The 115,343-nt window shown below is 69.4% G+C and carries 101 protein-coding genes (1 of these 101 running past the window's edge); 74 read left to right on the top strand and 27 right to left on the bottom strand.

The features are described 5' to 3' along the window. Window positions 1-158: the 5' end (the start) of a GTP-binding protein gene (locus tag LR394_RS36560; RefSeq protein ID WP_231449270.1), read on the bottom strand. 862 nt of this gene lie to the left of the window's left edge; only the first 158 of its 1,020 coding nucleotides appear in the window; it begins with the start codon at window positions 156-158; its stop codon lies beyond the left edge, outside the window. A gap of 313 nt (window positions 159-471) precedes the next feature. On the opposite strand from LR394_RS36560, the gene LR394_RS36555 reads away from it, so the two are divergent. Then, the gene (locus LR394_RS36555; RefSeq protein ID WP_231449269.1) at window positions 472-747 is read left to right on the top strand and encodes an Ada metal-binding domain-containing protein; all 276 of its coding nucleotides are present in this window, start codon (window positions 472-474) and stop codon (window positions 745-747) included. A 2-nt stretch (window positions 748-749) separates the two neighbouring features. After that, window positions 750-1,451, top strand: coding sequence for an alpha-ketoglutarate-dependent dioxygenase AlkB family protein (locus LR394_RS36550; protein WP_231449279.1), 702 nt, complete (start codon window positions 750-752; stop codon window positions 1,449-1,451). 85 nt (window positions 1,452-1,536) lie between these two features. Here LR394_RS36550 and LR394_RS36545 read toward each other — a convergent pair whose 3' ends face one another. From LR394_RS36545 to LR394_RS36535, 3 genes are all read right to left on the bottom strand, one after another. Further along, window positions 1,537-2,082 carry a GrpB family protein gene (locus tag LR394_RS36545; RefSeq protein WP_231449268.1) on the bottom strand — a complete coding sequence of 182 codons (546 nt, stop codon included), beginning with the start codon at window positions 2,080-2,082 and terminating at the stop codon, window positions 1,537-1,539. A 44-nt stretch (window positions 2,083-2,126) separates the two neighbouring features. Then, window positions 2,127-3,200, bottom strand: coding sequence for an ABC transporter substrate-binding protein (locus tag LR394_RS36540; protein WP_231449267.1), 1,074 nt, complete (start codon window positions 3,198-3,200; stop codon window positions 2,127-2,129). Between the two features lie 122 nt (window positions 3,201-3,322). After that, window positions 3,323-5,677 (bottom strand): sensor histidine kinase, encoded by a 2,355-nt coding sequence (locus LR394_RS36535; protein ID WP_231449266.1) that lies wholly within the window; start codon window positions 5,675-5,677, stop codon window positions 3,323-3,325. A 115-nt stretch (window positions 5,678-5,792) separates the two neighbouring features. Between LR394_RS36535 and LR394_RS36530 the strand changes: the two genes are divergently transcribed. Continuing rightward, window positions 5,793-7,259: an aldehyde dehydrogenase family protein gene (locus LR394_RS36530; RefSeq protein WP_269330357.1), complete on the top strand. Its 1,467-nt coding sequence runs from the start codon at window positions 5,793-5,795 to the stop codon at window positions 7,257-7,259. Window positions 7,260-7,271: 12 nt separating this feature from the next. On the opposite strand, the gene yidD is transcribed toward LR394_RS36530, so the two are convergent. The 7 genes from yidD to LR394_RS36495 form a co-directional block, all read right to left on the bottom strand. Beyond that, window positions 7,272-7,649 (bottom strand): membrane protein insertion efficiency factor YidD, encoded by a 378-nt coding sequence (gene yidD / locus LR394_RS36525; protein WP_231449264.1) that lies wholly within the window; start codon window positions 7,647-7,649, stop codon window positions 7,272-7,274. Window positions 7,650-7,690: 41 nt separating this feature from the next. Beyond that, window positions 7,691-8,818 (bottom strand): glycerate kinase, encoded by a 1,128-nt coding sequence (locus LR394_RS36520; RefSeq protein WP_231449263.1) that lies wholly within the window; start codon window positions 8,816-8,818, stop codon window positions 7,691-7,693. Between the two features lie 47 nt (window positions 8,819-8,865). After that, window positions 8,866-9,237 (bottom strand): hypothetical protein, encoded by a 372-nt coding sequence (locus tag LR394_RS36515; RefSeq protein ID WP_231449262.1) that lies wholly within the window; start codon window positions 9,235-9,237, stop codon window positions 8,866-8,868. A 106-nt stretch (window positions 9,238-9,343) separates the two neighbouring features. Next, on the bottom strand, window positions 9,344-9,751 hold the full coding sequence (locus LR394_RS36510; protein WP_231449261.1) for a tryptophan-rich sensory protein: 408 nt from the start codon (window positions 9,749-9,751) through the stop codon (window positions 9,344-9,346). Between the two features lie 48 nt (window positions 9,752-9,799). Then, window positions 9,800-10,738, bottom strand: a complete 939-nt coding sequence (locus LR394_RS36505) for an aldo/keto reductase (protein WP_231449260.1) — start codon at window positions 10,736-10,738, stop codon at window positions 9,800-9,802. A gap of 16 nt (window positions 10,739-10,754) precedes the next feature. Then, entirely contained in the window at window positions 10,755-11,501 is a 747-nt protein-coding gene (locus LR394_RS36500; protein ID WP_231449259.1) for an SDR family NAD(P)-dependent oxidoreductase, read from the bottom strand. Then, complete coding sequence (locus tag LR394_RS36495) at window positions 11,498-12,340, bottom strand: fumarylacetoacetate hydrolase family protein (RefSeq protein ID WP_231449258.1); 843 nt, start codon at window positions 12,338-12,340, stop codon at window positions 11,498-11,500. Before LR394_RS36495 ends, LR394_RS36500 begins: the two co-directional genes overlap by 4 nt. Window positions 12,341-12,441: 101 nt before the next feature. Here LR394_RS36495 and LR394_RS42450 point away from each other — a divergent pair, with 101 nt between their 5' ends. Then, the gene (locus tag LR394_RS42450; protein ID WP_331283131.1) at window positions 12,442-13,119 is read left to right on the top strand and encodes a GntR family transcriptional regulator; all 678 of its coding nucleotides are present in this window, start codon (window positions 12,442-12,444) and stop codon (window positions 13,117-13,119) included. Between the two features lie 46 nt (window positions 13,120-13,165). On the opposite strand, the gene LR394_RS36480 is transcribed toward LR394_RS42450, so the two are convergent. Both LR394_RS36480 and LR394_RS36475 read right to left on the bottom strand, forming a co-directional pair. Next, entirely contained in the window at window positions 13,166-15,964 is a 2,799-nt protein-coding gene (locus tag LR394_RS36480) for an HNH endonuclease signature motif containing protein (RefSeq protein ID WP_231449257.1), read from the bottom strand. Further along, window positions 15,910-17,577, bottom strand: coding sequence for an L-lactate permease (locus LR394_RS36475; RefSeq protein WP_231449256.1), 1,668 nt, complete (start codon window positions 17,575-17,577; stop codon window positions 15,910-15,912). The genes LR394_RS36480 and LR394_RS36475 overlap by 55 nt, the downstream gene beginning before the upstream one ends. Window positions 17,578-17,742: 165 nt before the next feature. Between LR394_RS36475 and LR394_RS36470 the strand changes: the two genes are divergently transcribed. Next, the gene (locus tag LR394_RS36470; protein WP_231449255.1) at window positions 17,743-19,221 is read left to right on the top strand and encodes a serine hydrolase domain-containing protein; all 1,479 of its coding nucleotides are present in this window, start codon (window positions 17,743-17,745) and stop codon (window positions 19,219-19,221) included. 37 nt (window positions 19,222-19,258) lie between these two features. On the opposite strand, the gene LR394_RS36465 is transcribed toward LR394_RS36470, so the two are convergent. Both LR394_RS36465 and LR394_RS36460 read right to left on the bottom strand, forming a co-directional pair. After that, window positions 19,259-20,818 carry an MFS transporter gene (locus tag LR394_RS36465; protein ID WP_231449254.1) on the bottom strand — a complete coding sequence of 520 codons (1,560 nt, stop codon included), beginning with the start codon at window positions 20,816-20,818 and terminating at the stop codon, window positions 19,259-19,261. After that, a complete protein-coding gene (locus tag LR394_RS36460; RefSeq protein ID WP_231449253.1) occupies window positions 20,815-22,125 on the bottom strand; it encodes an alpha-amylase family protein in 1,311 nt (436 codons plus the stop codon). Before LR394_RS36460 ends, LR394_RS36465 begins: the two co-directional genes overlap by 4 nt. Window positions 22,126-22,177: 52 nt before the next feature. On the opposite strand from LR394_RS36460, the gene LR394_RS36455 reads away from it, so the two are divergent. Further along, window positions 22,178-22,828 carry a TetR/AcrR family transcriptional regulator gene (locus LR394_RS36455; RefSeq protein ID WP_231449252.1) on the top strand — a complete coding sequence of 217 codons (651 nt, stop codon included), beginning with the start codon at window positions 22,178-22,180 and terminating at the stop codon, window positions 22,826-22,828. A 2,478-nt stretch (window positions 22,829-25,306) separates the two neighbouring features. Here the strand turns inward: LR394_RS36455 and LR394_RS36445 are convergent. Both LR394_RS36445 and LR394_RS36440 read right to left on the bottom strand, forming a co-directional pair. After that, the gene (locus LR394_RS36445) at window positions 25,307-27,130 is read right to left on the bottom strand and encodes a beta-ketoacyl [acyl carrier protein] synthase domain-containing protein (protein ID WP_231449251.1); all 1,824 of its coding nucleotides are present in this window, start codon (window positions 27,128-27,130) and stop codon (window positions 25,307-25,309) included. After that, entirely contained in the window at window positions 27,127-34,140 is a 7,014-nt protein-coding gene (locus LR394_RS36440) for a type I polyketide synthase (RefSeq protein WP_231449250.1), read from the bottom strand. The genes LR394_RS36445 and LR394_RS36440 overlap by 4 nt, the downstream gene beginning before the upstream one ends. Before the next feature lie 258 nt (window positions 34,141-34,398). Between LR394_RS36440 and LR394_RS36435 the strand changes: the two genes are divergently transcribed. Continuing rightward, complete coding sequence (locus LR394_RS36435; protein ID WP_331283130.1) at window positions 34,399-35,157, top strand: AfsR/SARP family transcriptional regulator; 759 nt, start codon at window positions 34,399-34,401, stop codon at window positions 35,155-35,157. On the opposite strand, the gene LR394_RS36430 is transcribed toward LR394_RS36435, so the two are convergent. After that, a complete protein-coding gene (locus tag LR394_RS36430) occupies window positions 35,158-36,891 on the bottom strand; it encodes a sensor domain-containing diguanylate cyclase (protein ID WP_231449248.1) in 1,734 nt (577 codons plus the stop codon). Between the two features lie 150 nt (window positions 36,892-37,041). Here LR394_RS36430 and thrS point away from each other — a divergent pair, with 150 nt between their 5' ends. Next, on the top strand, window positions 37,042-39,024 hold the full coding sequence (gene thrS / locus LR394_RS36425; RefSeq protein ID WP_231449247.1) for a threonine--tRNA ligase: 1,983 nt from the start codon (window positions 37,042-37,044) through the stop codon (window positions 39,022-39,024). A gap of 63 nt (window positions 39,025-39,087) precedes the next feature. Here the strand turns inward: thrS and LR394_RS36420 are convergent, their stop codons facing one another. Beyond that, window positions 39,088-39,990, bottom strand: coding sequence for a hypothetical protein (locus LR394_RS36420; protein WP_231449246.1), 903 nt, complete (start codon window positions 39,988-39,990; stop codon window positions 39,088-39,090). Then, window positions 39,990-40,625, bottom strand: coding sequence for a hypothetical protein (locus LR394_RS36415; protein WP_231449245.1), 636 nt, complete (start codon window positions 40,623-40,625; stop codon window positions 39,990-39,992). Before LR394_RS36415 ends, LR394_RS36420 begins: the two co-directional genes overlap by 1 nt. Window positions 40,626-40,643: 18 nt before the next feature. Between LR394_RS36415 and LR394_RS36410 the strand changes: the two genes are divergently transcribed. The 4 genes from LR394_RS36410 (at window position 40,644) to LR394_RS36395 (ending at window position 42,740) form a co-directional block, all read left to right on the top strand. Continuing rightward, window positions 40,644-41,054 carry a thiol-disulfide oxidoreductase DCC family protein gene (locus LR394_RS36410; RefSeq protein WP_231449244.1) on the top strand — a complete coding sequence of 137 codons (411 nt, stop codon included), beginning with the start codon at window positions 40,644-40,646 and terminating at the stop codon, window positions 41,052-41,054. A 133-nt stretch (window positions 41,055-41,187) separates the two neighbouring features. Further along, a complete protein-coding gene (locus LR394_RS36405; protein ID WP_231449243.1) occupies window positions 41,188-41,901 on the top strand; it encodes a hypothetical protein in 714 nt (237 codons plus the stop codon). Between the two features lie 146 nt (window positions 41,902-42,047). After that, window positions 42,048-42,320, top strand: a complete 273-nt coding sequence (locus LR394_RS36400) for a hypothetical protein (RefSeq protein WP_231449242.1) — start codon at window positions 42,048-42,050, stop codon at window positions 42,318-42,320. Between the two features lie 138 nt (window positions 42,321-42,458). Beyond that, the gene (locus LR394_RS36395) at window positions 42,459-42,740 is read left to right on the top strand and encodes a hypothetical protein (RefSeq protein ID WP_231449241.1); all 282 of its coding nucleotides are present in this window, start codon (window positions 42,459-42,461) and stop codon (window positions 42,738-42,740) included. 48 nt (window positions 42,741-42,788) lie between these two features. Here the strand turns inward: LR394_RS36395 and LR394_RS36390 are convergent, their stop codons facing one another. Together LR394_RS36390 and LR394_RS36385 are read right to left on the bottom strand one after the other, a co-directional pair. Then, window positions 42,789-43,688 carry a hypothetical protein gene (locus tag LR394_RS36390; protein ID WP_231449240.1) on the bottom strand — a complete coding sequence of 300 codons (900 nt, stop codon included), beginning with the start codon at window positions 43,686-43,688 and terminating at the stop codon, window positions 42,789-42,791. Continuing rightward, a complete protein-coding gene (locus LR394_RS36385) occupies window positions 43,685-44,218 on the bottom strand; it encodes a hypothetical protein (protein ID WP_231449239.1) in 534 nt (177 codons plus the stop codon). The genes LR394_RS36390 and LR394_RS36385 overlap by 4 nt, the downstream gene beginning before the upstream one ends. 81 nt (window positions 44,219-44,299) lie before the next feature. Here LR394_RS36385 and LR394_RS36380 point away from each other — a divergent pair, with 81 nt between their 5' ends. The 17 genes from LR394_RS36380 (at window position 44,300) to LR394_RS36300 (ending at window position 61,949) form a co-directional block, all read left to right on the top strand. Continuing rightward, window positions 44,300-44,815: an HIT family protein gene (locus tag LR394_RS36380; protein WP_269330377.1), complete on the top strand. Its 516-nt coding sequence runs from the start codon at window positions 44,300-44,302 to the stop codon at window positions 44,813-44,815. Between the two features lie 113 nt (window positions 44,816-44,928). Continuing rightward, window positions 44,929-45,561 carry a phosphatidylinositol phosphate synthase gene (pgsA, locus tag LR394_RS36375; protein WP_231449237.1) on the top strand — a complete coding sequence of 211 codons (633 nt, stop codon included), beginning with the start codon at window positions 44,929-44,931 and terminating at the stop codon, window positions 45,559-45,561. A gap of 10 nt (window positions 45,562-45,571) precedes the next feature. Continuing rightward, window positions 45,572-46,540, top strand: a complete 969-nt coding sequence (locus tag LR394_RS36370; protein WP_231449236.1) for a phosphatidylinositol mannoside acyltransferase — start codon at window positions 45,572-45,574, stop codon at window positions 46,538-46,540. Further along, window positions 46,537-47,715: a glycosyltransferase family 4 protein gene (locus LR394_RS36365; protein WP_231449235.1), complete on the top strand. Its 1,179-nt coding sequence runs from the start codon at window positions 46,537-46,539 to the stop codon at window positions 47,713-47,715. Before LR394_RS36370 ends, LR394_RS36365 begins: the two co-directional genes overlap by 4 nt. After that, entirely contained in the window at window positions 47,715-48,278 is a 564-nt protein-coding gene (locus LR394_RS36360; RefSeq protein WP_231449234.1) for a hypothetical protein, read from the top strand. Before LR394_RS36365 ends, LR394_RS36360 begins: the two co-directional genes overlap by 1 nt. Window positions 48,279-48,375: 97 nt before the next feature. Next, window positions 48,376-49,293 carry a pyridoxal 5'-phosphate synthase lyase subunit PdxS gene (pdxS, locus tag LR394_RS36355; RefSeq protein WP_331283129.1) on the top strand — a complete coding sequence of 306 codons (918 nt, stop codon included), beginning with the start codon at window positions 48,376-48,378 and terminating at the stop codon, window positions 49,291-49,293. Continuing rightward, window positions 49,287-49,886 (top strand): pyridoxal 5'-phosphate synthase glutaminase subunit PdxT, encoded by a 600-nt coding sequence (gene pdxT, locus LR394_RS36350; RefSeq protein ID WP_269330375.1) that lies wholly within the window; start codon window positions 49,287-49,289, stop codon window positions 49,884-49,886. The genes pdxS and pdxT overlap by 7 nt, the downstream gene beginning before the upstream one ends. Continuing rightward, window positions 49,883-51,304: a DHA2 family efflux MFS transporter permease subunit gene (locus LR394_RS36345; RefSeq protein ID WP_231449232.1), complete on the top strand. Its 1,422-nt coding sequence runs from the start codon at window positions 49,883-49,885 to the stop codon at window positions 51,302-51,304. Before pdxT ends, LR394_RS36345 begins: the two co-directional genes overlap by 4 nt. 55 nt (window positions 51,305-51,359) lie before the next feature. After that, window positions 51,360-52,118 carry a YebC/PmpR family DNA-binding transcriptional regulator gene (locus LR394_RS36340; protein WP_231449231.1) on the top strand — a complete coding sequence of 253 codons (759 nt, stop codon included), beginning with the start codon at window positions 51,360-51,362 and terminating at the stop codon, window positions 52,116-52,118. Window positions 52,119-52,195: 77 nt separating this feature from the next. Continuing rightward, window positions 52,196-52,780, top strand: a complete 585-nt coding sequence (gene ruvC, locus LR394_RS36335) for a crossover junction endodeoxyribonuclease RuvC (protein WP_231449230.1) — start codon at window positions 52,196-52,198, stop codon at window positions 52,778-52,780. 239 nt (window positions 52,781-53,019) lie between these two features. Further along, a complete protein-coding gene (gene ruvA, locus LR394_RS36330; RefSeq protein ID WP_231449229.1) occupies window positions 53,020-53,658 on the top strand; it encodes a Holliday junction branch migration protein RuvA in 639 nt (212 codons plus the stop codon). A gap of 89 nt (window positions 53,659-53,747) precedes the next feature. Further along, window positions 53,748-54,824, top strand: coding sequence for a Holliday junction branch migration DNA helicase RuvB (gene ruvB / locus LR394_RS36325; protein ID WP_231449276.1), 1,077 nt, complete (start codon window positions 53,748-53,750; stop codon window positions 54,822-54,824). Window positions 54,825-55,064: 240 nt separating this feature from the next. After that, a complete protein-coding gene (gene yajC / locus LR394_RS36320; protein ID WP_231449228.1) occupies window positions 55,065-55,433 on the top strand; it encodes a preprotein translocase subunit YajC in 369 nt (122 codons plus the stop codon). Between the two features lie 114 nt (window positions 55,434-55,547). Continuing rightward, window positions 55,548-57,452 carry a protein translocase subunit SecD gene (secD, locus tag LR394_RS36315; protein ID WP_231449227.1) on the top strand — a complete coding sequence of 635 codons (1,905 nt, stop codon included), beginning with the start codon at window positions 55,548-55,550 and terminating at the stop codon, window positions 57,450-57,452. Beyond that, entirely contained in the window at window positions 57,452-58,630 is a 1,179-nt protein-coding gene (secF, locus tag LR394_RS36310) for a protein translocase subunit SecF (RefSeq protein ID WP_231449226.1), read from the top strand. The genes secD and secF overlap by 1 nt, the downstream gene beginning before the upstream one ends. Next, complete coding sequence (locus tag LR394_RS36305; protein WP_331283127.1) at window positions 58,627-59,172, top strand: adenine phosphoribosyltransferase; 546 nt, start codon at window positions 58,627-58,629, stop codon at window positions 59,170-59,172. The genes secF and LR394_RS36305 overlap by 4 nt, the downstream gene beginning before the upstream one ends. Before the next feature lie 533 nt (window positions 59,173-59,705). Beyond that, window positions 59,706-61,949: a RelA/SpoT family protein gene (locus tag LR394_RS36300; RefSeq protein WP_407937190.1), complete on the top strand. Its 2,244-nt coding sequence runs from the start codon at window positions 59,706-59,708 to the stop codon at window positions 61,947-61,949. 107 nt (window positions 61,950-62,056) lie between these two features. Here LR394_RS36300 and LR394_RS36295 read toward each other — a convergent pair whose 3' ends face one another. The 3 genes from LR394_RS36295 to LR394_RS43450 all read right to left on the bottom strand — a co-directional run bounded on the left by LR394_RS36295 (window position 62,057) and on the right by LR394_RS43450 (window position 65,010). Further along, the gene (locus tag LR394_RS36295; RefSeq protein WP_231449225.1) at window positions 62,057-62,632 is read right to left on the bottom strand and encodes a hypothetical protein; all 576 of its coding nucleotides are present in this window, start codon (window positions 62,630-62,632) and stop codon (window positions 62,057-62,059) included. Window positions 62,633-62,789: 157 nt separating this feature from the next. After that, on the bottom strand, window positions 62,790-64,040 hold the full coding sequence (locus LR394_RS36290) for a DUF349 domain-containing protein (RefSeq protein ID WP_231449224.1): 1,251 nt from the start codon (window positions 64,038-64,040) through the stop codon (window positions 62,790-62,792). Window positions 64,041-64,125: 85 nt separating this feature from the next. After that, on the bottom strand, window positions 64,126-65,010 hold the full coding sequence (locus tag LR394_RS43450) for a peptidylprolyl isomerase (RefSeq protein WP_231449223.1): 885 nt from the start codon (window positions 65,008-65,010) through the stop codon (window positions 64,126-64,128). A gap of 170 nt (window positions 65,011-65,180) precedes the next feature. On the opposite strand from LR394_RS43450, the gene LR394_RS36280 reads away from it, so the two are divergent. Beyond that, window positions 65,181-65,879 carry an MBL fold metallo-hydrolase gene (locus tag LR394_RS36280; protein WP_231449222.1) on the top strand — a complete coding sequence of 233 codons (699 nt, stop codon included), beginning with the start codon at window positions 65,181-65,183 and terminating at the stop codon, window positions 65,877-65,879. Window positions 65,880-65,903: 24 nt separating this feature from the next. On the opposite strand, the gene LR394_RS36275 is transcribed toward LR394_RS36280, so the two are convergent. Beyond that, the gene (locus tag LR394_RS36275) at window positions 65,904-67,079 is read right to left on the bottom strand and encodes an Rv2578c family radical SAM protein (protein ID WP_231449221.1); all 1,176 of its coding nucleotides are present in this window, start codon (window positions 67,077-67,079) and stop codon (window positions 65,904-65,906) included. 138 nt (window positions 67,080-67,217) lie between these two features. Here LR394_RS36275 and aspS point away from each other — a divergent pair, with 138 nt between their 5' ends. From aspS to LR394_RS36125, 30 genes are all read left to right on the top strand, one after another. Further along, window positions 67,218-69,026: an aspartate--tRNA ligase gene (gene aspS / locus LR394_RS36270; RefSeq protein WP_231449220.1), complete on the top strand. Its 1,809-nt coding sequence runs from the start codon at window positions 67,218-67,220 to the stop codon at window positions 69,024-69,026. 139 nt (window positions 69,027-69,165) lie between these two features. Then, complete coding sequence (locus tag LR394_RS36265; protein WP_231449219.1) at window positions 69,166-69,486, top strand: hypothetical protein; 321 nt, start codon at window positions 69,166-69,168, stop codon at window positions 69,484-69,486. A gap of 137 nt (window positions 69,487-69,623) precedes the next feature. Next, window positions 69,624-70,019, top strand: coding sequence for a hypothetical protein (locus LR394_RS36260; protein WP_231449218.1), 396 nt, complete (start codon window positions 69,624-69,626; stop codon window positions 70,017-70,019). 100 nt (window positions 70,020-70,119) lie between these two features. Continuing rightward, a complete protein-coding gene (locus LR394_RS36255) occupies window positions 70,120-70,386 on the top strand; it encodes a hypothetical protein (RefSeq protein WP_231449217.1) in 267 nt (88 codons plus the stop codon). Window positions 70,387-70,550: 164 nt separating this feature from the next. Continuing rightward, a complete protein-coding gene (locus LR394_RS36250; RefSeq protein ID WP_231449216.1) occupies window positions 70,551-71,414 on the top strand; it encodes a hypothetical protein in 864 nt (287 codons plus the stop codon). 568 nt (window positions 71,415-71,982) lie between these two features. Then, entirely contained in the window at window positions 71,983-73,422 is a 1,440-nt protein-coding gene (locus LR394_RS36245; RefSeq protein ID WP_231449215.1) for a replication-associated recombination protein A, read from the top strand. A gap of 159 nt (window positions 73,423-73,581) precedes the next feature. Then, window positions 73,582-73,944, top strand: coding sequence for a DUF948 domain-containing protein (locus LR394_RS36240; RefSeq protein WP_231449214.1), 363 nt, complete (start codon window positions 73,582-73,584; stop codon window positions 73,942-73,944). An 8-nt stretch (window positions 73,945-73,952) separates the two neighbouring features. Beyond that, window positions 73,953-74,327: a DUF6167 family protein gene (locus tag LR394_RS36235; RefSeq protein ID WP_231449213.1), complete on the top strand. Its 375-nt coding sequence runs from the start codon at window positions 73,953-73,955 to the stop codon at window positions 74,325-74,327. A gap of 112 nt (window positions 74,328-74,439) precedes the next feature. Next, entirely contained in the window at window positions 74,440-77,112 is a 2,673-nt protein-coding gene (gene alaS, locus LR394_RS36230; RefSeq protein ID WP_231449212.1) for an alanine--tRNA ligase, read from the top strand. Between the two features lie 8 nt (window positions 77,113-77,120). After that, the gene (gene ruvX / locus LR394_RS36225; protein WP_269330351.1) at window positions 77,121-77,630 is read left to right on the top strand and encodes a Holliday junction resolvase RuvX; all 510 of its coding nucleotides are present in this window, start codon (window positions 77,121-77,123) and stop codon (window positions 77,628-77,630) included. Window positions 77,631-77,643: 13 nt separating this feature from the next. Beyond that, on the top strand, window positions 77,644-78,783 hold the full coding sequence (gene mltG, locus LR394_RS36220; protein ID WP_231449210.1) for an endolytic transglycosylase MltG: 1,140 nt from the start codon (window positions 77,644-77,646) through the stop codon (window positions 78,781-78,783). Between the two features lie 2 nt (window positions 78,784-78,785). Continuing rightward, window positions 78,786-79,631: a shikimate dehydrogenase gene (locus tag LR394_RS36215; RefSeq protein WP_231449209.1), complete on the top strand. Its 846-nt coding sequence runs from the start codon at window positions 78,786-78,788 to the stop codon at window positions 79,629-79,631. Between the two features lie 80 nt (window positions 79,632-79,711). Further along, entirely contained in the window at window positions 79,712-80,146 is a 435-nt protein-coding gene (locus tag LR394_RS36210) for a hypothetical protein (protein ID WP_231449208.1), read from the top strand. Window positions 80,147-80,758: 612 nt separating this feature from the next. Then, the gene (locus LR394_RS36205; protein WP_231449207.1) at window positions 80,759-81,826 is read left to right on the top strand and encodes a type IV pilus twitching motility protein PilT; all 1,068 of its coding nucleotides are present in this window, start codon (window positions 80,759-80,761) and stop codon (window positions 81,824-81,826) included. Window positions 81,827-81,829: 3 nt separating this feature from the next. Continuing rightward, entirely contained in the window at window positions 81,830-83,059 is a 1,230-nt protein-coding gene (locus LR394_RS36200) for a type II secretion system F family protein (RefSeq protein WP_231449206.1), read from the top strand. Window positions 83,060-83,192: 133 nt separating this feature from the next. Next, window positions 83,193-83,702, top strand: a complete 510-nt coding sequence (locus tag LR394_RS36195; RefSeq protein ID WP_231449205.1) for a type II secretion system protein — start codon at window positions 83,193-83,195, stop codon at window positions 83,700-83,702. 129 nt (window positions 83,703-83,831) lie between these two features. Continuing rightward, entirely contained in the window at window positions 83,832-85,250 is a 1,419-nt protein-coding gene (locus LR394_RS36190) for a prepilin-type N-terminal cleavage/methylation domain-containing protein (protein WP_231449204.1), read from the top strand. Between the two features lie 44 nt (window positions 85,251-85,294). Beyond that, window positions 85,295-85,906, top strand: a complete 612-nt coding sequence (locus LR394_RS36185) for a prepilin-type N-terminal cleavage/methylation domain-containing protein (RefSeq protein WP_231449203.1) — start codon at window positions 85,295-85,297, stop codon at window positions 85,904-85,906. Window positions 85,907-85,990: 84 nt separating this feature from the next. Then, window positions 85,991-87,508: a hypothetical protein gene (locus LR394_RS36180; RefSeq protein ID WP_231449202.1), complete on the top strand. Its 1,518-nt coding sequence runs from the start codon at window positions 85,991-85,993 to the stop codon at window positions 87,506-87,508. A gap of 72 nt (window positions 87,509-87,580) precedes the next feature. Next, window positions 87,581-88,387: a prepilin peptidase gene (locus tag LR394_RS36175; RefSeq protein WP_231449201.1), complete on the top strand. Its 807-nt coding sequence runs from the start codon at window positions 87,581-87,583 to the stop codon at window positions 88,385-88,387. A gap of 157 nt (window positions 88,388-88,544) precedes the next feature. Continuing rightward, entirely contained in the window at window positions 88,545-89,594 is a 1,050-nt protein-coding gene (gene pilM / locus LR394_RS36170; RefSeq protein ID WP_231449200.1) for a type IV pilus assembly protein PilM, read from the top strand. Next, a complete protein-coding gene (locus LR394_RS36165; RefSeq protein WP_231449199.1) occupies window positions 89,594-90,316 on the top strand; it encodes a PilN domain-containing protein in 723 nt (240 codons plus the stop codon). The genes pilM and LR394_RS36165 overlap by 1 nt, the downstream gene beginning before the upstream one ends. 48 nt (window positions 90,317-90,364) lie before the next feature. Next, complete coding sequence (locus LR394_RS36160; protein WP_231449198.1) at window positions 90,365-91,354, top strand: type 4a pilus biogenesis protein PilO; 990 nt, start codon at window positions 90,365-90,367, stop codon at window positions 91,352-91,354. Between the two features lie 66 nt (window positions 91,355-91,420). Further along, entirely contained in the window at window positions 91,421-92,647 is a 1,227-nt protein-coding gene (gene aroC, locus LR394_RS36155; protein ID WP_231449197.1) for a chorismate synthase, read from the top strand. After that, entirely contained in the window at window positions 92,644-93,168 is a 525-nt protein-coding gene (locus LR394_RS36150) for a shikimate kinase (protein WP_231449196.1), read from the top strand. Before aroC ends, LR394_RS36150 begins: the two co-directional genes overlap by 4 nt. Next, window positions 93,165-94,238, top strand: a complete 1,074-nt coding sequence (gene aroB / locus LR394_RS36145; protein WP_231449195.1) for a 3-dehydroquinate synthase — start codon at window positions 93,165-93,167, stop codon at window positions 94,236-94,238. Before LR394_RS36150 ends, aroB begins: the two co-directional genes overlap by 4 nt. An 82-nt stretch (window positions 94,239-94,320) precedes the next feature. Then, complete coding sequence (locus LR394_RS36140; RefSeq protein ID WP_231449194.1) at window positions 94,321-94,761, top strand: type II 3-dehydroquinate dehydratase; 441 nt, start codon at window positions 94,321-94,323, stop codon at window positions 94,759-94,761. A gap of 97 nt (window positions 94,762-94,858) precedes the next feature. Then, window positions 94,859-95,419: an elongation factor P gene (gene efp / locus LR394_RS36135; RefSeq protein ID WP_231449193.1), complete on the top strand. Its 561-nt coding sequence runs from the start codon at window positions 94,859-94,861 to the stop codon at window positions 95,417-95,419. Window positions 95,420-95,423: 4 nt separating this feature from the next. Beyond that, a complete protein-coding gene (nusB, locus tag LR394_RS36130) occupies window positions 95,424-95,834 on the top strand; it encodes a transcription antitermination factor NusB (RefSeq protein WP_231449192.1) in 411 nt (136 codons plus the stop codon). Between the two features lie 193 nt (window positions 95,835-96,027). Next, window positions 96,028-97,731 (top strand): GGDEF domain-containing protein, encoded by a 1,704-nt coding sequence (locus tag LR394_RS36125; RefSeq protein ID WP_231449191.1) that lies wholly within the window; start codon window positions 96,028-96,030, stop codon window positions 97,729-97,731. Window positions 97,732-98,012: 281 nt separating this feature from the next. Here the strand turns inward: LR394_RS36125 and bldD are convergent, their stop codons facing one another. Continuing rightward, window positions 98,013-98,510, bottom strand: a complete 498-nt coding sequence (gene bldD, locus LR394_RS36120) for a transcriptional regulator BldD (RefSeq protein ID WP_231449190.1) — start codon at window positions 98,508-98,510, stop codon at window positions 98,013-98,015. A 212-nt stretch (window positions 98,511-98,722) separates the two neighbouring features. On the opposite strand from bldD, the gene pyrR reads away from it, so the two are divergent. The 14 genes from pyrR to LR394_RS36050 all read left to right on the top strand — a co-directional run bounded on the left by pyrR (window position 98,723) and on the right by LR394_RS36050 (window position 115,093). Further along, entirely contained in the window at window positions 98,723-99,349 is a 627-nt protein-coding gene (gene pyrR, locus LR394_RS36115; RefSeq protein WP_269330350.1) for a bifunctional pyr operon transcriptional regulator/uracil phosphoribosyltransferase PyrR, read from the top strand. Further along, window positions 99,346-100,308, top strand: coding sequence for an aspartate carbamoyltransferase catalytic subunit (locus LR394_RS36110; protein WP_231449188.1), 963 nt, complete (start codon window positions 99,346-99,348; stop codon window positions 100,306-100,308). Before pyrR ends, LR394_RS36110 begins: the two co-directional genes overlap by 4 nt. Further along, window positions 100,308-101,615 carry a dihydroorotase gene (locus LR394_RS36105; protein WP_231449187.1) on the top strand — a complete coding sequence of 436 codons (1,308 nt, stop codon included), beginning with the start codon at window positions 100,308-100,310 and terminating at the stop codon, window positions 101,613-101,615. The genes LR394_RS36110 and LR394_RS36105 overlap by 1 nt, the downstream gene beginning before the upstream one ends. Then, window positions 101,612-102,748, top strand: a complete 1,137-nt coding sequence (carA, locus tag LR394_RS36100; protein ID WP_231449186.1) for a glutamine-hydrolyzing carbamoyl-phosphate synthase small subunit — start codon at window positions 101,612-101,614, stop codon at window positions 102,746-102,748. The genes LR394_RS36105 and carA overlap by 4 nt, the downstream gene beginning before the upstream one ends. Continuing rightward, a complete protein-coding gene (carB, locus tag LR394_RS36095) occupies window positions 102,732-106,061 on the top strand; it encodes a carbamoyl-phosphate synthase large subunit (RefSeq protein ID WP_231449185.1) in 3,330 nt (1,109 codons plus the stop codon). The genes carA and carB overlap by 17 nt, the downstream gene beginning before the upstream one ends. Continuing rightward, window positions 106,058-106,894: an orotidine-5'-phosphate decarboxylase gene (gene pyrF, locus LR394_RS36090; RefSeq protein WP_231449184.1), complete on the top strand. Its 837-nt coding sequence runs from the start codon at window positions 106,058-106,060 to the stop codon at window positions 106,892-106,894. Before carB ends, pyrF begins: the two co-directional genes overlap by 4 nt. Window positions 106,895-107,420: 526 nt before the next feature. Further along, on the top strand, window positions 107,421-110,444 hold the full coding sequence (locus tag LR394_RS36085; RefSeq protein WP_231449183.1) for an ATP-binding protein: 3,024 nt from the start codon (window positions 107,421-107,423) through the stop codon (window positions 110,442-110,444). A gap of 96 nt (window positions 110,445-110,540) precedes the next feature. Continuing rightward, window positions 110,541-110,963, top strand: coding sequence for a roadblock/LC7 domain-containing protein (locus LR394_RS36080; protein ID WP_231449182.1), 423 nt, complete (start codon window positions 110,541-110,543; stop codon window positions 110,961-110,963). After that, window positions 110,960-111,325, top strand: coding sequence for a DUF742 domain-containing protein (locus LR394_RS36075; protein ID WP_052532911.1), 366 nt, complete (start codon window positions 110,960-110,962; stop codon window positions 111,323-111,325). Before LR394_RS36080 ends, LR394_RS36075 begins: the two co-directional genes overlap by 4 nt. Further along, window positions 111,306-111,902: a GTP-binding protein gene (locus LR394_RS36070; RefSeq protein WP_231449181.1), complete on the top strand. Its 597-nt coding sequence runs from the start codon at window positions 111,306-111,308 to the stop codon at window positions 111,900-111,902. Before LR394_RS36075 ends, LR394_RS36070 begins: the two co-directional genes overlap by 20 nt. A 641-nt stretch (window positions 111,903-112,543) precedes the next feature. After that, window positions 112,544-112,858 (top strand): integration host factor, actinobacterial type, encoded by a 315-nt coding sequence (gene mihF, locus LR394_RS36065; protein ID WP_052532909.1) that lies wholly within the window; start codon window positions 112,544-112,546, stop codon window positions 112,856-112,858. Between the two features lie 46 nt (window positions 112,859-112,904). Continuing rightward, complete coding sequence (gene gmk / locus LR394_RS36060) at window positions 112,905-113,504, top strand: guanylate kinase (protein ID WP_231449180.1); 600 nt, start codon at window positions 112,905-112,907, stop codon at window positions 113,502-113,504. 37 nt (window positions 113,505-113,541) lie between these two features. After that, window positions 113,542-113,802 carry a DNA-directed RNA polymerase subunit omega gene (gene rpoZ, locus LR394_RS36055; protein WP_231481587.1) on the top strand — a complete coding sequence of 87 codons (261 nt, stop codon included), beginning with the start codon at window positions 113,542-113,544 and terminating at the stop codon, window positions 113,800-113,802. A 13-nt stretch (window positions 113,803-113,815) separates the two neighbouring features. Further along, entirely contained in the window at window positions 113,816-115,093 is a 1,278-nt protein-coding gene (locus tag LR394_RS36050) for a bifunctional phosphopantothenoylcysteine decarboxylase/phosphopantothenate synthase (RefSeq protein WP_231449178.1), read from the top strand. Window positions 115,094-115,343: the final 250 nt, after the last annotated feature.

The raw sequence follows: 115,343 nt of genomic DNA, 5'->3' as shown, positions 1-115,343 counted from the left end.
TTGACCAGCCCCCGCAGGACGGGAAGCAGGTCGGCGCGCAGCGCGCAGGACAGACAGCCGTGTTCCAGGGGTTGGGTGTGCCGGTCGCGGACGCTGGACCAGTCGTGGACGACGCGGTGCAGCAGGCCGTCGGGCGTGATGTCGTGGCGCACGGCCACGGCTTCCGGAAGGTCCAGGAGCAGGGCGGCGATGGCGCTGTCGCGCAGTACGGGGTCGATCGAGGTGACGGTCAGGATCGGGACGTCGGGCATGCGCAGACCTTAGATGGATTGAGAACCATTTTCAATAAGCTGCCTGGGGCGGTTCCCGGCTTCGGTTGACGGAACTCGCACCCCCACCGGTGTACCAAGCGCCGGCTCGACCCCAACATTCAGTTCAGGCGGTAATGGGTGCCCTCGCTCGGCCCCCGGCTCCCGAGAATCTTTGGGGGCGCGACCTCACGTTTGGGGGTGGCCCGAGCGTCTACCTAATGTGAGGAGATCTCGAGAACGCGTCGGCTATCGGCTGCTCGGGGTCGATGGACGGCAGTACCGGTCGGACGTGCCAGGGCTGCTGGGTGGGCACCGTCGCCAGAAGGTGTACGGACGGCTGGACTGCCCGAGTGCGCTGCGGGCGATTGCGCGGGGTGGGTATGTGAAGTACCGGGTGTTCTTCGCTTCCGAGGCGGTGGCGGTCGCGGCTGGGTATCGTCCGTGCGGAGCCTGTCTGCCGGTGCAATACGGGGCCTGGAAGGAGTCGCGAGGGTGAGCATGCTGTTCGGTGAGGAGTTGATGGAACGGCCTCGGCGGGAGGTGGCGCCGGGGGCGTACTGGGTGCCGGGGTGGCTCACGCTGGAACAGCAGGCCTGGCTGGCGGCGCGATTTCGGGAGTGGAGTGCTGGGCCGGTGCCGATCCGGGGCGCTGTGGTGAACGGGCACGAGATGAGCGTGAAGACGGTCTGCCTGGGGTGGCATTGGCGGCCCTACCAGTACACCCGCGAGGCCGTGGACGTGAACGGGAATCGGGTGCTCGACTTCCCGGACTGGATGGTGCGGCTGGGGCGTAAGGCGCTGGCGGAGGTGAGGTCTGAGGTGGGGGCTGAGGTGGGTTTTGCGGAGGAGACCGAGGCGGGGTTGGCGGAGGCTGAGTACACGCCGGACACCGCCTTGGTGAATTACTACGACGATGCGGCGCGGATGGGGATGCATCAGGACCGGGACGAGGTGTCGCGGGCTCCGGTGGTCTCGCTGTCGATCGGGGACACCTGCCGCTTCCGGTTCGGGAACACGGAGAATCGCGGGCAGCCGTACCAGGACATCGACCTGGCTTCGGGGGACCTGTTCGTGTTCGGCGGACCCTCGCGGCTGGCCTATCACGGGATCCCGAAGGTCTATCCGGGAACGGCGCCGCGGGGGTGCGGGCTGGATCGGGGTCGGGTCAACATCACCATGCGGGTGACTGGGCTCGCTTAGGGGTTGGAGGCTGGGTCTTTGCTGGGGTGGGCCGGGTCTTGCTGAGTGGACGGATCTTGCGGGGTGGCCGGGGCTGCTGGGGTGCTCAGACGGCCCAGCCGGTGGCGGCGGCCCAGGATTCGGCTCGGTCGATGATCACGACGATCAGTGAGGTCTTGGCGTCGGTGTAGGCGTTCATGTCGGGCCAGTCGCGCTTGGCCAGTTGCTGTTTCAGGGCCGCGTAGGCGTCCCGGTCGGACTGGTCGCTGCGCAGCCAGTCGCGGAACAGCAGGTGGCTGCGCTCCCACTCGCTGCCGGCCGTGCAGATGTGCACGTGCACCGAGCGGTCGGGGGTGCGCACCAGGCGATGGCCGGGCTCACGCACTCGCAGCTGGTAACCGGCTGCTTCCAGGGCGGGCAGGTATGCGGTCTCGTCCTCGACGTCGGACACGCTGACGTCGATGTCGATGATCGGTTTGGCGGTCAGGCCGGGTACCGACGTAGAGCCGACATGGTCTACCCGGATGGCTTTTTCACCCAGGGCACCGACAATGCGGTCGTGCTCGAGCTGGAACATCGACGGCCAGGAGTCGCTATACCCTACCTGGATGATGTCGCGCTTTTCCGGGCCGCCGATGAGCTCAAACGTCACGTGAACAGTATGCCCCGGCAACGATCGTCTCAGGACTTCCTGGTCTACTCAGACTTCCCGGCTGCCTCGACGATCCTGGGCAGCACGTTCTCCAGGCCGTAAGGGATGCTCAGCACCGAGGGAAAGCCCAGGGCAATCGCATCGTTCATGGTCAGGGCCACGTACGAGCCCCGCTTGACCACGTCCAGGTTCTGGAACAGCTTCTGCTCCTCCAGTTGGCTCTTGGCTGCGTCGTCGGCGTAGGTCAGGATCAGGACGTCCGCCTCCAGCAGCTCCATCCGCTCCGGGGAGATGATCGCCCGGCCCGGGGTCTCGCTGTCGGGCAGCGCGGTGATCCCGGGGGAGAGCGTCATCCCGAACTGGCTGAAGAACTGGGCGCTGGCATCCTTCTCGTTGCTGATCGAGTGGATCGAGTCGAGGCCCTGGACCGGGCCGAAGACGAAGGTCTTGCCCTCGAGGCCCGGGCTGGCGGCCTTCGCGTCCTCGATCGCCTTCTCGGTCCGGGTGATCGCCTCGGTGGCCTGGTCTCCGAGACCCAGTACCTGGCCGGCGCGGGTGGTCATGTCCTGCCAGGAGTCGGCACCCGGGCCGGTCTGGTAGCCCAGGGTCGGGGCGATCTTGGTCAGCGTCGGGTAGTCCTGCGGGAGGGTGTAGTCGTCCGAGGCCAGGATGACGTCGGGGGTGTAGGCGGCCAGCTTTTCGTAGGGCAGGCCGTCGGTGGTGTCGAAGCGTTCCACAGAGGCGGCTTCCTGCTGCCAGGGTGCCAGGCCGTTCTCGAAGACCGCGTTGTTCGGGACCGCGACGAGGGTCGCGCCTAGGGCCAGGGCAATGTCGGTGTCGCGCAGATAGCCGACCGACAGCACGCGCTCGGGCTTCTTCTCGACCGTGGCCGGGCCCTCGGCCCCCTCGACGGTGACCGGGAAGTCTGCGGTCCCTGAACCACCTGAGTTGCCTGACGCACTTCCCGACGGGTCGGCAGACGGGTCGGCGGCGTCGCTCCCACCTCCGCAAGCGCTCAGCAGGGTCCCGACGCCCAGAGCGCCCGCACCCAGCGCACCGAACAGGAGGCCGCGGCGGGACAGACCGACTGATGTAAGAGCCGGTGCAGGAACGGGCACGAGAGATCTCCTTGTCGGCCGCAGCCTCAGTGAACAGAGTGCGGTTCTAGTAAGTTAGGCAAGGCTAACTTACAGCAGGAGATCGTCGCTAACCGGGCAAATGCCGTCGGTTGATCCAGTCGTCAGTGCGCCAGTTCCAGGCTCAGAGTGAACACACTGCCCTGGGGCCGGGTGTCCCGGTGTCCGACACTTCCGCCGTTCGCCTCGGCGAGGCTGGCGACGATGTGCAGACCCAGGCCGTGCCCGGCGGTTCCGCCCTTCCCGGCATCAGCGGCCCTGGTGTAGCGATCGAAAAGGTGCGCACGAACGTCCTCAGGTACTCCAGGTCCGGCGTCGTGCACTCCGATCGTGGCGAAGCCGGACTCGGTGGTCACCGTGACCGCGGTGGCGCCCCCACCGTACTTCTTGGCGTTGGTCAGGAAATTGGTGACGATCTGCTGCAGGTGCTCGGGATTCACCAGCACCGCAACGTGTTCCGGGCAGGTCACCGGCACTGTCTGCTCGCTCGCCTCGACCACTTCCCGCAGCGCCCGGCGCAGCTGCACCACCGCCCGGCTGACCTGTAGCTTGCTGGTGTTCTGGCTGCACATCTCCAGCACGTTCAGCCGGAGCTGGTCGATCCGCTGGGCTGCCTTCACGATCTTCGTGGCCGCCTCGCCGACCTGCGGGGTCTCGTGCTCGGAGAGCACCTCGCCGTAGCCCAGGACGGTGCTCAGCGGTGCCCCGATGTCGTGCGAGAGCATGCCCATCAGGTCGATCTTGAGCTGGTTGGCGCCTTCGAGCTCGTGGTTCGTGTCCTCCAGCTGATGGTTGCGCCGGCCCAGGGTGGCCAGCGCCTCGTCGCGTTCCCGCTGCACCACGAGCTGTGCGGTGATGTCCTGGAAGAACCCGATCAGGTGCAGCGGCTGGCCCTGCGCGTCCCGCACCAGACGCACGCCGACCTGCGCATCCACCGAGTGCCCGGCCCGGTGCAGCAGGCGCTTGGTGTGCTCGTAGGAGTCGTACTCACCGGAGTAGAGGCCGGCCAGCTGACGGGTGGCGCGATGGACGTCGTCGGGATGGGTCAGTTCGGCGTTCGACATACCGATCATCTGATCGCTGGAGTAGCCGAGCATCCGGGCATAGGCGTCGTTCACCCGGATGTAGCGTCCGTCCAGGCCCACGATCGTCTGCCCGATCGTCGCCTGGTGGAACTGCACGCGGAACTGACGTTCGCTGGCCCCCAGACGTTCCTCGGCATGGCGGCGCTCGGTGATGTCGGTGTTGGTCTCGATCACCTCGTGACCGGTGCCGTCGGCGGTGGAGCGCAGCACGTGCTGGCTGAGCGCCACCACCGGCGTTCCGTCGGAGCGACGATGCCGGAGCTCACCCTGCCAGCGGCCGGTGCTCAGCAGCTGGCTCTCGATCTCCGGAAGACCCTTGGGAAAACCCGTGTTCAGCAGCCGGTGGATGTTGCGGCCGATCACCGCCTGGGCGGGCCAGGCGTACATCTCCTCGGCGCCCCGGTTCCAGGAGCGGATCGTGCCGTCCATGTCCCGCACGATGATCGCGGCCGGAGCAGCGTCGATCAGCTCGGCCTGGCGGCGTAGTTCGTCCTGTCCGGCCCGGCGAGCACTGATGTCATGGACGAACGCGTGACAGATCGGGCGCACGCCGGTCCGGGTGACCTGCGCGGAGATCTCGACCGGGAAGGTGCGGCCCTGTCGGTCGATGGCCAGCAGCTCGACCCGTTCGTGCAGGGGGGATCCGCTCCCGTCGTCCGGTGGGAAAAGCGTATCGGTGAAGGCGTTCTGCTCGCCGGCCGGAATGATCAACTCGGCCAGGCGGCTACCGATGGCGACGTCGCGATCGAAGCCGAACAGCCGTTCCGCAGCGGGGTTCCACTCCAGGACCACCCCGTCGTAATCCACCGATAGGTAAGCGTCATTGGTCGCCGTAAGGATCGCCCGGAACGTGGACGAGGACTCCTGGGCTTCCCGGGCTGCCCGCTCCAGGGCGATCTCCGAAGCCACGGCCGCGGCCAGGTCCTCCAGGATGTCCAGTTCCTGACGCGTCCATTCGCGAGGCTCCCCGTCAATCGCGCAGAACGAGCCGTAAGTGCTGTCGTCCAGACGAATCGGCATGCCCGCGTAGCTGATCACGCCGAGATCTGGAATGGCCAGGTTGGAGCGGAGCACCGAGTCCTCACGGGCGTCCGAAATCACCAGGGGAGCGTCGTTGTCGACTACATGCTGGCAGAACGAGTGGGTCAGGGCGGTTTCGCCGGCCTCGCTCCAGGGCTGGGGTAGGCCAAGTTGGCTGACGAACACTTGGCGCTCGCCGGTGACCAGGGAGACCAGCACAACCGGGGCATTCAGCAGCCGGGCGGCCAGGCGGGTGAGCCGGTCCAGTCCGGGTACCGACGGCCGGTGCAACAGGCCAGTGCCTTCGACCGCGCGGATCCGCTGCTCGTCGAACACCGAACTGGACTCAGACACCACCTTCGCCGCCTCCACCCATCCGAAGTCGGCAGAACCCGTCCGGCTCTTGAACTACCGGGTCTTGAACTTGGGGGCTCTATGCTGGCGCAACCTGGATGGAAGGGCTGAGCTTATGTTGCTGGGCGAGTCATCGGGACATGAGTGGCACGGCAAGATCTGGACGGGCCGCTGGGTGAACGGATCCGGCGGAGCCTACGATGCGGTGGAACCCGCGACCGGGCAGATCATCGCCGCGGTCGGCCGGGCCACCCCGGACGACGTCACCGAAGCAGCATCGAGAGCCGCTGCCGCTCAGCAGGACTGGGCGCGTAGACCGTTCGAGGAACGTGCTGCCGTACTGCGCCGGGCGGGTGATCTGCTGTCCGCCAACGCGGACGAGATCAAGGGCTGGCTCTCGCGGGAAGCAGGCACGATCCCGCCGTTCGGCGATTTTCAGGTGCACACCAGCGCGCAGGAGTGCTACGAGGCCTCGGCCCTGCCCAGCCATCCGTACGGCGAACTGCTCCGGACCGGCGACCCCCGGCTGAGTTTCGCCCGCCGGCTGCCGGTAGGCGTGGTCGGGGTGATCGCTCCGTTCAACGTGCCCACGATCCTGGCGATCCGGGCGATGGCTCCCGCGCTGGCCCTGGGCAACGCGGTGATCCTGAAACCTGATCCGCGCACGGCGATCTGCGGTGGTGCGATCTTCGCCCGGGTGTTCGAGGAGGCCGGGCTGCCCGAGGGCGTGCTGCAGGTACTGCCCGGCGGGGCGGACGTGGGCGAGGCGCTGATCGTGGCACCGCAGGTGCGGGTGATCGCCTTCACCGGGTCGACCCGGGCCGGGCGGGCGGTCGGAGCGATCGCCGGGCAGCACCTCAAGCGCGTGCATCTGGAGCTCGGCGGGAACTCGGCCCTGATCGTGATGCCCGACGTGGATGTCGAGAAGGCCGCTGCGGTGGGGGCCTGGGGCTCGTTCCTCAATTCCGGCCAGATCTGCATGGCCACCAGCCGGCATCTGGTGCACGAGTCGATCGCCGATGCCTACGCCACCGCCCTGGCCGACCGGGTGCAGAAACTCCCGGTGGGAGACCCGTTTCGCGAGCAGGTGGCGCTCGGCCCGCTGATCGATGCAGGGCAGCGCGACCGGGTGCACGACCTGGTCGCCCAGAGCGTCACGGCCGGGGCGGAACTGCTCACCGGCGGCTCGTACGAAGGGCTCTTCTATCAGCCCACCGTGCTCGCCCGGGTGCCGCAGCAAGCGCCCGCCTACCAGCAGGAGATCTTCGGGCCGGTGGCCCCGGTAACTGCTTTCGGATCAACGGACGAGGTCCTCGCCTTGGCCGCCGGGTCCGAGTACGGTCTGTCGCTGGGTATTTTGACCAAGGACGTTTACGCCGGGCTGGCGCTGGCCGAGCGGATCCCGACGGGGCTGGTTCACATCAACGACCAGACCGTGAACGACGAGGCAGTAGCGCCGTTCGGCGGTCTGGGCGCTTCCGGGACGGGTGCGCGGGCCGGTGGGGCCGCGGCCAACATCGAGGCGTTCACCGAGACGCAGTGGGTGACGTTGCGTGGCGACCTGCCCACGTATCCGTTCTAGGCCGGTTCTGGTTCAGGAGAGCGGGTCCGGGGTGCCGTAGGGAGTGGAGCGGGTGCACCGGCTGATCCGGCCCGCGATCAGCCGGGCGCCCGTGACCAGGCCGTAGCGCTGCACCGCCTGATAGCCGTACCGGCTGCAGCTCGGCTCGTACCGGCAGCGGGTGGGCAGACGCGGTGAAAGAGCCTTCTGGTAGAGACGAATCAGCCGCAGGCCGGTGCGGCTGCCCAGGGACGAGGGGCGGTGAGATCTCGGTGGTGCCTGCAGGGCGAACAGCGTGAGGACCTTGCCGATCAGGAACAGGTCGCAGCCACCGCACGAGCAGGTGTCACCGCAGTTGTCGGCCCGCTTCTTGAAACCCTTGCCGGCCTTCTTGCCGAATCCGAAATCCACGAACGGCATGATCACAGGCGAAGATGAGGGCCAAATGAGAACTATGGACGTTTCTGCGCCAGTTCTCGCCCCAGCTCGGCTCCCGCTCGTTCCAGAAGCGCTTCGGCCTCACCCATCGCCCGGCTCGCGTCGCCGTCGGCCAGGTCGATCAGCGCGGATACCGAGCTGACCCCCAGCAGATCGAGACCCTCGCGGCTGGCCACCCGGCCGGCAACGATTGCAGTGGGGACACCGGCGGCGTGCGCCCGGCGCAGAACCTCGGCCGGGGCTTTACCGTGCAGGCTCTGCTCGTCCCACGAGCCTTCTCCGGTAACCACCAACTCCGCCCCCGCCAGCGCGCGATCGAAGCCCACAGCGTCCAAAACAAATGGTGCCCCGGGCGTTAGACGACCTTGCAGCCCGCTCAGGATTCCGGCCCCAACTCCACCAGCCGCGCCCGTCCCCGGGACATTCGGATCGTTGCCCAGCAGATCCGACCACCGCGCCATTGCCGCGTCGACGGCGAGGATCTGTTCGGGGGTAAGGCCTTTTTGCGGTCCGTAGACGTGGGCGGCGCCGTCAGGCCCGGTGAGGGGATTACGGACGTCCGTCACGGCGATGATCTCGACGTCCGTAAGTCGCTGGTCGAGACCCGACAGATCCACATCGGTGACCTTGAGCAGCCCAGCCGCGTCGTGCGTCACCAATTCCCCGTCGGCATCGGTCGCCACCGCGCCGAGCGCCGCGAGCAACCCCAGCCCGCCATCGGTGGAGGCGCTACCGCCAATGGCCAGGTGAATTCGTCGTACCCCAAGGTCCAGCGCTGCCCTGACAGCCAGGCCCAGACCCCAGGTGCTCGCGTGCATGCCGTCCAGCCGCTTACCGGGGAGCTGAACGATGCCACAGATCTCAGCCAGCTCTACGAACGCCTCGTCGCCGCGATGGCCGATCACCGAGCGACGGGGGAGCAGCGTCGGGCCCGCCACGTCTACCGGAACGGCCTCGAAACCGTTGTCCAGCAGCACCGCCAGCGTTCCGTCGCCCCCGTCGGCCACCCCGCGTACCCGCACTTCAGCATCGGGCAGGGCGGATTGCAGGCCCCTGGCGATGGCTGCGTTGGCGGTAGCTCCGTCCAGTGAGCCTTTGAACTTGTCCGCCGCCACCAGCACGCAACTCGGGGGATGGGTCATCGCTTGGCCTCCACATCATCGTTCGGGCCTAGCAGTCTGACACCGGTCTACGGGGAATTTTGAGGCTGGGCGCCTTCGGCGTAGCACAGGGCGTAGGCCGCATCGGCCTGCTCGGTGAGCTCGCTGACCTTGGTCATCAGCTCGGTGACCTTCTGGCCGTCTTCCTCGCTGCTGACCGTGACCGCGTTGGCCGCGGCGCTCGCCGTCTCGACCTGCGCGGACAGAGCGCGGTACTTCTCACAGGCCGCGCCCTTGGACTCCTCGCTGCTCGTGCTGTCCGAGCTGGGGCGGGGTGTGGCTTCGGAGTCGCCACCGCTGCAAGCGGACAGCAGGAACGCTGACAGCAGGAAGGCCGACAACGCCAGAACACGGGCGTGGGCGCTCACGGTGGTGGGCAGATCAACTCGAGGAGGACGCACGTCGCCGAGTATGGGCACGGTCGCCAGGCCGGGTGAAGCGGCTTGGGCAGGACTTAACCGCTTCCTCCGCCAACCTTGACCTCCTGGAGCAGGAGGTTGAGCGAGGTCAGCGGGTTACCAGCCGGTCGCCGAAGATCGGGTCCGGATTGGCCTGCGCCTGGTAGATCGCCACCGGGGTGGCCAGGCTCAGCCAGGCAGCCTGCGGCAGCAGCGCCGCGGCGGCGGACTTGTCGTGCCGGGCCAGCAGAGGCAGTGCGACGGCCGTGACGGTGGCATCGGTGGCGGTCCAGGCGGCAGCCAGCACCGGGCTGCGGCGGCGGAAGTAGGCGTAGGAGAAGCTGACATAAACGGCTGCATCCACGGCGGCCAGGGCGAGCAGGCGCTTGCGGTCCGGGCCCTGCACCGTGCGGGCGGCGCGGACCGTGGCCGGGTCTTCTGGGCGGCCTGCTGCGGTGCCGGCAAGCATCAGGCCGGTGGTCAGTGCCACCGGCTTGACCAGTGTCTTGAGCTTCACCGTCTCAGCTTCGGCGAGGTCTGGCCCGAATGCACCTTGAACCTGGTTTCAGGCTCCCGTCAATCCTTTCCCGGCCAGATCTTCCCAGAGCGCCTCGGGCACCGAAACCTCGTAGCAGCGGACGTTCTCGGTCACCTCGGTCGGGCTGCGCATGCCGAGCAGCACGCTGGTCACCTCGGAAAATCTGAGCGGATAGGCGATTGCGGCCTCGGGCAGAGTGACGCCGTGGGTGGTGCAGACGTCGGCAATGGCCCTGGCCCGGGTGATGAGTTCGGCGGGTGCTTGTACGTAGTCGTACTTGGCGTTCTGAGCAGGTCGAGGCCGGGCCAGCAAACCAGAATTGAAGACGCCGGCGGCCACGACGGTTACGTCATGTTCCCGGGCGGCTGGGAGCAGATCCTTCGTGGCAGACGAGTCCAGCAAGGTCAGTCGCCCGGCCAGAAGCACCACGTCGACCGAGGTCTCCCGGACGAACCGGGTCAGCATGGCCGACTGGTTCATCCCGGCGCCGAAGGCCCGGATCACGCCCTGGTCGCGCAGGCCGGCCAAGGCCGGGGCGGCTTCTCCGACGGCCTGCGGCCAGTGGTCGTCCGGGTCGTGCAGGTAGACGATGTCCAGGCGGTCGGTGCTCAGCCGGGTCAGGCTCTGTTCGATCGAGCGCAGCACCCCGTCGCGGCTGAAGTCCCAGACTCGGCGCAGGGGTTCGTCCACCTCGAATCCGTGCTCAACGGCTGAGCGTTGATGGGCGGGGACGAGCAGTCGGCCGACCTTGGACGAGAGTACGTAATCGTCGCGGGGGTACTGCGCCAGAGCGGCGCCGAGGCGTTTCTCGGCCAGGCCCAGACCGTAGTGCGGGGCGGTGTCGAAGTAGCGAATGCCGTTTTCCCAGGCGGTTTCCACGGCCTGCTGAGCGGTTGACGGATCGACGGTGGTGTACAGATTGCCGATCGCGGCGGAACCGAATCCGAGACGATTCTGGGGAAGCATCAGCTACTCCCTCGACCTACTGGGGGATGGGCCGCAGCGTGTGCGATCCGCCGTCCACCGCCAGCACGGCGCCGGTGGTGGAGCCGGCCTTGGGGCTGGCCAGGTAGCAGATGGCGTGGGCCACCTCGTCGGCCGCGACCAGTCGGCCCAGCGGCTGGCGGGCGTCCAGGGCCGCTCGCTCTGCCGCCGGGTCGGCCGCGGTATCGAGAAGCCGCTGTACCCAGGGCGTATCGGCGGTACCCGGTTGAACGCAGTTCACCCGGATGCCCTCGCGCACGTGGTCGGTGGCCATGGCCAGCGTGAGGGCATGAAGGGCGCCCTTGGACGTGCTGTAGGCGGCCCGCTGCTCCAGCCCGGTCCAGGCCGCGATCGATCCGGTGTTCACCACTACCGGCGACCGGGACTGCCGCAGCCAGGGCAGCGCGGCCCGGGTGACCCGTACCGCGCCCAGCACATTCACGTTCAGCAGGGCCAGAAAGGTCTCGTCGGGGGTGTCCTCGATGGTGCCGCGCGCGCCGATTCCGGCGTTGTTCACCACCACGTCGATCCCGCCCAGCAGCGCCGCCGTCTTGGTGACCGCGTCCTCTACCGAGGCCTGGTCGGACACATCACAGCTGACCTGGGAGATGCCTGCGTCCTCACCGGGTTTCAGGTCCAGCGCCGCCACCTTCGCGCCGCGGGCCTGAAGCTCCAGTGCGGTGGCCCGGCCGATGCCGGAGGCCCCGCCGGTGACGATCGCTCTCACGCCCGCGTACTCGCTCATGCCTGCTCCAATACCTGTCGCTGCCGTCCGAGTCCTTCGACTTCGAGTTCCACCACGTCACCGGCCCGCAGATACGGCTTGGGGTCGGGCCGGCCCAGGGCGACGCCGGCCGGAGTACCGGTGTTGATCACGTCACCGGGCTCCAGCACCATGAACTGGCTGAGGTAATGCACGATCTCGCCCACTTCGAAGATCATGTCCGAGGTCTTGCCGTCCTGCTTCAGTTCCCCGTTCACCCACAGCTTCAGGGCCAGGTTCTGCGGGTCCTCGATCTGGTCGGCGGGCACGATCCAGGGCCCGAACGGGTTGAACGTCTCGGCGTTCTTGCCCTTGTCCCAGGTGCCGCCCCGCTCGATCTGGAACTCGCGCTCGGAGACGTCGTGCGAGATCGCGTACCCGCCGATGCAGGCCAGGCCATCCTCGGCCGAGTCCAGGTAGCGCGCGGTCCGGCCGATCACCAGGGCGAGTTCGACCTCCCAGTCGGTCTTCACCGAGTTGCGTGGGACCAGGACGGTGTCCTCGGGGCCGACCACGGTGTTCGGGGCCTTCATGAACAGCACCGGCTCCGGCGGGATGGCGGCCCCGGTCTCGGCGGCGTGGTCGCGGTAGTTCAGGCCGATGCAGACGATCTTGCCCGGCCGGGGGATCGGGGCGCCGACCCGTTGCCCGGTGGACAGTTCGGGCAGTCGGCCGGAGGTCACGGCCTCGCGGATGGCCTGCAGGTTCTCCGGGGTGGGGACCAGGCTCTCGACGATGCCGGTGAGATCGTGCGCGCGATCGTCGTCATCCAGGGCTGCAAGCTTCTCGGAGCCCGCGGGGCCGAGGCGAAGAAGTCGCATACCGTTGCATCTCCTTGGGTTTCGGGGCGGTTCCTCGACTATCGATAGTCGAGAATCTAGGAATCCGGTCTAGACTTGTCAACGCCTGATAGGAGAGTGCTGTGACTGTCTCTGCCCCTGAGCCTGGAGTGAACACCGGGCCGAGGATGAACACCGAGTTGTTGTCGGACCAGGTGCATCGGCATCTGCGCAGTGCGATCGTGCGCGGTGAGATGGAGCCTGGTCAGCGACTGGTGGAATCTGAGATCGCGCGGCGGCTCGGGGTCAGCCAGGCGCCGGTGCGCGACGCGGTGAAGCGGCTCGTGCACGAAGGTCTGGCGGTCTATCAGGCCCGGCGGGGCAACTACGTCGCGGAGATCTCCGAGGACGAGGCCGCCTCGGCCCGCCGGGTGCGCGCGGTGCTGGAGGCTGAGGCTGCTCGCCAGGCACTCGAGGCCTGGTCCCCGGCTGCTCGGGAACTGCTGGCGCTCGACGTCGCGGCGATGCGTACGGCGGCTGCGGCGGACGATGCGTTTGCCCTGCGGGAAGCTGATCTGTCGTTCCATCGGCATGTGGTCGAGGCCGGTGGCAATGCTTATCTGCTGCGTGCCTGGACGGTGCTGGAGTCGAGTTTCTATCTGCTCGGTGTGATCGGTGACCCGTTCCACGTCGGCGATCTGCACCGCACCGCGCAGTGGCATCAGGAACTGCTGGAGGTGCTGGACCGTGGTGACGTGGAGCGGGCGGTGCGTGAGTTCGGTCGGCATTCGGCTCTGGCTCCGGCTGAGTTGGATCGTTGAGGTCGAACTAGGCCGAGGTCGAACTGGGCTGAGGCGGGGTGCACCGTCAGAAGGGCGGTTCGCCGAGACCTGCCACGCGCTCGTGGCTTTCGCCCCAGGGCGCGTGAGGTGGCCTGCGCAGCGGCGGTGGGTTCTCCCGGCCGCGGCGTTCTGCTTCTCGGCGTAGGCGCTGCTTGTAGGCGTTCCACCAGTTCAGGTCGTTCTGCCAGCGGCGGGTTCGCCGAGTGGTGCGTTCGTCGGCGGGCATGAGGTCGACCTTGGACAGGGTTTGGGTTGTTGGTTCGGTTTCGGGTTCTGCTGCCGGGAAGCTCCAGCCGGGCATGCCGGGTAGGGCTGGCGGCGGGGTGTGGTGCCGGCTTCCGTCGGGCGCGGTCCAGATGATGCTGCCGGGCGGATACGGGTCGTCGGCCCGGGCCGGGCGCGTGCTCCAGCCTCCGAAGGTTTTGATGCGGTGGTGTCCTCGACAAGCCGGCCGGATGTTGCAGACGCAGGTAAAGCCGCCTTGGTCAAAGGGTTTGAGGTGGTCAAGATCGCAGCGTGTGGTTGGGGTGGTGCAGCCGGGGAAAGTGCAGGTGGGGTACAGCGAGGCGATGAGATTGGTCAGAGTGCGGCCGGGGCGGTAGCGGTTGAAGGCAGGCAAAGTGTGATCAAGGCCGACGGGGCAGGGCTGTGCTGCGGAGACGGCTTCGTCTGGTCGGCTGGGCCTTGAGGGTTTCGGGGACTTCATCTCCTGAGCGAGCGTTGGGGCCCTGCCGGTGTGTGCCTCGGGGTGGCTGCAGGCTTCGGGATGGCTGCAGGCTTCGGGTAAGACGATGAGGTTGATCTGGGCCGGTGCCACGCCGAGGCGCCGGGCCAAGGCCGGGGCGATCGGGCCATGACCGTGCAGGAGAGCGGGAGTGGTGTCCAGACCCAGGAGGCTGGCATCGGTGATCGTGATGTTCAGCAGGGTCTTCCGGCTGGCGGCGCCGTTGAGGTCGAGGATCTGCCGCCAGGCCTGGACGACCTCATGCGGGGTCGACGGGCACTGGCCGCCGATGGGCCCATGCGGCTGCTGGAACGATCGAGGCAGCTTCACCGCTGCGGGTACTGAGGCCGTAGCAGTCGGGCGGCCATCTTGGTCCGTGGTCTGTTCGCGGTCACTGGTACCGGCCTGGGTGTTCGGATCCTGGGCGTTCGGATCTCCCGCTCCGGAGTTCGTGCTGCTCTGGCCGGGATCGTTGGCCAGAGGAATCGCCATGCCGTTGGTGACTGCCCGGACGAGGGCCGCCAGTGCATCCGCGCAACGCTGGTCATGTGTGCGAGGGTCAGGCGTACCGGCTTCTCGGGCGCTGTCTCTGGCGGCGTCGGCGGCGGCATCCAGGAATCCGTGCAGCAACTGTGCGACATCGGCGCTGACCATGGCCGTGATCAGGGCCATTCCGTCGTCCAGGGCCTCGAAACTCACGTGCCGGCTGAGCAGGGCCTGCCGATGCGCGCTGTCACCACCGTCCGGCTGGAGCTTCAGCAGGAGCCGCTTGATCAGGTTCTCCAGCTCACGTGCGGTCAGGCCGGGGGCCTGGCTGGCGATCATGGCCTCGGTGATCCGCCAGCGCTCGCTGCCCGGCTCGAACTCCGGGATCTGCTCGGCTCCCTGATGCAGCATGCGGGTGATCAGCACGGCCCGGGCCTGATCCAGTTGGGCCCGGGAGAACAGGTCCATGATCGTGGGCAGGTCTTCCACCAGGCCTCGAGCATGCTCCAGCAGCGTGGTGGACGTGCGGGGATGACAGTTCACCTCGGGAGCGATCCGGGCCGAGGCCAGCTGCAGCGACGAGATCCGCCCAGCCGGATCTACGGCATCAATGTCGGCGGTGGTGGGGCGCCACCTTCCGCGACGCTGAGCCGGGGGCATGATGCCGGCCGCCTGTGCCAAGGTCCTGATACGGGTGGCCTGCAACGACCGGATCATCCACTCCTGCCGTACTGAAAGATCAAGGAGTCCGTACGCTGTGTCGGCGCAGTGGCTGGGCGTCGATCCGTTCGATCGTCCTTGTTCAGCGGCTGCTTTCAGGGCGGCGGCCGACGATGCGGGGCCTTCTGTGGTCGGCTCATTGACGGATCTGGCTGCCGTACGATGGCTGAGGTCAGGTGTCTGGCCCGGCTGTTCATCGGTGCGCCTGCGGCTGATTGGCCCTGCGCTGATTGGACTTGCGCTGATTGACCCTGCGTCGGCGGGCTCTACGCCGATCGACCCTGTACGGATCGGCCTTGCATCGTTGGGGTCTGCATCGGTCAATGGATCTTTCGCCGCTATGGTTTCGCCGTCTGACTTCGCGCCGTTCTCGGCGCCTGCCCCTGGGTCTGGCTGGTTCAGGGCTCCGGAGTCAGGCTGCATCTTGGTCTCTTCGTCCGACCAGGGAATCGACACCGTCGCCGGATCCAGCTCCTCCAGGAGCCACCCGGCCAGGGCCAGGAGCTCCTCGGGAACTCGCCGATCCAAGCGTCCATCTGCTAGTAAACCCACGCCGAACACCCCGTCCCCCAACAGGAATCGCGGATCTCCACCGCGACGAAACCATAGTAAACCCGACCACCGACAAAACGGGACGCTCGGGACTGGCTGGGGAAGTCCTGCCTGTTGCCGTGAGGTGACAGGACGATGGTGAGCGGGGTGGGAAGTCCTGGCTGATGTACGGGTCTTTTGGGCTCTGCAGGGCTGGTCTCCGGGCGGTGTGTGAACGGCCGGTGCTGTTGTCGGTGTCGCTCGGTAGCGTTGCTGGTTAACGTGATCTGGGTCTGAGGTGCATCGGTTCAGGGCACCATCCAGGACAGCACCGGTGATGCCTGTAGTACCACGATCAGGCACATCACCGGCAGGAGGATCAGCGTGGCCTTGAGGACCGAGCGGAACAGTTCGCCCTCGCGTCCGGCCAGGCCGACCGCCGCTGCTCCGATGGCCAGATTCTGCGGGCTGACCATCTTGCCCAGCACTCCGCCGGATCCGTTCGATGCTGCCAGAAGAACCGGATCCAGGCCGGTTTCGGCAGCTGCGCTGACCTGCAACGCCCCGAACAGTGAATTGGACGAGGTGTCGGAGCCGGTTACCGCCGTCCCGAACCAGCCCAGCAGTGGTGACAGCAGCGCGAAAAGGCTTCCCGCTCCGGCCAGCCAGGCTGCCAGGGTCACGGTCATCCCGGACGTGTTCATCACGTAGGCCAGGCCCAGGACCGCAACCACGGTCAGGATCGCCGTGCGCAACTGGATCAGGACCTTGCCGTAGCATTTCACCCAGTCGGCCACGCCCAGCTTCAGGACCAGGCCGGTGAGGACTCCGGTCAGCAGCAGCACCGTGCCGCCGGTCACCAGCCAGTCGAACTTGAAGGTGGTCAGGGCCAGTTCGGATCCGTCCGGCCTGACGATTTCCAGGCCGGGCCAGCCGAATGTTATGGTGGCCTTCGAAAGCTGTTCCTTGACGGGGGGAATCGCGACGATGCTGAACAGTGCAATCACAATGGCGTACGGGGCGAACGCCAGATACTGGTCGCGACGAGTGTCGTCGACTGCCACCGATGAGAGACGCTCTTCCTGGGTCGGCTCGGTCCCGGAACCTTCGGTTCGATGAGGGGTTTCGGTGCGTCGGTCGTCCTCCATCGTGGTCTCGATCACGGCGGGAGACCAGCGGCGCAGGAACACCAGGGCGGCCCCGGCTGCGGCGAGCGCCGCCACGATGTCGCTGAGTTCGACCGGGCCGTAGTTGGACACTGCGAACTGGGCCACCGCGAAGCTGACCGCGACAACCCCGGCCAGCGGCCAGACCTCGCGCAGGCCCTTGCGGCCGTCCAGCAGGTAGAGCAGCAGGAACGGCACGATCAGGGCCAGGAACGGTACCTGCCGTCCGGTCATCGCGCTGACGTCGCGCAACGGCAACCCGGAGACCTGTGCCAGCGTGATCACCGGCGTGGCTACCGCGCCCCAGGCCACCGGTGCAGTGTTCGCCACCAGCGCCGTGGTGGCAGCCTTGATCGGGCTCAGGCCGATCGCCACCAGCATCACCGAGCAGATCGCCACCGGTGCACCGAATCCGGCCAGGGCCTCGAGCAACGCGCCGAAGCAGAACGCGATGATCACGCCCTGGATCCGGATGTCCGGGCTGATGTTGGTGAAGGTGCGTTGCAGAACGTCGAAATGCCCCGAGCGACGGGTCAGTTCGTAGACCCAGATGGCGTTGACCACGATCCACATCACCGGGAACAGACCGAACGCCGCCCCCTCGCTCGCGGCCAGGAAGGCCTGGTCGGCGGGCATCGACCAGACCACCAGGGCGACCAGCAGCGAGAGCGCCAGTCCGGTCACCGCGGCCAGCCAGGCTCTGACCCGGAACACCCCCAGGAGGATGAACAGCACCAGCAAGGGGACGGCGGCGAAGAGGGCCGACCAGGCAAGACTGTCGGCCAGGGGAGCAGTTTCCTGCTGGTACACGAGGGCCTCCCGAGAGACGCACGGCGGTGTGACGGCCTGGGGGTTCTGTTCACCCATGGTGCGGTGGGCCCGGGAAAGCTGACACCTGTAGGTGCTGGTGTGGGGTTGATCTGTGTTTTCGGGGCGCAGAGGGGTATGCCGATGGATTGATCTAAGGTCGCGCGTATGGATGGGGACTCAATTGCGCCTTCGACCGCCCGCCGGCTTCTGGCCCAGGTGGCCCGTACCCAGCGGGAAAGTCGATTCCCGAGCCTGGTTGCCGGGGTGACCAGGGGCGGGCGACTGCTGTGGAGCGGCGGTCGCGGAACCTTGGACGGCGCGGTGGGCGGCCTCGTGGACGGCGCGGTGGACGGCGCGGTGGACGGCGCGGTGGGCCGGGCTCGGGCTGTGGGCGGAGTGGTGCCTGGGCCGGACACGCAGTACCGGATCGGGTCGATCACCAAGCCGGTGACCGCAGTGGCCGTCTTCCGGCTGCGGGACGAGGGTCTGCTCACGCTGGACGACCCCATCGAGAAGCATCTTCCCGGGCTGCCGTTCGGTGAGCGCACGGTGGGGCAACTGCTGGCTCACGAGTCCGGGCTGCGGGCTGAATTGCCGGGGCCGTGGTGGGAACGGGTTCCCGGGATGAGCTGGGACGAGTTCGCGGCCCGGTTGCGTCGGGAGGACGTCCTGTTCTCGGCTGGTCACCAGTTCCATTACTCCAACGTGGGTTACGCCGTGCTGGGTGAGCTGGTGGCGCGGCTGCGCGGGCGGACCTGGTGGGAAGTGGTCCGGGACGAGGTGCTGCTGCCGCTCGGGATGGAGCGCACCACGTACCACCCGCTGCCGGGCGCGGCGCCGGGCTGGGCCGTTCATCCCCTGGCCGACCTGCTGCTGCCTGAGCCCACCGAAGATGTCGGGGTGGGGGCAGCTGCGGGTCAGCTGTGGTCCACGGTCGAAGATTTGGGACGCTTCGCCGGGCTGCTGCTCGGTGACGTCTCGTCCGGGGTGCCCGGTTCCTCAGAGGTGCCCGGTTCCTCAGAGGTGCTCAAGGCTTCCACGCTGGCCGAGATGAGCCGTCCGACCGGGGTTGACTTCGACAGTGGTCGCCGGGGATTCGGGCTGGGCGTGTTCACCTACAGCCGTGCGGGTGGCGCTCTGCGCGGGCACGGTGGTTCGATGCCCGGTTTCGTGGCCGCGTGGTTGGTCGACCCGGCCGAGCAGACCGCTGCCATCGTGCTGGGCAACGCTACGAACGGGGAGAGCACCCGGGGCCTGGCGATGGACATGCTGGACCTGATGCGTGAGCACGAGCCCTATCTCGGTCCGGTCTGGGCGCCGGTGCCGGAGGTGGACGAGGAGGGCCTGGCCCTGGTCGGGCCCTGGTACTGGGGCACCAGCGGGATGATGGTGCGGCTGACCGGTGACGGTGCGCTGGAGTTCTCCGGTATCGGTCAGCCGGGCCGAGCCGGGGTGGCCCGGCGGGACGAGTCCGGTACCTGGATCGGCCGGGAGGGCTATCACGCGGGGGAGACGCTGCGGGCGGTTCGCGATGCCGAGGGCAAGGTGATCGCCCTCGACATCGGCACCTTCGTGTTCACCCGCCAGCCCTACGACCCGGCCGGCCCGATCCCGGGCGGCGTGGACCCGCAGGGCTGGCGCTGATCCGGGGAATCTGACACTGGTAGGTGCTGGTTCGGATTCAGCCCGTGGCCGGTTGCCTGCGGGTCATGATGATCGCCACCGCCGCCGCGGTCACCGCCAGGAAACCGGCCCCGGCCCACTGGGCCAGGTGCAGGCCGTCGACGAAGGCCTCACCGATCAGTGCGTCCAGTGCCGGGGTGGAGGGCGAGCCGAAGCCGGTGGCGCCGCCTTCGGTGGTGGTGTCGACGATCTGCTGGGCGGTGGCCGGGTCGACGTTCGCATCGGCCAGCCGATCGCTCAGCGAGTCGCTCAGCCGGGTGGTGATCAGCGTTCCCATCACGGCGATCCCGGCCACGCCGCCGACCTCACGAAAGGCGTTGCTGGTGGCCGAGGCCGCGCCGGCCCGGTCGAGTGGGGCGTTGAGCATGATCACGACGGTGATCGGGGTGAAACACAGGCCCATCCCGATGCCCATCAGCGGCAGCGTCCAGAAGTACTGCCAGTAGTGGGCGTTCGAGCCGAACAGGGACAGTCCGGCCAGGGCCAGGGCGCAGCTGCCAAGGCCGAGGGAGAGTGGCAGCGCGGCACCGTGTTTCAGGGTGAGGCGGACCGCCAGCGGGGAGACCAGGATGATGAACGCGGTGGAGGGCAGCGAGGCGATCCCGGCCCCGGTGGGCGACCAGCCGAGCACGTTCTGCATGAACAGGCCCAGGAACGTGATGATCCCGAACATGCCGAAGCTGACCGCGAATCCGGCGAACATGGCCGAGCCGACCATCCGGTGGCGGACCAGGGCCAGGTCGAAGGCAGGCTGGGTGGTGCGGGCCTGGGAGCGGACGAAGAACGCCAGGGCGGCCACGGCCAGGGCCAGGCAGGCCAGCGTGAACGAGCTGGTCCAGCCCCGGTCGGGAGCCTCGATCAGCCCGTAGACCAGCAGCGCCAGGCCGCCGGCGCCGGCCACCTGACCGGCGATGGTGCTCTCGCGCCCGGCGGCCCGGCCGGGCACCGACGGCAGCACCCGGGCTGCCACGATCACCGTGGCCAGGCCGATCGGCACGTTGATCCAGAACGCGCTGGGCCAGCCGAACGTCTCGACCAGAGGGCCGCCCAGGGCCGGGCCGACCGCCAGGCCCAGGGCCGAGACCATGCTCCAGGTGGAGAAGGCCTTGGTCTGCTCGGCCGGGTCGGTGAAGGTGACCCGCAGGATCGCCAGCGACTGCGGAACCAGCAGGGCCGCGCCGATGCCCTGCAGCACCCGGCCCGCGATCAGCACCTCGAGGCTGGGCGCGAGCGCGCAGACCGCCGAGGAAGCGGTGAACAGGCTCAGGCCGGCCAGGAAGAACTGACGTCGGCCGAAGCGGTCGCCCAGGCTGCCGCCGGGCAGCAGCAGCGCCGCGAACGCCAGGCTGTAGGCCTCGACCGTCCACTGCAGCCCGCTGAGCCCGGCGTCGAGGTCCTGGCCGATCCGGGGCAGCGCGTTCGACACCACCACGTTGTCGAGCATGGCCATGAACATGCCGGCGCACAGCACGCCCAGGATCACCGTGCGGCGCGCGGCCGGGACGGTTGCCCCTGCTGCTGGTTCCGGAGCGGGTTCGGTGACCGCCTCGCTGCTCATGCCTGCAATTCCACGATCGCCCAGCCGTTGGCCTCGACCACCGTCGGCGAGTGCTGCGGCTCGCTGGCCAGCAGACCGGTGACCGGGCGCTCGAGCGGGAAGCCGTAGTTCTGGTCGGAGGCGTTGAGCAGGACCGCCAGGCCGGGACCGGCACCGGGGGCGGACAGCTCGAACGCGAAGGCCTGGTTGGTGAGGTGCAGGGTGCGGGTGCGCGCCCGGGTGAGCCAGGAGTAGCGGCGGCGCAGGCCGATCAGGTCCTGGTGCAGGCGGTAGACCGGCCAGCCGAACGGGGCCAGTTCCTCTGGGGTGGGCGGGAACTCGGGGCGGATCTCGGCGTCGCCGTCGGCCCGCTCGTACTTCACCCCCTGGAAGGCATGCTCGTCACCGGCGTAGATGCTCGGTACCCCGGCCACGGTGAACAGCACGGCCAAGGCGTGCCCGAGGTGGCGGGGCTCGCTCAGTTGGCTGGCCAGCCGGGTGACGTCGTGGTTGCCGACGAAGGTGAGCGGCAGGAAGTGCTCACTGAAGTCGTTGTGCCGATCCAGCGTCCAGGCCAGCTCGAAGAAGTTGCCGTCGTTGAGGCTGCTCCAGATCGACTTCCACAGCTCGTACTGGGTGACCGAGTCCAGCGAACCGGCCTTGACCAGCGCCGGGTAGTCACCGTGGATCACCTCGCCGACGAACCAGGCGTCCGGGTACTGCGGGCGCACCTGCTCCAGCACGCTGTGCCAGAACGCGGACGGCACCGCGTAGGCGGCGTCGAGCCGCCACCCGTCGGCCCCGCGCTCCAGCCAGTACCGCATCACCTCGGCGGTGTACTGCTGCACGGCCGGGTTCTCGTGGTTGAGCGCGACCAGCCCGGAGTGCCCCTCGAAGTCGCGGTAGCCGAACCCGTCCGGGCGATCGGTGGCGCCCAGGTCCAGGTGGAACCAGTCGGCGTAGGCCGAGTCGCCGCCGTGCTCCAGCACGTCCACGAAGTGCGGGAAGTCTCGGCCCACGTGGTTGAACACCCCGTCGAGCAGGACCCGCACCCCGCGCTCGCGGCAGGCGGCCACCAGGGTGGCGAAATCGTCCTCGTCGCCCAGCCGCGGGTCGATCCGGAAGTGGTCCACGGTGTCGTAACCGTGCGTTCCGGAGGCGAAGACCGGGCCCAGGGCCAGGCCGTTGGCGCCCAGCTCGATCACGTAGTCGAGCCAGGTGCCGATCCGGCCCAGCCGGTGGCCGGCCGGTCCTGCTGATGCGGGGGCCCCGGTGAAGCTGATCGGGTGCAGGTGCCACCAGATGACGTGATCCGGCCAAGCAGACAACGAATCTCCTTATTGAAGAGATGTTCAACAAGCTCACGATAGCGTACCGGGCGTGAAACGACGGATGGAGCCGGACCAGCGGCGGGCGGCGATCCTGGGCACAGCGGGCGAGGAGTTCAGCCGCCGGCCGTTCTCGGCCGTGTCGGTGGCCGACCTGGCCGCGGCGGCCGGGGTGTCGGCGCCGCTGATCGTGTTCTACTTCGGCAGCAAGAAACAGCTGTACCTGGAGGTGGTCCGGCAGGCGGCCGACGCCATCGCGGCCGGTCTGCGCGACGTGCCGGGGCCGGCCTCGCTGGAGCGGCTGGAGACCTCGGTGGAGTTCTACGCCGCCTTTGCCCAGCGCAACCGGGCCGGCTTCCTCACCCTGCTGCGCGGATCGCAGGACGAGGGGCAGCCCGAGGTACGGGCGATCGTCGAGGAACTGCGCGACACCGTGCTGAGCCAGATCCTGGCCGACGTGGCGGCGGCGGGCGTCGGGATCGACCCCGAGACGCCCGACACCGCCATGGCGGTGCGCTCCTACCTGGGTTACGTGGACACTGCGGTGACGCACTGGCTCTCGCTGCCACCGCCGGAGCAGGAGCAGATCACTGCGGCCCGGATCGCTCAACTGGCGGTCGGTGCCTTCACCGGCAGCCTGGGAGTACTCAGCGCAGCCAGGCCACCAGATAGTCCCGTTCCGGCAGGTCCGGCGGATTCCTGACCTGGTCGAGGTCGATCATCAGCTCGCCGTAGGGCAGGGCGACCCGGGTGCTGTCGGTGCCGGCGGGTTGCTCCCGATAGCCCTCCACCGCCTGGCCCGTGGCCTCGCCGTAGTGGCGTACCACCGTGGCCACGGCCCGGGCGCGGGCTTCCTGCGGATCGCCGGTGACCTCCACCACGGCAATGGGTGAGACCTGGTCGCCGTGGCTCAGCCGGGCCACCGCGAACTCGCAGGCCTGAGTCACGGTCACCGAGATCGGCGGCAGTTCGCGCCCGTGCAGTCCGCTCAGCCGGACCTGCCCTCCGGATGCTTCCTCGACGCGGATCTCGGCGGGGAAGACAGGCGCCGGGTCGTTCTGGCCGGCCGACCAGAGCAGGTGCCGTACAGCATCTTTCGCAGCGATGCGTTCCAGCAGCCAGCCGCGGCGCCGCACCGGTGACAACGCCTCGAACTCGGCCCGCTCGGCCGAGCTGAGGTGGTTGCGCATCACCAGGTCCCGCGAGCCGAGGTCGCCCCAGCGCTCGAACAGTTCCACCCGCGTCGGCAGTTCTCCAGACGGTCCGGACGGTGTGGAGAGGGCGCGGAACTCCGGCCAGTTCTCCACCGCCTGGGTCTGCGGATGGTTGTCGAAACGCCGGTTCTGCCAGCCGTTCAGCTCGGCCCAGACCACACCGTCCAGGGTGAGCTGGATGTCGGCCTTCACGGTGTTCTCGTCCAGGTGGGTGATCCGGGCATGGCAGCCGACGGAAGCGCCGGTCGGGGGCGGTGGGCCGTACCAGGTGATGCCGTCCAGGCCGACCGGCAGCACCCGGGTTCGCGTGGTGAACGTGGAGATGATCCAGGAGCCGAGAATCTGCCCCGCGCAGTCCAGCAGGGCGCCCGGGGCAGCCGGGGTGGTGATTGCTCCACGCACGTGCCGTGGGCCCAATGCGGTGAGCTCACTCACTCCCTGAAACTGCTTGCCATGAAACATCAACCGCAGATCGTACATCTCGCTGGCGGTGAACAACAGCGGACGTTCCGACGCGAGGTCGACGGGCCAGACCGCCGGCGGCGGTGACGGATAGACCGGTGCCGTCGACAGGACCGCGGTGCTGTAGTCGCCAAAGGCCACCCGGACGTCCGTTGCTTGGGGTTCGAACTGTATGGGAACCTCCACTCCGGGTGCGGCGGCCAGCCAGCGGGTCAGTCGCAGGTCACGTAGTCGGGTGACCACCGAACCCGGCCGGCTGCGGCTGACCAGGTCAGACATGTGCCAGATGATGCTGGTGCCGGGGACGATCGGGCGCCGATCGCTGACGTCGGGCCAGCCGGGGCGCTGCCGGAAGAAGCAATGGTCCAGCAGGTATGGCATTTCGGTGACGTTGACGGCCAGGGTTGTCGGGAGCGCCGGCGGTATCGGGGGTACTGGTGGTGTCGGAGCTGCGGGTTGTGTAGCGGTTGCTGGTTGTGTCGCGGCCAACTGGACGATCCGGGCGGTCTGGGCGAATTCTTCGGCCAGGGCCTGCCATTCGGCCTCGAGAGTTCCACCGGATGCCCCGGCCAGAACTGGGCCAGTCGGAACCGGGCCAGTCAGAACCGCGGCAGCCGGCTCCGGGCGGGAATGGTCGAGAGTGTTTCGTAGGGCGAGTCTTTGGGCCGAAGTGAGCGAGACCAGCGGGGTGCCCAGGTCGAGCCCGATCAGGGCATCGTCAGCGGCCGAACGCCGGTTGCCCTGCTCGTAGCCCTCCACCCAGAGCGCCGCTGACACCCGGGCGAGCTGCCCGAGACCGTCCCGGTTGGCGGCCGCGGCGGTGATGGACAGGTGTTCCCGGTTGCCCAAGGTCTGGGTGACCAGGCTCGGCAACTGCCCCAGCCCCACCTGGACGAAGGCGCGGTAGCCCGCGTCGTACAGGTTTCCGATCATCTCCCGCAGCCGCACCGGGTGCAGCAGCAGGCCCAGGAACGTTCGACGGATCTGCTCTTCTCCCGGGCCGACTCGGGAAGCAGTTGTCCCGGACCATAGTTCGACCTCGGCCCGGCCCGGGGTGAGCAGCCGGGCGAACTCCTCGAAGGGTGCCAGGTACGGAGCGAACATCGGGGTGTGGAAACCGGACCGGAACGGGAGTTCCTGGGCCAGCACACCGGCCGCCCGCAGCCGGGGCAGGGTCTGGCGGACGGGTTCGGCCGGGCCGCAGACGATCGACTGAGCCGGTGCGTTGTCGTGCGAGACGACCACCCCGCTGCCTTCGGGGAAAGCACCCAGGACGGTGGACGCCGGCATCCCGACCGCGGCGAAGAGCAGGTCCGGGATCTCCAGGCTCGCGGTGTCCACCTCCTCGAACAGTTCTGCCGTGGGTTGCCGGGCCAGGGCCCCGGAGGCGACCAATGCGCTCCATTCGCCGACGCTGGAACCGGCGATCCCGTCCGGAACGATCCCGGCCCGGCGCAGGGCCCGCTCCAGCAGACCACTGGTGCGCAGCACGCTCAGGCCGTGGTTCACTGCGTCTTCGGTGTCGGCCGCCGCGGGAGGCTCCCCGAGCCAGGCCGACAGATCCTCCAGTCGAGGCTCGAAATCCGTGTCCAGGCCCGGGAAGATGAAGGCCAGACGCCCGGTGTTGCTGAGCAGGGGTGCGGTGTGAACCAGACGTCGGCCCCGTCGCGCCAAGGCTCGCCGGTCTGCACCGCCCGCCGGGCCAGCGCCAGGCGCCGGGCGTCGGGACCGGCAACCGCCAGACGCACCGGCCCGACATCCGGTTCGCTGCCCAGCCGGGCCCGCACCACGGCGTCGTCGCAGTCCAGCATGCGCGCCAGTTCGGCCTTGGTACGGGCCGCGATTCGCAGCACCCGGTCGCCGGAACCACCGAACGACGTGACCCTCCGGGACCGGGCAGGCGGTGCTGGTTCCTCGATCACGACGTGGGCGTTGATCCCGCCGAATCCGAACGCGTTGACCCCCGCCCTGCGCGGGGTTCCGTCCGCCCGGCTGGGCCATTCGCGAGCCTGGGCCAGCGGTTCGAAGCGGGAGCCGGCCAGTTCCGGGTGCGGCGTGGAGACGTTCAGGGTCGGGGGCAGGACGCCGTGGTGCACCGCCAAGGCGGCCTTGACCAGCCCGGCAACCCCGGCGGCGGGCATGGTGTGCCCGATCATCGACTTCACCGTGCCGATCGCCACCGGATCGCCCTCGGTCCCGAAGACATCGATCATGGAACGGATCTCGGCGGAATCGCCGGCCCGGGTGGCGGTGCCGTGAGCCTCGATCAGGCCGACCGAGCCGGGCGCCCGGGTGTCCAGCCCGGCGGTCTGCCAGGCCTGACGCACGGCCCGCGCCTGGCCCGCCGGGTCCGGGTTCATCAGGCTGGACGTACGCCCGTCGCTGGCCACCCCGGTGCCCCGGATCACGGCGTAGATCCGGTCGCCGGCCTCGATCGCGTCGTCCAGTCGGCGCAGGACCACCACGCCGGTGCCCTCGCCGATCAGCGTGCCGTCGGCCTCGGCGTCGAACGGCCGGATCGTCTCGCGCTGCGACAGCGCCCGCATCTGGGCGAACACGCTCCAGAAGGAGATGTCGTGGACGTGGTGGGTGCCCCCGGCCAGCACGGTGTCGCAGCGGCCGGCCAACAGCAGGCTGACAGCCTGGTCGACCGCGATCAGCGACGATGCGCAGGCGCCGTCCACGGTGTAGGCCGGGCCCCGCAGATCCAGGCGGTTGGCCAGACGTGAGGCCGCCAGATTGGACACCAGCCCGATCGCGCTCTCCGGGGCGAACGGTCCCAGGGCCTCCTGGTAGGTCTGCCGGACCAGGTCCAGGGACCGCTGGTCGAGGTCCGGCAGGATCTGGCTCAGGGTGGCGACCAACTGGCTGGAGCCCCGGACCCGTTCGCTGAAGCGGATCGCCGCCGGGGTCACGTAGCCACCCCGGCCGAGCACCACGCCCACCCGGTCCCGGTCGGGCAGTCGGTCCTCGCCTCCGGCATCAGCGATCGCGCGGGCCGCCACGTCGAGCGCGATCATCTGATCGGGCTCGATCCCGGACACCGCGACCGGCGGAATGCCGTACCGGGTGGCCGGAACCGCGGTGTCGGCGTCGAGAAACCCACCGCGGCGGGCGTAGACGCGATCGACCGGGTACTCGCCCCGGCCCTCGCGCCCGGCGTAGAACTCCGGGTCCCAGCGCTCCGGCCCGACCTCGGTGATGGCATCCCGTCCGGACACGATGTTCGCCCAGTACGACTGCAGGTCAACGGCCTTGGGGTACAGCACCGCCATCCCGACGATGGCGATGCCGGCCTGCCCTTTTGCTTCCACCGTTCTCGCGCTCACGCGTCGAGCCAGCCGGACGGCGACCAGATCACGGTCGAGAGGTTCTCGCCGGCGCCCCAGGCCAGTTCCTTGAGCAGGCACATCGGCCCCTGCTCGGGATCGATCAGAGCCAGGTTACGCCGCGCGAAGTCACGCTCCAGTTCGGGCGAGACCATGCCGGCGTGGATGCCGACCGGGGCCCATGGCCCCCAGTGCACGGTGAAGGCCCGGGACCCGGTGCGGGCGGCCCAGTCGTGGCAGATGCTCTCCAGCGCATCGTTGGCGGCCGCGTAGCCGACCTGGCCGCGGCTGCCGATGACCGTGGCCACGCTGCCGAACAGCACCGCGAAGCCGGGTGGGACGGGCAGTTCGGCGGCCGCCTCGAGCAGCGCCGAAACCCCTTCCACCTTGGTGTCGTAGACCAGCCGGAACGAGGACATCGTGGTGCGGGAGACCAGCTGGTCCACGGTCACCCCGGCGCCGTAGACGATCCCGTCCAGTCGCCCGTACTGCTGGTACACCTCCTTGACCAGTTGTCGGGCCTGGTCCACGTCCAGCACGTCGACGGTGCGGTAGTCGGCCGTCGAGCCGCTACGCTGCACCGCCTTCAGGGTCTGGGCCAGCTCGCGCTGGGCCAGGATCCGCCGCACGGTCTTCTCCATCTCCTTGAGCGGCAGGTCACCGCGGGCCACGAAGGCCGTGCGCAGTTCCTCCAGCGTGGTGGCGGAGGCGGTGAACGGCTCTTCCGGGCCCTCGGCCGGGGGAGTGCGGCCGGCCAGGACGAAGGTGCAGCGACCGGCCGCGGCCAGGGTGGCCGTGATCCGCGAGGTGATGCCGCGGGCTCCGCCGATCACCAGGATCACCGAGTCTCGGGTCAGGCCCAGGGCCTCGGCCTCGGCGCTGCCGTCGTCGCCCGGCCCGGCCCCACTGGTGGCCAGGGCGGGAAGGTCGGCCCGGCGCGGGAAGGGCGCCCGGCGTTGCCCGTCCTGTCTCAGGACCACCGGGTTCAGGTCGTGGCCGAGTAGCTCCGCGCACAGGTGCTGGGCGACGGTGCCCGGCTCGGCCAGCTCGTCGGTCTCCACGAGTTTGACGTTGGTCTCGGGGAACTCGCGGGCAGCGGTACGGATCAGCCCACGCATCCCGACCACGGCGGCGCTGCGGCCGGACAGGTCGCCGGGCGCCAGACCGGCCACCACCAGCAGGCTTCGGGCCTTGCCGGTGAGTACCGTCTGGATATCGGTGAAGGCTTCGGGCAGGACCGGGGTGGCCGGGTCGGCGGTCAGCAGGAGATACAGGACGGCGTCGAATCCGGTCGGATCGGTGTCCGGCCCGCCGATCACCGGATCGGCTTCCAGAGCGCTGAGTGCGGTGGCCAGGGCGTTGCTCAGACCGGTGTCTCCGCCGATCAGCAGCACTCGCTTACCTGCCATGGCGGCTGCACCAGGGGTAGCGAGCGCCGGTAGCTCCACGGCCTCCCAGCGGTAGCGCTCGGGCCGTTCGCCACGCGGTGCCGGCTCCGGTCGGCTGGGCGTTGCGTGCGCCGTGAGCCAGGTGGTGATGGCGGCGGCGGTGCGGGCGCGGGAGAGGTCTTCGAGTTGGGTGTCGTCGGGGACGGTGTCGGGGGTGATGCGGGTGACGAGGCGGGCGGCGATCTCCATGCGTTTGATGGAGTCGATGCTGAGGTCGGATTCGAGGTCCAGTTCGGGTTCGATCATTTCGGTGGGGTAGCCGGTGTGTTCGCTGATCACGGTCTTGACTACGGCGGCCACGTCGATCGCAGCAGGTGCCTCGGGAGCAGCCGGGGTGCTGGGGCCTGCGTGCGCGGTCAGCCAGGTGGTGATGGCGGCGGCGGTGCGGGCGCGGGAGAGGTCTTCGAGTTGGGTGTCGTCGGGGACGGTGTCGGGGGTGATGCGGGTGACGAGGCGGGCGGCGATCTCCATGCGTTTGATGGAGTCGATGCTGAGGTCGGATTCGAGGTCCAGTTCGGGTTCGATCATTTCGGCGGGGTAGCCGGTGTGTTCGCTGATCACGGTCTTGACCACAGTGGCCACATCGACGGCTACCGGGGCTGCGGCGGTAACTGGTTCTGGTGTTGCTACGGCTGGGGTGGGCAGAGCCGGGAGCGCAGGAGCCGGTGCGATCGGGGCCACCGGTGCGGGAGGAGCCACGCTGGTGGCGCCGAGGTGGGTCAGGAGGACGTCGCGCTGGGCGGCCAGCATCTCCCGGCTCGTGCGGATGAACTCGGCGATCAGCTGCTCGTTCTGGCCAGGTGCAGGCACGGGCGCAGGCGCGCCGGAATGGGTCTGGGTCAAGGTCGGCTCCGGAAGTCGTTGTGCGGGCCGCAGCCCGCCGGGCAGGAGGTCTCCGTTCGCGGTGCGCACCAGTTGCCCGTCGACAATCCAGCCGGGACGGCGCCAGGTGCTGGGCTCGGCGGGCAGGGCGGTGGCCCGGCCGCGGTACAGCGGTGCCGTGTTGACCGGCACCCCGGCCACCGCGAGCTGGGCCAGGGCCTGCAGGAACTCGGTGAGCTCGGCGTTGCGGCCGGGCCGGACGGTCACCGTGCGGTGCGGCCGGTCGGCCAGCACGGCGTCGACGAAACCGCTGAGCACCCGCCCCGGTCCGGTCTCGACGAAGATCCGCGCACCGGCCTGGTACATCGCCTCGATCTGCTCGGCGAAGCGCACCGGCGAGGCGATCTGCCGGGCCAGCTCGGCGCGGATCGCCTCGGCCCCGGCCGGGTACACGCCGGCCGTACGGTTGGCGAACACGTCGATCGTCGGCTCGCCGATCGGGGCTTCGGCCAGGGTCTGGGCGAAGAGGTCGCCGGCGCCGGCCAGGGCCGGGCTGTGGAAGGCCCCGGCCACGTTCAGCGGCCGGGCGGAGTGCCCACCTTCGCGGATCTGCGTGACCGCCCACTCGATCGCGTCGGCCGGTCCGGCGATCACGGTCTGCCGGGGGTGGTTCAGGTTGGCCACCGTGACCGTGCCCGGAACCTGTAGCTCGGCCAGCAACTCGGCCGTGCGTCTGCCGTCCAGGGCGACGGCCGCCATGCCTCCGGGCAGGTCGCCGGCCACTTGACTGATCGCCTCGGCCCGAGCCCGGCTGAGCTGCATCAAGGTGGCGGCGTCGAGCACTCCGGCGGCGTGCAGGGCCACCAGTTCGCCGTAGCTGTGCCCACCGGCCAGGTCGGGACGCACGCCCACTTTGGCCAGCAGGTCCGAGACCACCAGCCCGGCGATACCGAGGGCGGGCTGCGCCACCCGGGTGTCGGTGACCGCGGCCAGCTGGTCGGCCGCCGTGCGTTCGTCGAAGGCGGCCGCCGGGAACATGGTCTGTGGGTGTTCCCCGGCCAGGGGCAGGAAACGCTGCAGTTCAGGGAAGGCAGCCAGGAGTTGCCCGAAGGCGTGCGGCCGCTGGCTGCCCTGCCCGGGATAGAGGAAGGCCACCTTGCCGTTCTCCTGCTCCTGGGGGTCCCAGGTGTGCAAGCCGGCCACCGCGTCACTCTCGCCGGCCAGCGCGCGGGCCACGAGCGTCCGCAATTCATCGAGACCACCGGCCACGATCGCAACCCGGACCGGACCGGAGCGCAACGCCGTGCGCTGCGCAGCGGCGGCCATCACATCGCGCAACGGCCACGGCCGCCCGGCTTTCTCGTCGATGTCCAGCAGGTCGTTCAGCCAGGCCAGGTCGGCGCGGACGGTGTCGTCGTCCGGGCCACGCAGCACCAGCAGCTCGGCGGGCCAGTGCGGCCACCCGGTACGCGCCGGGGCAGTTTCGGCCCCGGCCAGAACGGTGTGGAAGTTGGTCCCGCCGAACCCGAAAGCACTTACTCCGGCGAGCCTCTGGGATCCGGCTGCGCCCCACGGTCGGGCGCGGGTAGAGAACGTGAAGGGGCTGGTGGTGGGGCTCCAGGCCGGGTTGGGGCGTTCCATGGTCCCGCTCGGTGGCAGGATCCCGGTGGACACGGCCAGTGCCGCCTTGATCAGCCCGGCGAGGCCGGCCGCGCACTTGGTGTGCCCGATCAGGGATTTCACCGATCCCAGGGTGGCCGCTGCCGGCTGGGCCCCGGCCTCGAGGAACACCTCGGTCAGCGCGTTCAGCTCGGTGCGGTCGCCGACCACGGTGCCGGTGCCGTGCGCCTCCAGCAGGCCCACCTCGGCGGGCGGAAGCCCAGCGTCGGTGTAAGCCCTTTCCAGTGCGGCTTTCTGCCCCTCCCGGCGCGGCGCGGTCAGGCCCAGCGAACGGCCATCGCTGGCCGAGCCCACACCTTTGATCACCGCGTAGATCCGGTCGCCGTCCCGTTCGGCGTCGGCCCGGCGCTTGAGCACCACGCAGGCCACCCCCTCACCCAGGCCGATGCCGTCGGCGTCGGCCGAGAACGGCCGTGAGCGCCCGGAGGGGGAGAGCGCGTGCACCGAGGAGAACAGCAGGTAGTCGCCGATGCCGTTGTGCAGGTCGGCGCCCCCGCACACCACCACGTCGCTGGAACCGGTGATCAGTTCCTTGCGGGCGATGTCCAGCGCCGCCAGGGACGAGGCACACGCGGCGTCGACGATGAAGTTGGACCCACCCAGATCCAGCCGGTTGGCGATCCGGCCGGAGATGACGTTGGCGAGCATCCCCGGAAAAGAATCCGCGGTGAGGCCGGGCAGTTGCTCGTCCAGCCCGCCGGGCACCTTGCCGTAGTAGGCCGGCAGAGTGGCCCGCAGCACGGTGGCGCTGGCCAGGTCGCTGCCCGACTCCGCGCCGAACACCACCGAGGTCCGTTCCCGCTGGTACGGGCGCTCTCCGAAGGCGTCGTCAAGAGCCTGCCGGGCTACGTCCAGGGCCAGCAGCTGTACCGGTTCGATGCTGCTCAGGGCGCTGGGCGGAATGCCGTAGCGCAGGGCGTCGAACGGGGTGCGGGGGATGAAGCCGCCCCACTTCGACGGGGTGGTGGTCTCGCTGTCACCGGTCGGGTCCCAGTACACGTCCGGGTCCCAGCGCTCGAGGGGAACCTCCCGCACCGCGTCGTGCCCCGCGAGCACGTTGGACCAGTAGGTACCCAGGTCGGGGGCGTCCGGGAAGACACAGGCCATGCCCACGATCGCCACGTCGGAGTCAGCGGTCAGTTCTGATTTGCTGAGCTCAACCAGTTCGGCCTGACGGTTGTGCAGGAACTCGGCCGCACCGACCGAGACCTCCCAGTGCAGTTGGGCGATCGTCGTGGCGCTGGAGCGCAGCACGCTGACCTGGCCCGCCATGAACAGCCCCTGGTCGACCTGCTCCGGCTCGGCGACCGGCACCAGCCCGTCCGAGGTGCGACGCAGGGCCTTGGCCGCGATCCGCAGCCGGCCCACGTTCAGGTCTTCCAGTTCGGCCCAGATCTGCTGCTCCGCAACCTGCTGCCGGCGTCGCTCACTGCGCACCCGCTCGAACTCGGCGGTGAACGGCGAGACCACGCAGCGGGTGGAGTGGCCGGGCGCGGTCTCCAGCAGGGCGGTGGACGTGGCGGCCAGCACCTGTTGCTGGAACACGTCGTGCACTGCTGCGGTGGCCACCGCCTCGGCGGTGAACAGATAGGCGCTGCCCATCAGCAGGCCGACCCGGACCCCGCGGCGGACCAGCGGGGCGGCCAGGGCGGCGATCATCGCGGCCGAGCGTTCGTCGTGAATGCCCCCGGCGAACAACACCGTGGCCTGACCGGAGCCGTCGATGCTGTCGAGGTTGCTGAGCAGGACCTGGATCTGCGCTTCCCAGAGAGGGAAGCTGTTACGAGGCCCGACGTGCCCGCCGCACTCGGCGCCCTCCAGGACGAACCGGCGGGCCCCCGAGCGCAGGAACTGTTCCAGCAGGATCGGCGAGGGGACGTGCAGGAAGGTGGCGATCCCCTCCTGCTCCAGGGCGGCGGCCTGGGCCGGGCGCCCGCCGGCGATGATCACGTGGCTGGGGCGGGCCTGCCGGATTGCCTCGAGTTGCACGGCCCGCAGGTCGTCGGGCACGAAGCCGAGGATGCCGGCGCCCCAGGGCGCGTCGGGGATCAGCTCGGCGGTCTGGGACAGGAGCTCGACCGAGCGGGGGCCGTCGGCCAGGGCCAGGGCGATGAACGGCAGAGCGCCTCCGGCCGAGACCGCGGCAGCAAAGGCAGGCTGGTCGCTGACCCGGGTCATCGGGCCCTGCGCCACCCCCACCGAGGTGCCGAGCACCTCCGGATCGAGCGGGGCGGCGTCGGGCACGGCCTCGATGCTCGCCCGTACGGCGCTGATCGTGCGGGCGACGGTGCCGTAGTCGTCGGCGAATTGTGCCGCCAGGTAGGCATCCTGGCCGATCGGGAGCAGAGCGCCACCCAGGCGTTCCAGCACGGCCGCCTGGTCGAGCGCAGCGAGCTCGGCCTCGGGGGTGCGCACCCGGGCCACCACGCGATGCCCGGCCCGCACCCGGGATTCGGTGCCGTCCATGCCCCGTAGCAGGCGTGCCACCAGCGGGTCGCGGTCGGGCAGGTCCGATTCGGCCAGCAGCGCCAACTGGGTGTCCAGGACCACGCCGGCGCCGCCACCCGCGATCACTGCGGCGGCCGTGTGTGGGCCGATCCCACCGGCGGCCCAGACCGGAACCTGCTGGTGGGCGGCCAGATCGAGCACCTGCTGCAGCAGCACGAAGGTGCTCAGTTCGCCGACTGCGCCGCCGCTTTCGTTTCCGCGCACGATCAGACCGGCTGCGCCGGCGGCGATTGCAGTGCGGGCCTGTTCGCCGTCGGTGACCTCGGCCAGGACTGTCAAGGATTTGAAAAGGTCTTCCTGTAGGGCAGTTTCGATCGGAGCAATCACCCTCTCGACCTCGGTCGGCCAGGAGCCGTCGAGGCCGAGAGCGCACGGCAGGCGGACGGTGAGCGGACCGGAGTGCCAGGTGCGGGCCTCGGCCAGGGCCCGGCGGGCGGATGGTGCGTGGCGGCCCAGATCCAGGACGCCCAGGGCGCCGGTTGCGGTGATCGCCGCCAGCAGGCGGCCGTCAGGGTGTTCGAGCGGGGTTGTTGCGATCACGGGCTGGTGCATCAGGCGGGTTCTCCCCCTGGTCGTCGTTCACCGGTCTCGGGTTGAGCGACCCTGCTCGTTTCCCAATCTGGTGCCGGGCCCTGGTGAAAACCCTGCTAAGGCCTTGCCTGTCGGGAATGGGCCTGAGCTGCGGGAACTCCCGTCTCCGGGAGCGGGGACGAGAATTCACCTACCGGTAATCGTTGTTGAACGGCCGTGCAGTAGCATCGCGAGCAGGGGGAAGGAGCACGTCGGAGAGGGGGCTCCTTGGAGTTTCGCGTGCTGGGGTCGGCGGAAGCCTGGGTGGGGCGCCGGCCAGTTGATCTCGGATCGCCGAAACAGCGCACGGTGGCGAGCATTCTGCTGCTCGAGGCGGGGCGCCCGGTGCCGATGGAGACCCTGATCGGCCGGGTCTGGGGCCAGACTCCGCCACCACAGGCGCGGGAGAGTGTCTACGCCTACGTGGCCCGGCTGCGGGGCCTGCTGGAGCCGGGGCGCGGCCGCCGTCCCCGGATCGTCAAAGATGCTGCGGGGTACCGGATCGACGTGGATCCGGACACTGTCGACCTGCACCGCTTCCAGCGGTACGTGGCGGCCTCGCACGCCGAGTCCAGCGCGGCCCGGCGGCACCGGCACCTCGGCTCAGCCCTGGCGCTGTGGCGCGGCACGGCGCTGTCCGGTCTGGAAGGAGCCTGGTGCGACCGGGTGCGGGCGTGGCTGGACGAGGAACACGTGGCGGCGCTGGCCCTTTTCGCGGAGACGAAGATCGCGCTGGGGCGGGGTGAGGAGGCGGTCCGGATGCTGCGCCGGGCGATCGCCGCCCGGCCGGCCAGCGAGACCCTGGTGGCTCAGCTGATCCGGGCCCAGACCGCCGGCGGCCATCAGGCGGACGCGCTGCGCACCTACGCCGCCGCCCGCACCCTGATCAGCCGGGAACTGGGCTCCGAGCCTGGGGCCGAACTGCGCGACCTGTACGAGAACCTGCTGCGCGGAACGGCTCGCAACCCGATGCGGGTGGTTCCGGGACGGGCCGGTTGATCACTGCTCGCGGCTGTGGGCCGGATGCTGGGTCTCGCCGGGCAGGGTGGGGGAGTGCCGCGGTGCCGGGGTCGGCGTGGGGTAGACGATCGGATCGGCGTCGCGGGGCGAGGGCACGGCGTAGAGCGGGGCCTGGACGCTGGGTTGAGCACTGGGCGCGGTGTACCGGCGCAGCCGCTTGTTGTCGTACATCGCCGCGTCGGCGGCCTTGAGCAGTTCCTCCGGGTCGGTGGCCGGGTTCTGCGTGTAGATCAGGCCGATGCTGGCGCCGACCTGGGTACCGAGGCGCTCGCCGAAGTACTCCGCCGTCTCGGTCAGGGCCCGCGACACCTGATCGGCGGTCTCCTGCACCACCTCGGGCGAGGAGCCCGGCGCCAGAACGACGAACTCGTCACCGCCCAGCCGGGCGGCGAAGGCGTCCAGCGGCAGGATGGTGACCATGGCGTCGGCCATCCGGCACAGCAGGTCGTCGCCGGCCGGATGCCCCAGGCGGTCGTTGACCGCCTTGAAGTTGTCCAGGTCGATCATCAGCACGCCCAGGCCGGCGCCCGGAGCGCGCAGCGCCATGATCTCCTCGGCCAGCCGCTCCTGCATCGCCAGCCGATTGCCCAGGCCGGTCAGCGGGTCGGTCTGGGTCTGGCGGACCAGCCACTGCTCGTGCGCCTGGCGGGCGGTGACGTCGCGCATCTGCACCAGGATGTGCTGCGGCCGGTCCTGGTCGTCGCGGGTGAGCGTGACCACCAGCTGGATGTAGATGTGACCGGTGCCCACCGGCATCCGGGTCAGATGCTCCAGTGTGTCGTTGCGGAAGACGCCCTTGGGCTCGGAGATCAGCAGGGCGATCTCGGCGATCAGGGCCTGCCGCTTCGCATCATCGGGTTGCCGGGCACCCGGCCGGCCCGACCCGTCCTCGATCTGGATCTTTCTCCCCGCCGTGGGCTCGCCCGGAGCCGGCGGGCCGTCCAGCACCTCGGCCAGCGTGAGCCCGGCCAGCTCGGTGCGCCCGGAGATGGTCCCGGCGGCGGCGTTGGCCCGCACGATCCGCCCGGCGTCCGGGCCCGAGACCGCCAGGACGATGATCCCGTCGGAGGCGTGGTGGAAGGTGGCGGCGAACAGTTCCTCGGCCGCGCGGCGGGCCAGCAGCAGGTCGTGGGCGCGGGTGGACTGCTCGGCCAGCCGGTCGGTGGCGTGCCGGGCGCGCTCCAGGGCGTCACCCATCTGGAAGATGCCGATCGCGTGGTCGGCCAGGATCCGCAGCATCTTGACCTGGCCGTCGGCGATCGTCTGGGGCCGCTCGTCCCAGGCACACAGGGTGCCCACCACGTGCCCGGACACCGTGCGCAGGGGGACCGAGGCGTAGAAGCCGATCCGGCCCATCGTGCCGTCCACCAGCGGGCTGTGCGCCAGGATCGGCACCTTGGTGGCGTCCTCCACCACCAGCTCGCTGCCGCTGCGGATCACGATGTCGCAGGGGATGTCCTCCCGCGGCCAGCTGCCCTTGGGCCCGCCCACCGCAGCGATCGAGTGCAGCCACTCCTCGTCGACGATGTTGATCGTGGCGTTCTCGCTCTGGCACAGCTCGGCGGCCAGCGCCACCACCTTCTCGATCCCGGACGAGACCGGCTGCGCCAGCAGGCCCAGCGCATGGACGGCTTCGGTGCGGGCCTGCTCCTGCCGGTCCGCCTCGGTGTAGGCCGCCGCAGGGGCGTGCTCGGGCTGCCCCAACTCATCCACGCGCTCGGTATCGGCAGCCCGGCGTCCCGCCCTGAGGGGACACGGAGGAATCCCGTGGGCGGTTTTCGGCGGGCCCTCGGTAGAGTCGCGTCTGCATGATCCCGTCCGGGCCCGGTCCCGGCACCCGTTCAGACCAATCAAGGAGTCACCGTGTCAGCCCAGGTCACCGTGTCCGTATCCGGTTCACCGCGGGAAGTCGCCGCGGGGACCACGGCCGCGGACCTGTTCGCCGACGACCGCGCCGTGATCGTGGCCCGGGTCAACGGCGAGCTGCGCGACCTCACCCACGTGCTCGCGGCCGGCGACGAGGTCGAGCCGGTCACCGCCCAGGACCCCGAGGGCCTGGCGGTGCTGCGGCACTCGTGCGCGCACGTGCTGGCCCAGGCCGTGCAGATGACCTTCAAGGATGCCAGGCTCGGCATCGGCCCGCCGATCCGGGACGGCTTCTACTACGACTTCGACGTCGAGAAGCCCTTCACCCCGGAGGACCTCAAGGCCCTCGACAAGACCATGCAGCGGATCATCAAGGAGGGCCAGACCTTCCGCCGCCGCGTGGTCACCGACGAGGAGGCCCGCGCCGAGCTGGCCGCCGAGCCCTACAAGCTCGAGCTGATCGGCCTCAAGGGCGCCAGCAACGACGACGCCGAGGGCGCGGACGTCGAGGTCGGCGCCGGCGAGCTGACCATCTACGACAACCTCAACCGCAAGGACGAGGTGGTCTGGAAGGACCTGTGCCGCGGCCCGCACGTGCCCAGCACCAAGCTGATCGCCAACGGCTTCCAGCTGATGCGCTCGGCCGCGGCCTACTGGCGCGGCAGCGAGAAGAACCCGCAGCTGCAGCGGATCTACGGCACCGCCTGGGCGACCAAGGACGAGCTGAAGGCCTACCTGGAGCGCCTGGCCGAGGCCGAGCGCCGCGACCACCGCAAGCTCGGCACCGAGCTGGACCTGTTCAGCTTTCCCGACGAGATCGGCTCCGGCCTGGTGGTGTTCCACCCCAAGGGCGGGGTGATCAAGCGGGTGATGGAGGACTACGTCCGCAACCGGCACATCGAGGAGGGCTTCTCCTACGTCGGTACCCCGCACATCACCAAGGGCGGGCTGTTCGAGACCTCCGGCCACCTGCCGTACTACGCGGACACCATGTTCCCGCCGATGGACCTCGAGAACAGCCAGTACTACCTCAAGGCGATGAACTGCCCGATGCACAACCTGATCTTCAGGTCGCGCGGGCGTTCCTACCGTGAGCTGCCGCTGCGCCTGTTCGAGTTCGGCCAGGTCTACCGCTACGAGAAGTCCGGCGTGGTGCACGGCCTGACCCGGGTGCGCGGCCTGACCCAGGACGACTCGCACAGCTACGTGACCAAGGAGCAGGCGCCCGACGAGATCCGGCACCTGCTGAAGTTCGTCACCGGTCTGCTGTCCGACTTCGGCCTGAGCGACTACTACCTCGAGCTGTCCACCCGCTCGGACGACCCGGCCAAGAAGGACAAGTTCGTCGGCTCGGACGAGGACTGGGCCACCGCCACCGAGGTGCTGCGGACCGTGGCCGAGGAGTCCGGCGCCGAGCTGGTGCCCGACCCGGGCGGCGCGGCGTTCTACGGCCCGAAGATCTCGGTGCAGGCCAAGGACGCGATCGGCCGGACCTGGCAGATGTCCACCATCCAGTACGACTTCAACCAGCCCAAGGGATTCGGCCTGGAGTACGCCGCGGCCGACGGCACCCGCCAGCAGCCGGTGATGATCCACTCGGCCAAGTTCGGCTCGATCGAGCGGTTCTTCGGGGTGCTGGTGGAGCACTACGCCGGGGCGTTCCCGGCCTGGCTGGCCCCGGTCCAGGCGGTCGGCATCCCGGTCACCGACGACCACGTGCCCTACCTGCAGGACGTGGCCGCGAAGCTGCGGGCCGTGGGCGTGCGGGTCGAGGTGGACGACTCGGACGACCGGATGCCGAAGAAGATCCGCACCCACACCAAGCAGAAGGTGCCCTTCATGCTGATCGTGGGCGACGACGACGTGGCCAAGAACGCGGTCTCGTTCCGGTTCCGCGACGGCTCGCAGGACAACGGTGTGCCGATCGAGGCGGCGATCGAGCGGATCACCGAGGCGATCCGGACCCGCGCGCAGGTCTAAAGGGCAAACAAACTGGGGACGCGTGCGGGCCTGGCTCGCACGCGTCCCCAGTTTGGTTCGGATTCAGTTCTTCTGCCGGATCAGCTTCTCCAGCGGCAGGAAGGCCATCAGGCAGACCACCAGCGGCAGGAAGTTGATGCTCATCGCCAGCTGGGTGCTCAGGTGGAAGAGCAGGAACCCGGCCACCATCAGGTAGCGCAGCTTCCCCCGGGCCCAGAGGATCAGCGGGGACAGCACCTCGACGATGAAAAGCAGCCACTGCGAGGCGATCAGGATCCACGGCGGGTCCAGCAGGGCCCGGCCCAGATCGGTGCCACGCCGCGTCATCGCCCAGGCGAAGGTGGAGCCGGTGACCCAGTCCCAGCCGCCGAAGCGGACCTTGGCCACCGCCGACAGGAAATAGGTTGCCACCACGCCGATCTGGATCGCCAGCAGTGCCCAGCCGGCGGCCTCGGAACGAAGGCCGGTGCGCCGGTCCGCGGTCGTGGCCAGACCGACCGTGGGCAGGACCCACAGCGCCACGACCAGCGCGAAGTGGTCGTGATCGACCTTGCTGTAGGACATTCCGATCGAGGCCCAGTCGGTGAACCCGGCCGCCGCCACCAGCCCGGCGGTCAGCGGGATCCAGCCGGGCAGCCGCCGGAACACGCTCAGCACCATCACGGCGCAGGCGATGATCACGACCACCCGCAGGGTCTGGACGTATTCGGGGAACGGGACCGGCAGGTGCAGCCATTCGCGCATCCGCACCGGGCGGTACAGCTGGGCCGAGACCGTGGCCAGCTTGGGCGGGTCGGCGATCACCAGGAACATGTCGTAGACCACGAACAGGTAGACCAGGACCCGCAGCACGGCCACCCGGGCCAGCGGCACCGGCTCGAAGACCCAGGAACGCAAACTGCCAATGACGGACGGTGTGCGCGCGGCCGGTTCTCCGCTCGCCTCAGTGGTACTCGGGTTGGTCACTATCGGCTCTCCTGCCCGCTCTGGCCAGTGCTCTCGTCCGTGTTCGGGCGGCTGTTCTCCGGGGCATCGAGGTCGACCGCGACCTTCTCGCCGCCGGGCTCGGGCAAGGACTCGGGGATCAGGGTGTTGGCCGGCCAGCCGACCATGGTCTCGATCGAGGTTCCCCGCTCGCGGCCCTTGTACAGCTCGGTGATGTCCTGGCAGAGCCACAGCTGGACCAGTTCCGGCGAACCGGGGTGCCGGCGGGCGTAGTTCTCGGCCAGGGCGCTGAGCATCTGCGGCTCGAGGATGAAGTTGCGCTGCTGGCCCTCGACCTCGGCCCGGGCGATCCCGATGTTGTTGTGGCTGAGCGCCACCCGCTGCAGGTTGCCGTCCTCGTCCACCGCGGCCAGGAAGGTGGAGCGGATCGAGTCGTTGTCGCCGACCCGGAAGGCGAACTGGCCCATCGAGGCGAACGGCCAGTGGGTGTCGTTGCCGTAGACCGAGCCGTTGACGATCAGCAGGGTGCCCACCGCCAGGGCGAGCGCCCGCCAGAGCAGGCCCCGGCCGGACAGCCGCTTCACCTCGGGCTCAGGCCTGGATCCAGGCTCGGGTGGGGGAGCGGCGGGGGCGGCCTCGGTCTCTGGCTTGGACACCGCAGTAATCTAGGGCCTATGTCGCAGCCGCCAGTCTTGCCCTCTCCTCGTCCGGTAGTGATCTTCGACGGGGACTGCGGGATCTGCACCAAGCTGGCCGGGGTGATCACGTCGTACCTGAAGCCGCCGGCCGCGGTGGAGCCCTGGCAGCGCCTGGACCTGGCGGCCTACGGGCTGGGGGTGGAGGCCTGCGTGGAGGCGCTGCAGTACGTGGACGCCGACGGCAAGGTCTACGCCGCCGAGCTGGCGATCGCCCAGCTGCTGAAGGCTTCCCGGCCCTGGGCCCGGCCCGCCGGGTACGTGATCGCGCTGCCCGGGGTGCGCTCGGTGGCCGGGGTGATCTATCGCTGGGTGGCCCGTAACCGCCATCGTCTGCCCGGTGGCACCGCCGCCTGCGCCATGCCCCCTGCCGGTCAGGCCAAGAACTAAGACTGGTCAAGCCAAAACCTGAGAACTGCACCTGCATCGCCTTATGGCAGTGACGCTGCATCATCCTTGACCGCTCCAGGATGCCGAGTGCCTCATGGTGACCGGGAGATCACCTACGGTCAGGAGGGTCGCTGTGCTCGGAACAGACGGCGAGACGCGCACACTGGGCGCCGAGATCCACGGGGTACGTAGCGTCCGGGTCGACGATTTCCGGGTCCGCAGCAGCGATCTCACCTTCCGCCTGAATGTCGCCATCGACCTGGAACGCCTGGTCACGGCCGCGCCCGCGCGCTGGGCGGTGAGTGCCCTGGCCGAGCGGCCGGAGGACGAGGCCCGGCGTGAGCGGGCCGTCGCGGCAGTCCAGGCGGCAGGTCAGGAGCTGGAAGAGGGCACCAGCCGGTTCGATCTGGCGGTGGTGCGGATCGACGGTGCGGGTGTGCTGGGCGGCATCTCGGTGCTGTACGGGCAGCAGGCGCGGACCGGCGAGCGGCTGGCCTACGTGCTGACCCCGGACCTGCGTCTGGCCGACCTCATCGCGGCCGATCGGGGTCTCCTGGCCCGGGAATTCGTGGACGGCCTGTCCCCGCTCGACGTCAGCGGCACCTTGGAAGGCTCGTGGGAGGTACGGGTCAAAGAGGTGCTGGCGCGGTTCGGGGTCTTGATCACGGTGCACCCCGGCGACGAGCTGCCGGGTGATGGGGCGGCTCAGGCCTGCCCAGCCATCGTGCGGGCTTCACCCTCGCCCGGGCCACTGTCGGGCCGGCACGTACGTCAGTACAGCGGGCTGGGCGGACGTACTCGGCAGGCGCTGAGCCGACTCGGTCTCGTCCCTGCACACTCTGGCTGATTTATTCCCGGTCGCCTCAAAGTTGACCGCTCGGCGCACGGATGGTGTGTCACTCTTGCGACGCAGGTCACATCCCACCTGAATGGGGAGATCGACCTGGCGGCTGCGCCGGTCGGTCGACCTTCAGCCGAACGGGAGGCCCAAAGATGGGTGCGGATGTTGTCGTGGCCAGGCTGCGTACCTGGGGGCCCGGGCAGGACGCGCAGCTCGACCAGCTGCACGACCTGGTAGCCGCCAAGCTGGCCGGATCGCCGTACCTGGCCGACTTCGAGGTCGAGGTACGCACCCCGCGGGGGCCTTCGGGCTGGACCCGCGACCGGATCCAGCACGCCGTGGCCACCGCGATCGCCCACGACCCGGTGTTCGCCGAGCGGCTGCGGGCCCTGCTCAAGCCGGCCGAGCAGCTCCGGCCGGTCTGAGGGCGGGCCGGTCCGAGGTCGGACGGGTCCGGTGGCCGGGCTTCCTCGTTCGGGCTAATTTCCGGCTGGTTCCTTGACCGGCGGTCACTCGCTGCCGCTGGATAGGGAACAGGTCGTCAGCCTTAACGAGGAGGCACAGTGCTGGGTGCAGATGTCGTCGTCGGTGTGCTCGGGTCGCCCGCCGGCAAGTCGGGGCCGACCGCCAAGGAGCTCCACGACCTGGTGGCCGGAAAGCTCGCCGGGAGCAGAGGGACCAACCGCTACATGGCCGAGTTCGACGCCGAGGCCCGGACCCCGACCGGACCTTCCGGCTGGGCCCGCGACCGGGTGCAGTACGCCGTGGCCACCGCGATGACCCACGATCAGGCCTTCGCCACCAAGGTGCGCTCGCTGCTGGAATCGCTCGGCGCCAAGGGGTAGCTCACTGCTGGACAGCTCAACGCTGCGGTGCGCCCGCGGGCCCGGCACTCAAGCCGGGCTCGCGGGCGTCTTCACTTGTGGCTCTGGTTCTCCGGAATCGCCTCCGCGCCAGGAGTTCCAGCGGGCCACCGCCCGGTCGCGGTACTCCTCCAGCGGGAGGAAGGCCAGCATCATCACCAGGTGCGGCCAGAACGCGATGGTGATCACCGAGTAGGTGGCCGCGTGGAAGACGAACCAGGCCGCGACCATCCGGCGCCGCCACTTCTCCCCGACGAAGAAGATCACCGGGGCCAGCATCTCGGCGCTGAACAGCACCCACTGGAACGCGTGCAGACTCCAGGGGATCTCCAGCAGCCAGTCGCCGATGAACGTGCCGCGGCGGATCACCGCGCGGGTGATGGTGGCCGAGTTGACCCATTCCCAGCCGCCGAAGCGGACTTTGGCCCAGGCCGAGAGGAAGTAGGTGGCGATCGCCGCCAGCTGCATCGCCCGGAACGCGAACCCGGCCAGCTCGCTGCGGGTGCGATCGCCGGCCGGGCCGGCGGTGGCGGCCATCCCGATCAGCGGCAGCACCACCAGGGCGATCACGAAGTCGCCGCGGTCGTGGTCGACCTTGCCGTAGGCGAAGGCCACGTACTGGTACCAGATCCAGCCCACGGCCACGACCAGCCCGCTCACCCGCGGGAACCGGCCGGTCAGGGCGAACGCCGCGACCAGCACGGTGCCCCACTTCAGGATCATCACCTGGGGGACGTTCGCGGCCGGGATGTTCAGCCACTCACCCATGATCAGCGGCTGGTACCAGACCGGGTCGGCCCAGCCGTGCCGGAAGCCGGAGGTGTGCAGCAGCAGGATGTCGATGATCACGAACGCGTAGACGAAGCGCCGGAACAGGACCACCCGGGCCAGCGGGACCGGGTCGAAGAGCCACTGGGACAGCCGGTTCACTGCGCTGCCTCCGTGATGATCCGGGGCGCGTCGTCCTCGGCGGTGCGGGCCGAGGACGGCCAGACCGCCAGCGTGGTGTCGCGGGTCTCGCCGGTGCGCTCGCCCTCGTGCAGGATCACGTCGCTGCGCACCACCCGGATCGCGGTCCACTCCGGGTCGTCCGGCAGCAGTTCGGAGTGACTCTTCAGCAGGGTGCCGAGCACGGCGGGATCTTCCTTGATCATCGTCATCCGGCCCTCGATCTCGGCCCGGTTCAGGCCCACGGTGTCGGGATGCAGACTGGCGGGCTGCCACTCGGGCGAGCCGGCCTCCTGGATCTCGATCAGGGTGGAGCCGACCGGTCCGGAGGGGGCGGTGGAGGTGGAGTACATCTTCCACGGGGCGAACGGCCACCAGTCGTCCGAGCCGACGAACGTGCCGCCCAGGAACAGGGCGCTCACCACCAGCAGGAGGGCGGCCAGCAGGCCCTTGGCCGGTTTCCCGAGCCGGAGCACCGGTGGGCTGGATTCTGGTGTTTGCGGCCCGTTCACCGCGTAAGACTAACCAGCCTCCGGAGCAGGTCGTGACCTAGACTCCGGCGGGTGAGTGATGGGTACGAGGTCTCGGACACGATGGGCGGCGAGCCGGACGGGTTCGAGCGGCTCTGGACGCCGCACCGCATGGTGTACATCAGCGGTGAGGAGAAGCCGAAGACGTCGGCGCCGGGGGAGGACTGCCCGTTCTGCCGGGCACCGCAGGCCCCGGACGAGGAGAGCCTGGTGGTGGCGCGGGGCGAGCACGCCTTCGCCGTCCTGAACCTGTTCCCGTACAACCCCGGCCACGTCCTGATCTGCCCCTACCGGCACGTGGCGGACTACACCGACCTGACCGAGGCCGAGACCGCCGAGGTCGCCGGCCTGACCCAGCGGGCGATGACGGTGATCCGCTCGGTCTCTGCCCCGCACGGCTTCAACCTGGGGATGAACCAGGGCGCGGTGGCCGGGGCCGGGATCGCCGCGCACCTGCACCAGCACGTGGTGCCGCGCTGGGGCGGCGACGCGAACTTCCTGCCGGTGATCGCCCGGACCAAGGCGCTGCCCGAGTTGCTGGCCGACACCCGCAAGAAGCTGGCCGACGCCTGGTTCTAGCGGCGGCGCGTAGCCGGTCGGTGCCGTTGGGTCGACCGGCTCTACCGATGGGTTGAACCGTTACCTGCACGAGGTCCGGGAGCACTGCGCGGCGTCGCTAGAGTGACCTCACCATGTTCAACCGATTCGCGAAGGCCTTCTTTACCCGCGTTTTCTCGCCGGTGGCCCGTCTGCTGCTGCGCTGGGGCGTCAGCCCCGACGCCGTCACTCTGGTCGGCACCATCGGTGTCTGCTTCGGAGCTCTGGCCTTCTTCCCCCGGGACGAGCTGTTCTGGGGCGTGATGGTGGTCACCGCCTTCGTCTTCTCCGACCTGATCGACGGCACGATGGCCCGGATGTCCGGCCGTTCGTCGGTCTGGGGCGCCTACCTCGACTCCACGCTCGACCGGTTCGGTGACGCCGCGGTGTTCGGCGGGCTGGTGCTCTGCTTCGCCGGGCCCCGGGACAACGACGTGATGATGGTGCTGTCGCTGGCCTGCCTGGTCCTCGGGTTCCTGGTGTCGTACTCCCGGGCCCGCGCCGAAGGGCTGGGGATGCAGGCCAACGTGGGTGTCGCCGAGCGGTCCGAGCGGCTCGTGCTCACCCTGGTGGCCACCGGTTTCGTCGGCATCGGGGTGAGCGAGTACCTGCTCATGGGCGTGCTGGTCCTGCTGGTGGTGGGCAGCGTGGTGACCATCTTCCAGCGGATCATGATGGTGCGCCGGCAGGCCCTGGGCCGGGAACTGACCGTCGGCGAGAACGCCTAGGCGCCGGGCCGTGCGGGAGCGCCTGTCCACCCGTCTGATCACCGCGGCCTACCTGAGTGCCTGGCGGCTGGTCCGGCTGCTGCCGGAGCGCCTCGCCTATGCACTCTTCCGGCTGATCGCCGACTACGTCTGGTGGCGCAACGGCGGCGGGGTGCAGCAGCTGTCGGCCAACCTGGCCCGGGCCGTTCCGGGCGCCTCGGCCGAAGAGCTGCGCCGGCTCACGCGGGCCGGGATGCGCTCGTACATGCGCTACTGGTGCGACGCGTTCCTGCTGCCGGACTGGGACGGCGAGCGCCTGGCCCGGACCTGCCGGGTGGACGAGCCGGAGCGGCTGAAGCGGATTTTCGCCGGCGGTACCGGGGTGGTGGCGGCGCTGTCGCACCAGGGCAACTGGGACCACGCCGGGGCCTGGGCCGGGCTGAACCTGAGCAAGGTCACCACGGTGGCCGAGCGGCTCAAGCCCGAGGCGGTCTACCAGGAGTTCCTGGGCTACCGGCGCCGGCTGGGCATGGAGATCTTCCCGCTCGGGGAGCCCGGCCTGATGTCACAGCTGGTGCGCAAGGCCCATGCCGGGGCGTTCGTGCCGCTGCTGGCCGACCGTGACCTCAGCGGCAACGGGGTGCCGGTGACCTTCCTCGGCGAGGCCTCCCGGATGGCTCCCGGCCCGGCCGCGATCGCGCTGGCCGCGAAGGTGCCGCTGATGCCGGTCAACACGTACTACGAGGACCTGCCCGGCGGTGGGCACGGTCTGGTGCTGCAGATCCACGAGCCGGTGCCGGTGCCCACCACCGGGACCAAGGCCGAGAAGATCGCCGCGATGACCCAGGGCTGCGCCGACGCCCTGTCCGAAGGGCTCCGGCAGCATCCCCAGGACTGGCACATGATGCAGGTGGTGTTCGACGCCGACCTCGATCCGGCCCGGCTCGCGTCAAGAGAGCCCGAGTCCCGAGAGCCCGCGCCCAGAGAGCCAGGGCCATGAGAATCGGCATGGTCTCGCCGTACTCGTTCCACGTCCCCGGCGGGGTGCAGTTCCACATCCGTGACGTGGCCGAGCACCTGCTCGGCCAGGGGCATCACGTCAGCGTGCTGGCCCCCTCGGACGAGGAGACGCCGCTGCCGCCGTACATCTCCTCGGCCGGGCGCGCGGTGCCGCTGCCCTACAACGGCTCGATCGCCCGGATCAGCTTCGGCCCGGTGGCCTCGGCCCGGGTCAAGCGCTGGCTGGCCGAGAACGACTTCGACGTGCTGCACGTGCACGAGCCCTCCAGCCCGTCCTTGTCGATGCTGGCGATGTGGGCGGCCACCGGCCCGATCGTGGCCACCTTCCACACCTCCAACCCGCGCTCGCGGGCGATGCAGGCGGCGTATCCGTTGCTGCGCCCGGGTTTCGAGAAGCTCTCGGCCCGGATCGCGGTGTCGGAGGACGCCCGGCGGACGGTCGTGGATCACGTCGGGGGCGACGCGGTGGTGATCCCGAACGGGGTTTTCGTCGATCGGTTCGCCGCTGCCCAGCCCCGCCCCGAGTGGCAGGGGAGCGACACCCGTCCCACATTGGCTTTCGTAGGTCGGCTGGACGAACCGCGTAAGGGGCTGCAGATCCTTACGGCTGCCCTGCCGAGCGTCCTTCGTTCGCATCCCGGGGTACGCGTTCTGGTTCTGGGGCGAGGGGACGCGGCGCAGGCGATGGAGGTCCTGGCCGACCAGCCGGCCGCCCGGGAGGCAATCGAGTTCCTGGGGGCCCTGGACGACGACGCCAAGGCTTCGTTGTTGCGCTCGGTGGACGCGTACGTAGGGCCGCACACCGGCGGGGAGAGCTTCGGCATCGTGCTGGTGGAGGCGATGAGTGCGGGGGCGCCGGTGATCGCCAGTGATCTCGGCGCCTTCCGTAGGGTGCTCGGCGAGGGGGAGTACGGGTTGCTCGCCCGTGCCTCTGACCCGGCTGACCTGGCCACGAAGATCAATGAGCTTTTGGACGATCGCACTGGCGCCCAGGAACGCGCGGCTCGCGCTTCGGTCGCGGTGCGTAGGTACGACTGGCCGCGCGTGGCGGCCCAGATTCTCGACGTCTACGAGACGGTGACGATCGGCGCGGACAAGGTGGGTGAGGACCCGAGGCTGGGTCTGCTCGCCCGCTGGCGCCCGAAGGTGAGCTGATGGATCAGGCGGTCGGCTGGCTCGACGGTCCCTGGGGCATCGTCGTCCTGAGTGTGCTGGCCCTGCTGGTGATCGGCTGGTACCTGTCCTATCTGGCGGCCCGGCTGGACCGGCTGCACCACCGGGTCGAGACCTCACGGGCAGCGCTGGAGACCCGGCTGGCCCGACGGGCCGCGGTGGCTCTGGAAGCGGCCCGGCTGGTGGCTCCGCCGGCCGGGGAGCAGTTGCGTCTGGCCGCTACCCGGATGGTCCGGGCTCCCGATGCCCCGGTCAGCGAGGCCAGTGAGAACCTGCTGGCCCGGGCCCTGCACCAGGCCTTCGGCGATGCCGAGAAGGTGAAGAAGCTGCGGCTCGACCCGGCCGGTGGTGAGCTCCTGGACGAGCTGGTGCTGGCGGGGGAGCGGGTTCAGCTGGCCCGGCGCTTCCACAACGACGCGGTCGCGCACGCCCAGCGGATGCGGCGCAAGAAGGTGGTGCGCTGGGCCCATCTGGCCGGCACCGCGCAGATGCCGCAGATGGTGGAGATCGACGACAGCCAGCCGGAGGGCCTCGTCCTGCCGTAATCAGCATACTGCCGTGATTGGCATCGTGGACTGATGCCAATTTCGTCCGGCCGTGCAACACTGGCCCGGTCTGTCGGTGCTTCTGTGTGAGGTTCTCATGTCTGAAGGTTCTTCATCCGCGGCCAATTCTGCCGGTTTGACCGGTACCGGCCTGGTCAAGCGAGGCCTGGCCGAGATGCTCAAGGGCGGGGTGATCATGGATGTGGTCACGCCCGACCAGGCCCGGATCGCCGAGGACGCCGGGGCCGTGGCGGTGATGGCGCTGGAGCGGGTGCCGGCCGACATCCGGGCCCAGGGCGGCGTGGTCCGGATGAGCGACCCGGACATGATCGACGGCATCCAGGCCGCGGTGTCGATCCCGGTGATGGCCAAGGCCCGGATCGGGCACTTCGTCGAGGCCCAGGTGCTGCAGTCGCTCGGGGTGGACTACATCGACGAGTCCGAGGTGCTCACCCCGGCCGACTACGCCAACCACATCGACAAGTGGAAGTTCGCCGTGCCGTTCGTCTGCGGCGCCACCAACCTGGGCGAGGCGCTGCGCCGGATCTCTGAAGGGGCGGCGATGATCCGCTCCAAGGGTGAGGCCGGCACCGGGGACGTCTCGAACGCCACGACCCACATGCGGACGATCGGGGCCGAGATGCGGCGGCTGCGCGGGCTTTCACCGGACGAGTTGTACGTGGCGGCGAAGGAACTGCAGGCGCCGTTGCCGTTGGTCCAGGAGATCGCGGCGACGGGGAAACTTCCGGTGGTGCTGTTCACCGCCGGCGGTATCGCCACCCCGTCCGACGCCGCGATGATGATGCAGCTGGGTGCGGACGGGGTGTTCGTCGGCTCGGGCATCTTCAAGTCGGGCAATCCGGTGGCCCGGGCCGAGGCGATCGTCAAGGCCACCACCTTCCACGACGACCCGGACGTGATCGCCAAGGTCTCGCGGGGGCTGGGCGAGGCGATGGTCGGGATCACCGTGGACGAGATTCCGCAGCCGCACCGGCTGGCCGAGCGTGGCTGGTGAGTCCTGAGGTCGGGGTGCTCGCGGTCCAGGGGGACTTCCGCGAGCACCTGAGCGTGCTGACCGGGCTGGGGCTCGCGACCCGGCCGGTGCGCCGGCCGGCCGAGCTGGAGGGCCTGGCCGGGCTGGTGCTGCCGGGCGGCGAATCGACCACGATCGACAAGCTGACCAGGAGCTTCGGCCTGCGGGAGCCGTTGCTGCAGGCGCTGCGTTCCGGTCTGCCGGCCTACGGGTCCTGCGCCGGGATGATCATGCTGGCCGACCGGGTGGTGGATGCCGCGCCGGGTCAGCAGACCCTGGGCGGGCTGGACGTCACCGTGCGGCGCAACGCCTTCGGGCGCCAGGTGGACTCGTTCGAGGCCGATCTGGACTTTGCCGGGATCGAGGGCGGGCCGGTGCACGCCGTCTTCATCCGGGCGCCGTGGGTGGAGCAGGTGGGCCCGGGCGTGCAGGTGCTGGCGCGCTCGCCGCAGGGGCACGCCGTCGCGGTCCGGCAGGAGAACCTGCTCGCCACCTCGTTCCACCCGGAGCTCACCGGTGACCACCGCGTCCACCATTTGTTCGCCGCCATGGTGCGTGAAAACGTCCGTTCATGAACGAACTGAGTCCGCGTCGGCGTCAGCTGGTCCTGTTGATCTGCTGTACGAGCCTGCTGATCGTCGGCCTGGAGACCACGGTCCTGAACGTGGCGCTGCCCTCGCTGCAGGAAGACCTGGGGGCCTCGGTCTCCGGACTGCAGTGGGCGATCGACTCGTACACGCTGGTGCTGGCCGGCCTGCTGATGCTCTCCGGCTCGATGGGCGACCGGCTGGGCCGGCGGCGCACCTTCCAGACCGGCCTGGCGATCTTCGTCCTGGCCTCGCTGCTGTGTGCCTGGTCACCGAGCCTGGGCTGGCTGATCGTGTTCCGGATGCTGCAGGGGGTGGGCGCCTCGATGCTCAACCCGGTGGCGCTCTCGATCGTCACCAACACCTTCCCGGACCGTCAGGAACGGGCCCGGGCGATCGGAGTCTGGAGCGCGGTGGTCGGGGTGAGCATCGGGCTCGGGCCGATCCTGGGCGGTTTCCTGGTCGAGACCGTGGGCTGGCGCTGGATCTTCCTGATCAACGTGCCGATCGGGCTGCTGGCGATCGTGCTGACCGCGGTGTTCGTCCCGGAGTCGAGGGCGGCGCAGGGCCGGCGGTTCGACCCGGTCGGTCAGCTACTGGTGATCACCGCCCTGGCCACGCTGATCTACGCGGTGATCGAGGTGCCGCACCTGGGCTGGTCCTCGCCGCTGGTCCTGGCCCTGCTGGTGGTGGCCGGGCTCTCGGCGGTGGCCCTGGTGCGCTACGAGAAGCGCCGGGCCGAGCCGCTTCTGGACATCCGGTTCTTCCGCAGCGCCACCTTCTCCGGAGCCACCCTGATCGCCCTGACCGCGTTCGCCGCGTTCGCCGGCTGCCTCTTCGTGAACACCCTGTACCTGCAGAACGACCTGGGCCTCTCACCGTTCGAGGCCGGGCTGTACCTGCTGCCGATGGCGGTGGTGATCATGGTGCTGGCGCCGATCTCCGGGCGGATGGTGGCCAGCTACGGCACCCGGCCCTCGCTGGTGCTGGGCGGGCTGGGGATGAGCGCGGGCACGCTGACCCTGACCTTCGTCTCACCGGAGCGCCCGCTCGGTCTGCTGTTCGTGGCCTACGCCCTGTTCGGCGTCGGGTTCGGGATGATCAACGCGCCGATCACCAGCACCGCGGTGTCGGGGATGCCGCCCGCCCAGGCCGGTCTGGCCGCCGCGGTGGCCTCGACCAGCCGTCAGGTCGGCACCACGGTCGGGGTGGCGCTGGTCGGCTCGGTGTACACGGCCTCGCTGCGGGGCACCGGCGACAGCCTGGTCGCGGCCCACACCGGCTGGGCCGTGGTGGCCGGGTGCGCAGTGCTGGCGCTGGTTTTCGGGTATGCGTCCTCGGGCCGGCGGGCCCGGGCGAGCGCCGCGCGGGCGTCCTCGTCGGAGGTTGCCCCCGTGCATGGGTAGCATGGCTCGCTGAGCTGTGGTTTCTGTTTAATTTTGCGTAACGGGAGGCGACCCGATGTCGGGCCATTCCAAGTGGGCCACCACCAAGCACAAGAAGGCCGTCATCGATGCCAAGCGCGGCAAGATGTTCGCCAAGCTGATCAAGAACATCGAGGTCGCGGCCCGCACGGGTGGTGGTGACCCGGCCGGTAACCCGACGCTGTACGACGCCATCCAGAAGGCCAAGAAGTCGTCGGTGCCGAACAACAACATCGACAGCGCGGTCAAGCGCGGCTCCGGCGCCGACACCGGTGGTGCCGAGTACGTGACGATCATGTACGAGGGGTACGGCCCGAACGGCGTCGCCATGCTCGTCGAGTGCCTCTCGGACAACCGCAACCGGGCCGCCATGGAGGTCCGCACCGCGATGAGCCGGAACAACGGCACGATGGCCGACCCGGGCAGCGTGGCCTACCTGTTCAACCGCAAGGGTGTGGTGATCGTCCCGAAGGCCGACGGCCTGACCGAGGACACCGTGCTCGAGGCGGTGCTGGAGGCCGGCGCCGAGGAGGTCAACGACCAGGGCGAGGTCTTCGAGGTGGTCAGCGAGCCGACCGACCTGGTCGCGGTGCGCACCGCGCTGGTCGACGCCTCGATCGACTACGACTCGGCCGAGGCCCAGTTCGTGCCGTCGATGAACGTGCCGCTGGAGGAGGAGGGCGCGCGCAAGATCTTCAAGCTGATCGACGCCCTCGAGGACTGCGACGACGTGCAGAACGTCTACGCCAACTTCGACGTGTCCGACGAGGTCATGGAACTCGTCAACGCCGAGTGACGCGTTTCTCGTGATTTTCTGGATACCGGGCCGGGTCGTTACCGGCCCGGTTCCGTTTTGCCGGTGATGGTGGCCTGATGCGTGTTCTAGGGGTCGACCCGGGGCTGACCCGGTGCGGGCTGGGTGTGGTGGACGGTCTGCCCGGGCGGCGGGCCCGGATGGTGGCGGTGGACGTGATCCGCACCCCGGCCGGCAGCGAACTGGGCTCGCGGCTGCTGGGGATCAGCGACGCGGTCGAGGGCTGGATGGACCAGGTGCGGCCCGACGTGGTCGCGGTGGAGCGGGTTTTCAGCCAGAACAACCTGTCCACGGTGATGGGCACGGCCCAGGCGGCCGGTGTGACGGTGCTGGCCGCGGCGCGGCGGAACATCCCCGTGGTGATGCACACGCCTTCGGAGGTGAAGGCGGCGGTGACCGGCTCCGGCCGGGCCGACAAGGCTCAGGTCACGGCGATGGTGCAGCGGATTCTGCAACTGTCCGAGGCGCCTCGGCCGGCGGACGCGGCGGATGCGCTGGCCCTGGCGATCTGTCACCTGTGGCGGGACGGGACGGCTGCGGTGATGCCGGCTTCTGCTGCGGGTTCTGGGGGCGGGGCCACGGCGGCGCAGCAGGCCTGGGTGGCGGCGATCGAGGCTTCCAAGAAGGGCTCGCGGGCCCGCTGACTCCGGGCACTGCTTCGATACTGCATGCTTCGATACTGCGCGCTTCGATGGCGACTCTGGGTCACCCCTCCCGGCGGGCCGGGTCGCGATGTGTAAACCTGGCACACCTGGTACACGGTGTACACATGCGGCGGGTGGAGCGGCCCGGACGCGCCGGGGGTGGCGGCTTGTCCGAGACTGTCGGTGGCTGCGGCTACATTTCCTTCTCGTACAGATGTTCGGAGGTTGAGGGAGTCGCGGTGATCGCGTCGGTGCGGGGACGGGTGGCGGCCGTCCGGCTGGACTCGGTGGTGATCGAGGTCGGTGGGGTCGGGCTGAAGTTGCTGGCCACCCCGGCCACGGTGGCCGAGTTGCGGCCTGGGCAGGAGGCCGAGTTGGCCACCAGCCTGGTGGTCCGGGAAGACTCGCTGACCCTCTTCGGCTTCGCCGATCCGGACGAGCGCGACGTGTTCGAGATCGTCCAGACCGTCTCCGGGATCGGGACCCGGCTGGCCCTGGCCATGCTCGCGGTGCACACCCCCGAAGGACTGCGGCTGGCGGTGGCCCAGCAGGACCTGACCGCGCTGACCAAGGTGCCGGGCATCGGCCGCAAGGGAGCTCAGCGCATCGTGCTGGAGCTGACCGACAAGCTGGGTGCCCCCAGCGGGGGCGCCACCGCTGCGGCGCAGCCGGTGAAACCCGCTGCCCAGGGCGCCTGGCGGGACCAGGTGCTCGATGCGCTCACCGGTCTGGGCTGGCCGGCCAAGGCCGCCTCGGACGCGGTCGACAAGGTGGTGGCGGCGCCGGAGTCCGGCGTGGCGGTGGACGAGAACGGCACCCCGCCGGACATGGCCCAGGTGCTGCGGGCCGCGCTGCGCCAGCTCGGCCGGACGGGCTGATCCGGTGATGGGCGTGAGGCGCAGGCTCCAGGCGGGACGGTGCAGCGGTGAGTGAGGACGCGCGGGCGGCGGCGGACGAGTCGCTCGAGCTGCTGGCGGCCGGCGCGAGCGTGGACGAGCGGGTCATCGAGGGCGCTCTGCGGCCGCAGTTGCTGGCTGACTTCGTGGGTCAGCAGGTGGTGCGCGAGCAGCTGAGCCTGGTGCTGGACGCGGCCAAGGCCCGCAGCGCCACCCCCGACCACATCCTGCTGTCCGGCCCGCCCGGCCTGGGCAAGACCACGCTGTCGATGATCGTGGCCCACGAGCTGAACGCCCCGCTGCGGGTCACCTCCGGCCCGGCCATCCAGCACGCCGGTGACCTGGCAGCCATCCTGTCCTCGCTGACCGAGGGCGAGGTGCTCTTCCTGGACGAGATCCACCGGATGGCCCGCCCGGCCGAGGAGATGCTCTATGTGGCGATGGAGGACTTCCGGGTCGACGTGATCGTCGGCAAGGGGCCCGGTGCCACCGCGATCCCGCTCGAGCTGCCGCCTTTCACCCTGGTCGGCGCCACCACCCGGGCCGGCATGCTGCCGGGTCCGCTGCGCGACCGGTTCGGCTTCACCGGGCACCTGGACTTCTACGCCCCGGCCGAGCTGGAGCGGGTGCTGCGGCGCTCGGCCGAGCTGCTCGGGGTCGAGCTCACCGAGGAAGGCGGCGCCGAGATCGCCGGGCGCTCGCGGGGCACGCCCCGGATCGCCAACCGGCTGCTGCGGCGGGTGCGGGACTGGGCGCAGGTACGCGGCGACGGGGTGCTCGACCTCGACGCGTCCCGGGCCGCGCTCGAGGTGTACGCCGTGGACGAACGAGGACTGGACCGGCTCGACCGCTCGGTGCTGGAAGCGCTTTGCCGCCGTTTCGGCGGTGGCCCGGTCGGGCTCTCCACCCTTGCCGTTTCGGTGGGGGAGGAGCCGGAGACCGTGGAGACGGTGGCCGAGCCCTTCCTGGTGCGCGAAGGTCTGCTGGGCCGCACGCCGCGCGGGCGTATCGCCACCCCGGCCACCTGGGAGCACCTGGGCCTGACCCCGCCCCCGGGCTATTCCTGGGTCGGCGCGAGTACCGGCGGCGGCACGCTCACCTCGCGGGCGGGGATGGCGCAGGATCCGTTGCCCGACCCGGGGACCTGACCTTGCGGCCTGAAGTTCTCGATCGAAAGCCCAGGCCAGGCCTCGTCTGAACGGTGACCTCAGCCCGTTGTGAAAGCATGCGTGCGCACGAGCGGCCCGAGGTCGGGCATGATGGTCGGTTGGTGCCAAAGGCAACCACCCGCAGTCCGGCCGGCCTGGGGTCGCGGAACGCATTCCCGGTACCGGCGGACGAAGAGGTTGAACAACGATGAGGACAGCTGTGACTGAGCGGGGGACGACGTGGAACTGATCATCCTGGCGATCCCCCTGGTGCTGCTCTGGCTGATGGTGAGCCGGGGCCGCAAGCAGCAACGCGAGATGCTCGCGACGCAGGACTCGGTCACGCCCGGCACCCAGATCATGACCACCTCCGGGCTGTACGCCGAGGTGGTCGAGGTCGACGGTGAGGCGATCGTCCTCGAGATCGCACCCGGGGTGCGCACCCGCTGGACCAAGCGCGCGATCGGGCAGGTCGTCTCCACGCCGGTGCCCGAGGCCGCAGAATCCGCAGACGCCGACGAGGACGTCCGGGCCGAGGACGTGCGCTCCGAGGCCGGCTACGCCGCACCTGAGAACACCGACGCCGACGGCGGCCCCACCAGCCGCTGACCGGCCCAACCGGCGACGGCGCACCCGCCGTTCACCGACAGACAAGACGAGAAGAGAGCCGCAACCGTGGCACGATCCGGCAACGCCTCCCGACCAGGTCGGGCTCTGCTGTTCATGGTCGCAATCCTGGCCGTCGTGTATGCCGTGGTCGGCATCCGCACGGTGACCTCGGACGGTGGCTGGACCCCGGCCCTGGCCCTCGACCTCGAGGGCGGGACCGAGATCATCCTCGAGCCCAGGCCGCTGAACGGGGAGAACATCACCCCGACCAGTGAGCAGCTCAACGAGGCCGTGAACGTGATCCGCCAGCGGGTCGACGGCTCTGGGGTCTCCGAGGCCGAGATCACCACGCAGAGCGGCAAGAACATCGTCGTGTCGCTGCCCGGGAACCCGGACGAGGAGACCCGGAACCTGGTCAAGCAGTCGGCCCAGATGAACTTCCGGCCGGTGCTGATCGCCGCGGCCGTGGGCATGCCCACCACCACGCCGACGGAGTCGGCCGGTGACGAGGACGCGGAGACCGGCGCCACCCCGTCGGCCTCGGCCACTCCCAAGGCCGACGGGGCCGACCAGGCCGACAAGGACAAGGCCGAGAAGACGGACGAGAAGTCCGAGGAGTCCGACGAGAACAACAGGGTGGTCCCCCAGGGGCTGAAGGCCGCTGCCACCCCCACCACCGAGCCGACTGGCTCGGCTTCCGCCTCGGCCGACACCGAGACCCCGGCCACCGAGACGCCGGCCACCGCCGACCCGTCCACCGGGACCGCCTCCGACCTGGCCCAGATCACGCCCGAACTGCAGCAGCAGTTCGAGGCCGAGACCTGCCAGGACCTGACCAAGATCCAGAGCACCGACGTCGACCCGGCCAAGCCGATGGTCACCTGCGAGCAGGACGCCTCGTTCAAGTACATCCTCGGCCCGGTCGAGGTGCCCGGCTCGGACATCAAGACCGCTTCGGCAGGCCTGGGGACGAGCCAGAGCGGTGTCAGCACCGGTGCCTGGGTGGTGAAGCTGGAGTTCAACTCCGAGGGGGCCGACAAGTTCGGTGAGGTCACCGAGCGACTGTTCAACCTGTCCGGCGCTCAGAACCAGTTCGCCATCGTGCTCGACCAACTGGTGGTCTCCGCGCCGCAGTCCAATGCGGTGATCCGGGACGGCAACGCCGAGATCTCCGGCAACTTCAACCAGGACAGCGCTCAGCTGCTGGCCCAGCAGCTGAAGTTCGGCTCGCTGCCGGTCTCGTTCCAGGTGCAGACCGAGAACCAGATCTCCGCCCTGCTGGGTGGTGAGCAGCTGCAGCGCGGCCTGCTGGCCGGCCTGATCGGCCTGGTCCTGGTGGTGATCTACTCGCTGCTGCAGTACCGGGCCCTGGGTCTGGTCACCATCTTCAGCCTCGGCATGGCCGGGGCGCTGACCTACGGCCTGGTGGTGCTGCTCGGCGAGACCGAGGGCTACCGGCTGAGTCTGGCCGGGGTCACCGGTCTGATCGTGGCCATCGGTATCACCGCCGACTCGTTCATCGTGTACTTCGAACGGGTCCGCGACGAGGTCCGCGAGGGCCGGCCGCTGCAGTCCGCGGTCGAGGCCGGCTGGAAGCGCGCCCGGCGCACCATCCTGGCCTCCGACGCGGTCAACTTCGTCGCCGCGATCGTGCTGTACCTGGTCGCCGTCGGCGGGGTCCGCGGTTTCGCCTTCACCCTCGGCCTGACCACGCTGATCGACGTCATCATCGTGTTCCTGTTCACCAAGCCCGCGGTCACGCTGCTGGCCCGCACGCACTTCTTCGCCGGCGGCCACGCGCTGTCCGGCTTCAGCGCCAAGCAGCTCGGCCGGCCCAGCGCCTACGCCGGCCGAGGCCGCACCCGCACCGCCCCCGCCGTCAGTGGGGGTTCCGACAGCATCGCCGCCCGCCGGGCCGCCGCGGCCCGAGGTGATGCCGCCGAACCAGAGCCCGGCGATCCCGGAGGCTCGTCCAGCCAGGACCACGTCACCACTTCGGGCTCGGGGAGGAACTCCTGATGTTCAGCTTCGCCGCCTTCGGTAACGACCTGCACTCCGGCAAGCGCTCGTTCGACTTCGTCGCCAAGCGCAAGATCTGGTACGCGATCGCCGTCGCCATGGTCGTCGGCTCGATCCTGTCGCTGGCCCTGATCCGGCTGAACCCCGGCATCGAGTTCCGCGGGGGCTCGGAGTTCCAGCTCTCCTCGGTCGCCGACACCAGCACCATCACCGGTTCCGACGCGGTCAGCTCGGTCGTCGACGGCGCCGAGGCCCGGGTCACCGTGGTCGGTGACTCCGGGGTCCGGGTGCAGACCGAGAAGCTCACCCCGGCCGAGACCGAGGAGGTCCGGGCCGCGCTGGCCGAGGCCTACGACGTGCCGGAGGGCGACATCACCTCCAGCTTCGTGGGGGCCAGCTGGGGCAGCGACGTCACCAAGAAGGCCGTCCAGGGTCTGCTGATCTTCGTGGTCCTGGTCGGGGTGATCATCGCCGGGTACTTCCGCACCTGGAAGATGTCGGTGGCCGCGCTGATCGCGCTGTTCCACGACCTGATCATCACCGCCGGCCTGTACGCGCTGACCGGTTTCGAGGTCACCCCGGCCTCGGTGATCGGGTTCCTCACCATCCTCGGCTACTCGCTGTACGACACCGTGGTGGTCTTCGACAAGGTCCGGGAGAACACGGAACGGGTCACCGCCTCCACCCGGCGCACCTTCGAGGAGGCCGCCAACCTGGCGGTCAACCAGACCCTGGTGCGCTCGGTGAACACCTCGGTGGTGGCGCTCCTGCCGGTCGCCTCGATCCTGTTCATCGGCGCCTTCGTGCTCGGCGCGGGCACCCTGAAGGACATCTCGCTGGCGCTGTTCATCGGGATCGCGGCCGGTACCTACTCCTCGATCTTCATCGCCACCCCGCTGCTGGTCGACCTGCGCCGGCGTGAGCCGGAGATCGTCGCGCACACCCGCAAGCTGCTGAAGAAGCGCGCCGAGGGCACCGCCCCGGCGGCCGGCTCGGTGCCGGACTTCGGTACCCCGGACGACGCGGACGAGGACGAGGACCGTCCCGCGGTCGGGGCCGGAGTCGGCGGTGGGAGCGCGGTCGTCAACGCCACACCCGCACCTTCGCGGCGGGGGCCGGCCACCCGGAAGGAATCGTCCGGTCAGCGGGCCCAGCCGAAGCGGGGCAAGCGCCGGTGACCGGGGACCAGACCCTCCTGAAGACACTGGAGACGGGTATCCGGGACATCCCGGACTACCCGTCCCCGGGGATCCTGTTCAAGGACATCACCCCGCTGCTGGCCGACCCGGCGCTGTTCGCGAAGGCGGTCGACGCCCTCGCGGCGGCGCACCGGCCGGGCAGCGGGGCCGAGGTCGACGTGGTGGCCGGGGTCGAGGCCCGGGGCTTCATCTTCGGCGCCGGGGTGGCCCTGGCGCTGGGGGTGGGCTTCGTGCCGATCCGCAAGAAGGGCAAACTGCCGTACGCCACCGTCTCGGCCGAGTACACGCTGGAGTACGGCACGGCGGTGATCGAGGTGCACGAAGACGCGGTGCGACCCGGCCAGCGCGTCCTGCTGCTGGACGACGTGCTGGCCACCGGTGGCACCGCCGAAGCCGCGGCCGGTCTGCTGGAGCAGGTCGGGGCCGAGGTGGTGGCCCTGTCGTTCCTCGTCGAGCTGGGATTCCTGGGCGGGCGGGACCGGCTGGCCGGCCGTCAGGTGAATTCTTTGCTGCATTACTGAGGGCAGGCTTTTCTGCCCTTTCGGGCGTACGGTCCCTTTTGTTTAACCTAGCGTGATGTATTCAACACGTAATGCTCGAGTCGGGCGGTTAGTCAAGAACGAAAGGGACCGTTACCCGCAGAATCGGGAATGAATCGGTCTCCGGTACCGCTGGTAGTGGCTGCGAGGCAAGCTCAAGGCAGGCTCTGAGCTTGCCGAGAGGCGAGGCACGGGAGCTTCACGGGCCCTACACTCGTCCAGCAAGAGTCTCCACGCGAGACGTACGACGTCGGGAGGATCGGGTGTCCGAAGAGGTCGCAGCGAGGGTTGCGCGTCAGGCGCGCCCCGAAGGGCGGGAGGGCCGCCCTGTGCTGTCGACCGTGAAGGACCAAGAGAGCACCACCGAGACGGCTGGGCAGAGCCCTTCGGTACCGGCTCCGGCCGCTCGCCCCGACTCCACCGGCAGTTCCGCCGAACCGCAGCGTTCGGCCACCGCCCCGCGCGCCGTCGAACCGCGTCCGCGTTCCAGCGAACCGCTGGTCTCGCCGGTCCGGGTGTTCTCCCGGATCGCCCGGCTCGGCGCCGCCTCCCGCAACCCCAGCTCGCCGCTGCTGGAGCCGTTGCTGCGCAGCGTGCGCAACGCGCACCCGAAGGCCGACGTCACGGTCATCGAGAAGGCCTTCCAGGTGGCCGAGAAGGCGCACTCGGGGCAGAAGCGCAAGAGCGGTGACCCGTACATCACGCACCCGGTGGCGGTCGCCCAGATCCTCGCCGAGCTGGGGATGACCCCGGCCACCCTGGCCGCCGCGCTGCTGCACGACACGGTGGAGGACACCGACTACGCGCTGGCCGACCTGCGGGCCGACTTCGGCGACGAGATCGCCATGCTGGTGGACGGCGTCACCAAGCTCGACAAGGTCAAGTACGGGGATGCGGCCCAGGCCGAGACCGTGCGCAAGATGGTCGTGGCGATGTCCAAGGACATCCGGGTGCTGGTGATCAAGCTCGCCGACCGCCTGCACAACGCCCGCACCTGGCGCTACGTCCCCGCGCACAAGGCCGAGAAGAAGGCCCGCGAGACCCTGGAGATCTACGCCCCGCTGGCGCACCGGCTGGGGATGAACACGATCAAGTGGGAGCTGGAGGACCTCAGCTTCGCCACGCTCTGGCCCAAGGTGTTCGACGAGATCGTGCGCCTGGTGGCCGAGCGCGCCCCGGCCCGGGAGGACTACCTGGCCCAGGTCCGCGAGCAGGTCTCGGCCGACCTGCGGGCCGGCAAGATCAAGGCGGTCGTCTCCGGCCGGCCCAAGCACTACTACTCCGTGTACCAGAAGATGATCGTGCGCGGCCGCGACTTCGCCGACATCTACGACCTGGTGGGCATCCGGGTCCTGGTCGACTCGGTGCGCGACTGCTATGCCGTCCTGGGCGCGCTGCACGCGCGCTGGAACCCGGTCCCCGGCCGGTTCAAGGACTACATCGCGATGCCCAAGTTCAACATGTACCAGTCGCTGCACACCACGGTGATCGGTCCCGAGGGCAAGCCGGTCGAGATCCAGATCCGGACCCACCAGATGCACCGCCGGGCCGAGTACGGCGTGGCCGCGCACTGGAAGTACAAGGACGACGCGAACGGCATGACCGGCACCGGGACCGGCAACGCCACCGACATGACCTGGCTGCGCCAGCTGCTGGACTGGCAGCGCGAGACCACCGACCCGGGCGAGTTCCTGGAGTCGCTGCAGTTCGAGATCCAGGCCCAGGAGGTGTACGTCTTCACGCCGAAGGGCGACGTGGTGGCGTTGCCGGCCGGATCCACCCCGGTGGACTTCGCCTACGCGGTGCACACCGAGGTGGGGCACCGGTGCATGGGGGCCAGGGTCAACGGCCGCCTGGTGCCGCTGGAGAGCGCGCTCGACAACGGCGACGTGGTCGAGGTGTTCACCTCCAAGACGGACGCCGCGGGCCCCAGCCGCGACTGGCTGAACTTCGTGCACAGCCCGCGGGCCAAGAACAAGATCCGCCAGTGGTTCTCCAAGGAGCGCCGGGAAGAGGCGATCGAGTCCGGCAAGGACGCGATCACCAAGGCGATGCGCAAGCAGAACCTGCCGATGCGCCGCCTGCTCACCCATGAGGCGCTGATGGGCCTGGCCACCGAACTGCGCTTCCAGGACGTGTCGGGCCTGTACGCGGCGGTCGGCGAGGGGCAGATCTCGGCCGGGCACGTGGTGCAGAAGCTGGTCGACTCGGCCGGCGGCGAGGCCGGGACCGAGGAGGACCTGGCCGAGACGGTCACCCCGATGCGCCCGCGCCGGCCGCGGATGGGCGACCCGGGCGTGGTGGTGAAGGACGTCGAGGACGTCTGGGTCAAGCTGGCCCGATGTTGCACCCCGGTGCCGGGCGACCCGATCATCGGCTTCGTCACCCGGGGGTCCGGGGTCTCGGTGCACCGGGAGGACTGCAACAACGTCACCGGGCTGCGCGAGGAACCCGACCGGATCGTCCAGGTCGAGTGGGCGCCGAACCAGGCCAGCGTGTTCCTGGTCCAGATCCAGGTCGAGGCGCTCGACCGCAACCGGCTGCTGTCCGACGTGACCAGCACGCTCTCGGACGAGCACGTGAACATCCTGTCGGCGAACGTGACCACCTCGCGGGAGCGGATGGCGATCTCCCGCTTCACCTTCGAGATGGCCGACCCGGCTCACCTGGGCCATGTCATCGCGGCGGTGCGCCGGGTGGACGGGGTGTTCGACGCGTACCGGATCACCGGGCGCCGCAGCGACACCGACCTGGACTGAACCAGCACGAAACCGGAGTCGGCAGTTCGGCCGGCTCCGGACGTCCGTAAGTACGCAACCCGGCGCTGGCCACCCAGGCCAGTTCGAGCGTCCTCAAAGCAAGAAACTCAGCGCAGTTCTGACCACTCCCGCACCACTTCCCGGGCCACCGCGGCGCCCCGCGCGTAGGGCATGAACGACAGCAGGTCGAGGACCTGGGGCGGATGCACGTCGTGCAGTTCCTGGAGCAGCCGCAGCAGGGCAAGCGCCTGATCGCAGGGGAGATCACGGGCGACGTCCGCCGCGGTCCGCACCGGGCGGGTCACCTGCAGGGTCTCGATGGTCTGCAAATGCTCGGTAGGTACGTCGATCTGCCGCGCCCGAGCCGTTTTCAGGCGCGGGGAGCGGCGATTGCGGCCGATGATCAGGTCCAGCCTCTGCGGGCCGGCTACCGGATCCGCCCACGAGCCGGTGAGAATCCATGCTGCAGTAGCGAACCCGACCGCCCGGCCGCGATGGGCCGCAGTCTCCCACTCGCCGAGTTTCTCCCGCACCGCCAGAGCCCTGATCTCCGGGGTGACCGGGGTCAGCGGCGAGACCACCACCAGATCAAGCACTTCCCGGGCCAGCCCGTCGCGCAGCAGCGCATCGCGCTCGTCCAGCCCGGAGACCAGCAAAGGTCCTTCAGCGTCACGCATTTCCACCTGAGCAAGGCTGCCTGGTCGCAGACCCTACTCGCGTGTTGCCAAGCGGGCCTGTGGATGAGTGGCTGGTCTCGCCGACCCGGGCACTGTGGAAAACGCGAACGGCGCCCGCCCCAGAGCTTTTCGCTCCGGACGGACGCCGTTTCGGTGGGAGTGCTCAGTCGGTGAACTCGCTCATCGCCTGCTGAGCCTGCTCGAGCCAGGCGCGCCGGGAGGCCAGCGACTGCTCGAGTTCCTTGATCTTGCGCGCGTTACCCGAGGCCTGGGCCTTGGCCAGGTCGGCCTCGGCGTCGGAGATGGTGCGCTCGAGCTGGGTGACCATGTCGCTCGCCCGGGCCTTGGCCTCGGGGTTGGTGCGCTTCCACTTGTCCTGCTCGGCGTCCCGCACGGCCTGCTCGACCCGGCGCAGCCGGCCCTCGATCCGCTGCATGTCGTTGCGGGGCACCTTGCCCGCCTCGTCCCAGCGCACCTGGATCTCCCGCAGCGCGGCCTTGGCGGCGGTGATGTCCTTCACCGGCAGGATCCGCTCGGCCTCCTCGGCCAGCTGCTCCTTGACCTGCAGGTTGCCCGCGAACTCGGCGTCCAGCGCGGAGTTCGCGTTCTGCCGGGCCGAGAAGAACGCGTCCTGCGCGGCCCGGAACCGCGACCACAGGGCGTCGTCGTCCTTCTTCGCGGCCCGGCCGGCCGACTTCCAGCGCGCCATCAGGTCGCGGTAGGCGGCCGCCGTGTTGCCCCAGTCGGTGGAGGTGCTCAGCGCCTCGGCCTCGGAGATCAGCTCCTCCTTGACCGCCTTGGCCGCGTGCCGCTCCTCGTCCAGCGCGCCGAAGTAGTGCCGGCGCTTACGGTCGAAGGTGGTGCGGGCGTGGCTGAACCGCTTCCACAGCTCGTCCTCGGTGTGCTTGTCGAGGCGCGACTCCTTCTGCAGGCGGCGCCACTCGTCGAACAGCTCCCGCAGCCGGTCACCCGAGCTCTTCCAGGGAATCCGCTGCGGGTCGGCCCCGGCCAGTCCCTCGGCCTCCTCGACCAGCTTGGTGCGCTCGGCGACGATCGCCGCCCGCGCCTCCTGCTTGGCCCGCTGGGTCTCCTCGCGCAGGTGCTCCACCGCCGGGGCCAGCCCGGTCAGCCGGGTGAGCAGCCCGTCCAGGTCACCCACGGCGTTGGCGTCCTTGATGGACGGCTCGAGCCGCTTGATGGTGGTCTCGGAGTCCGCGGGGGAGACCTGCCCGGCCTTGACCCGCTGCTCCAGCAGGCTCACCTGCGCGGCCAGGTCCTCGTACTTGCGCACGAAGTAGGCCAGCGCCTCGTCCTGGCTGACACCCGGGTACTGGCCGACCTTGCGCTCCCCGTCGGCCGTCCGCACCCAGACGGTGCCGTCCTCGTCCGCGCGGCCCCATACTTGTCCGGTCACGATCTCACGCCTTCTGCTTCGCCACCCATGTAAAACCCGTATGCCTTGCTAGCCCCGTGAATGCTGCCCGGCCTTGCCTTTCGTCTCATCCGGACACCTTGGTCGAGACGATCGACACGGCCGACACCGGTGCGCCGTCCCCGGTGCCCGTGCTCTCCCCGCCCTCGGCGACCTGCTGCACCACGTCCAGGCCCTTGGTGATCTTGCCCAGCACGGTGTAGCCGCCCGCGGCGTCGTCCGGGATGTCGGTGTCGCCGTAGACCAGGAAGAACTGGCTGCCCATGCTTTCACCGTCGCCACCGGCCCGGGCCATCGCCACCGTTGCGCTCTCGTACGTGTGGAACTTGGTGCCGCCGGACTCGAAGGTCTTGCTCGGCTCGTTCTCGATCGGCCCGTAGCTGTAGCCCGGGCTGCCGGTGCCGGTCCCGGTCGGGTCACCGCACTGCAGCACCTCGAACCGCTCGGCCGTGGTCAGCCGGTGGCAGGGCGAGCCGTCGTAGAACCCGTCCCGGGCCAGCTGGATCATCGAGGAGACGGCCTGCGGCGCGGCCTTGCCGTCCAGCGTGATCTGGATGTCGCCGCAGGTGGTCTTCATCTCCAGCGTCCAGTCCTTGCCCTCGGCCAGGCTCTGGTCCGGTACGGCGTCGAACTGCTTCGGGCTGTCCGGGGCCTTGACCTCCACCGCCGGGCACGTGGACTTCGCCGTGCTCTGAGCCGAGGCATCCGGACCGGACGAGGCCGGCTGCGAGGCGGCGGGAGTGCTGCCGGCCTGTGGCGCCGTCTCGTCGTCGGAGCTCTCGTTCATCAGCAGGAACGCCACGACCATCACGACCACGACGAGCAGCGCACCGCCCCCGACGGCCAGTCTCTGCCGGACCTGCCGGGTGTGCGCATGTCTCGAAGCCTGTCGTTCCTGCCACTCCTCGTAACGACGCTTCTCGTACGCGCGCTCCCGATTCTTCGGGGTCACGTGCTTCCCTCCAGCTGTTGTAGCCCCTGCCGCGGGTCACCCGTTAGGCAGTCTAGGGGGTACAGGGTGTGCGATCGGCGCAGTGAGCTGCCACGACGTGCCGAGCGGTGGACGGTAGCGCATCTGCCGCCCTGATCGGGGCCGAATCGGGTGGCCAGTAGGCTCGGAGAATGCTCGTGCTCGGGTTCCCCTCAGAGGTGTTCGGTACCAACTGCTACATCCTCGCCCCGGCGGCGGGTGAGGAGTGCGTGATCGTCGATCCCGGGGTTGCGGTGCTCGAGCAGCTCTCCGAGGTCCTGCGCGAGTACCGGCTGAAACCGGCGTCGGTCCTGGTCACGCACGGCCACATCGACCACGTGTTCTCGGTGACCCCGGTCTGCGGGGCGCACGGGGTGGCGCTGAGCGTGCACGGGGACGACCGGTACCGGCTGCGGGATCCGCTCAGTTCGCTGCCCGAGGCGTTCGGCGACATGCTGCGCCAGCAGTACGGCAAGACCGGCTGGAAAGAACCGGACGACATCCGCACCATCGCCGACGGGGAACGGCTGTCGCTGGCCGGGTTGGACCTGGGTGTGGTGCATGCGCCCGGGCACACCGAGGGTTCGGTGATGTTCAGCCTGGACGGGCTGCCCGAGGGGATGGCGGCCGAGGCCGGGCTGACCTCGACGATGCTGAGCGGCGACGTGCTGTTCGCGGGCTCGGTCGGCCGGACGGATCTGCCGGGTGGGGACCCGGAGGCGATGAACCGTTCGCTGCGGGAGCGGGTGCTGCCGTTGGACGACGCGACGCTGGTGCTGCCCGGGCACGGCGGGCCGACGACGATCGGGCGCGAGCGCCGGGACAACGAGTTCCTGCGGGCCGTGATGTAGACGGGGTTTCCGGCTGAGGACGCTCTACAGCAGTGTGAGTTGTTCGCGGGCCGGGGTGCCGGAGGAGTTTGCGGCGGCGGGCAGACTGCCGGTGGGAAAACGGCTTTCGGGGTCTCCCGGGATGCCGTCCATACCGGCGCCTCGGCCGGCCGAAGTTGCCCGGTCGATGCCGGAGGTGGGCCCGCTGTTGCTGATCCCGTGCCGGCGGAGCAACGGCTGCACCCGGCCGCCCAGCCACTGGCGGTACTCCTTGGACGCGTAGGCACCCTTGCCGTACAGCTCGCGATAGCGCCGGACCAGCTTGGGGTGCTCGCGCTGCAGCCAGGTGAAGAACCACTCGCGGGCGCCGGGCCGAAGGTGCAGCGGCACCACCGTGACTCCGGTGGCTCCGGCCCCCGCCAGCCGGCCGATCGCCTCGTCGAGATGCTCCTCGGAATCGGTGAGCCAGGGCAGGACCGGCGCCAGGAACACCCCGCACGGCAGCCCGGCGGCCCGGGCGGCGCGGACCACTTCCAGCCGGGCCCTGGGACTGGGAGTGCCCGGTTCCAGACTGCGGTGCAGCGACTCGTCCCAGATCGCGATGGACAGGCCCAGCCCGACCGGCACCGCGGCCGAGACCTCCTGCAGCAGCGGCAGATCGCGGCGCAGCAGACCGCCCTTGGTCAGGATGGAGAACGGGGTGCCCGACTCGGCCAGCGCCCGGATCACCCCGGGCATCAGCCGGTAGCGGCCCTCGGCGCGCTGGTACGGATCGGTGTTGGTGCCCATGGCCACGTGCTCGCGCGACCAGGACGGCCGGGCCAGCTCGCGCCGCAGCACCTCGGCCAGGTTGAGCTTGACCACGATCTCGCTGTCGAACCCGGCCCCGGTGTCCAGCTCCAGGTAGGAGTGCGTGCCTCGGGCGAAGCAGTACACGCAGGCATGAGAGCACCCGCGATAGGGGTTGAGCGTGTACCGGAACGGCATGGGTGAGCCGGGCGGAACCTGGTTCAGCGCGCTGCGGGCGGCCACCTCGTGGAACGTGATGCCCGTGAACTCCGGCGTGGTGACGGTGCGCAGCAATCCACTGATCGCCCGCATTGCCGGAGCGTCCAGGCCAGGTAGCGCTGAAGCGTCGGGCAGCGCCGGAGCCGCCCCCGGACCGGTCCCTCCGATCGGTCCGGGGACGGCACCGCCGACCCGCTGTCCGTCCCAGCGCATGCCCGCATTCGAACATATGTTCGAAGCAAAGAGCAAGCGCGGCGCGCGCGGGCGGTAACCCGCGTGAACCCGGCCGCGTGCGTCCGTAGAATCGCGTGCGTCCAATCAGGATCAGACTTACTTTCGAGAGGCCTCACCGTGCTGCGCACCCATACGGCCGGATCCCTGCGGTCCGGCCACGTCGGCGAAACCGTCATCCTCACCGGATGGGTCGCCTCCCGCCGGGATCACGGCGGGGTGGCGTTCGTCGACCTGCGGGATGCCTCCGGCGTGGCCCAGGTGGTCGTCCGCGACGAGTCCGTGGCCCACGGCCTGCGCTCGGAGTTCTGCCTGCGGGTCACCGGTGAGGTCTCGCCGCGGCCCGAGGGCAACGAGAACCCGGCCCTGGCCACCGGTGCGATCGAGGTGATCGCCAGCCAGGTCGAGGTGCTCAACGAGTCCGCCCCGCTGCCGTTCCAGCTCGACGACCACATCGAGGTCGGCGAGGAGACCCGGCTCAAGTACCGCTACCTCGACCTGCGCCGCAGCGGCCCGGCCGCGGCCATCCGGCTGCGCAGCAAGGTCAACCAGGCCGCCCGCAACGTGCTGCTGGACCAGGACTTCGTCGAGATCGAGACGCCGACCCTGACCCGTTCCACCCCCGAGGGCGCCCGCGACTTCGTGGTGCCGGCCCGGCTGAAGCCGGGTTCCTGGTACGCCCTGCCGCAGAGCCCGCAGCTGTTCAAGCAGCTGCTCATGGTCGGCGGGATGGAGCGCTACTTCCAGATCGCCCGCTGCTACCGCGACGAGGACTTCCGGGCCGACCGCCAGCCCGAGTTCACCCAGCTCGACATCGAGATGTCGTTCGTCGAGCAGGACGACGTGATCGCGGTCGGCGAGCAGATCGTCACCGCGCTGTGGAAGCTGATCGGCCACGAGATCACCGCGCCGATCCCGCGGATGACCTACGCCGACGCGATGGCCCGCTACGGCTCGGACAAGCCCGACCTTCGCTTCGGCAACGAGCTGGTCGACATGACCAAGTACTTCGCCGGCACGCCGTTCCGGGTGTTCCAGTCCGAGTACGTGGGCGCGGTCGTGATGCCCGGTGGCGGCTCGCAGCCCCGCCGTCAGCTGGACGCCTGGCAGGAGTGGGCCAAGCAGCGCGGCGCCCGCGGTCTGGCCTACGTGCTGATCGCCGAGGACGGCACGCTGTCCGGCCCGGTGGCCAAGAACATCTCCGAGGCCGAGCGCGCGGGCCTGGCCGAGGCGGTCGGCGCCCAGCCGGGCGACTGCGTCTTCTTCGGCGCCGGCATCACCTCCGAGGCCCGGGCCCTGCTCGGCGCCGCCCGGCTGGAGATCGGCAAGCGCTGCGGCCTGATCGACGAGAACCGCTGGGAGTTCGTCTGGATCGTCGACGCCCCGCTGTTCGAGCCGGCCTCGGCCGCGGTGGCCAGCGGTGACGTGGCGGTCGGCTCGGGCGCCTGGACGGCCGTGCACCACGCCTTCACCTCGCCCAAGCCGGAGTGGATCGAGAAGTTCGAGTCCGACCCGGGCAACGCCCTGGCCTACGCCTACGACATCGTCTGCAACGGCAACGAGATCGGCGGTGGGTCGATCCGTATCCACCAGCGCTCGGTGCAGGAGCGGGTGTTCAAGATGATGGGCCTGAGCGAGGAGGACGCGCAGGAGAAGTTCGGCTTCCTGCTCGACGCCTTCAAGTTCGGCGCCCCGCCGCACGGCGGTATCGCCTTCGGCTGGGACCGGATCGTGATGCTGCTGGCCGGTGCCGAGTCGCTGCGTGAGGTGATCGCCTTCCCGAAGAGCGGCGGCGGCTACGACCCGCTGACCGCCGCCCCGGCGCCGATCACCAAGGCCCAGCGCAAGGAGGCCGGGGTGGACTTCGTGCCGTCGAAGCCGAAGGCCGAGGGCGCTGCTGATCAGGGTGAGCCGGCCGCGAAGGCCTGAGTTACCTCCAGACAGCCCGGTTGAGTCCGGCTCGCAGATGGTTGCGGGCCGGACTCACCCGTTTGCCCCTTCTTCCGGGGGCGATCATTGCCCGATCCTGATGTGAGGGGGCTCACAGGTTCACGAAGTGGGGGTAGGCATGAACACGATCCGGAAGTGGGCGCTGCGGGTGCTGGGCTTCGGTCTGGTCGGCGCGCTGGCGGTCTGGGCCTGGTGCGCGGCCGGTGGGGAACTGCTGCCCGGTCTGGTGGGAACCGCAGTGCTGATGGGCGGGGCGATCCTGTGCCGGGACCGGTCGGCCGGCCGCGGACCGTCGCGTCGGGTGGCCCGGCCGGGATCCCCGGCGGCCGGTAGCCGTCGGGATCAGATGTACCAGCCGGGAAACGGGGTGATCCACAATGTCCCGGTGTACTCCGACGGCCTGAGCGGGGGCGCCGACGGAGGGGGCTCCAGCAACTGATCAGGATCGATGAGGTCCCGGCCCGCACAATGCGGGCCGGGACTTTCTGGCTTTGCTGCCTCGGTGCTGCCCTTGGGGGATCGGAACGCGTACTGCGCCCGTAGGTTCTTTGGGCAGTTCTCGGCAGAGGGGGAGCGATGGACCGTAAGACGCAGGTGCTGATCCTAGAAGTGATCTTCGCCGTCCTGGCCGGCCTGACCAGCGTGGTGGTCGGCGCCGAGCCCGAAGTGGCGGTGCTGATCACGGCGGTCGCCTTCGTGAGCGCGTTCGTGGTCGGCTCGATCTGGGAGCGGCAGTCCACTCGCGCCCCTGGGCCCACCGGCGGACGTCGGTCGTCGGGTTCGCGGGGAAGCTCGGGTTCTACCGGGGTCACGGGCAGTACGGGGATCGCCAGCACTACAACTGGGGACGTCGGTGGGTACGACGGCGGGGGCGGCCACAGTTCCAGCGGTGGTGGGCACAGCTCGGGTGGCGACGCCGGTGGCAGCAGCGGTGGGGGAGGAGACGGCGGTGGGGGCGGCGGTTCCTGGTAATTCGTTCTGATTGCGCCGAACTTTCTCGATCCCCTCTGCATCTCAGTAGAGGTAGAGAGAAACCGGGCAGGAAGCCCGACGGCGCTCAGGAGGAGTAGAGATGGCTCGCACACGACGCAGGAACAGCCCGGTCCCGTTCATCCTCGCTCTGGCGGTCGGAATCGCCGCCGTAGCTGCCGGCGTGCATGTAGGCGTGGCCATGGTGGTGGGGATCGCCGCCTACCTGCTCGGGCTCACGGTCTTCCCGTCGGCCCGCAGGTCCTCCCGGCGCGGCAACCCGTCCACCGCCAACGGCGGTAACGGTGGTTCCGACAGCGACGGCGGTTGGGATGGTGGCGGCGACAGCGGTGGGGGCGGCGGCGAGTAATTCAACTGAGGTCCCCCAGCCCCTAGGGGCCGGGAGTTACCCCCAAGGTGTGGTCGCCTGACTGGGTGACCGCACCGTTCGGGGTGGCGGCGACTGCTCGCACTGTCCCCTCTTCGGGCCTCTAGGGTGATGCTCATGAGACACGTCTGCCCCAGGAGTTCGCGGTGAGCGCGCGGCTGCGTCGCTGCCTGATCGTCGCGGTGGCCGTCCTGGTCCTCGTGGTGGTGGTCAACCTGCTGCTCGGCAACGGCATCGTTCCCGGCCTGGTCCTCGGGGTGGTCGCGGGCGGGCTCTCGTTCGGGATCGAGTGGCTCCTGAACAACCGGCGTGACGAGAACACCCGGCCCGACGGGCGCGGGCGAGTTGATCAGCGCACCCGGCCCGATGAGAACGTTCGGCCGGACCAGCGCGGCCGAGGTGACGACGGTGTTCGGCCTGAGGCGGACAACAGGCCTTCCGGGCAAAGCGGGGACAACGAGTCTTACGGGCCCGGCGAACCGGGGGAGTCCAGCACGCCTTACGAGAACGCCAGGCCCGGTGAGTACGGCAGGGCGTACGGAAGCAGCGAGCCTGGCGCGTCCGACGTGACTGACGAGGACGCCAAGCGCGGTGAGTACGGCGGGCCGTACGGAAGTGGCGGGCCCGGCGGGCACGGCGCGACTGACGAGGGCGCCAGGTCCGGTGAGTACGGCAGGGCGTACGGAAGTGGCGGGCCCGGCGGGTACGGCGTGACTGACGAGGGCGCTAGGTCCGGTGAGTACAGCGGGCAGTACGGAAGTGGCGGGTACGACGTGACTGGCGAGGACACCAGGCCTGGCGAGTACGGCAGTGGCCAGCCTGGCGGGTACAGCGAGACTCCCCAGAACACCAGGTCCGGTGGGTACGGCAGGGTGTCCCGAAACAGCGAATCCGGCGAGCCCAGCCAGCCTCATGGGCACGACGGGCCTTACGGGCACGACGGGGCAGGCGAGCAGGGCCGGCGTGGCGCGCGTGGTCGGCGGCGGGACGAGTCGCAGGGCCGGTTCTGAGCCAGACCGGTCTGAGCCTGGCCGGGGTCGGGTCAGGGTTGCTTCCGAGCCGGGCCGGTTCGAGCCTGGCCAGTTCTGAACCGGTCCGCTCTGGGCGGCCCAGTTTCTCAACCAGGCCGAGCACTGAGCCAGGCCGAGCACTGAGCCGGGCCGAGTGCTGAGCCGGGCCGAGTGCTGATCTAGGCCGAGTGCTGAGCCAGGCCGGTTTCGAGTCAGGCTGCTTCTGAACCTGGTGCGACGGCCACGAACGTTCACCGGGTGACCGGTTGCGCGGGCCGGATCCGGTACCGGGTGAACTTGGTGTTGCCCCAGCGCTCTTTGTTCCCCCACTGCTGGACTGAATGGCCTGGCGTGGAACCGGTCAAGGTTCGTGGTCGCCGCACCAGCCAACTCTGAACCGACTTCGTTCTGAGCCGGGCCCAGCCCTGAACCCTGAACCCTGAACCGGACCCAACCCTGAACCAGGGCCCCGTTCTGGACTGGCTCGAGTCGCCTGAATCGACGTGAGGCATCCGGACCCGCTCCCGCCGTTCGGGTTCTGTCGGTGGCGGCGGATAATCTGCGATCGATGGCCGATCTGTTCACTTCCGACAACGCGGCGGCTCCCGAACCTGGGGCCTCCGCGGCGTTCAACCCTGTCCGCCCCGGCAGCCTCGGCCACGCCGGTTCCGGTGACCGTCCTCCGCTCGCGGTGCGGATGCGTCCCCGCGCACTCGACGAACTGGTGGGGCAGGGGCATCTGCTCGGTCCTGGTTCGCCTCTGCGCCGCCTTGCCGAGGGTGCCGACGGGCTGGCGGGCCCCGCGTCCGTCATTCTCTGGGGTCCACCCGGTGCCGGGAAGACCACCCTTGCCCACGTCGTCTCCAACACCGGTGGCCGCCGGTTCGTCGAGCTGTCGGCGGTCACGGCCGGAGTGAAGGACGTGCGGCGGGTGATGGAGGAGGCGCGTGAGCTGCGCGACCGGTCCGAGACCCGCACCGTTCTCTTCCTGGACGAGATCCACCGGTTCACCAAGTCCCAGCAGGACGGTCTGCTGCCGGGGGTGGAGAACCGCTGGGTGATCCTGGTGGCCGCCACCACCGAGAACCCCTCGTTCAGCATCATCTCGCCGCTGCTGTCGCGCTCGCTGCTGCTGACCCTGCGCCAGCTCGAGGACCAGGACATCGAGGCGCTGCTGCAGCGGGCGGTGCAGGACGAGCGCGGGCTGAACGGCACGGTCCGGCTCGGCGAGGAGGCGGCGGCCGCCCTGGTCCGGCTGGCCACCGGAGACGCCCGCCGGGCGCTGACCTCGCTGGAGGCCGCCGCGGGCAGTGCGCTCAGCCGGGAGCGGGTCAACGCCGACGGCGAGGTGGCCGAGATCCCCGAGATAACGGTGACGGATGTCGAGCAGGCCGTGGACAAGGCGATGGTCCGCTACGACCGGGAGGGCGATCAGCACTACGACATCACCAGTGCGCTGATCAAGAGCATCCGCGGGTCCGACGTGGACGCGGCGCTGCACTACCTGGCCCGGATGGTCGAGGCCGGGGAGGATCCGCGGTTCATCGCCCGGCGGCTGATGATCGCGGCCTCCGAGGAGATCGCGATGGCCGACCCGAGCGCCCTGCAGGTGGCGGTGGCGGCGGCCCAGGCGGTGCAGATGATCGGGATGCCCGAGGGCCGGATCGTGCTGGCCCAGGCCACCGTGCACCTGGCCATGGCGCCGAAGTCGAACGCCTCGTACATGGCGCTGAACGCGGCCACCCAGGACGTGCGGGCCGGGCTCGGCGGGCCGGTGCCGCCCGATCTGCGCGACGCGCACTACACCGGGGCCAAGAAACTCGGCCACGGGCGGGGGTACAAGTACGCGCACGACCATCCGCACGGGGTGGTGGCGCAGCAGTACCTGCCGGACGACCTGGCCGGCCGGGAGTACTACGCGCCCACCGACCGGGGAGGAGAACGGGGTATGGCCGAACGTCTGGCCCGGCTGAGATCGATGCTGCGAGGAGGCGGCCGGCGGCGCTGACCCCCGTCACCCGTTCGCGGGACACGGGTGTCGCGCAACCACCGGGACGGCGGTACCGCCGGTCCACGATAGGGTCAACCCCGTTCGGCCGGGATCTGTCCGGTTTTCCGTGCTCCCCGCCGACTGCGAATCCTCAGCGGGCGATGAAAGGGATAACTCATGGTGGGCGACATCGCCGGGCTGATCGCAGCCATAGCCTTCGTCCTCCTGGTCGGCGTGATCGCGATCCCCCTGATCAAGCTGGGCAAGGTGCTGGACGAGACGCGCAACACGGTGCGCAGCCTCTCCGACGGCGCCCTGCCGCTGCTGTCCGAGGTCACCACCACCGTGGCCTCGACCAACCAGCAGCTGGGCAAGGTCGACACGATCACGAACAACGTGGCCCAGGTGTCCACCAACGTCTCCGCGCTGACCGCCCTGTTCGCGGCCACGCTCGGCTCGCCCGTGGTCAAGGTCGCCGCGTTCACCTACGGCGTGCGTCAGGCGATCGGGGGCCGCAAGGCCGCCGGCAAGCGGAGGTGAGCTGAACGATGGCCAGGCTCTTCTGGATCGCGGTCGGCGCCGGTGCCGGCGTCTACGCGGTGCGCAAGCTGACCAAGACGGTCGAGCAGTACTCCCCGGCCGGGATGAGCGACTCGTTCTCCTCCTCGCTGGCCTCGTTCGGCGACGGCCTGCGCGAGGTGGCCGAGGTGATCCGCGAGGGCATGGCCGAGCGGGAGCAGGAGTTGCGTTCCGCCCTGGGTGTCGACGCCTCAGGTGCTCCGGCGATGGACCCGCGGACTGCACAATCGCTGATGGACGACCCGACCGGGCCGTCGCGCGGCGCCCGCCCCGGCGCGTACCCCCGGTACGACGACGAGGACGAGTTCGGCTTCGACCAGCCGGGCAACCCCAGAAACTACTGAGCATCCCGGAAAACCCCTGGCCGGGACCGGCGCCCGCCGGGCACGGTGAACTTCTCAGGCACCATCCGGGAACCGCGATGCGAATCGCACTGTGACGCGAAAGGTCAGATCCATGGAGACGGCAGAGATCCGCCGCCGCTGGCTGCGGTACTTCTCGACGCGTGGGCACACGGTCGTGCCGAGTGCTCCGCTGCTGTACGACGACCCGACCCTGCTGTTCGTGAACGCCGGCATGGTCCCCTTCAAGCCCTACATGCTGGGCCAGGAGACACCGCCGTACGAGCGCGCCACCAGTGTCCAGAAGTGCATCCGCACCCTCGACATCGACGAGGTCGGCAAGACCAGCCGGCACGGCACGTTCTTCCAGATGAACGGCAACTTCTCCTTCGGCGACTACTTCAAGGAGAAGGCGATCGAGCTGGCCTGGGAGCTGATCACCCGGGACCAGTCCGACGGCGGTTACGGCCTGGACGAGTCCCGGCTGTGGGTGACCGTGCTGCAGGGCGACGATGAGTCGCGCGGCCTCTGGAAGCGGATCGCCGGCCTGCCGGACGAGCGGATCGTGCAGCGCGGCCTGGCCGACAACTACTGGCACATGGGCGTTCCCGGCCCGGGCGGCCCGTGCAGCGAGATCTACTTCGACCGGGGCGCGGAGTTCGGCCCGGACGGCGGCCCGGAGGCGGACGAGGACCGCTACCTGGAGATCTGGAACCTCGTCTTCATGCAGGAGATGCTGAGCGAGGTCCGGACCAAGGTCGACTTCGACGTCGAGGCCCCGCTGCCGTCGAAGAACATCGACACCGGCATGGGCCTGGAGCGGATGGCCTCGCTGCTGCAGGGCGTGGACAACCTCTACGAGATCGACGAGGTCTTCCCGGTGATCGCCCGGGTCGAGGAGATCACCGGCAAGCGCTACGGCGCGAACGCCCAGGACGACGTCCGGATGCGGGTGATCGCCGACCACGTGCGCAGCGGCCTGATGCTGATCGGCGACGGCGTCACCCCCTCCAACGAGGCGCGCGGCTACGTGCTGCGCCGGCTGCTGCGCCGGGTGATCCGCTCGGTCCGGCTGCTGGGCGTGCAGGACGCCTCGATGACCGACCTGCTGACCGTGTCCAAGGACCGGATGGCCCAGTCGTACCCCGAGCTGGAGACCAACTTCGCCCGGATCAGCCAGATCGCCCAGGCCGAGGAGCAGGCGTTCACCCGCACGCTCAGCGCCGGCACCACGATCCTGGACACCGCGGTGGCGACCGCGAAGACGGCCGGTGAGAAGACGCTGTCCGGTGAGCGGGCGTTCCAGCTGCACGACACCTACGGCTTCCCGATCGACCTGACCCTGGAGATGGCCTCCGAGCAGGGCCTGAGCGTCGACCACGACGGCTTCCGCCGGCTGATGGCCGAGCAGCGCAACCGGGCCAAGGCCGACGCCAAGGCCAAGAAGGTCGGCCACGCGGACACCTCGGTGTACCGCGAGCTGCGTGAGCCCGGGATCACCGAGTTCACCGGTTACCGCGAGCTGTCCACCGACTCCACCGTGCGCGGCCTGATCCTGGACGGCACCCGGGTGGAGACGGCCGACAAGGGCCAGACCATCCAGGTCGTGCTGGAGCGCACCCCGTTCTACGCCGAGTCCGGTGGCCAGATCGCCGACGAGGGCGAGATCACCGCGGACGGCGCCAAGCTGCGGGTGCTCGACGTCCAGCGCCCGGTCAAGGGCCTGATCGTGCACACCGTCGAGGTCGCCGAGGGCACCATCCGCTCCGGCTCCGACGTGCTGGCCAGCGTGGATCGCGAGTGGCGGCTGTCGGCCTGCCAGGCGCACTCCGGCACGCACGTGGTGCACGCCGCGCTGCGCCAGGTGCTCGGCCCCACGGCGCTGCAGAGCGGTTCGTACAACCGGCCCGGCTACCTGCGGCTGGACTTCGCCTGGACCTCGGCGCTCGACGCGGCCGTCCGGGAGGAGCTGGAGCAGGTCGCCAACCTGGCGCTGCGCTACGACTACCCGGTCTCGGCCACCTACATGCCGATCGCCAAGGCCCGCGAGATCGGCGCCCTGGCGCTGTTCGGCGAGACCTACGACGAGGAGGTCCGCGTCGTCGAGATGGGCGGGGCCTGGTCGCGGGAGCTGTGCGGTGGCACGCACGTCGAGCACAGCTCGCAGATCGGCGCGGTCACGCTGATCGGGGAGTCCTCGATCGGCTCCGGCACGCGCCGCCTGGAGGCTTACGTCGGCCTGGACGCGCTGCGCTTCCTGGGTCGCGAGCGGGCCCTGGTCAGCCAGCTCACCGAGGCGCTGAAGGTGCGCCCGGAGGAGCTGCCGGAGCGGGTCAGCACGCTGGTGGCCCGGCTGCGCGAGGCCGAGAAGGAGCTCGAGAAGGGCCGTCGTCAGGCGCTTCTCAACTCGGCCGGAGCCCTGGTCGAGGCGGCTGCGGATGTCAACGGCGTGTCTGTCGTGGCGCACGACGCGGGCCCGGTCGACCCGGCCGACGCCCGGGCGCTGGCGCTGGACGTGCGCGGCCGGATCGCTGCTTCCCGGGCCGGTGTGGTCGCCGTCGCGGCGGTCGCCAAGGAGCGCCCGGTCGTGGTCGTCGCCACCAACGAGGAGGCCCGGGCCCGTGGGGTCAAGGCCGGCGAGCTGGTCCGCGAGGCGGCCAAGGTGCTCGGTGGCGGCGGTGGCGGCAAGGACGACGTGGCGCAGGGCGGTGGGACCGACGCGACCAAGATCGCCGAGGCCCTGCAGCGGATCCAGGCCGTCGTCGCCGAGCGATCGGCCGGCAGCTGAACCACGAGATGCGCTCCGGGGTACGCCTCGGCGTGGACGTCGGAAGCGTCCGGGTGGGCCTGTCCCGCTCGGACGTCTCCGGCCTCCTGGCCACCCCGTTGGAGACCGTGCAGCGGGTCGACGGTGATGACTCTCACTACGGTCGGATAGCACAGATAGTCACCGAACTAGCGGTCTGTGAGGTAATCGTCGGGCTGCCGCGCTCACTTTCCGGTGCTGAGGGGGCAGCGGCCGGGCTTGCGCGCGCGTACTCTGTCGAAGTCGCCCGTCGAGTGGCCCCGGTCCCGGTGCGCCTCGTCGACGAGCGGCTGAGCACCGTGACCGCACATCAGCAGCTTCGGCAGGCTGGTGTGAAAGGACGCAAGCGCCGCCCGGTCGTCGATCAGGCGGCGGCGGTGGTGATCCTGCAGTCGGCCCTGGACAGCGAGCGCGCGTCCGGCCGGCCGCCCGGGACACCGGTCGTCCTGGAAGCAGACCCGGATGGTCCGGGTCCTGGCCATGGAGAGGCACTGACGTGAGCGAGGCTGCGGCGTGAGCGATACCTCGTCGCTGCATGACGTGCTCCCCGGGGGTTTCTCCGGGGCACCGCCCGGCCGCCGCCGGGCCGGCCGGCAGCAGCGTAAGCGTCGTAAGCAGCGTCGTCGCCGGACCACCACGGTCCTGCTGGTGTCGCTGGTGGTCGCCGGGGGCGGGGTCTACGGGGCCTACCTGGCGATCTCACCGATCGTCGAGCGGCTGACCGAGCCGAAGGACTACGCGGGACCCGGATCCGGTGAGGTCCTGGTGGTCATCCCGGAGGGTGCCTCGGGCCGGGTGATGGCTCAGGAACTGGCCGACAAGGGTGTGGTGAAGACCCCGGTGGCCTTCATCGACGCGGTCGCGGCGGACAAGCGCGGGGCCGGTATCCAGCCGGGCAACTACAACCTGAAGCTCGAGATGTCGGCCGCCGGCGCCCTGGACATCCTGGCCGACCCGGCCAACCGCATCGTCGCCAAGGTAACCATTCCGGAGGGCACGCGGCTGGCCGACGCGCTCAACGTGATCGCCAAGAAACTCGACCTGGACCCGAAGGAGTTGCGCGCGGCCGCCGAGTCCGGCGACATCGGCCTGCCCAAGGCGGCCAAGGGCAACCTCGAGGGTTTCCTGTACCCGGCCACCTACGAGTTCGGCCCGGACGTGACGGCCGAGTCGGCCCTCGCGCAGATGGTCAAGCGCGGGCAGCAGACCTACGACAAGCTCGGGATCCCGGACAACAAGCTGCGCAAGGTCGTGATCGAGGCCAGCCTGCTGGAGGCCGAGGCCGGCACCGAGCAGTACATGGGCAAGGTGGCCCGGGTCATCGAGAACCGGGTGCAGTCGGGCATGAACCTGCAGTTCGACTCCACCGTCAGCTACGCCACCGGCAAGTTCAACGTGACCACCACGCCCCAGGACCGGGAGAGCAACAGCCCGTACAACACCTACAAGTTCCCGGGCCTGCCGGCCGGGCCGATCAGCAACCCGGGTGAGGCCGCGCTCGCAGCCGCGCTGAACCCGACTCCGGGCAAGTGGAAGTTCTTCGTCACCACCAACCCCGACACCGGTGAGACGAAGTTCGCCAACGACTTCGCCCAGCACCAGGTGTACGTGAAGGAGTTCCAGGCCTGGTTGCAGGCGAACCCGGGCAACTGACCGTGGGTGAACTTCGCCGTGCGGCAGTGCTGGGCAGCCCGATCGCGCACTCGATCTCCCCGGCACTGCACCGCGCCGCCTATGACGCGCTGGGCCTGGACGACTGGCGTTACGACGCCTTCGAGCTGAACGAGGAGACGTTCGGGGCCTGGTTCACGCAGCTCGGGCCGGAGTGGTCCGGTCTTTCGCTGACCATGCCGCTGAAGCGGGTGGTGGTGCCGTTCCTGGCCGAGGTCACGCCGCTGGCCGCGGCGGTGGGGTCGGTGAACACGGTGACCTGGACGCCCGCGGGTGAGCCGGTGGGTACAAACACGGACGTCTACGGCTTGGTTCAGGCGTTGCGTTCGGTCGGAGTGGTAGCCCCGGTGAAATCCGCGTGCATCGTCGGCGCCGGCGCCACGGCGTCTTCCGCTGTGGCGGCCCTGGCCGAACTGGGTTGCCAGGACGTGGTGGTGCTGGCCCGCTCGGCCTCCCGGGCTGCGCAGTTGCTCGCGCTGGCGTCCGAGTTGGGGCTGACCGCCCGGGTCGGCGCGTTGGACGAGCACGACACTGTCCTGTCAGCAGAAGCTGTGGTGGTCACGCTCCCCGGCGACGCAGCGGGAGCGTGGGCAGACGCTTTGCGTCCGGCCGCGGCGGGACAGCAGCCCACTGGGCCGATGCTCGATGTCTCCTACCATCCGTGGCCCACCAGAGCAGCCCAATTGTGGACGTCGGTGGGTGCGGCTTCGGTGGGTGGTTTCGAGATGCTGCTTCACCAGGCGGCCGAGCAGGTGCGGCTGATGACCGGCCTGACCGCTCCGGTCGAGGACATGCGGGTGGCGGGGGAGAAAGTACTCGCTTCCCGCTGATGGCTTGAGAACCGCTGGGGCCGTCCGACAGGGCAGGCGTGAGCATCGCGCCCCCGGAAACACCACCGATGCAGGCGCCTGTGCCTCGGAAGCTTCGCAAACGGGTGGTGGTCGCAGCGTTCGTGCTCGGACTCGCGAGCATGGGTGTGCTCTTCTACCAGGACGATGCCCGGGACTGGTACCGCAACGTCACAGCAGACGATGCCGGGCTCTACTACCCGTCCTCTCGGTTCATGGCTCAGCATGTGGGCTGCCTGGACACGTTCCGTCCCGCACACCTGCCCGGCACCAGTCTCACTTCCGGCGAGTGCGATCTGGCCAATGGCGCACACATCGAGTTCCGCACCTTTGCCACCACCAGTGAGGCCTACGCCTGGCACGACGGAGCCAGCGGACAGTCCGGGCGTCTGGAGGAGACCGGGGCAAGCGGCGTGGGCGGAAACTGGGTCATCCGGGTCACCGGAACCACGGACATGAAGGTGATCAGCCCGATCTTCCAGTCGCTGCCTTCCTGAGCCTCTCAAGCACGCCCCTCCTGGCGCCGAAATGCCTACGGACCGGTGGTCGGCGATCAGGGATGGCCACGCCTGCCCACCGGCCGTGACCGCGGAGCGCCCCGGCACGCTGCCAAGGAGGATCCGGTGGAAAGCAGCGCTGAACGTCGTGCCGGGGAGGGCTCGCAGGCCGCGGCCCAGCCGGGTTTTGGCCCGGGTACTGCCTCCGCACCGTCGGGGCAGTACGCAGCCCAGCCGGCCCAGCCGCAGTTGGCCCAGGCACAGCAACCGGGACAGCAACCAGGACAGCACCCGGGACAGCCAGGGCTCCAGCCTCCCGGCGGGTACCAGCAGACTCAGCCCCGCCAGCAGGTCCCGGCCCAGCAACAACCAACCCAGCAACACCCAACCCAGCAACAACCCACCCAGCCGTATCCGGGCCAGCCTGCCCCTGCGCTTCAGCCGCCCGCGCCGCAAACCGGTCAGCAGAGGCAGCCGGCACTGCTACCTCCCCAGCCACCCGCACCCGGTGCCGGTCAGCAACCAGCCAGCCGCCCCGTCCCCAATTCGCCCGGGGTACCCCAACCCACCCAGTCGGCCCCACCCCCGCCGGCCACCCGGGGCGTCGAGTCGATGGGCTTCGACCTGCACGGCGTCCTGCAGTTCCTGGTCCAGCAGGGCGGCTCGGACCTCCACCTGTCCAACGGCGCCCCGCCCCTGGTCCGGATCCGCGGACACCTCGCCCCGATCCCCAACCACCCACCGTTGACGCCCAACTCGATCATGTCGACGATCTACGCGATCCTCACCCAGAAGCAGCGCGAACGCTTCGAGGAGAACCTGGAACTCGACTTCGCCTACGCCGTCCCCGGCGCCTCCCGGTTCCGCGTGAACGTGTACCGGCAGCGCGAGTCGATGGGCGCCGTCCTGCGGGTGATCCCCTACGAGATCAAGTCGCTCGAGCAGCTGCAGATCAACCCGCGGGTGGCCGAGTTCGCCGGCCTGCCCCGGGGCATGGTGCTGGTCACCGGACCCACCGGTTCCGGTAAGTCGACCACCCTGGCGGCCCTGATCGACCTGGCCAACCGGACCCGGCACGACCACATCATGACCGTGGAAGACCCCATCGAGTTCCTCCACCAGAACAAGAACTGCCTGGTCAACCAGCGCGAGGTCGGCGAGGACACGCACTCCTTCGGCCACGCCCTGAAGAGCGTTCTGCGCCAGGACCCGGACATCATCCTGGTCGGCGAACTCCGTGACCTGGAAACGATTTCGGTGGCCCTGACCGCGGCCGAGACCGGCCACCTGGTCTTCGGCACCCTGCACACCCAGGACGCCGCCCAGACCGTCGACCGGATCATCGACGTCTTCCCGCCCGAACAGCAGCAACAGGTGCGGGTACAGCTGGCCGGAGCCCTGCAGGGGGTGATCTGCCAGGTGCTGGTGCGCTCGGCCGACGGCAAAGGCCGGGCTGCCGCTACCGAGATCATGTTCGCCACCGGCGCGATCCGGAACCTGATCCGCGAGGGCAAGACTCACCAGATCTACTCGGCCATGCAGGCCGGTGCCCAGCAGGGCATGCAGACCATGGACCAGAACCTGGCTGAGCTGGTGAAGCAGCAGCGGGTGCTGTTCGAGCACGCGCTGGAGAAGGCGCACCACGCCGACGACTTCCGGCGACTGACCGGGCGGGGCTGAGCGATGGCGACCGCGACCGCACCCAAGACGTTCGAGTACTCCTACCGGGACAAGCGCGGCAAGCTGGTCAAGGGCAAGCTGGACGCGCCCAGCGAGGACGTGCTGATCCAGAAGCTGCGCCAGCAGGGCTTCGCGCCGCTGGACGTGAAGCAGGCCAACACCGGCCTGAACATGGAGATCAAGCTCCCGGGCAGCAACAAGGTCGACCTCAAGGACCTGGCGATCATGAGCCGCCAGTTCGCCACGATGATCGACTCCGGCCTGTCGCTGCTGAAGGCGCTGAGCATCCTGGCCGAGCAGACCGAGAGCGCGCCGCTGGCCAAGGTGCTCAACGAGGTCCGGGTGGACGTGGAGGGCGGCGGCTCGCTCTCCTCGGCGATGGCCAAGCACGCCAAGGTCTTCCCGCCGCTGATGGTCAACATGTGCCGGGCCGGTGAGGTCGGCGGTTTCCTGGACCGGGTGCTGCTGCAAATCGCCGAGAACATGGAGTCGGAGGTCAAGCTCCGGGCCAAGATCAAGTCCGCGATGACCTACCCGGTGGTGGTTTTCGTGATGGCGATCATCGCGGTGGTCGGCATGCTGTTGTTCATCGTCCCGGTGTTCTCGAAAATGTTCACCGACCTCGGCGGCGAACTGCCGGCCCCGACCAAGGCTTTGGTACTCATCTCGGACGGGATGAAGATCTTCGTCCCGATCGCCCTCGTGCTCGCTGTCCCGGCCGGGATCGTCTGGGGCAGGTACAAGAACACCGAAGGCGTACGGCGAGTGGTCGATCCGATGAAGCTCAAGGTGCCCGTCTTCGGAGATCTGTTCCGTAAGGTCGCGATCAGCCGCTTCTCCCGGAACCTGGGCACCATGCTGGCTGCCGGTGTCCCGATCCTGCGCAGCCTGGAGATCGTGGGCGAAGCAGCCGGCAACGTGGTGATCCGGGACGCCTCGAAGGCGGTCGAGGAAAGCGTGCGGCAGGGCCGGACTCTCGCTGGGCCACTGGCCGAGCACAAGGTCTTTCCCCCGATGGTCGTGCAGATGTTGGCCGTCGGTGAGGACACCGGCGCGATGGACAGCATGCTGCAGAAGATCTCCGAGTTCTACGACCAGGAGGTAGAGGCCACCACCGAGGCACTGACCAGCATCATCGAGCCCTTGATGATCGCCGTGCTGGGCTCGTTGATCGGCGCGATGATCGTCGCCCTCTACATGCCGATCTTCTCGGTGTTCAACCTTATTCAGTGACCTGAAGGCCTGCCGGGCCTCAAGTTCGGCTCAGGTCGATTCGATATCAGAGGTGTCATCGAGTCGCGCCAGGTCATCCGGCCGGGCAATGCACTCAGCAAGCCGCACAGTCAGATCCCAGAAGGAGCACTCGATGCTCGCACGCATCCGTAGGTCGATGAAGGACCGGGACCAGGGCTTCACCCTGATCGAACTTCTGGTCGTCATGATCATCATCGGCATCCTGGCTGCCATCGCCGTGCCGGTCTTCCTCAGCCAGCGGGCGAAGGCCCAGGACAGTGCCGCCAAGTCGGACGTCGCGGTGCTGGGCAAGGAACTGGCCACCTATTTCGTGGACAGTTCTGCTGCCCCGACCATCACCCAGGGCACGGCAGGCACGCCCACGAAGTACACCATGAACGGAGCCGATGTCGGTCGTCAGAGCAAGGGCGTCGTCATCCTGGGGACCGGCTCGTACGGGGCTACCGTGTCAAGCCTGTCGACTGCGCAGAAGGATGGCGTAGCCTCCTACACCCCGGCCGGCTGGACATCCTCGGGCTGGTGCATCGCGGTCTACATCGACGCCGGCAGCACGAAGCTGTGGAAGTACTCGTCCTTGAACGGACTTGAGTCAGGCAACTGCAGCAGCGCGACCGCACCCTGATCAGCTGTAACTCTGCGCGGGAAGAGCCGGCCAGATCGGTCGGCTCTTCCCGATTACAAGGTTTGCGCAGGAATCGGTCCGTCGGGACAGGTAAACGCATGTTTGTGCTGGCTAAGGGAAGGTGCGCTGGTGAAGCCAGGTACGCGTGCAGCGGAATGTGACGCCGGCGTATCACTGCTTGAGGTCGTGATTGCCATGGCGATCTTTTCCATCGGCGTGACGGCGGTGCTAGGACTTTTTCTGAACACTACTGGCGTGGTGCGCGACAACATCCGGCGTACGGCGGCGGCGGCGTTGATGAATCAGAAACTCGAAGAATACCGGACGATGACGAAGGAACAGCTGAGCCGGCTGATCATCGGCCGGACGTCGCTGCCCACTCAGACGGTCAACAACGTCGAATATTCGCTCGTGCAGAACGTTCGCCTGTTCAATGCGGGCGGCTCCGACCTGTGCACCTCGAGCGGACCGAATTCCGCCCGGCTGGGGAAAGCTTATGTCGACATATCGGTCTCGTGGCCTAATATGGGAAGAACGAAGCCGGTGCAGGGCAGGACTTATGTTGAGTCCGGGATCAGCTCGAGGGTCAGCGGAGCGTTCCGGGTCCAGGTCAAGGATCAGTCCGGAGTCGGTGTCGGCAATGTCAAGGTGGCAGTGAAGAACGCCTCGCCGGGGCTCAATCAGGAGACCGATGACGGCGGCTGCACGATATTCTCGATCCCGGACGGAAGCTATAAAACGGAAATCAGACGAGAATCGTATGTTGGATCGGACAACAATCAGATCCAGTCTCAGGACGTCAGCGTCTTGGCGAGCAGCCCTAATGTGCCAGAGGCTTCCTTCGTCTACGAGCCGGCCCGGTCGTTGAAGGTAGAGCTAGACGCTCCCACTGCGAATTATGTCATGCCCCCTCAAATTCCACTGAGGGTCAGTTGGGGGGCGTACAGCGAGGTCGGCTTGTCCAGGTTGTGCGCCAACGACAGCTCGGCCATGTGTTACGACGCTTTCCCGGGAACCATCCGCAACTTGTTCCCGGGAAATTATCGGCTGAAGGCCGGTATCTGCTCCAATTCGGGAACGACAGGAACATCTGAAGCAGGCGTCGATGTCGTTGGCTCGCCGGGTGACGTCCCGACGGTGAAAATTCCGATGGCGGCAGTCACTGTGGCGGTTTCAAGTCTCAAAACCGGGCAAGGTGTCTCGGGGCGCCTTCTGAAGTTTCGTCAGGAGGCCGGTGGTGGGTGTCCAACGGCCGAAGAGTACTCGTTAACTTCAAGCTCCCCCCAGACGACAGTGCTGTTGCCCTTTGGAGTCTGGACTGTCTCGGTGGCCGGTTCGACATCGCCGGCTACTGCCACGCCGACACCGGCGATGACCTCGTCGCCCACGAACTCGGCGACCGCAACCCCATCACCTTCGGCAACGGCCACGCCGAGCGCTTCTGCGACAGCAACCCCACCGGTACCGCAGACTCCGGTGACCAGTAGGAGCGTCACAGTATCCAAAAGCTCGCCTACGGCTTCGGCTCAGTTGACGGTGGCGGAATGATGATACTTACTTCGTGGTGTGGGACTTGGCGACGACGTAATGCGTTGATCGAGGACCGCGGGGTATCGCTGGCGGAACTGGTCGTGACGATGAGCGTGGGTTCCGTTCTTCTGCTGGCCCTGGGTTCGATGTTTCTGAACGTGATCCGCGGAGTCGACGCCATGAATGCCCGGACGGCGGCAGTCGCCGATGCACGCGTGGTGAACGATTCGATCACCCGCAGTCTTCGGGTCGCCTATCCCGAAGACACGCCAGTTTCTGCTCCACCGGTCGCTGCTTTCACCAAGGCTCAGGCTCAGAGCGTGGAGTTCACCTCTCAGATCCAGCGTGGCGGCATTGGTCTGATGAAGCTTGCCTACTCGTGGAACTCGGATACTGGTTGCATCCAAGAATTCAAGGCACCGACTGGGACGTCTTTCGGCCCGCCGGCCTGTCTGGCGAAGATGGCAAAAACTGCGGAAAATCCGCTGACCTTCAAGTACTTCACAAGCCAGAATGTAGCGATACCAGATCCAGTCGTGTCGCTGTCCGACCGGCAGCGCATCGCCGGCGTTTCGGTCGAGGTGCGAATCATGGATCCCAAGAACCCCAGTAAAGTCCTGGCCGGTCTGAAGGACTTCGTCTTCCTGGACAATATCCGGGATTCGAGCACGTAATGGCGAAAGCGGGAAATTGACATGCCCGGGAAAAATGATGCTCCATGGCCGGTTGCCGTTCGATCGGAGGAACGAGGATTCGCCTTGGTCACCGTCGTTCTGTCCCTGGCCGTGCTGACGCTGTTCCTGATGGTTGCCCTGGGATTTGCCTTGAGGGGAATGGCGCCGGCCCGCAATTTCCAGGACGACAAGGCGGCCCAGCAGGCTGCGCGCGCCAGTATCGACGAATTCGTCTCCCTGCTCAATGCGAACGACAGTTACTGGTCCCAGTCGGACGCGGGCTTCAGCGACGTCAAATCTTTCAAACTGGGTGGCTCCGGGAGTGATTTCACCTACCAGCGGCTCAACACGATCGAAGACACCTATAACACCGGTCTCATCAAGCTCAAGGTGACCGGAACGACCGGCACGCCTCCGGTCACCCGGAGCTTCACAGTCGAGCTGAAGAGGAACAATCTTCTTGATTACCTCTATCTGAGCGACATCGAGGTCGTGGACCCCGAGCTCCTGGGGCAGCCTGCTTCCTGCGCCAACTACTATTACGGTACTTCGGCGCGCCCACGGACCGGATGTTCCGAGATCCAGTGGAGCGCCAGCGACATCGTCGAAGGTCCGTTGCACTCCAACGATGCCTTGCAGATCAACGGGAAATCAGATTTCCGGGGCGAAGCGACAACGAGCTATCCGGCGGCCAAGGGAGTCGTGAACGGTAAGACCTGGTGGGGGGACGCGGACTACCCACTCAAGGACAAGAATCCGGTGTGGCATGAATTGGTCAACCTTCCGAAAAGAAACGACTCACTTCTGGAAAATGTTTCGCCCGATGTCGACGGAGACGGTCAGACGGGCCCCGGGTGCTATTACACCGGAGCCACTCGTATCGTTCTGCAGGGAACGAAAATGAAGGTTCTCAGTCCTTCGACCAAGCGGGCCGACATTCCCTCGAAATGTTACAATGTGAAGAATGCTGGGACGGAGCAGGTCGTTGACATCCCGCCGGTCATCTATGTAGCGCGTTCGAACGATGACGCGTGCCTGATTGGTCAGGTCGGCTACCCGGCGGCGAACGAGAAATACACGGTCGGAAGTTCTTCGGCGGTGTCCTGGGGCACGACCACCAATTACGCCTGCACCAGGGGGACGCTCTTCATCTCCGGAACCGCCGACGCGGCGGTTACCATCTCCGGTCAGGACGACGTGGTGCTGGTCGGCGACCTCAAGGTTTCGTCGACTGACGGAAACAACATGATCGGCCTCATCGCCGGAAACTGTGTCTGGGTCTACCACCCGCTCCGCTCGGGAAGTAACTCGAACCTCAATCTCCTCCCCTCGGTGAACAACATCGATGCGGCCATGCTTGCGCTGGGGCACAGTTTCGTTGTGCAGAACTGGGGATTCGGGGCCACTTTGGGAACGCTCAACGTCAACGGCGTCATTGCGCAGAAGTTCCGAGGACCGGTCGGGACCGGCAAGGGCGCAGTGATGTCGACCGGCTACGCAAAGAATTACAAGTACGACCGGCGGTACATCCGTACGCAGCCTCCGTATTTCCTCAGGCCGGACGGCAATCCCTTTACCTTGGTCAAGCTGATCGAGAACTGAGATCCGGCCCGGCCGGAATGCCAGGGGCACGAACGCCCGACTGAAACGTTCGGTGAACGGTACGGTCACTGGGTGCTTGGTGCAGAGTTCCCTCCGGTAGCAATTCTTGTGGCCGGGCTGGCCGGGTTCGGCCTGCTGATCGGCTCGTTCCTGAACGTGGTGATCGTGCGGGTGCCGCAGGACCGCTCGGTGGTCACCCCGCGCAGCGCCTGCCCTACCTGCGGCGAGCTGATCAGCGGGTTCGACAACGTCCCGGTGCTGTCCTGGCTGCTGCTGCGCGGGCGCTCGCGGTGCTGCCAGGAGCGGATCAGCCTGCGCTACCCGGTGATCGAGATCCTCACCGGGGTGGCGTTCGCCGCGGTGGCGCTCTGGAAAGGCTGGTCCTGGGAGGTGCCCGGGCTGCTCTACCTGGCCGCGATCGGCATCGCGCTGGCGGTGATCGACTTCGACGTGCACCGGCTGCCGAACGCCATCGTGCTGCCCTCCTACCCGATCACGGCCGTGCTGCTGGTGGTGGCCGCGCTCGGTGAAGGCGTTCCCGGGGCCCTGGCCGGGGCCGCGATCGGCGGCGTGGCGATGTACGTCTTCTACTTCGTGCTGATGTTCGTCTACCCCAGCGGGATGGGCTTCGGCGACGTGAAACTCGGTGGCGTGCTGGGTCTTTACCTGGGCTGGTACGGCTGGGAAGAGGCGGTGGTCGGGGGTTTCGCGGCGTTCCTGCTGGGCGCGGTGGTCGGGCTGGGGGCGATCCTGTTCGCCGGTGCCACCCGCAAGAGCATGATCCCGTTCGGGCCGTTCATGCTGGCCGGGGCCGGGCTCGGCCTGGTCTACGGAACCCCGCTGGTGGACTGGTACCTCGGGCTCTCCGGCCTGCGCTGAACCGGTCCGCCCCGACCCGGGAGCGAGCGTTCGGGCGTCCTCAATTCTGAACCGGACGCTCAAGACTTGTGCAAGCCCTCCCGATCACGCTTTTGGGCGATCGATGCAAGGGACGCGTCGGCAGGCACCACGCTCCCCACGGGAAGGGACCGCAGGCATGGCACGACGAACGGCCATCGGACTGGACATCGGCACCTCCGTCGTCCGCGCCGTCGAGCTGTCGTTCGGGCGCGACGGGGTCACGCTGGACCGCTTCGGACAGGTGGTGCTGCCCGACGGGGCGGTCCGGGACGGCGAGGTCGTGGACGTCGAGACCGTCACCGCGGCGATCAAGGAACTCTGGTCCGCCACCCATTTCGGGGCCAAGAAGGTGGTCCTGGGGGTGGCCAACCAGCGGGTGATCGTGCGCCAGCTGGACCTGCCCTGGATGGAACAGGGGGAGCTGCGCAAGAGCCTGGCCTTCCACGTGGCCGACTTCCTGCCGATCTCGGTGGAGGACTCGGTGCTGGACTTCTACCCGCTGGAGGAGTTCACCAACGACGACGGCGCCCGTCAGCTGCGTGGTCTGCTGGTCGCGGCCCAGCGCGACGTGGTGCTGCGCAACGTGCAGTGCGCCGAGAAGGCCGGTCTGCGGGTCGACAGCGTGGACCTGACCTCGTTCGCCGTGCTGCGGGCGATGGGCCGCCAGACCGACCTGACCGTCGGCACCGAGGCGCTGATCGACGTGGGCGCCCGGGTGACCAACATCGTCGTCCACTCCGCCGGCGTCCCCCGGTTCGTCCGGATCCTGCTGATGGGCGGGCAGGACGTCACCGACGCGGTGTCCGAGCAGCTGGGCGTGCCGCTGGAACGCGCCGAGGGACTGAAGCAGCACTTCACCCGGATCGCCTCGGGCGACGAGCTGGAGATGGTCTCGCGCACCGTGGCCACCACCGCCCAGGACTTCGTCGACGAGATCCGCGGCTCGCTCGACTACTACGCCGTCTCGTCCGCGGGCCGCCCGGTGGAGCGAATCGTGATCTCCGGCGGCGGTTCCCGGCTCGAAGGCCTGGCCGAGCGGCTGGCCGCGGGCACCCGGATGCCGGTGGTGATCGGCGATCCGCTGTGGCCGCTGAAGCTCGGGCGCACCGGGCTGGACGCCGACCAGATCGAGTTCATCAAGCCGCTCGCCGCGGTCCCGGTCGGCCTGGCGCTGGGGGCGATCTGATGAGCGAGGGCCAGCACGCCTCGCCCGTTGCCCCGACCGAGGTGCAGCCGGCCGTCGACGCCGGGTCCCGGCCGGTCAGCTGGGCGCCGGTGGCGAAGGTCAACCTGCTTCCGCTGGAGGTGCTGGAGACCCGCTCGTTCCGGCGCACCCAGGTCAGCCTGGCCGCGAGCGTGGTGCTGGTGCTGGCCGCGATCGCGGTCGGCACCGTGTGGGCGCAGAACGGGGTGAAGAACGCCCAGGCCGAGGCCGATGCGGCGGCGAACCGGGTGATCCGGTTGCAGCAGCAGCAGACCGAGTACAGCGAGGTGCCGAAGATCTACGCGCAGGTCGAGGCGGCGACAGCGGCGCGCAAGCAGGTGTACGTCGGCGACGTGCCCTGGTCGCGGTACATCAATCAACTGGATCGGGCCCGCCCGTCGGGGGTGGAGTACCAGAGCGTGCAGATGACCTTGGTGACCGGGACGGCGGCACCGATCGATCCGCTCACTCCGGCGGCGGTGGCCACCTTGGCGATCGAGGGCAGCACATCCAGTTACACGGGTGTCGCGGACTGGATGGCCGCCTTCGACGAACTGCGCGGCTTCCAGTCCTCGGAACTCAAGTCGGCAACCAAGGACGAGCAGAGCAGTAACACGACGTTCAGCGTCACGGGCGTCGTCGGGTCGAGTTCGTTGTCCGGCCGCTACCAGAAGCCCGGCACCGAGCCGGGATCCGGAAACTGAACGGCGCCGTCCCGTCACTACCACTCCGTCGTCGAAGGAGCTCTTTTCGTGTCCTCCTTACTTGCCAGCCGGACCGCCCGCTGGTCGCTCGGTGCGGTGACACTCTGCCTGGTGCTGATGCTCGGTGCCTGGTATCTGCTGATCTCGCCCCGGCGGGACGATGCGATCGCGTTGCGGGAGCAGGCGATCGCCTCGGACGACCAGGCCTCGATGCTCCAGATGAAGCTCACCCAACTGAAGGACCAGGCGGCGGATCTGCCCCAGCAGAAGGAGGAGCTCAAGAAGATCGCGGAGGAACTACCGCCGGATGCGGACATCCCGGAGTACCTGCGCACGCTGGACACGATCAGCACGGAGGCCGGGGTGAACCTGAAGAGCATCGCCCCGGGCACGCCGGTACTGGTGACGCTGGCCGGCTCGGGCACGGGCGATGCCTCGGCAGTCGCCGACCCGGCCGCGGCGACCGGCCTGGGCTCTCCGGGAGATCTGGTCTCTCTTCCGATGAACGTGGAACTCAGCGGCGACTACTACGAGTTGTCGAGCTGGTTGAAGGCGTTGCAGGGCAAGGTTTCCCGTTCGTACATGGTGAGTGCGTTCGCGCTGTCGTCGAATGCCGGGGCCGAAGGCACGGGTGGCCTTGTCGGGGCCCGGATCGACCGCAGTGCGCTGCGGGCCGACGGTGACCCCGGCACGGCACCGACCGCCACCCCGGACGGCAAGGGACAGGAAGGCTCGGCTGCTACACCGACGGTCTCCTCGACCGACGGAACCGGAGCCGGAACAGGTACCGACGGAACCGGGACCGGGACCGACGGAAGCGGTACCGGGACCGTGCAGGACGCGTGGAGCCTCTCCCTGACCGGGACGGTGTTCGTGCTCCTGTCCGACGACTCCACCCTCGAGGACATCAAGCGCGACGCCACCGCGGCCCAGTCGTCTCTCAGCGGTACCTGGACCGAAGTGACGACGGAACCCACGGACACCCCCACCGCGGGCGGTTCGGTGGCCGCGACGGACCCGAACACCCAGACCAACTGAGCCACCTCGTCTCACCAGAGGGACGCGTTTCCGGAGCGCACCCTGCGTCATGGCAGGATCAGACCCATGCTTCGTTGGCTCACTGCGGGCGAGTCCCATGGCCCCCTGCTGATCGGCGTCCTTGAGGGACTGCCGGCCGGCGTCCAGATCACCACCGGCGAGATCCAGACCGCGCTGGCCCGGCGCCGGCTCGGCTACGGCCGCGGCGCCCGGATGAAGTTCGAACTGGACGAGGTCCGCGTCACCGGGGGTCTGCGGCACGGGGTGAGCCAGGGCGGGCCGTTCGCGGTGCAGATCGGCAACACCGAATGGCCGAAGTGGGAAAAGGTGATGTCGGCCGATCCGCCGGTCGAGGAGATCACCGACGACCCCAACGACAAGCCGCTGGACGGTCAGGGCCGCAGCGCCCCGCTGACCCGGCCCCGTCCCGGTCACGCCGATCTGGTCGGGATGCAGAAGTACGGCTTCGACGACGCGCGCCCGGTCCTGGAGCGCGCCTCGGCCCGGGAGACCGCGGCCCGGGTGGCCCTCGGCCAGGTGGCCGCGAGCTTCCTGGAGCAGGTGGCGGGCGTTCGCCTGGTCAGTCACACCGTGGCGATCGGGCCGGTCGACACCCCCGAGGACGCGACGCTGCCCGGCCCGGACGACGTCGCGGCCCTGGACGCCGACCCGGTGCGCAGCTTCCACGCCCCGACCAGCGCGGCCATGATCAGCGAGATCGACGACTGCAAGAAGGCCGGGGACACCCTCGGAGGCGTGGTCGAGGTGCTGGCCTACGGCCTGCCGCCGGGCCTGGGCAGCCACGTGCACTGGGACCGCCGCCTGGACTCCCGGCTGGCCGGTGCGCTGATGGGCATCCAGGCGATCAAGGGCGTCGAGGTCGGCGACGGCTTCCGCACCGCCACCCGGCGGGGCTCGGTGGCGCACGACGAGATCGAGCGCGGCGAGGACGGCCTGCTGCGCCGGCGGACCGGCCGGGCCGGCGGCGTCGAGGGCGGCATGAGCACCGGTGACGTGCTGCGGGTGCGCGCGGCGATGAAGCCGATCTCCACGGTGCCGCGGGCCCTGGACACGGTCGACGTGGCCAGCGGAGAGAAGGCGGTGGCGATCCACCAGCGCTCGGACGTGTGCGCGGTCCCGGCCGCCGGCGTGGTGGCCGAGGCGATGGTGGCCCTGGTCCTGGCCGAGGCCCTGGTCGAGAAGTTCGGCGGCGACAGCGTGGGCGAGACCGCCCGCAACGTGCGCAGCTACCTGGAATCGATCCCCGAGCTGATGCGCTCGGACATCTCGTGAGCGGGCCCGCGGCCGTCCTGATCGGCCCGCCCGGGGCCGGTAAGACGACCATCGCGCACGCCCTGGCCGAACGGCTGGGGCTGGCGGTCCGGGACACCGACGAGGACATCGAGGCGAGCGCCGGCAAGACGATCGCCGACATCTTCGTCGAGGACGGCGAACCGCACTTCCGCGAGCTGGAGCACACCGCCGTCAGCACCGCCCTGCAGGAACACGAGGGCATCCTGGCCCTGGGCGGGGGAGCGGTGCTCGACCCCCGCACCCAGGAAGAGCTGCGCCGGCACACCGTGGTCTTCCTCGACGTACGGATCACCGATGCTGCGCGGCGCGTCGGACTCAACACCAATCGTCCTCTGCTTCTAGGTAATCCCCGGGCGCAGTGGACGATCATGATGGACCACCGCAGGCCGATCTACACCGAGATCGCCACCCACCGGGTGCCGACCGACGGGCTCAGCCCGGAGGAGGTCACCGAGGCGGTGCTGAAGGTCCTGGGTAAGGCGGCAAGGGAGCAGGTATGAGCACCACGATCACGGTCGGCACGGACGAGCAGTACGACGTCACGATCGGCTCCGGGGTGCTCGCGCAGCTGCCCGCCGCCCTGGGCGAGAAGGTCTCCCGGGTGGCGGTCGTCCATCCGCGCACGCTGCGGGCGCTGGGCCGTACGGTCAGCCAGCAGCTGGCCGACCTCGGGCTGCGCCCCCTGCTGATCGAGGTGCCCGACGGGGAGGGCGCCAAGACCGCCGAGACCCTGACCATGTGCTGGGCGCTGCTCGGGCAGGCCGGATTCACCCGCTCCGACGCGGTGGTCGGCCTGGGCGGGGGAGCCGTCACCGACCTGGCCGGTTTCGTCGCCGCCAGCTGGCTGCGCGGCGTGGGCGTGGTGCAGGTACCCACCACGCTGCTGGGCATGGTCGACGCCGCGGTCGGGGGTAAGACCGGGATCAACACCGCCGAGGGCAAGAACCTGGTGGGGGCCTTCCACCCGCCCCGCGCGGTGATCTGCGACCTGGACGCGCTGCGCACCCTGCCCCATGCCGATCTGGTGGCCGGGCTGGCCGAGGTGGTCAAGTGTGGCTTCATCGCCGACCCGGTCATCCTGGACCTGGTCGCGGCGGACCCGGCGGCCGCCACCAGCTGGGACTCGGCCACCCTGCGGGAGCTGGTCGAGCGGGCCATCGCGGTCAAGGCCAAGGTGGTCACGAACGACCTCAAGGAGTCCGGGGAGCGCGAGTTCCTCAACTACGGGCACACTTTCGCGCACGGCGTGGAGCAGGTCGAGCAGTACACCTGGCGGCACGGCGAGGCGGTCGCGGTCGGGATGATGTACGTGGCGCGGCTCGGTGAGCTGGCCGGCCGCACCCCGCCCGAGCTGGTCGCCCGGCACTCCGAGGCGCTGGCGAGCCTGGGCCTGCCGCGGACCTACCGGGGGGATCGCTGGCCCGCGCTGATCGCGGCGATGGGGCGGGACAAGAAGAACCGCGGTGACCTGATGCGGTTCGTGGTGCTGGACGGTCTGGCGAAGCCGGGCCGGCTGGAAGGGCCCGAGCCGGCTCTGCTGGAAGAGGCCTACCGGCTGATCAGCGAGTAGCACTACCTGAAGACGTTCGCGGCGCCTTCCCGGATCCGGTTCCGGGAGGGTGCTGCTCCCGTGAGTCGGTAATCTCGCCCGCATGACCTCCGTCCTTGTCCTCAACGGCCCCAATCTCGGGCGTCTCGGCGTCCGCGAGCCCGACGTCTACGGCAGCGACACCCTGGCCGACCTGGCCGGGGCGTGCGTCAAGGCCGGGACGGAGCTAGGTCTTGAGGTGGAGGTCCGCCAGACCGACGACGAGTCGCAGATGATCGGCTGGCTGCACGAGGCGGTGGACGCGGGTGCGCACGTGGTGCTCAACCCGGCGGCCTTCACGCACTACTCCTACGCCGTGCGGGACGCCTGCGCGATGGTCACCAAGGCCGGGCTCACCCTGATCGAGGTGCACCTGTCCAACCCGGCCGCCCGGGAGGTGTTCCGGCACACCAGCGTGGTCGGCGGGGTCTCCACCGGCACGATCGCGGGCCTGGGCCGCGAGGGGTACCTGCTGGCCCTGCGGGCCGTTGCCGCGCGAACCTGATCCGGCCAGCCGGTAGACTCCACCGAACCCCCAGACCGTTCGCGCAGGCCCCTGACCGGTGGCCGCGCTCCCCGATGCAGACGAGAGAGATCCACACGTGGCTTCGACCAACGAACTCAAGAACGGCATGGTGCTCAACCTCGACAAGCAGCTTTGGTCGGTGGTCGAGTTCCAGCACGTCAAGCCCGGCAAGGGCCCGGCCTTCGTGCGGACCAAGCTGAAGCACGTGCTCTCCGGCAAGGTCGTGGACAAGACCTTCAACGCGGGCACCAAGGTCGAGACCGCCAACGTCGACAAGCGCGACATGCAGTACCTGTACAAGGACGGCGAGGACTTCGTCTTCATGGACAGCGAGACCTACGACCAGCTGCCGGTGGCCGGCGCGACCGTGGGCACCGCCGCCAACTTCATGCTGGAGAGCACCGACGTGATCGTCGCGCTGCACGAGGGCACCCCGCTGTACGTCGAGCTGCCCACCTCCGTGGTCCTGGAGATCACCTACACCGAGCCGGGCCTGCAGGGCGACCGCTCCACCGGTGGCAACAAGCCGGCCACCCTGGAGACCGGCTACGAGATCCAGGTCCCGCTGTTCATCGAGAACAACACCAAGGTCAAGGTGGACACCCGCACGGGCGACTACCTCGGCCGTGTGAACTGATCTCGTGGGAGCCCGCAGCAAGGCCCGTAAGCGCGCCCTCGACATCCTGTTCGAGGCCGACGTGCGCGGGGTCGACCCGCTGACCCTGATGGCCGAGCGCCGTCGCACCGACGACCCGAACCGGCTGCTGCCGGCCTACACGGCCGAGCTGGTCGAGGGAGTCACCGCCAGCACCGAGCGGATCGACGAGCTGCTGTCGACCTACTCGCACGGCTGGACGGTGGAGCGGATGCCCGCGGTCGACCGCGCGGTCCTGCGGCTGGGCACCTGGGAACTGCTGTTCAACGACGACGTGCCCGACGCGGTGGCGATCGACGAGGCCGTGGAACTGGCCCGCACGCTCTCCACCGACGACTCGCCGAACTTCGTGAACGGCCTGCTGGCCCGGCTGCTCGAGGTCAAGGCCTCCTCGTAGACCCGTCACGGCCCGACCCTCCGTCACCGGAGGGTGGGCCGGACGGGTGGATCCGCCCCGATCGGGCCCCGCGCCGGGCACAGGCAGCCACATCCACGCACCCGAATCCTGCAAGCCCGCCGGGCCCCTGCCGATGAAGCAGAGGACGGCAAGCGGGCGGCACGAAGGAGACGCGGTGGAAACGTGCGGCGTCATGCCCGTGGATCCTCAGATCACGGCCATGCTCAAGGACCTGCTCGCCGAGTCGGCCACGGCCCTGGACTCCGGCAACTGCGAGCAGGGCATCGAGCTCGCCCGCGAGGCCTACGCCCTGGCCGACGACCTGGGCGACAAGCGCGCCCAGGCGGACGCGCTGGTGCTGCTGGCCCGGCTGCTCGGCCAGGCCGGTCAGCACGAGGACTGCAGCCAGGTCTGCGACCAGGCCGGCAAGGTCCTGACCGAGCTCGACGACCAGGCCGGCCTGGGCCAGACCCTGGTGGTGCAGGCGCTCGCCCTGAACGAGATCGGGCTGGCCGAGGAGGCCCTGGACAGCCTGGCCGTGGCCCGCGAGATCGCGGCCCGGCTGAACGACCGGCCGCTGCTGTTCTGGGTGCTCAACCGGATCGCCGTGGTGCACGCCGGGATGCAGGACCACGCCCGGGCCGCGCAGTTCCAGATGCGGGCCCTGGAGCTGGCCGAGGACCTCGACGCGGACGCCCGATTCTGCATCGTCAACAACATCGCCGACAACTCGATCGGGCTGTACCGCCAGCGCCTGGCCGAGGACGCCCCGGACACCGCCACGGTGCTCGAGCAGGCCCTGGGCTACGCCGAGCGGGCGGTGGAACTGGCGCTGGACCCCACCGACGGCACGCCCTACCGGCAGGCCCTGGCGTACGACAACCACGGCCTGCTGCTGGTCCTGGCGGGCCGCCTGGAGGCCGGGCTGGAGTCCATTCTCCAGGCCCGCCGGATCGCCCGGGAGAACGGCTTCCAGGCCCTGGAGCTGGCCACCATCTACCACGGCGCCAGTGCGCTGATCGAGCGCGGCGACGCGCGGCAGGCGGCCGAGGAGCTGACCGTCGCGCTGGAACGCGCCACGGCCTCCGGCGAGCTGCCGATCCGGATGGACATCGCCCTGGAGCTGACCCGGGCGCTGGAGCTGACCGGGCAGTTCGAGGCCGCGCTGCGCAGCCACAAGGAGCACACCGCGGTGGAGCGGCAGCTGCGCTCGGCCGTGGCGGCGACCCGGGCCCGCCGGCTGGAACAGCTGATCGAGGTGGACCACGCCCGCCTGGACGCCGCCGACGCCCGTACCGAGTCGCAGATGTACCGGGCCCGCAGCCGGCAGCTGGAGGCCGAGGTCCAGGCACTCGAGCGGGTGGCTGCCGACCTGGACCGGCGGGCCAACGAGGACGCGCTGACCCGGCTGTCCAACCGGCACCACATCGAGGCGGAACTGCCGCGGCTGCTGGCCGGGGCCGCGGCGACCGGCCAGCCGCTCAGCCTGGCGGTCCTCGACCTGGACCACTTCAAGCACATCAACGACACCTGGGGCCACCAGACCGGGGACGAGGTGCTGGTCGCGGTGGCCGGGCTGCTGCGCCGCTCGTGCCGGGCCGGTGACCTGACCGGGCGGTTCGGTGGCGAGGAGTTCCTGCTGGCGCTGCCCGGGCTGACCGAGCCCGAGGCGGTGGAGGTGTGCCACCGGGTGCGACGCAGTGTGCAGGACCACGACTGGAGCTCGATCCGGCCGGGACTGCGCGTGACGATCAGCATCGGTGTGTACAGCGCGCAGGCCGGGGACGAGGTGCGCGACCTGATCGAGCACGCCGACGAGCGGCTGTACCGGGCCAAGCGCTCGGGCCGCAACCGGGTGGAGGCGGATCCCGGCCGGATCGGCGAAGAGGCCTCCTAGACCACAACCGGGGACGCGGTGGGCACCCGGGTGCCCACCGCGTCCCCAGTTCTCAGTGGGCAAAAGCGTGATGTGACGGTGCCAGCCGCTCCTGTACCTCAGGGGCCGCTCGCACCGTCACATCACTGATGGCGCCGTACTCATCGTGCTGCTTTCGGGACTTGCTGGATCGGATCGTAGGGGCGACTTCGAGGACGCCGGCCGCCCCGGCGTCCTCAGCTGGATCGAACTGCCTCCTGATCAGGTCTCAGGAGGCAGGTGGAGCCACCGCGAACTGCTGGTCAGTCCTCCTGGGCCACTGCCCGCCGGGCGTCCGCGTTCAGGACCCCCCACGTGATCAGCTGCTCGGCCAGGACCGCCGGCGGAACGTCGTAGATCACCGCGAGCGTGCGCAGGTCGTCGGTCCGGATGGACAGCACCTTGCCGTTGTAGTCGCCGCGCTGACCCTGGATCGTCGCTGCGTAACGGGCCAGCGGACCCGCCTTCTCGGCCGGGACGGACTGCAGCCGCTCCAGGTCGAGCACCAGCTTCGGCGGCGGCTCGCTGCTGCCGGTCGGAGCCGCGTCGGGCAGGAGGGCCTGCACCGGCACGCCGTAGAAATCAGCCAGCTCCGCGAGCCGCTGAACGGTCACCGCACGGTCGCCGCGCTCGTACGAACCGACCACGACGGCTTTCCAGCGACCTTCGGACTTTTCTTCCACCCCATGGAGGGACAGCCCCTGCTGGGTGCGGATCCCACGCAGGCGGGCGCCGAGCGCCCTGGCGTAATCAGATGCCATGCCGATGATAGTCACGGAGAGTCACTGACTCCGTCAAGTCACATCGGGAAACTTCTCGGAGGAATTCGCCACTCGGCGTAGGCGAAGCGCCCCCGAGCTACACGCCCGGTCACCGGCTGGTAGCCTCCGGGAGCCGAAAGACGCTCGAAAACGTCATCGACGACCAGTCCTTTAACGATCCGTCCCGTGAGGCGGAGAAGGAGGTCGACTCCATGTCGCCTGCCCGAGAAGATCCAAGCTCACCGAACGCACCGGAAGATCCGCCCCGCGTGACGGCTGGGGAAGAACCGCCGCAGGCCGTTCGCGCCGTGCTGGAACCGGCCGAGATCGCCCGGGCCCTGAGCCGGATCGCGCACGAGGTGCTCGAGCACAACAAGGGCGCCGAGAACCTGGTGCTGCTGGGCATCCCGACCCGCGGTGTCACCCTGGCCCACCGGCTGGCCGCCCGGCTGGCCGCGATCGAGGGCGCGCACGTGCCGGTCGGCACCCTGGACGTCACGATGCACCGCGACGACCTGCGCCGCCAGGCCTTCCGCACGATCGCCGCGACCGAGCTGCCCGACGGCGGGGTCGACGACAAGGTCGTGGTCCTGGTCGACGACGTGCTCTACTCCGGCCGCACGATCCGCGCCGCGCTCGATGCCCTGTCGGAGTTCGGCCGCCCCCGCGCCGTGCGCCTGGCCGTGCTGGTCGACCGCGGCCACCGCGAGCTGCCGATCCGCGCCGACCACGTGGGCAAGAACCTGCCCACCTCCGCCCGGGAACGGGTGCGGGTCCGGCTGTCCGAGATCGACGGCGGCGAGGACGTCGTCAGCATCGTGGGTGGGGTGACGAAGTGAGGCACCTGCTGTCCACCGCGGACCTGAGCCGCGACGAGGCGATCTCGATCCTGGACGTGGCCGGCCAGATGGCCGCCACCCAGCGCCGCGAGATCAAGAAGCTGCCCACCCTGCGCGGGCGCACCGTGGTCAACCTGTTCTACGAGGACTCCACCCGGACCCGGATCTCGTTCGAGGCGGCGGCCAAGCGGCTGTCCGCCGACGTGATCAACTTCTCGGCCAAGGGCTCCAGCGTGTCCAAGGGCGAGAGCCTGAAGGACACCGCGCTGACCCTGAAGGCGATGGGCGCGGACGCGGTGGTGGTCCGGCACCCGATCTCCGGGGCCCCGCACCGGCTGGCCAACGCCGGCTGGATCGACGGCACCGTGGTGAACGCCGGCGACGGCACCCACGAGCACCCCACCCAGGCCCTGCTGGACGCCTACACGCTGCGCTCGCGGCTGGAGCAGGACGCCCCGGGCGCGGACCTGAAGGGCCGCCGGGTGGCGATCGTGGGGGACGTGCTGCACAGCCGGGTGGCGCGCTCCAACGTGCGGCTGCTGACCACCCTGGGCGCCGAGGTGGTGCTGGTCGCGCCACCCACGTTGCTACCGGTGGGGATCGGCGACTGGCCGTGCTCGACCTCGTACGATCTGGACGACGTGGTCGGCGGCGGCCACGGCGACCTGGACGCGGTGATGATGCTGCGGGTGCAGCGCGAGCGGATGAACGCGGCGTTCTTCCCCAGCGCGCGGGAGTACTCGCGGCGCTACGGCCTGGACGCCCGCCGGATGGCCAAGCTGCCCGAGCACGCCCTGGTCATGCACCCGGGCCCGATGAACCGGGGCCTGGAGATCACCGCGGAGGCGGCCGACTCGCCGCGCTCCACCATCGTCGAGCAGGTGGCCAACGGGGTCGCCGTGCGGATGGCCGTGCTGTACCTGCTGTTGTCCGGACAGAGCGAAGGAGAGGGCGCCTGATGAGCTCCTACCTGATCAAGGGTGCCCGCCCGCTCGGCGGCGACCCGACGAACATCCTGATCGAGGACGGTGTCCTCACCGCGGTGGGCACCTCCGTCTCGGGCGGGGCGCAGGTGATCGACGCGGACGGGCTGATCGCCCTGCCGGGTCTGGTCGACCTGCACACCCACCTGCGCGAGCCCGGCCGGGAAGACGCTGAGACGGTCGAGACCGGCACCCGGGCGGCGGCCAAGGGCGGCTGGACCGCGGTGCACGCGATGGCCAACACCGACCCGGTGGCCGACACCGCGGGTGTGGTCGAGCAGGTCTGGCGGCTGGGCCGGCAGTACGGCTGGGTGGACGTGCGCCCGGTCGGCGCGGTCACCATCGGGCTGAAGGGCGAGCGGCTGGCCGAGCTCGGCGCGATGGCCGACTCCGCGGCCGGCGTGCGGGTGTTCTCGGACGACGGGCACTGCGTGTGGGACCCGACGCTGATGCGCCGGGCCCTGGAGTACGTGAAGGCGTTCGACGGGGTGGTGGCCCAGCACGCGCAGGAGCCGCGGCTGACCGAGGGCGCGCAGATGCACGAGGGCGTGGTCTCGGCCGAGCTCGGGCTGACCGGCTGGCCGGCCGTCGCCGAGGAGGCGATCATCGCCCGCGACGTGCTGCTGGCCGGGCACGTCGGCTCGCGCCTGCACGTCTGCCACGTCTCCACCGCCGGTTCGGTGGAGATCCTGCGCTGGGCCAAGGGCCGCGGCATCGACGTCACCGCCGAGGTCACCCCGCACCACCTGCTGCTGACCGACGAGCTGGTGCGCAGCTACGACCCGGTCTTCAAGGTCAACCCGCCGCTGCGCACCGCGGCCGACGTCCAGGCGGTCCGGGAGGCCCTGGCCGACGGGACGATCGACATCGTGGCCACCGACCACGCACCGCACCCGGTCGAGGCCAAGGACTGCGAGTGGGGTGTGGCCGCGATGGGCATGACCGGCCTGGAGACCGCGCTGCCGATCGTGCAGGAGGCGATGGTCGACACCGGCCTGCTGACCTGGGCCCAGGTGGCGGACCGGATGTCGGTGGCGCCGGCCCGGATCGGCCGCGTGGGCAGTCAGGGCCGGCCGATCGCGGCCGGTGAGCCGGCTCACCTGACACTGGTGGACCCGGCGGCCCGCTGGGAATGCGATCCTGCCGCTCACACCACGATGGGCCGTAATTCTCCGGTGCGGGGCCGGACGATGCACGGCAGTGTCGTGGCGACGATCTACGCCGGCCGGGCCACCGTGCTCGACGGCAAGCTGAACGAGGCTCTTCTGGAGGTGCCCCTGTGACCTACAACCCCGCGGTGCTCGTTCTGGAGGACGGCACGACGTGGCGCGGACGTGCCTACGGCGCGGTCGGCAGCACGGTCGGCGAGGCGGTGTTCTCCACCGGGATGACCGGTTACCAGGAGACGCTGACCGACCCGTCGTACCACCGGCAGGTCGTGGTGATGACCGTCCCGCACGTCGGGAACACCGGTGTGAACGACGAGGACAACGAGTCCTCGAAGATCTGGGTGGCCGGTTACGTGGTCCGTGACCCGGCCCGCCGCGCCTCCAACTGGCGCGCCCAGCGTGAGCTGCCCGACGAGCTGGCCGCGCAGGGCGTGGTCGGCATCTCGCACGTGGACACCCGGGCGATCACCCGGCACCTGCGCGAGCGCGGGGCGATGCGGGTGGGCATCTTCTCGGGCCCCTCGCTGGGCACCGACACCGAACTGCTGGCCCGGGTCCAGGAGGCGCCGCAGATGAGCGGCGCCGCGCTGGCCGACGAGGTCAGCACGGATTCGGCGTACGTGGTCCCGGCCCAGGGCGAGAAGCGTTTCACCGTGGCCTCGATCGACCTGGGCATCAAGTCGATGACGCCGCACCGGATGGCTCAGCGCGGCATCGAGTCGCACGTGCTCCCCGCCCTGGCCACTATCGACGACGTGCTGGCGACGAACCCGGACGGCGTGTTCTTCTCGAACGGCCCGGGCGACCCGGCCACCGCCCAGCCGCAGATCCAGCTGCTGAAGCAGGTGCTGGAGCGCCGGATCCCGTTCTTCGGGATCTGCTTCGGCAACCAGCTCTTCGGCCAGGCCCTCGACCTGGGTACCTACAAGCTGGGCTACGGCCACCGCGGGATCAACCAGCCGGTCATGGACCGCACCACCGGCAAGGTCGAGGTCACCGCGCACAACCACGGTTTCGCCGTCGACGCGCCCCTGGAGGGCACGTTCACGACACCGTTCGGGCAGGCTCAGGTGAGCCATGTCAACCTCAACGACAATGTCGTGGAGGGTCTCAATCTTGTTGACGGGCCTGCATTCTCGGTGCAGTACCACCCCGAGGCGGCAGCCGGACCGCACGACGCCGGCTACCTTTTCGACCGCTTCGCCGAACTGATGGGGGAGCACAGCGCCGATGCCCAGAAGAACTGATCTCAAGAGCGTCCTGGTGATCGGGTCCGGCCCGATCGTGATCGGCCAGGCCTGCGAGTTCGACTACTCCGGCACCCAGGCCTGCCGGGTGCTGCGCGAGGAGGGCCTGCGGGTCGTCCTGGTCAACTCCAACCCGGCCACGATCATGACCGACCCGGAGTTCGCCGACGCCACCTACGTGGAGCCGATCACCTCCGAGGTGATCGAGGCGATCATCGCCAAGGAGCGCCCCGACGCGCTGCTGGCCACCCTGGGCGGGCAGACCGCGCTGAACGCGGCGATGGCCCTGCACGAGGCCGGGATCCTGGAGAAGTACAACGTCGAGCTGATCGGCGCCAACGTGGCGGCGATCGAGGCCGGCGAGGACCGCCAGCTGTTCAAGGGCGTTGTTGACAGAGTCCGGGACGTCCACAAGCTGGACGCCTCGGTGGCCCGGAGCTTCATCTGCCACTCGATGGATGACTGCGTCAAGGCCACCGAGGAACTCGGCTACCCGGTCGTGGTCCGGCCCAGCTTCACCATGGGCGGCCTGGGCTCCGGGATCGCGTACAACCCCGAGGACCTGGAGCTGATCGCCGGCGCCGGCCTGCACTACTCACCCACCACCGAGGTCCTCCTGGAGGAGTCGATCATCGGGTGGAAGGAGTACGAGCTCGAGCTGATGCGCGACCGCAACGACAACGTGGTGGTGGTCTGCTCGATCGAGAACCTCGACCCGATGGGCGTGCACACCGGTGACTCGATCACCGTGGCCCCGGCGCTGACCCTGACCGACCGCGAGTACCAGCGGCTGCGGGACATCAGCATCGCGGTGATCCGCGAGGTCGGCGTGGACACCGGCGGCTGCAACATCCAGTTCGCGGTGAACCCGGCCGACGGCCGGGTCGTGGTGATCGAGATGAACCCGCGGGTCTCGCGCTCCTCGGCGCTGGCCTCCAAGGCGACCGGCTTCCCGATCGCCAAGATCGCCGCCCGCCTGGCGGTGGGCTACTCGCTGGACGAGATCCCGAACGACATCACCGAGAAGACCCCGGCCAGCTTCGAGCCCACGCTCGACTACGTCGTGGTCAAGGTGCCGCGGTTCGCGTTCGAGAAGTTCCCGGCCGCCGACCCGACGCTGACCACCACGATGAAGTCGGTCGGCGAGGCGATGGCGATCGGCCGCAACTTCACCGAGGCGCTGCAGAAGGCGCTGCGCTCGCTGGAGAAGAAGGGCGCGGCGTTCCACTGGGACGGTCCCGTGCCTTCTCCCGAGCCCTTGCTGGAAGCTGCGAAGGTACCGACCGAGAGCCGGTTGCTGCAGGTGCAGCAGGCGATCCGGGCCGGGGCCACGCTGGAGCAGCTGCACGAGGCCACGAAGATCGACCCGTGGTTCCTGGACCAGCTGTTCCTGATCCAGGAGATCGCCCAGTCGGTGCAGGAGGCCGACGCGCTGACCCCCGACCTGCTGCGCGAGGCGAAGCGGCACGGGTTCTCCGACGCCCAGCTGGCTGCGCTCTCGGGCCTTTCCGAGGATGTCGTGAGGGGTGTCCGGCACGCCCTCGGGGTGCGCCCGGTGTACAAGACGGTGGACACCTGCGCGGCCGAGTTCGCCGCCAGCACCCCGTACTACTACTCCAGCTACGACTCCGAGGACGAGGTCACCCCGTCCACCCGGCGCAAGGTGATCATCCTGGGCTCCGGGCCGAACCGGATCGGCCAGGGCGTGGAGTTCGACTACTCCTGCGTGCACGCCTCGTTCGCGCTGCGCGAGGCCGGGTACGAGACCGTGATGGTCAACTGCAACCCGGAGACGGTCTCCACCGACTACGACACCAGCGACCGGCTCTACTTCGAGCCGCTGACCCTCGAGGACGTCCTCGAGATCGTCCACGCCGAGCGCCGTTCCGGTGATCTGGTCGGCGTGATCGTCCAGCTCGGCGGGCAGACCCCGCTCGGCCTGGCGGCGGCGCTGAAGGCCAACGGGGTGCCGATCGTGGGCACCAGCCCGGAGGCCATCGACCTGGCCGAGGACCGCGGCGAGTTCGGCCAGGTGCTGGCCGACGCCGGGCTGCTGGCGCCCAAGCACGGCACCGCGATCAGCTTCCCGCGGGCCAAGCAGATCGCCGCCGAGATCGGCTACCCGGTCCTGGTCCGCCCCTCGTACGTGCTGGGCGGGCGTGGCATGGAGATCGTCTACGACGAGACCCAGCTGGCCGACTACCTGGAGCGGGCCACCGAGGTCGGCCCGGGCCGTCCGGTACTCATCGACCGGTTCCTCGACGACGCGATCGAGATCGACGTGGACGCGCTGTTCGACGGCACCGAGATGTACCTGGGCGGCGTGATGGAGCACATCGAGGAGGCCGGGATCCACTCCGGCGACTCGGCCTGCGTGCTCCCTCCGGTCACCCTGGGCTCCCGCGACATCGAGCGCGTCCGGGAGAGCACGGAGGCCATCGCCCGGGGGGTCGGGGTCCGCGGGCTGCTGAACGTGCAGTTCGCCCTGGCCGCGGGCGTCCTCTACGTCCTGGAGGCGAACCCGCGGGCCAGCCGGACCGCGCCGTTCGTGTCCAAGGCGACCGCGGTGCCGCTGGCCAAGGCCGCGGCCCGGATCATGCTCGGCGCCACCGTCGCCGACCTGCGGGCCGAGGGCATGCTCCCGGCGCAGGGAGACGGCGGGACGATGCCGGCCGAGTCGCCGGTCTCGGTCAAGGAGGCGGTGCTGCCGTTCAAGCGCTTCCGGACCGCGGCGGGCGAGATCGTCGACACCCTGCTCTCGCCCGAGATGCGCTCGACCGGTGAGGTGATGGGGATCGACACCGACTTCCCCACCGCCTTCGCCAAGTCGCAGGCCGCGGCGTTCGGTGGGCTGCCGGACACCGGCACGGTGTTCGTCTCGGTCGCCGACACCGACAAGCGGGCGATGATCTTCCCGGTCAAGCGGCTGGTCGACCTCGGCTTCACGGTCCTGGCCACCGACGGCACCGCCGATGTGCTGCGCCGCAACGGGATCGCCTCCACCCGGGTGCGCAAGCTTGGATTGAGCAAGCCTGGGCCCGAGGGGACGAGAGAGCCGACGATCGTGGACATGATCGCCGCCGGTGAGGTGGACATGGTGGTCAACACCCCGTCCGGGCCGGCCGCGCGGATGGACGGCTACGAGATCCGGGCCACCACCACCGCCGTGGACAAGCCGATCATCACCACCATCCAGCAGTTCTCGGCCGCCGTGCAGGCGATCGAGGCGGCGCGCAACGAGCCGGTTCGGGTGGCCTCGCTGCAGGAGCACGCCGTGCGGCTGGGCGAGCTGCGGGCGGAGCAGAAGCTGTGAGCTTCGGTTCGCGGTTGTCCCGGCTGGTGGCCGAGCGGGGTCCGCTGTGTGTCGGGATCGACCCGCATCCGGCCCTGCTGGCCAAGTGGGGGCTGGCCGACGACATCGCCGGCCTGGAGCGCTTCACCCTGACCACGGTGGAGGCCCTGGCCGGCACGGTCGCGGTGATCAAGCCCCAGGCGGCGTTCTTCGAGCGCTTCGGTTCCAAGGGCGTGGCGGTGCTGGAGCAGGCGCTGGCCGGTATCCGTGAAGGTGGCGCACTGAGCGTGGTGGACGCCAAGCGGGGCGACATCGGCTCGACCATGGCGGCGTACGCCGACGCCTTCGCGGGCGCGGACTCGCCGCTGGCAGGGGACGCGGTGACGGTCTCACCGTTCCTGGGGTTCGGTTCGCTACGGCCGCTGCTGGATCTGGCCGCGGCCAACGGGCGGGGAGTGTTCGTGCTCGCCCTGACCTCCAACCCCGAGGGCGCGCAGGTGCAGCACGCGCGTGGGGCCGAGGGCAAGACTGTGGCGCAGAGCATGATCGATGCCGCGGCGGCGGAGAACGCCGGGGCCCAGCCCCTGGGCTCGGTCGGCGTGGTGGTCGGTGCGACCGTCACCGGTCTGGGCCGTGAGCACGACCTTTCCGCGCTGAACGGGCCGATCCTGTCGCCGGGGATCGGCGCCCAGGGCGCCACCGCGGCTGACCTGAAGGCAGTTTTCGGTGACGCGATCGGGAACGTCCTGCCCAACTCCTCGCGTGAGGTGCTGGGCGCCGGCCCGGGGGTGAGCGGACTGCGCGAGGCCGCGGCCCGCACCGTCGAGTCGGTGCGCAGCGTGCTCGGGGAGTAAGCCGTCTTCGGGGAGTAAGTACCGCAACCGCAACAGCTATGGACGCCCGGCCGCCGAGATCTCTCGGCGGCCGGGCGTTCTTTTGGTCCGGTTCGATAACGATGCAATGCCACGCTGCGTCATTCGCTGACCGCGCAGGGCTATTTTCTACCCTTGTTGATTAGGGGTTTACCCCGTACGTGTCCGAGGGGGCACACAGCGCAATCCGTACTTGACTCCCATAACCGAACAGTGCTTATGTTGCACCCCTCAAGGCCATTTCCGTACCAAATCGGATGTGGCGCAACGGGTGTGCGGATGTCGCCAGCGGGATCGCGCACATGTCACCAAGCCGGAAACGTTACAGACGGAACCGGACTCCAGGAGATCGTCACAGCCTGACGGAAGTGCGAGCAAGGGTGCACGCTGGGTAACTCTTGCCTCGGCATGCATCATTTTGCCGGGCTCGTTCCCGGCCCGTTGTTTCGCAGTCCCAGGCCTGAGGCGGCTTTTCCGGGTCACGGATTCGGGAAGGAATGCCGTCTCGATGGCTCCGAAGGCCAGCGGTCCCCTGAAGCGACTGGGTGGCCGGTCGATCCGGACCCGCATCCTGATGATCGGCTGGGTGCCCAGCCTCTCGCTGCTGCTCGTCGGCGTGGTGCTCGCCTCGCTCCTGGCGTACAACGCCTGGGACCTGCGCTCGATCAACAACGTGATCAAGGAGAGCCTGGGCTCCTCGCAGATCATGTATCCCGAGGTCCGGCGCGAACTGCAGTACAGCGCGGCCTATCTGGCCGATCCCAGTGACGCGAACCGGCAGCGGCTGCAGGAGCAGTCGCCGAAGACCGACGCCGCGATGGGGGAGATCGCCGAGGACGCCGCGGCGATGCAGGAGATCACCATCCCCGAGCTGAACCCGATCTACGCCCGGCAGGCGGAGTTCGGCGCCGCGATGCCGCAGACCCGCGCGTCGATCCTGGACGGCGACGCCACCGTGCTGCAGGCCTCGGAGTACTGGGGCTCGATGATCGTGCTCACCGCCGACACCATGCGGGTGCTGGCCCGGCTGGCCCCCAACGGTGAGTCCTCGGCCGAGGAGGTCATCTCCTCCGACCTGGCCGACAACGTGGCCTCGATGGCCCGCGGCAACGGCCTGGCCTACGTGGCCTTCTCGAACGAGGGCCTCAGCCGCGACGAGTACCAGACCTTCGTGCGGACCGGCGGCGCCTACCGCGCCGAGCTGAAGGCGCTCAGCGCCTCGCTGCAGCCGTCCGAGCAGCAGCAGCTCAAGACGATCATGGAGTCCCAGGCCTGGAAGATCCAGGGCCAGGTCGAGCAGGCGGTGCTGAACGCCGCCGAGCTGACCCGCAAGGAACGCCAGACGCTGTCCAGCACCGGCAGCAGCACCGACGGCACCGAGACCTCCGACGGCTCCGAGGCGGGTGACGGGGACGGTGAGGCCGCGTCGGGCGTGTCGGCCGAGCAGGCCAAGCTGCTGGGCGGCCTCAGCGACGAACTGCCGACCAAGGACCAGCTGGCCAACGGCAAGGCCAAGGCCCAGCTGCCGGTCACCCTCCAGGAGTGGGAGGCGGCCAACGACGAGGTCATCCAGGCGCTGACCGACATGGCCATGCTGCACCTGGACTACTCCTCCACGCTGGCCGTGGACGCGGCCGAGCGGGACGTGAACTACGCGGTCTACGGCGGTGCCGCGGCCGTCCTCTTCGGCATCATCATCTTCCTGCTCACCACCCGGGAGTCGAACCGGCTGGCCGGCCGGCTGCGCGGGCTGCGGGACGAGACCCTCGACCTGGCCCAGAACCGGCTGCCCACCCTGGTGCAGGGCCTGCGCGCCGGTGAGGTCGACGAGGAACACCGCACGATGCCGAAGCTCAGCTACGGCGCGGACGAGATCGGCGAGGTGGCCGACGCCTTCAACCAGGCCCAGAGCGTGGCCGTCAGCGCCGCCGTGCAGGAGGCCGAGACCCGGGCCGGCCTGCGCGAGGTGTTCCTCAACATCGCCTACCGCAGCCAGGTCATCGTGCACCGGCAGCTGGGCGTGCTGGAGAAGGCCGAGCGCTTCGAGGAGGACCCGGAGCAGATCGAGCTGCTGTTCGAGCTCGACCACCTGGCCACCCGGGCCCGCCGCAACGCCGAGAACCTGGTCATCCTGGGCGGCGGCCAGCCCGGCCGGCGCTGGCGCAACTCGGTCGAGCTGCTGCAGGTGGTGCGCTCCTCGATCTCCGAGGCGCAGGACTACGCCCGGGTCTCGATCGGCCGCCTGCCCCGGCTGTCGATCAACGGTGGCGCGGTCGCCGACGTCATCCACCTGCTGGCCGAGCTGGTCGACAACGCCACCTCGTTCTCCCCGCCGATGTCCAAGGTCGAGGTGCGCGGCAACCTGGTCGGCAAGGGCCTGGTGCTGGAGATCGAGGACCAGGGCCTGGGCATCCCGGCCGACAAGCTCGAAGAGCTGAACAAGATGCTCAACGAGGCCCCGGACTTCCACGCGCTGACCCTGCGCGAGGAGCCCCGCCTGGGCATGTTCGTGGTGGCCCAGCTGGCCGCCGGCCAGAACATCCGGGTCACCCTGACCCCCTCGCCGGCCTACGGCGGGACCAAGGCCGTGGTGCTGATCCCGGCCGAGCTGTTCGACGCCGGCGCCGGCTCGATCGGCGGGGGCACCCAGACCCTGGCGATCGACGGGGCCGACGAGAAGGCCGCGGCGATGGAGGCGGGCCAGTCGGCGCGCTCCCTGCACGAGCGGATGGCGATCACCGGCGAGATGACCGGGGAGATCGCGGTGATCCCGCCGCAGTCGGAGACCCCGCCGCAGCGGCCGGCCCGCCCGGGCGCTCCGGCCCTGTCGGTGGCCCCCAGCGAGCCCCGGATCAGCAGCACCCCCACCGGCTCGGTCGAGCGGATCGGCGGCCGCCGGGGTGAGGCCCAGCCCACCCCGTTGCACCCGATGGCCCCGGTCCCGGCCGGCCCGACCTACCCGAACGGGCAGAACGGCCAGAACGGGACGTCCGGCCCGCCGCCGACCGGCCCGATGCGGCACGCGCAGTCGAGCTTCCCCTCCGGCCCGGCCCGGGGCGGGGCCGAGCGGCCCGGCCCGAGCAGCCAGTTCCGCCCGGAGGGCGGCTTCGGTGAGCCCGGCCCGTCGGTGAACCACCAGGCCCGCGCCGACTACCTGGCCTCGCGTGGCAACGGCGGAGGAGTCCAGCCGGGCCCCAACGGCCCGGCCACCGGCAGCCTGCCGGTCCGGGCCCCCGGGGCGGCACCGGCCGGCCTGGGCAAGGGCGCCCCCACCCCGCCGGCCGGGGTCCGGGGCAACGCGCAGGGCCCGGTGGCCCGCACGGCCGGCCGCGACGGCCGCCCCGGGCTGCCCAAGCGGACCCGGCAGGCGCACCTGTCCGACCGGCTCAAGAACACCCCGATGCCCAGCGCCCCGCCGACCCCCGACCGGGCCGAGGCAGGCCCGCAGGGCGACCCCGAAGTGGCCCGCAACCGGATGGCGGCGTTCCAGCGCGGCACCCAGCGCGGCCGGACAGAACGTCCGGATGCCTGACCCCTCCGGCGCGTCCGGCACGGTCGGCAGCACCGGCACCACGCAGAGAAGAAGGGCGAAGACACTGTTTTCGCGAACCACGGACTGGAAGGCGAGATGACGCAGAACAGCGCGATGGGTGGCCTGGACTGGCTGGTGGAGGACCTGCTCCGCCGCCTGCCCGGGGCGGACCGGGCGATCGTGCTCTCGTCCGACGGCCTGCTCATCGGCCGGTCCAGCAACCTGACCCGTGACGACGGCGAGCACCTGGCCGCGGTCGCCTCCGGCTTCCAGAGCCTGGCCCGGGGCACCGGCCGGCACTTCGGCGGCGGCGGGGTGCGGCAGACCGTCGTCGAGATGGACAACTACTTCCTGGTGGTCACGGCCGCCGGGCAGGGTGCCTGCCTGGCCCTGCTGGCCGACGTGAACGCGGACATGGGCATGGTCGCCTACGAGATGAACCTGCTGGTCAAGCAGGTCGGCACCTACCTCAGCTCGCAACCCCGGGAAGACTCCGGCCCCGGGGTTGCCAGACCGTGACACCGGCGGATCAGCACTGGTTCGACGAGGAGGCCGGGCCCCTGGTCCGCCCGTACGCGCTGACCCGTGGCCGCACCACCAGCAAGCAGCGTGATCTAGCGATGATCACGCTGGTGGTGGCGCTGCAGCGGGTCACCCCGCAGCTGGCCGACAGCCTGGAGCCCGAGGGGCTGCAGATCGTCACCATGTGCCAGCATCCCAAGTCCATCGCCGAGGTGTCCGCCGACCTGGGCCTGCCGCTCAGCGTCGTGAAGATCCTCATCGGTGACCTGATCGACCGGCAGCTGCTGATGTTCCGGTCCGCGGTCACCCCCGACATCAACGTCCTTCAGGCGGTTATCAATGGCATACGCCGACTCTGACCCGAACCAGCGGCCCGGGGTGCGCGCAACGGCGGTGAAGCTGCTCATCGCGGGCGGCTTCGGAGTCGGGAAGACCACCATGGTGGGAACCATCAGTGAGATCCCGCCGCTGCGCACCGAGGAGCTCATCACCGAGCTCAGCCGGGGCGTCGACGACCTCTCCGGCGTGGAGTCGAAGAAGACCACCACGGTCGCGCTCGACTTCGGCCGGATCACGATCAGCCCCGAACTGGTGCTGTACCTGTTCGGGACGCCCGGCCAGGACCGGTTCTGGTTCATGTGGGACGAGCTGGCCGAGGGCGCGATCGGCGCCGTCGTGCTGGCCGACACCCGCCGGCTGGAGTCCTGCTTCCCGGCCGTCGACTTCTTCGAGCGTCGCGGCATCCCGTTCGTGATCGGGGTGAACTGCTTCGACGGGGACGAGGAGTACCAGCCGGACGAGGTCCGCGAGGCCCTGGACATCGACGACCGGGTGCCGGTGGTGCTGGCCGACGTGCGCCAGCGGGCCTCGGCCAAGGAACTTCTGGTCACCCTGGCCGAGCACGCGATCACCATGGCCACGGCCACCCCGGCCTGAACCGCAGATCCGCAGCACCTACCGGCACCTGTCCCCCTGGGGGCGGGTGCCGGACTCGTTCCCGAGGAAATTTTTCCGGCTTCTGCTGCGGCGGCAGCCCGGCTGAGCAGGCCTTCGGCGGCGGTGGGGGAGTACCCGGCCCTCCCAGCGTCCGATCGAGGCGTTCTGAGGGCCTTCAAAGGCTTCTGACGGGCGGGCCGGAGGCGTCCGGTGGATCCCGGCGAAGAGAAGTCCGGGCCTTCGTGACAGGATCGACCTGGGCAATCACGCGATAAAAGCCGGAGAAAACATCCGCGGATGTCGGTTTGACGGCGCGTCCCGCAGGACATGAATACCAGTATGTCTGGATTAGCCGTTAGTGTCGGCTCTCGACGGAACCGGTCGTCAGCGATCGGGTATCCGTAAAGACCGGAACCCGGTGCTGAAGCTGGCGGGAATGGCGAACGGAACGGCCAAGGCAAGGGTGGCGTGGCGACACGGCCCCCCGCGTTGCCCTCCGGGATACCGACTCGCTAGGTTCGGACCAGATTTCGCGGTCTGCCTGCGCCGATCGGAGAAATGGACGATCGGCCGGACGGCCGGAATTGCTCCGGTACCGCTCAACTACCTACTGAGTTCGACGAACAACTGAGGTGACTCAAGTGGCTCTGCCCCCCCTGACTCCCGAGCAGCGGGCCGCCGCCCTGGTGAAGGCGGCCGAGGCTCGGCGTGCCCGTGCCGAGATCAAGAACAGGCTCAAGTACTCGCAGGGCTCGCTCGGGGAAGTGATCAACGAGGGGCAGGAGAACGAGGTGATCGGCAAGATGAAGGTGTCGGCGCTTCTCGAGGCCCTGCCCGGCGTGGGCAAGGTGCGTGCCCGCCAGATCATGGAGGAGATCGGCATCTCCGAGTCCCGGCGTGTGCGTGGCCTCGGCTCCAACCAGATTGCGGCGCTGGTCAAGCGCTTCGGGAGCTGAACCACAGGTGATCGGGACGGAGCTCGTGGACCCGTCGGGGGGCGGGATGGTTCGGCCAGGACGGCTGACGGTACTGGCAGGGCCGACGGCGGTGGGGAAGGGAACGGTTGCGGCCGACATCCGCCGCCGTTACGAGCAGATCTGGCTTTCCGTCTCGGTCACCACCCGGTCGCCCCGGCCGGGTGAGGAGGACGGCGTCCACTACCACTTCGTGGACGACGCGGAGTTCGACGAGCTGGCCGCCAGTGGCCAGCTCCTGGAGTGGGCGGTGGTGCACGGCCGGCACCGGTACGGCACCCCGCGCGCCGCGGTGGAGAAGGTTCTCGCGGAGGGCCGGCCCGCCCTGCTGGAGATCGATCTGCAGGGCGCCCGGCAGGTCCGGCAGACCATGCCGGGCGCGTTCTTCGTCTTCCTCAAGCCCCCCAGCCTGGACGAACTCGTCCGCCGGCTGGTCGGGCGCGGTACCGAGGACAGCGAGGAAAGAGCGCGTAGGCTGCGCACGGCCGAGGTCGAGATGGCCGCCGAGTCGGAGTTCGACATCAGCATCGTGAACGACGATGTTCTGCGCGCCACCGACGAGCTCGTATCATGTATGGGCCTGACCCCGGCCGGCGGTTCGCCCGACCCGGTCGAGTCACGCCACTAGAACCGCTTCACCGCACCACCTACGCCTGGAGTTTGTGTTGTCCGGAACCGTTGCCAGCCCCGAAGGCATCACCAACCCGCCGATCGACGACCTGCTCTCGACGGTGGACTCGAAGTACTCGCTGGTCATCTTCGCCGCCAAGCGCGCGCGGCAGATCAACGCGTACTACTCCCAGCTGGGCGAGGGCCTGCTGGAGTACGTCGGCCCGCTGGTCGAGACCCACGTCCAGGAGAAGCCGCTCTCGGTCGCCATGCGCGAGATCAACGAGGGTCTGCTGACCGCCGAGAAGCACGACTGATTTTCTGAGCTCCGTGGGCCTTCGCATCGTCCTGGGGGTCGGCGGCGGGATCGCCGCGTACAAGGCGTGCCTGTTGCTGCGCCTGTTCAAGGAGGCCGGACATGACGTCCGGGTGGTGCCGACCCAGGCTGCGCTGACCTTCGTCGCTGCTCCCACCTGGGCGGCTCTGTCCGGGCACCCGGTCTCGGCCTCGGTGTGGGACGAGGTGCACGAGGTGCCGCACGTCCGGATCGGCCAGCAGGCCGACCTGGTCGTGGTGGCCCCGGCCACCGCCGACCTGCTGGCCAAGGCCGCGCACGGGCTGGCCGACGACCTGCTCACCAACGTCCTGCTCACCGCGCGCTGCCCGGTGCTGCTGGCCCCGGCCATGCACACCGAGATGTGGACGCATCCGGCCACCGTCGCGAACGTGGCTGTGCTGCGCGAGCGGGGAGTCAGCGTGCTGGATCCGGCCAGCGGGCGGCTGACTGGCGCCGATACCGGCCCGGGGCGCCTGCCTGAGCCGGACGAGATCTTTGCCGCCGCGCTGATGCTTCTGCCTGAACCGGAGCAGCAACGGACGTCGGTGGGCACCTCGGTGCCCGACGTCGCCACCGGGCCGCAAACGTCCCCAGTTGCTGGGTTCGATCTCTCGGGTCGCCAGGTCGTGATCTCCGCGGGCGGTACCCGTGAGCCGCTCGACCCGGTCCGTTACCTGGGCAATCGCTCGTCGGGCCGGCAGGGAGTCGCGCTGGCTCAGGCCGCCCTGGATCGCGGCGCCAAGGTCACCCTGGTCGCCGGTGCAATCGAGGTCGCGGTGCCCCCAGGCGCCGAGGTCGTGCAGGTGGAGACCGCCCTGCAGATGCGCGAGGCGATGAATGCCGCCGCCGAAAGTGCGGACGTAGTGGTGATGGCTGCCGCGGTGGCGGACTTCCGCCCGGCCCAGGTCGCCGAGCACAAGATCAAGAAGTCCGCCGACGCGGACGACGCGCCGGTGGTCACTCTGGTGCGTAACCCCGACATCCTGGCCGGTCTGGTCGAGCGCCGGCGTCCCGGTCAGGTCGTGGTCGGCTTCGCCGCCGAGACCGGGGACGAGTCCGGCAGCGCTCTCGAGCACGCCACCGCCAAGCTGGCGCGCAAGGGGTGCGACCTTCTGGTGCTGAACGACGTGTCGGCCGGGAAGGTGTTCGGCCAGGACGAGACCGAGGTCACGGTTCTGGCCGCGGACGGCACCGTCAGCCCGGTTCCGGCCGGAAGCAAGAGCCAGGTGTCCCAGGCGATCTGGGACGCTGTGCTCCCGTTGCTTCGCTGAGCGCAGTCGCCGGGTGAACCGACGGTGAATCACCGGCGAACCCCATGTCGAGGAGACGTCGGACCGAACCGACTTCGTCAACCCTGGGATCGGTTGTCCACCGGAATGGTTAGAGTAAGGCGACAGATCGACGCCGACTCCGTCCGAAGGGACGCCGCCGGTAGTTTGCCCTTCTCCTTCGTCGTCATCACCCTTCGGGAGTGCCGTGTCTGACCGTTTGTTCACCTCTGAGTCCGTGACCGAGGGGCAC

Source organism: Kineosporia babensis (assembly GCF_021129305.1).
Taxonomy (GTDB): Bacteria; Actinomycetota; Actinomycetes; order Actinomycetales; family Kineosporiaceae; genus Kineosporia; species Kineosporia babensis.
The sequence above is the reverse complement of the archived record's forward strand: the minus strand, read 5'-3'. Positions and strand labels throughout refer to the sequence as shown.

Excerpts from the sequence above, each read along its gene's own strand:
- LR394_RS36495 (WP_231449258.1), bottom strand. The coding sequence starts at position 12,340 with ATGCGACTTCTTCGCCTCGGCCCCGCGGGCTCCGAGAAGCTTGCAGCC.
- LR394_RS36365 (WP_231449235.1), top strand. The coding sequence starts at position 46,537 with ATGAGAATCGGCATGGTCTCGCCGTACTCGTTCCACGTCCCCGGCGGG.
- LR394_RS36400 (WP_231449242.1), top strand. The coding sequence starts at position 42,048 with ATGGGTGCGGATGTTGTCGTGGCCAGGCTGCGTACCTGGGGGCCCGGG.
- LR394_RS36165 (WP_231449199.1), top strand. The coding sequence starts at position 89,594 with ATGAGCGAGGGCCAGCACGCCTCGCCCGTTGCCCCGACCGAGGTGCAG.
- LR394_RS36380 (WP_269330377.1), top strand. The coding sequence starts at position 44,300 with ATGGGCGGCGAGCCGGACGGGTTCGAGCGGCTCTGGACGCCGCACCGC.
- LR394_RS36275 (WP_231449221.1), bottom strand. The coding sequence starts at position 67,079 with ATGCGCTGGGACGGACAGCGGGTCGGCGGTGCCGTCCCCGGACCGATC.
- LR394_RS36205 (WP_231449207.1), top strand. The coding sequence starts at position 80,759 with ATGGGCTTCGACCTGCACGGCGTCCTGCAGTTCCTGGTCCAGCAGGGC.
- aroC (WP_231449197.1), top strand. The coding sequence starts at position 91,421 with ATGCTTCGTTGGCTCACTGCGGGCGAGTCCCATGGCCCCCTGCTGATC.
- bldD (WP_231449190.1), bottom strand. The coding sequence starts at position 98,510 with ATGGCATCTGATTACGCCAGGGCGCTCGGCGCCCGCCTGCGTGGGATC.
- LR394_RS36410 (WP_231449244.1), top strand. The coding sequence starts at position 40,644 with ATGTCGCAGCCGCCAGTCTTGCCCTCTCCTCGTCCGGTAGTGATCTTC.
- LR394_RS36470 (WP_231449255.1), top strand. The coding sequence starts at position 17,743 with ATGGATGGGGACTCAATTGCGCCTTCGACCGCCCGCCGGCTTCTGGCC.
- secF (WP_231449226.1), top strand. The coding sequence starts at position 57,452 with ATGTTCAGCTTCGCCGCCTTCGGTAACGACCTGCACTCCGGCAAGCGC.
- LR394_RS36530 (WP_269330357.1), top strand. The coding sequence starts at position 5,793 with ATGTTGCTGGGCGAGTCATCGGGACATGAGTGGCACGGCAAGATCTGG.
- LR394_RS36340 (WP_231449231.1), top strand. The coding sequence starts at position 51,360 with ATGTCGGGCCATTCCAAGTGGGCCACCACCAAGCACAAGAAGGCCGTC.
- alaS (WP_231449212.1), top strand. The coding sequence starts at position 74,440 with ATGGAGACGGCAGAGATCCGCCGCCGCTGGCTGCGGTACTTCTCGACG.
- pyrR (WP_269330350.1), top strand. The coding sequence starts at position 98,723 with ATGTCGCCTGCCCGAGAAGATCCAAGCTCACCGAACGCACCGGAAGAT.
- LR394_RS36360 (WP_231449234.1), top strand. The coding sequence starts at position 47,715 with ATGGATCAGGCGGTCGGCTGGCTCGACGGTCCCTGGGGCATCGTCGTC.
- pgsA (WP_231449237.1), top strand. The coding sequence starts at position 44,929 with ATGTTCAACCGATTCGCGAAGGCCTTCTTTACCCGCGTTTTCTCGCCG.
- aroB (WP_231449195.1), top strand. The coding sequence starts at position 93,165 with ATGAGCACCACGATCACGGTCGGCACGGACGAGCAGTACGACGTCACG.
- LR394_RS36070 (WP_231449181.1), top strand. The coding sequence starts at position 111,306 with ATGGCATACGCCGACTCTGACCCGAACCAGCGGCCCGGGGTGCGCGCA.
- LR394_RS36125 (WP_231449191.1), top strand. The coding sequence starts at position 96,028 with ATGCCCGTGGATCCTCAGATCACGGCCATGCTCAAGGACCTGCTCGCC.
- carB (WP_231449185.1), top strand. The coding sequence starts at position 102,732 with ATGCCCAGAAGAACTGATCTCAAGAGCGTCCTGGTGATCGGGTCCGGC.
- pdxS (WP_331283129.1), top strand. The coding sequence starts at position 48,376 with ATGTCTGAAGGTTCTTCATCCGCGGCCAATTCTGCCGGTTTGACCGGT.
- LR394_RS36140 (WP_231449194.1), top strand. The coding sequence starts at position 94,321 with ATGACCTCCGTCCTTGTCCTCAACGGCCCCAATCTCGGGCGTCTCGGC.
- LR394_RS36465 (WP_231449254.1), bottom strand. The coding sequence starts at position 20,818 with ATGAGCAGCGAGGCGGTCACCGAACCCGCTCCGGAACCAGCAGCAGGG.
- ruvX (WP_269330351.1), top strand. The coding sequence starts at position 77,121 with ATGCGCTCCGGGGTACGCCTCGGCGTGGACGTCGGAAGCGTCCGGGTG.
- LR394_RS36080 (WP_231449182.1), top strand. The coding sequence starts at position 110,541 with ATGACGCAGAACAGCGCGATGGGTGGCCTGGACTGGCTGGTGGAGGAC.
- secD (WP_231449227.1), top strand. The coding sequence starts at position 55,548 with ATGGTCGCAATCCTGGCCGTCGTGTATGCCGTGGTCGGCATCCGCACG.
- LR394_RS36520 (WP_231449263.1), bottom strand. The coding sequence starts at position 8,818 with ATGACCCATCCCCCGAGTTGCGTGCTGGTGGCGGCGGACAAGTTCAAA.
- LR394_RS36105 (WP_231449187.1), top strand. The coding sequence starts at position 100,308 with ATGAGCTCCTACCTGATCAAGGGTGCCCGCCCGCTCGGCGGCGACCCG.
- LR394_RS36440 (WP_231449250.1), bottom strand. The coding sequence starts at position 34,140 with ATGCACCAGCCCGTGATCGCAACAACCCCGCTCGAACACCCTGACGGC.
- LR394_RS36280 (WP_231449222.1), top strand. The coding sequence starts at position 65,181 with ATGCTCGTGCTCGGGTTCCCCTCAGAGGTGTTCGGTACCAACTGCTAC.
- LR394_RS36345 (WP_231449232.1), top strand. The coding sequence starts at position 49,883 with ATGAACGAACTGAGTCCGCGTCGGCGTCAGCTGGTCCTGTTGATCTGC.
- LR394_RS36200 (WP_231449206.1), top strand. The coding sequence starts at position 81,830 with ATGGCGACCGCGACCGCACCCAAGACGTTCGAGTACTCCTACCGGGAC.
- LR394_RS36195 (WP_231449205.1), top strand. The coding sequence starts at position 83,193 with ATGCTCGCACGCATCCGTAGGTCGATGAAGGACCGGGACCAGGGCTTC.
- LR394_RS36265 (WP_231449219.1), top strand. The coding sequence starts at position 69,166 with ATGAACACGATCCGGAAGTGGGCGCTGCGGGTGCTGGGCTTCGGTCTG.
- LR394_RS36085 (WP_231449183.1), top strand. The coding sequence starts at position 107,421 with ATGGCTCCGAAGGCCAGCGGTCCCCTGAAGCGACTGGGTGGCCGGTCG.
- gmk (WP_231449180.1), top strand. The coding sequence starts at position 112,905 with ATGGTTCGGCCAGGACGGCTGACGGTACTGGCAGGGCCGACGGCGGTG.
- LR394_RS36550 (WP_231449279.1), top strand. The coding sequence starts at position 750 with ATGCTGTTCGGTGAGGAGTTGATGGAACGGCCTCGGCGGGAGGTGGCG.
- LR394_RS36255 (WP_231449217.1), top strand. The coding sequence starts at position 70,120 with ATGGCTCGCACACGACGCAGGAACAGCCCGGTCCCGTTCATCCTCGCT.
- LR394_RS36260 (WP_231449218.1), top strand. The coding sequence starts at position 69,624 with ATGGACCGTAAGACGCAGGTGCTGATCCTAGAAGTGATCTTCGCCGTC.
- LR394_RS36245 (WP_231449215.1), top strand. The coding sequence starts at position 71,983 with ATGGCCGATCTGTTCACTTCCGACAACGCGGCGGCTCCCGAACCTGGG.
- LR394_RS36235 (WP_231449213.1), top strand. The coding sequence starts at position 73,953 with ATGGCCAGGCTCTTCTGGATCGCGGTCGGCGCCGGTGCCGGCGTCTAC.
- LR394_RS36505 (WP_231449260.1), bottom strand. The coding sequence starts at position 10,738 with ATGCTTCCCCAGAATCGTCTCGGATTCGGTTCCGCCGCGATCGGCAAT.
- LR394_RS36500 (WP_231449259.1), bottom strand. The coding sequence starts at position 11,501 with ATGAGCGAGTACGCGGGCGTGAGAGCGATCGTCACCGGCGGGGCCTCC.
- ruvC (WP_231449230.1), top strand. The coding sequence starts at position 52,196 with ATGCGTGTTCTAGGGGTCGACCCGGGGCTGACCCGGTGCGGGCTGGGT.
- pilM (WP_231449200.1), top strand. The coding sequence starts at position 88,545 with ATGGCACGACGAACGGCCATCGGACTGGACATCGGCACCTCCGTCGTC.
- LR394_RS36240 (WP_231449214.1), top strand. The coding sequence starts at position 73,582 with ATGGTGGGCGACATCGCCGGGCTGATCGCAGCCATAGCCTTCGTCCTC.